Origin of the sequence: Breznakia pachnodae (assembly GCF_030814225.1) — a bacterium.
Classification (GTDB): domain Bacteria; phylum Bacillota_I; class Bacilli_A; order Erysipelotrichales; family Erysipelotrichaceae; genus Breznakia; species Breznakia pachnodae.
The window spans coordinates 57,672-173,014 of record NZ_JAUSUR010000007.1; the positions used below are offsets into that span (position 1 = coordinate 57,672).

The following is a 115,343-nucleotide window of genomic DNA, read 5'->3' on the forward strand; positions in this document are numbered from 1 at the left end:
CATCGCTCGGCAGAGCCGAGCGAAATCCCTTTATTCATCAGTGATATTGAAAACTAATGAATGCGCAGATTTATGCGCAAATTGTTATATAACTGCGCATTTTTTGCGCAGTTTCTACCTATAAGTATAATAATCTCCTTTGTTTATCAGCTTTTCCTATGCGCATTTTCATGCACAAATCCTACATCTAGTCAAATGTCAGTCACTGACATATTGTAATTTTATTTATTACTCCTTCTCTATTTTTTCATTTCTTTTATCTATTAACTCTTCATATTATCAATCAATTGCCAGAGATGTCAGTGACTGACACCTCTTAAACCACACTCTCGAAAGTGTAATACCTATATTTTAAAATCATAAACCATGACACCAATATTAGAATTCAATTCGCATATCAAAATTGTAATATTTCTGTCTGTCTCGCATGAAAATCCATTTACTTTTTTCGTTACACGTATTAAAAAAGTAGATATCAATTTACAATATCTACTTAATTTGAATTACTTATTCAATACTTTTTATTTAAATTCCTTTTGAACTACTCTTGTATTTTAGGATAAGAATTCCACCACTTACTATCAACATAGTTATCAAAAGAGATACGTTCGTTCTATCATCCGTACTGGTTGCTTTGACTACCTTATTATCTTTTTTATTATCGTCTACATCAATACCATCAACAACTATTGTTTTCTTTTTTAGATTGCTTATTGCATTTTCAATTGCTGTTGCATATCCATTAACAACTTCTTGCTCAGTAATATTTTTTCCTTTTTCCACTGCTTCTAATGATTTGTTTAATTCATTTACACTAGTATCTGTATAAATGCTCAAATCTGATGGAACTTTTGAAATTGCTTCATTTACTTTTGTATAATCAGCTGACTTATACTTAAGTTGATTTATCGCGGTCTCTATTGCTTTTGCATACCCATCAACAATACTTTGTTCTGTTATATTTTTTCCTTGAACAACTGCATTTATTGCATTATTCAATTCCTTCACACTTTCATCAGTATATATATTCAAATCTAATGGTACTTTTGCAGTTGCAACATTAACTTTCGTGTAATCTGCTGGTTTATATTCCAATTGCTGAATTGCAGTTTCAATCATTGTTGCATAACTATTAACCAAACTCTGTTCACTAGCATCTTTTCCTCGAATTACTCCAACTATCGCATTATTTAATGCATTTGTTGTTTCTACTGTATAAATACTTAAATCAGCGGGTACCTTTCCAAGTGCTTGATCTACAAGAGCGTAATCAGCAGCAAAAGCTTTTAGTTGCCAAGTTAATAATGGATATGGATATTCTGAGTTATTATTTAGAATTCCCCAAGTTGTTCCTCCATTATTCAATGTTGCTAAAAAATCGCTTGATTTAAATGCTTCTAAACTTTTTTCTTCTGTGCTAGTAGTTTGTCCTGTTCCTTGTATAAAGCCGGCATTTGCTTTGTCCCACGTCATTTGCTGAACACCAACAATTCCCAATGCTGAATTCCAATAACAGTTACTTACTGTTCCATCCACTAATGCTATACCTAGAGCAGAAGTTGTATCACCTGTATTTTCAACTATTCCTGATACATAACAATTTATTATTTTATATTCTCCTGATGGATTATCAGGGAAACCATATCCAATAATTGAAACTGCAATTCCTGCAATTCCATTTGTTGCAGCCCCAGGATCCGAAACAGTTAGTTTTCCAGCATAATAGCAATCCGTAATTTCAAAAAGTGAATTATCATATGTTGATACCCAGCCTATGATACCGCCATATTGACCAGCTTGATCTGACGTTATGGAAACAGATGATCCACTCTCTTTTATTGATGCATAGCTCCCATCACTATCATTATATATTTGTCCTACAACTCCTCCAACTGCATCTGCAATTCCATCTGTAAAAACCACCGTTCCCGAAGTATAACATTGGTAAACATTACTATTACCAATCATATCAGCTACAAGCATTCCAACTTCTCCACCATTAGCTATGATATTCCCATCCTTTACAATTATATTGTTTAATTGTACATTTTGAGTCCATCCAAATAATCCATAGAAAAAATTAGTATCTGCTGTTACAGTTAAATTCATAATAGTATGACCATTACCATTGAAGGTAGCACCTGTAAATCTATTACTTCCTCCAATTGGTGTCCATTCGATATTATTTAAATCAATATCTGTGGTCAGATTCAAGATTACTCCATCAAAATCTTCCCCTGCATTCACCAGTTGAGCCAATCCAGCAAATTGTTTTGCATTAAGAATATCGTATGATGTTTTAATATTCGAAGAGTCATACCAAGAAATATCTACTCCTCCATCCCAAACATCTACATTTTGCTCTGTAGCTTGTACTTTGACTTCGCCGCTAACATTCATAAGCATTACTGTAATCATGATAAAGAAAACCGTCAAAATCTTATATACTTTCTTCATAATCTCCTCACTTTCTTCTAAAATAGATATTTTATATATTAATTATACAACACTATTAATATACAGAAAGTACAGTTCATGCCAAAATATTGCAGTTTATGCCTTTTTCATTTTAATCTCATTAACATGTCAACCACTAATATCTCTTAAATTACACCTTTAAATGTCCCGTACATATACTCTAAAATTGGCAACTCTGACAACTCAATTACTTTTATATCCTTTGCTTTAAACTTTGATATTATTCTACTTACACCCTTTTTTATTCCGCCAGGATGCGTGGTTCCACTCTCTCTTAACTTAATGAAAAAACCATGTAAATCATCATGTGCTTTTCGAATATAAAGTCCATCATCATGAAATACAGTATTACACTCTATTAAGTAATTAGTAAATATTGTAATCTTGTTTTCTTTATGAAACATCTTTGAATGCAGTTGTGATAATTTATTTTTAGCTTTCCCTTGATACATCTTTGAGTACATTAAAAAGTGATTTCTTATTTGGAAAAATTCATTTGACAATTCTAGCAAATAAGAGAAATCAGCAACACAATTTACTTTATCTCCTGTATCATCTATCCCTTCATAATATGTCCATATATTTCCTAACTCCTTAATATATTTTCCAGCAATCTTCTTTGCATCATAGATATCTTTAATCAAATCATTATAGATAATCCAACGCATTTCTAACTGCTTATCTCTCTTATTTAAAAACAATGTTATGATAAGTGTCAGAAGCGCTCCTACACCAGCACTAACTAACGCCGTTATTAATTCACTACTCATTCCATTTCCTCCTTTAATGATTAGAAAAATTACTATCATTATCATAACATATATAGGAAAAACATAATTCTTACTTCTGTTTCTACTACTCATAACTTCTTGTAAAAGATGTCAGTCACTGACATCTTGCTCCACCTTACTCTTCTCTTCTGATGCTTCTTGCATTTTATCATATCTACTTCCCTCACTTGAAAATGCAAGATTCTTTTTTCTAACTGTGATTCTCATTATAGTTTGTATTACTAAACACACCATCCACGGAGTTCCAACTATCATTAATTCATTTAAATACTGATTGCTGATCCTAGGTACACTTAAACCATTGATGATTAAAATAACCATAAAAATGGTGATTGGTGATGATGCAATAATTGATAAATAAAAATTCATAAATATTTGTTTTCTTTCTATGAACTTTACGTATGCCATATGTACAAGTGCCAATAAAAACACAAGTGGTAATAGTGTCTGGAAGACATTCAAAAATGCATTATAGTCTTCTTCTATCATAGGTAAGTAGATAAGACCCTTAATCATAATTTTAGCCATCACAAATCCTAAATACATTTTCAAAATCAGACTTATAATATCTATAATCATGTATACTGTATAATACTTTGATTTCCCATAATACAATACTTCTTTACTATATGCTATTATTTCTTTTATTTTCATTTTAAAACCTCGTTTCATTTTCCTTCTTTTAATTTAATAACTCTAAGATATCAGTGACTGACATTTCTTCTATTCCATTGTAGGTGCCTCTGGTACAACTTGTTCTTCTTCCGCTGGGAACGCAATAATATCTCTTGGATTTACTACATCTGCTGAAGATGCTGTATTAATTCCATCTGTGTGTATCTCAAGATGTAAATGAGATCCATATGAATTGCCTGAGTTTCCTTGAAAACCAATTGTTTGACCAGCAACAACCTTATCTCCAGTTTTCACTAATGTTTTTGCCATGTGATCGTATTGTATATAATATGTTTTACCATCTACCTGAGTTTTAATAACGGCATAATTTCCTCCACCTGCCATTATATTTCCATCTTTTGGCGGACACCAAACAGGCCCACCAAACCCATCGCAACTATTACCTGCATCAACCACTTTTCCATTCCCTATTGACATAATTTTTGCATTTTCTGCTTTACTCATATCCAAACCATAATGTTCTCCATATGGTGGTTCTCGTGGTCCCATCTCACTAGTTATTTCGAATGGCCACTCCATAGGTAATAACGAAGTAGACGATACAATATACATATACTCATTTGGATCTACTACTTTTTTATTTGAATTCCATATCTCAAAATAAATCGTATCTTTATTATTTGTTCCTATAGGTTTCCCTTGTTCTACTTTATCACCCACACTTAATGAGACACCTTTTAAATTTGTGAAATAAGAGTACATAATTTTAGTATCATAATCCCCTTGCTTATTAATTCCTTTTTGTACCTCATGCTTAATCAATACAGTTAGTCCTTCAGTTTTATCAACTGCAGACACACTACATCCTTTTTCTTTTTCGCACTCCTTAGTAGCTGAAGTATAAGTACTATCTTTCGTTTCAATCTCAACGACTTCTCCATCAGCTATTGCAAGAACTTCTGTTCCACTTTTACTATCTAGTACAACTCCCTCTAATCCAGTTACATCACCATAAATTGCAATTACATCTGCATCTGATGCAGGCATTTGAAAGTTTTGTCTTCCATTACGTATTTGCTTAATTGTTTCATAAATCTCTTCTTTCAATTCTTCATCCACATTATATTTTGATACTAAAGTTTCATATATATCATCATCTGTCTTTAGTAAACATATTTTACCTTTATACCAATCTTCTCCAGGAATATCTGACTTAGCACTTTCCTTTACTACAAGATAATCCGTCTTTAGCCGATCAGCTAACTTATCAGTATCATCTGGCTCATCCCCATCTGGTCTAGTATAAGAATCAAAGAAACGAATATCTTCCATTACATAGTAATATTCATTATCACAGCCTACTTTATTAAATGCTGTTTCGTAGATATCTACATCACCTCCATTACCTCCAGTAAAGAGAGCTACAATTACTATCACAGGTAGAGCAATTGCAATCGCTATTATAGCGATTGCAGCAGTACCTCCACCACCATTTTTCTTTTTGCCACCTAACACTTCACTTGCAACTTTAGCAGCTGCCTCTGCAGCATACTTTTGCCAAGCCATAGTTAACTCATTGCCTGCGCTTTCTTTACGTCAGGCTTAACTTCTGCAAACCATTCAGGCATCATAACACTTAAGTCATATACAACACTTCCAATTCTCATCAAACATTTTCCTTCACGGTCTTCTTTCAATTTATCAATTTCTATATTCTTTAAATTCAGAAGACTTTTCGTAATTGAATAATCAATGTCTCCTAAATGAAATAAGAACTTAACAGATGGTTGTGAGAATAAGGTTTTTACCTTTGCTCGTAAATCCTCATCATCTGTATTAAATTCTTCAATTGTCTGGCTGGCCTTTATAAAGCTTGAGCGATACTTTCTGAATCGTCTTTCATAATCATCCATAATCTCCACTAGAGCCATATATTGTTTCTTTAGCCATGTATGAATTTCATCCATACTAACAACAATCTTTTTACTACGATCCATATTTCCATTAACGAATTGAGATATGTAAGTAAATACATTTGCAGCTTGTGCAATTCTTCTATCTAATGCCGAGTTCATCATATCTTTAAAGTCAAAGTTTATGATTTCAACGTTTTGAATATCTTCATCACCTAAATATGTGTATCGATTAAATAGTTTTGCATCCGCACCACTTACCATCGCTTTCATACCAAGCAACATCTTTCTAAGCTGCGCTTCTGTACCTAAGCATATTTTTGGATTATAGTTATCTTTATCATGTTGAATCAGACCATAGACATCACTGAATAATGGATATTCATTTGCTTTCTTATTTCTTAGATCACTGTCATTTGTAATTCCTTTTAACTCGTATGTCTTAAACAAATAGTCTTGAAATAAATCTAACAACTCATCATCCCACTTGGATTTGTAAATACTCATCCATTTTGTAACCTCACTTACGTAATCATCAACAATACCTACCTGTATTTCGTCAGGAATACGGATATGGAGAGGGTTTATAACATATTTATTATTACCTGCCATATTCATATTAATCCCGCCTAGACGCTCTATAAACTTCCCACAGATACCTTCAATATCAATGTTCCTTATGAAACTTCCTTTGATTGCTTCATTCATTAACAGCAACCATAAAAGAATCGTCTTACCTTGCCCTGATCTACCTAGAATAAGAATGTTATTATTGGACCCACGATCTTCAAAAGTATCAAATAATACCTTTAAATTCTTGTCTGTGATATCACCAATTGGTAATCCTTCTTTGTCCATCAATGATGAGTCATTGAATGGATAAAGATTAGCTACTGATTCAGAAGGAATATTTTGCTTAATGAACGGCGCTAGTTTATTATCTCCAATAGGGTTTGTAGACATCCAACCAAATTTTTGTTTTGTAATAAGCGGATCTACTGTAATATCGACATCATTACATTTCTCTAAAAACTTCTCTTCCAGTTCATCCATTTCTTCTTGTGTAGGAGCAGATAGTTTAAACACGATTGATATATAGTACATCCGTTGTTTTGTTTCTTTTATTCTTCGATAATTACTTTTCATACTCGCTGTTTCTACATCTCGATCGATTGCATCAATTTCATCTACAGCTGTAGAATTTTTTGATTTTACACTTAGTTTCAAACTTGCTTTATATTTATTCAATTTTAAGTCGTCTACATAGATAGCAGACGCTACTCCTTTTAATGAACAAACCTCTGATAATATATTTGTATCATCTGTAGCACCAATAAAACTGGATACTCCATATGTCTTTACAACATTACTACCAATTTTTGCGGAAGAAGGTTGAAATACTGTAGTCACTGGACAAATCATATCTTTAAATTCATAGATACCAGGTAACTGTTGTTCTTCAAAAGATTTCTTCTTTTTGGTTAGTAATGACGTTTCATATTCATCCTCATACTCCATTTCACTATCAGGAATATTATTAGAGAAAATTCGATTTCCATAGATGGCCAACAATTGCTTCAGCTCAAGCTGACTAGTATCTAATAAATTAAGAGAATCCTTGAACGTTTTCTTCAAAGAGTTTCGTATATCATCGATACCATTTGTCCTTAACTCTTTTTCAGTAATTTCACATCGCAAATATGGTTCTTTTTTATTCGCATCTTTTCTTTGTCCTTGTAACATCAAGGCGATTTCATTTGCTAGACGTTTTAAGAATAGTACATTTCTTTTCTCTTCTGCTTTTCTAACAACACCTATGTTATGCTTGATATCAAAAACCGAGTCTTCGATAAAAAAACTTATTTTAAATTTTGAACGATCCATCGATTTACTTAATTTCTTAAACAGATTATCAAGTTCTGCAAAATTTAAAAAATCCAAGTTATTCCCTTGGATTCTTAGAAATAGAAAGATTCTTCCATCCTCCATTTTTATATAATTATCATGAATTGATCGAAAAGGAAAATAACCTTGCATATACTTTTCTTTTCGCTTTCTTTGCGATTTGTTAACCTTCTTCTTGGGTTCTTTCTTTTTCGAACTTTTTTTCTTTCTTCTTTTTTTATTTCCTACTTCAGATTGATCTGATTCTTCAATAACTTCAAATTCTTCCAATGCCTCCCTCTCTTTCTTTATTACCATTTTACTTGATAGTGCAAAATTCAAAAATGAAACTAATTGGCCTAACAAGTTTTCTCTTCCATTCTGTCGATGACAGACTGCTAAAACTGCAACAAGAATCATTAATCCAAATACTAGACCAAGAGGTCCCATTGCAAAAAAGGGAATTACTAATCCCAAAATACCAAAGAACCATTCATAAAAGTACAGTCCTTTGATCATCAACATGGAAGAAACAAAATCTGGGTAATAACGTATTGTTTTTTCTTCTTTTTTTATTTCCATTACAAATCCTCCAATTACTTAATGAACATTTGCCTTGCATAAAATGCTGTGGACATTCCATTCCTAGCAAGATTTCCTAATTTCCCGCCAGAAGACATTCCCCACTTATCAAGGACTTGATCAACTTTACTTGCAGCTATAACCGCTCCTATTGCTAGACAGAAGTCTGCAATGCTTCCTGTAGCTAAATATAGCGACATTCCTAATACCAGAATAATTGTCTGCATAATTTGAGTTAGTGCAATTGCGGTACACTGTTTAAACCACATAATGAGACCTTCATCATTTCCAGCAATGTATCCTGGTATGTATAGATACAACAGTGTAAGTGATACTAGAAACATCCAAAACCGTTCCAGTAAACTTAAAATTGATTTCATCATATAGAAAATGGCGATGATAAGTAGAATTACTGTAAATAAACCACCTAGGTCGTTTATCTCAGCAAGTGCATTAAACTCCACATCTCCTGTCATTGTGATTGCTTCAATTACATCTTTTCCTGTATCTAATAGCAAAATATAAAAATACTTCATTGCCGTTACACCATATTGATAGATAATAGCTCCAATCGATATTCGCATGATCGTATCACCAAAGGAGACCTCACCACCATCCATAATGGCGATAATCTTTTTGATCAATAAGACAAGAATAGCAATTCCAACAAGTGGTAATCCTATTGTTTTAAATCCTGATAAAATTCCTTTTACTGCAGCATTGCTAAATGCACTTTTCGACATTTCTATTGCAATTGTAAAACAGTCTTCGAAAAGACCTGTCATTTGCTTTGTTACCCAACGCAGTATAAAATTCATGTGTACCTCCTATCCAAGGAAGAATGCTGCAGTAATTAATCCAGCAACAGTTGCAATACCCATTAGCCAGAAAAATTTAGTAGAGTGATTACCCCAGACATCATTTTGTCCATTGTTCCTGGTTACATCTACAATCATCATGATCAGGATAATGATTACTCCTATTCCTGTAATAATGGTTATTAATCCTGATATTGCACCACCTACTGCTTTCAATACACCAACTAGTGAGGTAATACCACTTACAATTGCATTCTTAATCTTATCTGCAGCTGATTCCTCAGCTCCTATATATTCTGTAGATGCCAGTACAGTTACTGACATAATTCCTGTATAAATAAAAAATCTCGTCATGTTTTGACGAGCCTTTAGTACTATTCCTTTTAGTTTTTTCATAATAAGTCCTTTCTTACAAACCAATAGGTGTAGCAATTGTATCTTGTATTGCTATACCTGTATCTAAACTATCTACAATTGTTTTCTGCAAATTATTCACCAAATTTGAAGTTAGATCATAATTGTCAAGATATGTTTCATTCTGATAAAAGTGAACATGAATTTTTGGGTGCTCACTATCACTATGTAGATATGCTATATAATTCAAATTCGAATGAGGAATATTCATCTCATCTGATATTTGACGTGCTGCAGCACTAACAATATTTTGGGCCTTTGCTGCTGCATTTTTTTCATTTGGCAAAGTTATAGTTGTTTCTAATACTTTACCTTTTTGATATGAGTACTGCATCAGTATATCTTTTCTAGTCAAAACCTTACGATCATTAAATGCCATAACCGATCCATTTACATATTTTTTATCATACATATTCATTACTTCATTACGATAATTCAATTTATCTTTTACTCTGAAGTTAATATATACCTTCTTGTTTTCACTCCACTTTGTAGAGCTATTTCTAACTCTTTTCTGTGCAACTACCTTTTTGGGTCCAGAATGCCCTTTAACAACTGATAACTGCTTTTTGAGTGTTTCTTTTTCAAATCCAGTCTTTTCACCTATTTCACTGATATAGTGATCTTCAGCTAATGGATTATCCATTTTAGCTAGATCATTCAGTACTTCAAGTGTAAAGGCTTGCTTTTCATCAAATGTATGTAATGCATCTGATACTTTCAACCTAAAATCAATGATTGTATCATGCTTCCCCAGTATTTGTTTAAACTGATCAACATCTTTCGATATTACTTCATCAGGGTCCATTCCTGTTGGTAAAGAAGCAAAAGATGCATTGATTCCATTTTCTTTAAGCAAATAGTAATTCCTGATATTTGCATCGATGCCAGCTTTATCGCCATCACAACATAAACTGACAGGGACATTCAGTCTTTTTATTGCCAGTACCTGTTGTTTGGTTAATGCCGTTCCCATACTGCAAACTGCATTTTTTATAGAAACACTTTCTGCTTTTTGAACATCCATGTATCCTTCCATTAGTATCACTCTACCTAATCGTTTGATATCTTGAAAAGCATCTTTGTAGTTGTATAAAATTTCGTTCTTTTTAAATACTGCGCTTTCTGGACTATTAATATACTTTGCTCCTTTACCATCAAGTGACCGTGTTGAGAATCCTACATAATTTCCTGAATTGTCTTTTATGGGAAAGATTAATCTTTTCTCCAAAAAGGAGTAGGAACCTTTTTCATTAAAAATATTTGCTCTTTTAATCTCATCATCAAGAAATCCTTTTTGAAGTAAATAAGTTCTTAAATTATCTACAGATGGAATATATCCAATTTTTGCATTCGTAATTGCTCCATTGTCCAATCTTGGAGTAATGTAAGCATATGAAGGGTTACCATTGTTTAATAAGATTTCATAGTTTGCCAGTTCAACGATTGCTTCATTTAATTCATAGATTCTTTTTATCTCTGCTGGTACTTCTTTTACTGTGTACTTTTGATCTGGAAGATTCAATTCAACACCACCAACTTCTGCTAATTTCTTACACGCTTTAGGAAAGGTTATGTTGTCATAATTCATTACAAAACGAATTGCATTGCCTCCTTCACCACATACAAAGCACTTGTATATTTGTTTATCTTGGTTAACTGTTAAGGATGGTTTTGAATCATCATGCCAGGGACACGTACACAAGTAGTTATTTCCATGCTTTGTTAGTGTTAGCCTTTCGCCAATCACATCTACTATATTGACAGACTTTAATATTTCTTGAATTTTCTCTTCAGGTATAAAAGCCATGTGATAATCCTCCTTTCTTTTATTTATCTACTAATCGATAATCTTCTCCTGTTTTCTCTAATTTATACACGCCTCCTCTTTTTAGTTTTTTGATTTTCTGATCATCCATAACGATAGGAATTTCTTGCTTTTCGCTCCAGGTAAGAAACGTTGCTATATTTCCATTTTTTCTAAATAGAATTGCTACAACGGTCATACAATACTAATACTTTCTTCAACCACAATGACATCATCATTTTCTGCTAACGAATCATCCAAGGTTGATAAATCACTATATTTCTTTATATTTTCATCAAATGACTTCAAGTCTTCTAACGTATCATTTTGTAAAATGTCTCTAACCTTATCTTCGGCAATTTTCACAAATAGATTTTGAGTTCCTTCTTTTATTTGTGAAATATGCTTTTGAATATCATTTTGATTAATCATTTCTCTATTCAATATTTCTCGATCGTCCATTTTCATACTTAACTCAATATCAATTGGATTCTCGTTATTTGCAATCCCTACCATTCTTTTTGTTAGTTCATTAATATCATCTTTTATAGTTTCCTGATTAACAGATGAGTATTCAATGGTAATCATCATCTTCCCTGGTTTTGGATTTTCTTCTTCCTCGATAATTGTTTGCACATTTGCTAATTCAATAATTTCAGTAGCTAATCCATCACTTAAATAATGTAATCTATGTCCATTCCATGACATTGTTTTGTCATTGATATCATTTACTATCTTTACTGCAGTTCCACCAGCATCATCCCATTGTGATAAATTTGGGCCATAATCATCTAACAATATGTCTCCTTGCTTTACTCCTCCAGGAATCACATCGACTTTACTCTGATCAGAACCATATTTAATAAACAGCATTTGCTCTTCTGGGAGTTCTGGTATGTGTTTGTTCAAAGACTCAATCTTTTCTGGAATTGCATAAGGTGAGTCAACCGCAGCCGAACAACTATACACTTGTCCTGGATTCTGACGAATAATCTCTCTTAAAGCTTCAATAACTTTTTCTTGAGGTGTCAAATTCGCAAAATATCCTTTTTGGTACAAAAGGTCTATAGAGGTTATCTGATCATCAAATTTAAAAAGAACACCATCCATATCGGCAATAAGACGTGTTCCTTCAGGTAATTTGTAATTTCCTTCTGACTCATGTATGTGATTATTAACAATCTCAGTTTCTACAATGTCTATCGCCCCACTCGAAACTTCAACTTTTTCTCTCTGTTTCTCTTCTACCTCTCTAGGTGGTCTATCCTCTACAACTTCTATAGGTACTTCAGAAACTGGTTCCATTTTTTCAATGGAGATTGTATCAGGATTTAAAACTACATAGACTTTATCTTTTTCAGCTATTTCTTCAACACTATGGTCATACCCAAGAATCGTATTAACTGACTTCAATATTTCTTCATAATCTCCACTTATATTGCACATATCTCCCACTAGATCAACATCCGAGTTATTCTCCATGAGACTTGCAATTGCTCTTTGCATAACAATGGAGTAACCATCACTATCAACATCTCCGTAGTTTGAAAGAAAATCATCTTTAGCATCAATGTGTTTAATCAGCTTTTCAAGTTCTTCTGATTTCATTGTAACTGACTTTGCGGATAAAGGCTTCTCTACAAGAATTTCACATGTGTATAAATACCCACCTTCTGCACATTGAATTGCAATTCCTTTATTTTCAGTAAAGTAGATTCCTTGGCCAAATGCAGTTGCATTTAGTCCCAAGTATTCTAAACTAAAAGCATCAAATTTTGCCTTAGATCCATGATATACAATCATTTTATTATCTCCCATATTCACTCCTTCCTACCCTTTCACTACTTCTCTTTTTTTCAACAAACAAAAAGGACGAATCTTTACGATCGTCCTATCCAATAGAAATACCTCCTTCAATTGGCAATTCATTTGCTTGAATCATAGATTCAGCTAATTCTTTTTCAACTCCAATTGCTGTTGTATATTGTTGGGTATATTTACTTAAATCCTCGCCTGAAGTAATCTTTTCACGAAGTGTTTCTTTTGCAAAATCGATAATCTTCTCAGCATCTGCAGTACAAATCTTATTCTTAATTTCTTCCAAAGAAACATTTTCTGTATTTAGTATTTCATCACCATCAAAAACAATTGTTAAACAACCTTTAATTTCTGATGGATCATCAATTGTAGATATCATCTCATCAAGTTCTTCTACAAATTTCAAATATCCGACTTCATCTGCTAATGAGTAATTCAAAGCCATCGAAAATGCTTGTCCTTTCGGAATACTCTGTATTGAATGTTGCTTTGTTATATTTGTATTGTTTAACTTCTGTTCCATCACCTTAAATTTTGACAATTCACGATCTACAACCTTTTGCTGTGTAAGAATAAGGTTTTCATCACGAGAATATGAGTCTGTATCCATTAACTGCAATAATCTGTCTTTCGCATCACCAAGTACTGCTCTTTGATAAGCCAACTCTTTATAACTTTCAGCATCAATACCGTAGTTATCTTTTAAATATTCCATTTCATAGTTACTAAGAGCTATCTTCTCAAATACATTATTTAAGTTTTCTCCATTTCTTATTGATTTTAGTTCACTTCCTAATGCTTCTTCATAGGAAGCGAAGTTTTTCCCAATTATAGGATCTTCATCAAAAATGGAAATTATTCCGTATACTTCACCAACTGTTGCTTGATATGGATAAGTATCAACAATTTTATTTAATATTTCTTTGCTTGTTTGCTCATCAATTGCATTCAAAATTTCATCATTCGATAACATTTTGTCTAAACGTAGATAATCCACAGGCTCTTTATCAATCCCTGTTCCTTCGATTGCATCTCGCAGATATTGTATTGCAACTTCTTTATTTTTAAATTCTTCTACAAAATATTCACCTGCAGCATTATCTATTGCAATATAACCATCTGTGTCGAAGATTAAATAGTAATCATTTAATAATAAATTCTTTTTCATCAGATCATCCAATGGAAATTTTTCATATTCTAATATTATTTTTCCAGACTCCAAATACTTTTCATTTGTTACTTCCTGGCTATGAATTTCTTGCATCCAATTTATATAATCTTCCTTTGTGAATTTATCTAGTATACTGTTTGCTTGTTCATAATCATGACCTTTTATATCATTATCCGTTTGTAAATCTTCAGGACTATCAAGTTTAAAATCATATTTATCATAAATTTTATTTTTTATATCTTCAATTTTTTGTTCCTGGGTTTTCATCTTTTCTTCAATCTTTGAAAATTTCCGTCTAGTTTCCAGCACTTCCATTTCTACTGATTCACCATGTTCTTCAGAATCTTCAAGATAATCTAACTCTTGAATTAGCTCAAACTTATCATCATCCATTGTTTTTAAAGCCTCAATTTCCTTAAAGTATTGAGTACCTAAATCTCCATCTACTTCTATAGATGGAGGAATAGATGAAAATATTAAAGACGATTGATCTTCAACATCCTCCAATATCCTTTCAAACTCAACTATTTGTCCTTTTTCGAATGTTCTTTTTTGATCCATCGAGAAGGTTCCCCATTCCGGATATTGGTCATTATTAAGTTGATATAACTTTCCTTCTACTTTGCTGTCTTCTGTTATAAGTAAATACATAAAGTTTCACTCCTTTTTCTAAGATGTCAGCCACTGACATCTACATCTTAATATGATTCCCATACTGCTTCACTACCCGTAGGAACTCCGTTTGCATCTGTAAGAGTTCTACAAACACCTTTCCAGCCAGGTGATACATTTTGCAGTATATAATTTAAACATGCGTCATCAGCCGCATTTGAGCCTCCAGACATCGTATACCCGTCTTCTAACAAGAATTTCTTACCATTTGGTTTTACACCACTCTGATTTTGTGTAGAATTATCACTTGAACCCTGATAAGATGAATTATTCGAACTATTACTTTGTTCTGTACTTGTATCACTTTCCACAGGTTTTTCTTTTTCCTTTTCTTTTACATTGATTGTCATTTTTTTATTGGATGCATTTCCAGATTTATCTTTTGCATGAATAGTAATTTCGTATGTTCCTACTTTCTTTGTATCGTAAGAGCCTTTTAATTCATATTGCAATTTCCCATCCACGTTATCGATTACTTCAATGTAATCATCAAGTACAAAGCTATCTCCTACAGTTAACTCAAATGTATCTTTTTCAGTTGTAATAACTGGACCACTCAAATCTTTTACTGAAACGCTTATTGTATCTTCTTCTTTAGTTTGTGATGTATCACTCTCATCTGAATCAGAACATCCACATACAAGTAAAACAATAAGCATTACTTGTAAATACTTTAGTTTCATATAAAGAAAAAGAAGTAGTTAGACTACTCCTTTACCTTTCTTAATTTTCTACCTGTGATTACAATGAATCCAAGTGATAGTATAAACATTCCAATAAACAAGTTTGTTTGTGTAGTATCACCACTTGCTACTGCAGCAGCAGGTTTCAATACATTTACATATTCAAATGAATACATATGATTCTCATCAAAGTCTTCCATATTAATTGTTTTCACTTCATCAGATAGTAAATACCCCTTTGGCGCTTCTACTTCTCTCACTTCAATATAATCATATGTTCCTGCTCCAGTGAATTCAAATGTTGCAATTCCTGTTTTTGGATCTCCATTTACTTTGAATGATTCAACTTTTTTACCATCCTTGTATCCAGTGAATTCAAATACGAATTCTTTAGACTTAATATTATTCTTTGAAACCGAGTCAACCTTGTTTGCTTCGGCTGTGTATTCTGTAGCTTCGAAACGAATTGTTTGTCCAGGATCAGTTGGATCCTCATGTTCAACAACTGGTATATTTGGCTCTTCTTCAGTTGGTTCAGGATTATATGTTTCTTGATTAAAGAAGTATTCTAAGTAAACTAGACCTTCACCATCTTCTAAAGAATTTGCAGGTATTGTGACTTTAACTTCATGTTCTCCATCTTTAGTTTCAAACTTTACATCCTTTTCAATTTCTCTAGCCTTCACTAATTCAGGATTTTCTTTGATAGCTGCTTTTAAAGCCTCTTTCTTTTCTTCGTCAGATAATGATTTATATTCTTTACCTGTAGATTCTTCAATTAAGGCAACCACCTTATCGCTAATCGCAACCGTTTCAACTACATAAGTCAAGTCAATATCAATGTTCTCATGGGCTATAACATCAATTGTCTCGTTGTCTATTGTTGGATCCAAAGTCTTTTCGCCATTAAGGCCCGTCGCTGTCGTTCCAATCGTAGGTTTTGGTTTATTTGCATAAGTAAATGTGTGAACTTTACCAATTCCTTCTAAATCTATATTTACTTCAACTTTAATAACCTGGTCACTTAAATAGTAATCATCGTGTGTAGCTGTCTCTGCAAAATATAGTGTTGTACCATATAATACATCTTTAAATGTAGCGAGTCCTGTTTCAGGGTCTACTAATTGTGTTTCATATACTTGAGTAAGTTCTTCATCTAAATAGGCTGTGATTTCAATACCTTTAACACCTTTAAGAAGTTCCTCAGTATACTCATTAATTTTAGCTAATTCAATATCTGTACGAATAATTTTGTTTTCTAATTCCTTATTCAATTGAATTACTTTCATTGTTTGATCATCATGTGTGAATTCAACTTCGAATGGATCTGCAGGTACATATCCTTCAGGAGTTTCCACTTCTTCAAATCTCAGTTTTGTCCCATTTAAACCAACAGGAATATTATCTACAGTGAATGGTTGTCCTTCTACAGCAGTAAATAGTCCATCTTCACTATCCGGATTCAGATATACATCTCCAGCTTTCAGTTCAATTGTTTTTCCATCATAAGGAACAATTGTATCTTCTACAACTGTAGCTTGGAATCTTGCAACTAGTAATTCTTTTGTTTCTTTTCTTTCATCACTGCGTTCAAACAGTTTATCAACCGTTAATAATCCAGTTGGACGTGTGTTTTCCATTACGGTAACAGTAACTGCTTTACCATCGATATTCGTTTCTTGAACATTGCTTGCAGTGATTTCAAATGGGAATCTTGATTCTTCATCAACATATCCTTCAGGAGTTGAAACTTCAACCCATTCATAGTTACCAGCAGGCATTACTTTATTAGTGATTACTTCACCATTTTCTGCAGTCCATGTATCTACTAATTTAGACCCTACGACTTCACTGTACCATTCTTGTTTGTCAACATTCCAAATCTTAAATTCAGCATTACTATGTGTAATATTAATTTGTGTTCCTTCATCAACTTTTACACCTTTTCCATAAGCTGTGTGTTCTTTGTTTGTAACAACATAACTAATTGTTACTCCATTTTCACTAATATCAACAATCCAATATGGTGCTAGCTCTAAATTTTCATTCATTGCAGCATATTGAGTTACTCGATATTTACCATATGGAAGATCAATTGATTTGGCATATCCTACTAGGTTTGTCGTTAAATCATCACGTACTGTAGCCGCTGATCCAACCTTTTGAACATCTTGTTCAAGTTGTACTCTGAATTTTGCATTAGGTTCTCCAATTTGAATACCTGAGTTTCCTGAGTCGATAACTTTACGAATATCAAAGTTCCCTTTAATTACTTGCTGTTTTGATGTAACTTCTTTTTTAATTATAGCAGTTACATCATTAACATAAGTTAAATCAACTTCATATTTGTTTGGATCAAGTAAATGTCCAGTTGATTTTGTTGTCTCTTGGAAATAATATTTACCAGGAGCCAATCCTGAAACTTCCATTTTTAAATCTGTTCCAATAACTTCAGATCTGATTTCTTGATCTTTAGTATAGATTAACTTGCCAGTAATACCATCATAAATATTAGTTGATGCATATAGAGCATAAACTGCATTATCCAATCGAGCATCACCTTGTGGCACTGTTAATCCTGTTTCTTTATCTACCTTATAAAGAATTGCAGTTCCTGAAGCGCGTTGGTTAGTTTGTGTATAGGTAACAGTTTGATTAGGTAAGATTGTAACTTTATGAATTGTATTATCAATTAATAAAGGAGCAACAACTGTTTTTTCTCTAATATACACATCTCCGAGATCGATATCTTCTTCTTTGATTGATCCATCTGCTCCAGTTGTAATTGTTGCAAATGGATTGCTCATATCTGAATTATAACTTACATCAAATGTTACTCCAGAAACTTTATTACCTAAGTTATCAACTTTTGTAATCTCTAAATCACCTTTTCTGAGGTTTGTTAAATTATTAGTAAAGTAATCAGGGTCTGGAACACCCCATTTTACAAGTTCTTGTGAACCCGCTTTTGTATACACCATTGATAATTGCTTGTAAGCACCAACTGACTTACTTAAATCAATTGAAATTGTATCATCAGTTGTATTATTATTTACTACTGTTAATATTCCATTTGAAAAAGTTGCAGATACTCCTTGTGAAGTATAGTAAATCTCCCAACCACTTGTAATTCCGTTGGTAACATTATAAGTTTTAGTTTCACCAGATTTGATCGTGCCATCACCAAAATTAAATGTTGGTTTTGTCCAGTAGCTTGTTGTTTTTGCTTCAAACTGTGTAAAATACGTTGATAAATTTGGTACATTTGAAGAATCAACCGTAAAGCCTTCTGCTGCATACATAATAGAGTGTTGATATAATTGCCATGCTGCATATGCTTCATCATTCATTGCATATACATTATTAGCCACTGCAGCACGTGCAAGTTTTTTTCTAGTAGCATTAGATACTAATTCAGAAGAATTATATCCACCTCCTGAGATTACGGGTGTCGGTGGTTCTGAACATGTAACTAATTCATTATCTGCATAAATACGATCAATTGCAGCATATCCACTATTCGCTCCACTGATGGTACTAGAACTGCTCCATGAAAATGTGTATCCAGTAGTAACTGTACGAACATTTGTTACAGGGCCTGCGCGCGCTTGTATTTCATTTAAAAGTAATTGAGTCAATGGTGAAATTTCTGTTTCATTCACCTCACTCTTTATCTCATCATGAGCCAATACTGAATGAATAGGTTCTTCTACAGTTATTTTGGTTTGCTTTGTTTCTTTTAAATCATTATGATTTCTAACAAGTTCACTCTTATTAGATCCTTTGAACTCATTTAAAAGAACAGGATTGACATAACTCTCCTTTGCATTTAATTCATTTGCATTAACACTAATATTACCAGTAAGAAAAGTACTTACTAATACTAATAGTGCTAATGATAATTTTGATATCTTTTTAAAATTCATTTCGTTTCCTCCTATTTATATTGAATTATATTCGGTTCTTTGTTTACCAGTCTCATCGCATAAAAAAAGCAGGGAAACCCTGCTATAAATAAAATACCCAATACAAAATATACATCACTTTTTCCTCCTTCCATAAAAAAAACCGATAATTTTCATTATCGGTTAATCTTCTATTTACATTTATTGAAACGTGAATATAATTACATATTTAATATAGACCACTTGGCCAGTACTTGCATATCCATACTGAATGGTTCCTGGATACCAATTAGTAATCATGGTATATCCTAATTTTAAGGATGCAGTATAATTACGATTCGATTCCCCTGTAGCACAAATTGATTCTACCCAACTAACCGCTTCTTCCTGAGTTTCAAATATAGGACTTCCTGTAGGAGTAGGAGTTAATTGAACAACCGCTTCTGTAGGTGTTGGGGTTGGGTTACTGGATGTTGTAGATCCGTCTCCGTTTCCTGATGTCGTTCCTCCTGAAGTATTTGATGCTGATCCGCCACTACTTCCTTGTGTACCACCATTTGATGTATCAGCGGACCCATTTTGAGATTCTTGACTTGATTGTTGATCGTTCTCTTGAGTTGCAGTGGCTTTATCTTTTATAATAACTGTGATTTTCCTCTCAGTTTTATTACCATAAGCATCTTCAGCTATAACTGTTGCAGTATCTTCGCCAACCATATCCCAATCTACATATTCATGATCTACAGTGATTGTTACTTCGCTTAAATCTGTAGCTTTGTAAAATTCAGTGAAGTCATCTAAGTATCCAACTTCAACTTCGATTGTGTCTTTGAAATTGACAAACTCAGGAGCAGTTGTATCTTTTACAACTATTTTGAAATCTAATGTTTCATCCTTATATACTGCAGTTGCTTTATAAGTACCTACTTCTAAGTACTTGATGTCTTTTCCATCAACTTTTCTGTTCTCATATTTAACATCTTTAAAAGAAACTACTGTTTCCTTTAAAACATCTTTGTCAGCTTTTACATAGTCCTTAGCATCTTCTGAAACTGTATCACCATACTCAATTACAAATTCTTTTTTCTTTAATTCAATAGAAGGCTTATTAGAACTTCCACAAGCGACAACCGTCATGGCTAATAGCCCAATAATCAATAATTTTACTTTTCTCATAATTCTTCCCTTCCTTCCCCCTAATCAGGAGTATTGCTTTTTTCAAACTCTACTACATTCAATATCAATTGTTTCGATAACGTTTTACCATTACTCAGTTTTAACTCATATTCTATCTTATATTTCCCTGGCATTTCTGTTGATATCTCTTCAGATGTCACAACTTTATCTTTCAAATTGTAACCTTCCTCATCCTCGGCAATTTTTATAAAATCCTCATATGTGAATTCAGCTCCAACTTCAATGTTCACTTCATCTTGCGTTAATTCTAATACTGCTTTTTGTTTTTTACTTTTCTTCACTTCTGTAGTTTCTACTGCCTGTTCTTCTGATTCTTTTGCATTGTTTTGAAATTCATTTATCAAAACAAATATACCACATACCAGAAGTACTGTTGCGACAGCTCCTAGTATGATTACTTTCGTTTTTGTTTGCATTACATTAACCTTTCTTTCTGGTCCTTATAAGACCTAATCTTCCACACTACCATTTTAGCACACCTCAATATGCACTGTAAATGCACTGATTATGCACTAGATTTGCTACTAAATATGCACTAAATATGCACTGGATTTGCTACTAAATATGCACTAAATATGCACTGGATTTGCTACTAAATATGCACTCAGAATGCACTGATTATGCATCATACCTCTAAAACCCTTTATTTATGGGCTTTTTTGAACTCGGTACATCCAATAATATAAGCTAAAGAAATTTCAGATTCGTTAATAAGATGCTTTGTCCAACGTATTGCAAAGCCAATTTCTTCTGCTATCTCTTCGTCATCCATCTCGTAAAAATACTTCAACAGAATAATTCTCTGATCCGCAGGGGATAGTTTCGCAATTGATTCAAGTATAAAATCTAAATACTCTTCTATGCGCTCATTCTCTTTCTTTGCCGTTTCCATTTTCTTCAATACAAGATTTCCATTTGATGAAGATCCTGTAGATCCTCCTGGTACCTTAATTATGCTACCTTCACTTTTAGATACATCTTCTACTGTAATTCTAAACTTAATTCGCTGAAAGGACTTTAGATACTCATCAAGATTTTCTTTTGTTCTTTTTATATCTAAATCCTTTTCTAATGGTTGCATACTAACCCCTCCATTCTTCTAGTCCTTTAGTTCTTTACGCAATCTTTTATAGCCAGTTAATTGCATCCATCTTAGAGAATCACGCACTTCTTTATAAGTTGGATTTTTTCTTTTCTCAATTAAGTGTGTACTTTGTATTTCAAGTAACATATCTAATATATCCTGAAGACTTTTTACTGAAATATTCCCAGCTGCACAATTTATTAAATTCATCTTCAACAAATTAAACTGGCCTAGGTCAAATTCATCATTACTTGTTTTCTTCAAACTTTTCTTCATGACTCCAGTCAATTGTAAGCCATAATGCACCTTTTGATTATGGTTCATTTACAACGTCCTCTTGGCCCATAATTTCTAGTATTCTATTCAAATCATCATTACTTGTATATTTTATAGTTAATGATTTTTCACTGACTGTCACTTTTGTCGCAAAAGCTGATTGAAGTGCATGCTCAAGTGTTTTTAAATGTATATCTTTTTCTGCTCTATTCTTTTTCTTTGGTCCTGGGTTAAGTATTTTAGTTAATTCATCATCCTGTTTATCACCTAATTTTGCTAACTTACCAGCTTGTGCCAGAGTTATTAAATTGTATTTTAATGCTTCCTTTACATTGTTAGAACCCTTCTTATAAACTCTTAAATAAGTTCCCACTTGTGTATCCTCTATTGGTGAATCATCAGCTATTATCTTCCTAAGGGTACCAGTGATAGGTTTTCCTTGTACTAAATCTCCACGCTCTCGTTTTTTTATAAGAATTTCCTCTTTTTTACCAATTGCGATCATCGTATCATATGGTGACAATTCTTCTCTCTCCAGATTTGAATCAATCATAAGTAAATCATTATCTAGTTCATCCTCATCCTGAATCACACATCGTATATACTCATATTGTTTCAACCCCTCAACTTCAACTACATAAGTTACTGCCTGGTGGCGATGATGCCCTGCTAAAATTGTATAGGTACCATCACCATTGTCTACTACATGCACACTATCAAATAACTGTCCATTTACCTTAATTGAGTTCACAATCCTCATCACTGCATCCTGATTGATCACTCGATTCTCTTTATGTGGTACTAGTTCATTATAATGTATCAACTTAGTTCTTGCTTTTACTTTTAAGTGTTTAGATCCAATACTAACAGTAGCTGCGTCAGTTTGTTGATTAAAGATTTCATCAACTCTGTTTCTTTCATTCATCTCCTGTTCCTCCTTTTAATTTTTCTTTTAATTTATGCAAAGAATTTCTTTAGTGACACTTGTGGCACCAACTAGTTCTTGATGCAATTCTGGAATTTTACTTATCATTTCAATCAGATATATTAATAAAACAATCAATATAATAACAATTGCAATCAAACATAAAATGCAAATAACTGCTAAAACTATGATACCTGCCGAGAACAGTCTTAATATCCAAATCTTATGTTTTATACATCTGTCCTTGCAATCAATTAATAGTATTTTCCATTGCAAATGCTCTAAGATGTTACTTGTTAAAATAATGATACCGATTAATAAGAAAACTATAGTTCCTAGTAACATCAACTTACAACTCATCTCAAATATATATATTCTCATACTCATATATATAGTCGATCTTTTATTTCATTGATTAATTGTTCATATGCAATAGTGACTTTTGCTTTTGGTCGGAAAATCGCTAATGGTTTCCTTGCTTTTTGTGCATCATTTACGCATGTTGAATGATAGATGATTGTATCAAACCGTTTTGACTCAAGATGCTCTTCACAATATGCAGCGTCGTTTATTAAATCTTTTTCTGCATTGGTATTCTTATCAACATTTGTTAAGAAGAACCCTAATATATCTAAATCAGGATTATACATTTTTCTAATTCTTACTAATTCTTCCTTCAGTTGGGCCAATCCTTCAATTGAGAAAGTACCAGGATAAATTGGGATTAGGAGATGATCGGCTGCAGTATAACAATTATGTGTTAACTGCGTAATGAGCGGAGGACAATCAATCAATATCACATCATATTCATGCTCTATATTCATCAGTGCTTCTCTTAGCATCTCTGGAGAACTCAAATCATTCATTGATGTTATATTCTGTAATGTGTTTGCTGATGGAATAAAATCTAAATATTCGCTAATTTTAACTCTCGCTTCCGCATGTTGAGTTACAAACTCATAAGCTGTTGTTGTATCTCTCTGTAACCTGACTTGCAGTGCATTCGTTGATGAATGCTGTGGATCAAAATCGATTAATAATGTCTTTATCTTATTTACTGCTAAATTGTTACTCAATTCTATACTTGTTGTAGTTTTCCCACAACCTCCCTTTTGATTAGATATTGCTACTGTTATGGCCATTGATTTGGTCCTTCCTTTCTTTTAATAGTTTATAGATCTGATCTTCTGCATACTGCATAATCTGATCTGTTAATTCATCATTCTCTTCATCAAGTTCATATGCAGAAGCACGACATCTTTTAAAGACGATGTCCGTTATTTCATCTACTTCTTCATCTGTAAGTTCAATTGATATTGGTTGCAGATACGCTCCTTTTATGAACTGTGTTTTAATTGTATGTTTCAATGTTGTAACCGAATGTTTCTCTTCAGCTATTCTACTCATAAAGAAGATACTTAATATTAGTAAGATAACTCCCAGCAATAGAACACCAAATGAAATTGATGAAACCAAATAACTGGACCAACGATAATATGCTATGCATATTAAACTTCCTGCTAATAGATATCCTGCTTTTCTTTCACTCTCATAAATACTTCGTTTTGATCTAATCATTAGAGCATTTGCTCCTATAACCGCAAACAAGGGTATAAGTGCAATCGCACCATCTAATAATATATTTATCATTCTCTTATCCTCTACCTCCCTATGATGTCAGTCACTGACATTTTTCCTATAATCGATTAAATTATTTAATTTAAGAATTGCTTTCAGTTTGTCTTCTACTTCATTGTTTCCTAGTGAAATTCTAAAAAATATCGTTAGAATTTTTGGATACTTTGTAGAAAGATAATGATTGTAAAAATCGCTTTTGAATTTTTTTGATAGTTGTTTATAGTCGCAAATATAAACATCTTCATTGAATAGTTGAACTGCACCTTGAATGTTAATAATTGAGTATCTTTGTCTTTCCACTTTTATAATTATGTTTTTATATCTGTAGCGATAACTTTTGTAAAATCTGTCCTTCTTAGATTCCAATAACACTAATCCTAATTTTTCTAGTTTGTACTGTTTTAATCGATGTGACTTATATAGCAATTTATCATACATGCTAAGATATTCGCTCAGAAATACAAGTTTTATTACTGCTATCACCAGCAAAGCCAATAGTATGTTATTCACTTTTTTTAATCTCCTGAATCTTGACGTATGTAAACTTTGATGTATTCAGCTTGGTTGTTTCGTTATAGAAGTCTGTCATAAGTTGTCCTGTAATCAAAACTTCATCACTTTTCTCATACTTCTCGCAAATCTCTTCAGCTAATTTTCCAAATGCTTTACAGTTAATATAATTTTTCCAATTACCAAGTGTATTCTTTAATACAAAATGCACTGATAATCGATTGCTTTTATCATTTCGTTTTAGTGATACATCTGTACAGATGGTTCCTTCAACTTGAATTTTATTTTTCATATTATCACCTAGATTGAATCTCCTCTCTCACTTTCATATGCTCATACGATAAGTAGATTACTTGTTTATTAAAATCCCTATAGATTAATTTATTCATATTTGTCTTGCGTTTTATATGCAGATGACTCATAAGAAATTTCTTTTTTGATACTTCATTATTCATAGGATCTACAGTTTCGATAACAATAGAATCGTGTGACTTTATTGTTGTTGGTTTAAAGTTATTTCTTCTGATACTAATCTTTCTCTCGATCCATACATTTAAAATTTGTTCATTATCGATCGTATTGCAAATTCTGTTGTACGTTCTTTTATATGCTTTCTTCTGTAGCTGAGAATAGATTATTGAAATTACAACTACAAAACTAATAATTATTACAAAGAAGATTGTCATTCTTGTTGTCATATTTTCCTCCTATCCAAACATACTTAATTGTTCTGGCTTACGTTCTTTTGCATATGATTCACAGTTTACATATTCTAAATCATCTACTGTTTCTATCCATGCTGGTGTTCTGTTTTTACACAAACAACCACATTTCAATTTCCCACTTGGATCTCCATCTTTATAGAAAATTTTATCTTTCATGAGATAGATGCAATTCTTACACGACTCTCTCATCCTTTTTTCCTCTAGTTCTTTCTTTATAGTAATCATTGAAGAATTTAGCTACCTCATTTTGATTAACTTCTTTCTTCTCAATTAATAAATCTACTAATGCTACTACTAATTCTATGTTTTCTTCTACTATTTGTTTTGCCTGTTCAAAACATACCTTTGAATCTTGTTTCACCTTTTCATCTATTTCTTGAATAAGCAGCTTCTGATGTTCCGTATCAAACACTTCTAGCTTTACTGGTGTAAATGAATGATTCATCAAATATTCATTTCTCCAATAGGTTTTTAAATTCTGTGTAGCGTTTTCGATATCAAAATCAGCCCCAAATTTTATGTTAGTAATCTTCTTAAACACTTGATCAGCTGCTGGACCTCCATAACTCATCATTGCTCGCTTTCTTATATAATCATTAGAGAGAAATAATAAACTAGTGAAATGTTGTGAATCGATGGTAACATAACCACCTAAATCATTCTCTAGATTCTTTATAATTGAAATGTAGTTGACTTTAAACCCACACATTCTTGCAACAATTGCATGTCCTGCTTCATGAAATGCTACTTCTTCAGCAATTAAATCATCCATTGCAGCTATATAATGATCATCTGCATGTTCGTTATCATACTTCTTTCTTAATTTTCCTACTCCTGTTAATTCAGTCGTTTTCTGTTGTTTATAATCTCTACCAGAGGAAAGTGTAACCCCTAGCAGTTTTTCACCTACTTTTGATGCATATACAACCATATATACCATTATCAATAACCCTGTAGACTGCAGAAAACAATTGATAATGCAATTTGTAATATAATCAACCATACCAATATCAAGATCAGATGAAGAATAAGTCATTATAAATATCGTTGTATAGAGAAATTTCTCCATCATATTTTCTTCATTATCCAATAATGAATATCTAAACATTCGTACAACATTCTCCATAACACCAATAAATACGAGAAGTATTTGAACTGTTTGTCGATCTAATTTGAAACCAGCTTGAATTGCAACAAGCAAAATCCCAGATATGATTACAATCCTCTTTACCAAATAATTCCATACTAGTAACATCTTTTCTTTCATGTAACCTCTAAAAGATAAGTTTCCACTCATTAGAATTTACCTTCTACAAAGTTAGCTATGGCGTGATAATTCTTTTCAATTTTTATTAAAATCTTTTTATCATATTCTTCTCGCCTCTCTACTTCACGAAATAATCGTTTGTCTGTAAGTTTCCCTACTTCTTTTCGAATCAGTTCTTCAATAACAGAAGGTTCCAGAGCATCTAACTCCCAACTCTCTGGACCATACTTTTTGATATATCCATCAGCACGAGCATCTGTTGTTTTTGCTGGGTTCGGTGGTGGCCCATATAGTTCAATCTGTTTCATTGTAAGTGCAACACGTTTTACTCTTACATCTGCACCAAACAGATTTAGTCTTTCCTGAATATCTCTGGTCATATCAATTCCTGAAGGGTCATGATCTCCTAAATGAATAATCGTCCTAGACTGCTTTTCAAATTGTCTTATAAATCGTTGTGCTGCATTCCACATTTCACTTTGTGATGTATATCCTCTACAGGAGAAGTATGGAACATCTAATTTAGTTGCTGCTTGGCCAACAATTCCAATTAAAGCATCTTTTTCAACCCAGACTTCAACATAGTTCGGTTGATCACGCCAACGATCTAACATATAACTGTATCTAGCTGATGATATTACATCAGCTGGTGTACTCCAGTGTGCATTACCTCTGAGTGACCTCGTTCTATCAGTAATCGCATCCCAATCTATTAATCCAGCTAATCTTGCATCATTGATTAGTGACCCAATATTCTTGTAGCTGCGCTCAGAGTTCTCAATATACCCTCTTGCGACTAATTGATAGTAAACTTGACGTAAGGTCAAATCATATCCTTGACTCCCATAATCAGCTAATACTTCGTTAATTAAAGCAATTTTCTCCATTGACTTCCTATTAAACTTCTTTTCTACATAGCATTTTTTTGGCATACTATTTATCCCCCTTTTCTTTCTTTTGCTTAACTTCTTTATGATCGCTTAATAATGCTGGTACATCATTAAATAAAAATATGATTTGCATATTTGTGTATTCTTTTATAGTTTGCTCAATTGTTTTTAGTAAGAAAATACTTATGCTTTTCCACCTGCAGTCAATGATCACTGTGTGTGCATTATCCAAGCTCTGTCGATATCGCTGCGGATCATAAAGTAAATCTAATAACATAAATAATGCATCCTCTTCTACATCTGCATATGGAACTTCGCTTGATAAATCATAAATCCTAAAGAACTGCACTCCTTTAATACCTGGAAACTCTTTATAGGTATTCCAATCACTACCAATAATCAATGTTGTTCCTTCAGATTGTTTCGCATATAAGTATTTTCTTAAAACTGAAAACCGACAATGCCCTGGCTCTCCAGATAAGAAACTTATTTGGTCACTATGAATAATATGTGTGCAACAATACTCTTCAAATTCATCAATGTAATAGTAATACTTACTACTTATATCTAATTTCTTTACTATGAAGTTATATCCTCCTACATAGTATTTACCTAAAACGTAATCCATATAAGCTTCAAATTCTTGATCTACTTTTGGATTCCTCTGCATAAGAAACTTATCTAATGAATTACTAGGTGGTTTATCATATGTATATGGATATCCATATACTCTTTTATATCTCCAAATATCTCTCATGATACAAAGCAACCGTTTATGATTAGATGCATATAGCAACTTTGAAGTGTATTTTTTACAATCATCAATTAGTAAATAGTTTTTCTTTGTTTTCCAATACAATTTTGGACTATACTTTTTTTCCTCCACAGTATAACGATACAATTCTCTTGATCGTCTAATTAAAACATATTCTATTAATCCCACTAAACATCACTTCCTTTATCATTTTCAATCTTCATTTTGTCGTAACTAGGCCATTCTTCTTCTGAAATATCATCAAATTTCCTTCCCAATAAAGGTCTATATAAAACTCTTAGTCTGTCTGTACCAGCACCCACATTGATTCCAAGTACATAAGCTAACAAGACTATATTTTTTATGTGTTCTTCAATTAACTCTTCAGTGACAATAGGTTCTTCACCTATTTGTAGACATATAGGATTTATTCTCACATCTGACTCCTCACTTCCTGATTTATTAAATAATATCTTCTTAATCAGATAATACGACTTGATTTACCTCAGTAAAAAACTGTTTTATCAATACACGTATATTCTCTTCCAACTCATCAACCTTTTGATAACAATATCTAATTAATCTCAAATTTCCTTCTGCATCATGAAATTCCTGCTTTTTGAACCTAGACCGATATTTCTCAAATATACCCACTAACTTATGGTAAGCTTCACTATGAATCACCGTTGGATCCTTACCAGGGTTAAAGTGATCAATCGAACGATCATAACTCATTTCATGTTGCAGCAAGAAGTTGATTGTGTACTGAATCGTTTCTTTAGCATAATTAATCATTCCAATTCGTCTTCGAATCACATTTGCATATGTTGGCTTATTCTGTCGTTTATATAATATCTTTCCTGCCTGAACACCTTTTGTATGTACTCTCTTCAATGCATTTAATACTTTGATTTTTAACTTCTCCATGAATTCAGGAAATAAATCTCTGCCAGTACTGGTCTTTCCATAACTGAAGGTTCTCATATTTTTAGAAAACATTGAGTCATTAGGCACTTTCTTTCCTTCCTTATCAAGATAGCAGTCACCTTTCTTCTGTTTTATAAGCATATGTTCTTCAGGACAACCTCTTTTAGGAAATTTTCCTGTTCGTTTGTCGAGAATCACATCTTTTCGATACAACTTATATTTCATATGGCCCAAATAGTATCGCTCGACAATAGTAACTAGTGCATATGTGGCTCTACCATCATGTACTTCTTCAACTGTATATGGCAGCAATATTTTCTTATGCTTTTTGATATATGGATCATTTGAATAATCAGATTCCTTTAATCCTAGTTCATTCACTTCTTTCACAAACTCTTTTATAAAATGCCGTTTTAACTTACTTGTATTTACACTTTTGGGATACAGTACCTTTAATTGGACTGCATATCTGCTCTTTTTATCCTTCTGTTCATAGTTTTGTAGAAACTCATCATACTTTGATACAAATTCATCAATTTCTAATGGTAAATTATCAACTATAAAATCTGACCTAGACCTATTTTTGTAATACCCTATAAACTCATTTTTATGCATTACCTTTTTCCTAATGTAAACATTGGATGCTGATCCATCATACAAAACATCAATTTTCTTAAAGATATCTTGTTGGTGGTATTTCTTTCCATTCAAATACATATTCAAGAACAATTCATAATTCAACCGATACTGCATTGGTAATTAACCCTCCGTATATATACGCACCTTCGTATCCGAGATGCTTCCTTTTTTTGTTTTTTGTCAAAAAAATAATAAATATTCAATTTTTTATCTTTACACTCTGTAGATTACTTCTCTCCTGCAGGAGCCTTTCTACATCGGTTTATCATTGGCTCCAAAGCTTGTGAGCGCTTCATAGTGCCTATTCTGGGGATGAAGAAGTAGATTTGCTGATTCTCTTTCAAATCTGAGTATTTACGTCTATATGCGACGTTTAGCAAGAAATCCTCATACTCCTCTAATAACTTCAGTTTTTCCTCCCGATTCATTCCAATCAGACAACACTCATCCATAAGTACAATTGCTGTCTTCTTCAGCATTTTCTTTTTCTTTCGCTTATTCATGGCATATCCCTCCCTGAACTTCCCTCTTTAATTATCGACCTTGGTCGCTTTTCATTAATCATCTGGATCATGATTCTTCCTTCTTCTTTTCAGTTCCTTCACATCCACTTTCACAACTTTGGTAATATACACGAATGCTTCTATATAATGAAACCCGAATAACAGTTTCTTTAGTACTTTCTTTTGTTTTCTAGGTAATCTCTTCTGTAATCTATATATTTCTTTAGTTAAGCTGTAACAAAGTAAATAAATGTCACCTCTTGATTTTCCATATCCTGAACATCCCAGTATTAGTGACGCCCTTTGTTTTCGATAACTCTCCTCTGTGACTGGAGTAAATAGTTCTGGTTTAACATAAGAAGCTGTCCTTCCTCTTGATGTGGTACCAAATCTAAACCCTATTTCGTTTGAAAACTCTTCATCTTTGATTAGTCCATCTTTACTCATAGTTAGTCTCCATCTCCCTTTGACTCTTTATCTTTGATTTCTATTACTTCATCATAGATTTCAAGAATAAATGATGCGTATGTTAGAATCATTAGCGCCCCAACCAACAATGTTAAAAAGCCATATAATAATGATTTTATATTTAATACTTTCCCTTCTAATCGATTCAAATAAGTGTTATATGCTGAATCAATCCGCTCATTCTTCCACTCCGCATATTCAATATAGTCATTTTCACTTTGCTTATCTAAAATTGGTATTTCATAATATAACCAACTATCTGTTAACTTTCCATCATCGTTGTAAATTCGGCCTACATCATAGGATATTGAATACTTGACTACATTTGCCTCAACTCTTATTGAGTTTCCTTTTACCCATTCAAGTTTTTCGGATTTTCGAATGTTCTTGTACACGTTCAGTTCTTCATTCCAGACTTTGTACTCATATTGAGTTTCACTTTCACTATAAATTTCACCTGCCTCATCAATAAAGAAGTCATAAACTAACTCTTCCTGTGTAACATCCACTTTTTCTTCTATATATTGCTCTTTATTTATAGGCTGTTCTTTAATATTTTCTTTATAGAAGTCAATTGCAAATGGAATATAGAAGTATAAAGATGCCGAAGCAACTATTGTTGCCACCAATATCATAATGACAACTGACCATCTTACCTTATATTTCTTTTTCATTTTATGTATTACCTTTCCTCAATGCTTACATAGCCTTCACAGACGTTTCCGTAGCGTCTACTGAGTGTTTCAACTTCACTTAATGGATAAGTTACATTGAGATTTATTTCCCCACCCTCGTACTCACATGCAACATAACCTTGACTAGAAGTATATCGCTGATCCCCTGGACAAAATATTCCTTCATATTTTCCGTATACAATCACATAGGCACATCCAGTTTCATAAATCAGGATATCTCCCTCATATAGTTCTTGCTCGTAATTATCTTTTCTATCTATTGCGAATTGAATAATGTATCTTTGCTTTTCATTTGGCATAAATTTCACAGTTTGTAATGTTACCTGGTGCATCTGTGTTAATGTGTCATAGGATTTCACCTTCGCAACAAATAAACCACCTTTTTTATTAGTTGTTATTACTTTGCATAGCGATCCATCACTAGCTAATACAAAACCGCTGTAATACATTTTCTTTTTTACTGTGTCATAGACTCTGAATTTACGCATGTATTAATCCTCCTATTGCTTCTTGACCCTGATCAGGAATTCTATTCATCAGGTTTTATTATCATCAGTTCACAAGTTGTTACATGATTTATTGATGAATTAAATAAAAATGTAGTTGTTACTTCTCTTTTATATTGATATTCTTCTCCATATATGACATTGCAGTTCGCTATAGATTGTTTATATAGAGTTTCATTTTCATTGTAATAAATATCTGATTTGTCCAGCTCTGAATAATTCTTTCTTTCAACTAGTTCTTTGATTTCATCTATATTTTCAATTTCATACTCGTATATATCGGTTGCTGTTGAGGTTTGGAAGAAGAAAACATAAACTATTAGTACAACAAGACCTATGCCAACAAACCTTTGAATTGCATCCTCTGCAGTTGCAATAAGTAGTAGGGCAAACAGAAATAAACTGAATATAAGTATTACAAGATATACTATATTCACTCTGAAACTTCTTTCTGTATCATTTCAAAGAATTCCTCAATAAATAAGTATGATCGGATTCTCATTCGATTTCCCTCTCCATTCTCAAATACACTGTATAATTCTGCAAACGAACCTTCTAATCCAACATATTTGAGCAAATCACCCTTTTTAACGTAAACATCAGATCCATCTTCTATTGATTTGAATGTCTGAAACGATACCCATACTTTCAATTTATATAATTTTCCTCTTACTTTCATGAATGGCTCCTGGGTGTAATCACAGGACCATTTTTCTTTCTCTAGTTTTACTTTCACTTGGTGAAATAATTGAACAATACTACTATTTTCATAACTGTCCCAACAAGTATCAGCGACTCCTGCTTCTTCGAGTAAATTTTCATGCTCCAATATTGCGTCTTCTAATAGTTTTTTCATCAGTTTCTCCTTGAGTGTTTATCAATAATCGTTTTTTTAAATTCTTTTATTGTATTCACATTTTCATATATGATTATCAGCTTACTGCAATTCAATTTTGTGTATCTATTTTTTGTGTGTTTAATGATCACGACACTCGCAATACCATCATTCTTTCGTTTTGTATCTGCAGCATGTTCTGCTGTTGATAAATCCTTGTACTCATTAATCTCAATTTCATTCTCAGCTACATCGTAATAACCTACAGTATAAGTATTAGTATTCTTAAATCGTTGCAGATATACTTTTGTAGCTATGCAAAGCATTAAAGAAAATAGAACAAGGAAAGGACATACTACAATCCAGTGAAATACCTCGATGTGATATAACTGTTCAATTACCATCCCCAGAGTACTAAGGGCAAGCATTGTTGATGCGGTAATAATCATCAATATGATAAGACCAAGTAGATGTATAATAAAATTCATGATAACGTACAATAATCGCCTTTTATTTATCTTCATCTCTTCCTCCCCTATTTGTGCGTTGGTAAATATATTTCATACTCATATGTATATCCATCCAGGTTATTAGATATTTCCTCTTCAAATTGAAGTAACCCAAACAGATAATTTGTAGTTTCCATTACCTTATATTTTTTCGTTGTATATGGTAACTCGATTGTATTTTTATCTAATGTTAAACCAATACATTTAATTTTTTTAGATTCCTTTTCATCAAACGCTACCTCAACCTTTCCATACTCATAATTCGTTTTTTCGCTACTCATATAACATAACTGATCATAATTAATTTCATCACTTTGGATTACTTTAAATTTTTGATTTTCATCTAAGTAAACACTCTTATCATCTAAACTGAATCCATTATTCATCGATGAATAGCTGTTGTATATAATAGTTGATTCAAGTGAACCTACTGATGAATCTGGATAATACTGCTTGTAAGCGATAAAGTAATATTTTCCATCATCTCGTTTCTTAAATACCATAACTTCTGAACCTGACTCAATTCCAGACTCTAAAATCTTTGAAGTTGTTGTATAGTAACCAAATACAGCTACAAATAGCATGCAAGAGAATGCAATACTTGCTTTCAGCCTTCGATTTGTTCGCCATATAACTTTCAATGATTCCCTTAATCGATATCTCATACTTCTTTCATCTTCATATTTAAATGCTATTGAGTGATTAATTATTCTCTTTATTAAAACGATTAATAATATCGCAAGTGTGGCCAGAACGATTACCTTTGCAATTAAATGAATGTACTCTTCAAAAAATGCCTGTATATCCTCTATAGGTATTCCTACTATTTTCATAATTGTCTACTCCTTATTTTATTGGTATAATTGCCTTGTATCTGTGTATATCCCTTTCCTGCAGATGCATTGGATGCTCATCCTATTCTGTTTTACACCCGAGCATCCTTTTATTTACCACGAAAGTGGTGCCTGGAATAAAGAAAGGATCAAATTGAATGAGGTCGCATGTGGTAACTTAGTAACTCCAGGCTTGATTACACATTACATATACAAATCCTGATCAGCAAAATCAGATTTATATATCCTGATAATTTAACGGCTATCAGGCATCCATATCTACTTACTACATCTTTCATCATTTGATAAAGATGTTTTTATTTTCTCTTGATTTATCTATTAGCAATCAAAATTTTTATACCATTCTTCTGCATAATCTTGCATAACAAGTATTCCTTCTGCTCGATAACGACTCGTTATGATTGTAGCCAGAAACCTTGCTTCTACTTCACTCAGGTGTTGATCTTCAACAACTACAAAATCAAACCTTGAAAAGTCAATCATCCTTAACACTTCAAAAATACTCATGCTGCCACCACAAACGTAATGTATAATGTCTTTTGTAGCTTCCCTTGTAGCAATCTGTTGATATTCTTGATAGTGATCATTCCCAGTAATAACAATACATTTCATTAGTTTACTGTTTGCTTGTAGTTGTTCACTTGTATAATATGTCTTGCCGCTCCCTGAAGACCCAAGTACAACACTTAATTTTTCTAGTTCTCTTACAATCATTTGGCTATCTCCTTTTTCTTTGATACAATTATTCATATATATCTGATTAGGATTTTCCTCCAATCCAGATGTATATCAGGGTGTCCATTCTACCCAATTCAATCATAGACACTCTTTTTTTAGTAGATGCCTAAGGTAAAGCAACGGGATATGTTGTTGCTTTTAATCAGATAGAAGGGCTTTCTATTTACCTGATTTGTCTTAGGCCAACTCTGATCAGTACTAAACGGGCAGTTTTACATTCCTAATCAGATATATATAAATAATCTTTTATAGTTTGTAGGAAGAGGAAAGTCATCAGAAATTTGGAGGGCTACTGATTACTTTCATCTCCTCGTACAATCACATCTCAGATACCAGTTGTTTTGATATCTTTCTATCTTAATTAATCTGTAGTTATATTGTTACTATCAGAACAATTAATCCGTTCATTTAGTGACCTGCAGTTAGTTATCCCTACTGCAGATACTGTTCCCATAAATACTATAAATACAATTGCATAAATCATATTTTTAAGTCCTTTCCTTTCATACTTGTTACATAAAACTCATGAGCTAAATTTCTTATCTTGTAAGTTATCAATACCGTAACTACTTATCTTTTTAGTTCTTCTATAAACACTTAGCATTGATTCAAGCACTGCACCTTCTCCACCTTCATAGGTGTCTAGCTCTAAATCGATTCTTTCAAAGTTCTCATCAATAATGTTTATAATCATTTCAATCCATTTACCTAATTCTTCAATTGTTTCAACAACATATTCTTGGGACAAATTTCCTTCGATTACTTCATCAATATCTGCATGAAGGTCAATACCTAACGATTCAAATAACTGTTCTAAAGCTTCTCTTCTTTGTTCTTCCGTGACTCCAAAGAATATTCCATCAAAGCTCATAATTCACCTTCACTTTCCGATTTATTCTCAATCTCTATATCTGGACCAGTTATTGTAATGATCCTTGTTACTTTTCCTTTGTTAATAACATAAATCTTTACTGATTCTTTATTTACACATGTTTCCATGCGAAATCTACTTCCTGGTTCTGATCGCTTCAATCCTAAAATCGCTCTATTTGCATTTTCAAGTGAAGTCTTAAATAATTCATAATTAAATTCTTTCATTTTTTTCTCCTTTAATTTCTCTTTTCGTAATTCTCCAAACAAACGTAATGCAGTAATATAATCTGCTGGTGATCCATCTTCTTTGTATATGTAATCACCATTGTTCATAAAATCATTACCTTCATTCACCCATTCATAAACATCTAATCTTTCCTCATCTGTAGCATTCATTCTTTTTAAGTACACTTCCACCTCATCAAGGTAACTGGACCATAATGCAGCATAGCTAAACTCTGTCACATCTTGTAATTTCATAGTTCTTTACTCTAACTCTTTTCTATTATCACGATTCAATTTCCTATTGATATCATTCAATTCCACAAAGATTTGCCACAGGATTATCATTAACGACAATATTCCTGTAGGTTCAAGGTCTTCATTAAAATATAGTTTGTATCCAATCAATACTACATAGACTAATGTTGTAAACGCTGCTACTGCAAATCTAAAGTTTTCTGCTTTCATTATTCATACACCACCTTAGTTATATTCTCCTAGATGAAAATCTGTAAGCAGAATCCTTGCCTTTAGAATTGATATTTCTTTTAGCAATAAACTGATTCCTTCATCTCTTTTCTTAAGTTCTAGATATCCTTCTGCTTCTTCTATTGTGAAAAACATAGCTACTAATCTACCCATGTCTTCCACTGCATTTTCTTCAAATATTCCAAATATAATATCGTTTATCATTTCTAACTCCTTCTATATTCGTTCAATAATATAATTGGTAACTGCAGCGCTTTTCTTCTTGCGACCAGCGTTACTTCGTTTCTTATTATCAATTGGAATTGCATTCACATCTTCTCCTGCATGGTTTTCTTTAACAATCTTGACACTTACACCTTGTCTTTTCAGGTCATTAATAATTCTACGTTCACTATACTGATCAACAATTCGTTTAGGTAATAAACATGTTCTTTCTCTTCTGTGGATTAAAATATTATAGATCCACGGTTCTAGTAATTGTTTTTGTTTCATCATTCATTCACCTCTTCTTTGTAGTATATTGTCTTCGCACATTTCAATAAATTATCATAATCTCCATTATGAGATGCTATTAATAAAATTGTTGATACAATTTGACTATCATCAAGTGATTTATAGTCTTCATTTTCTCTATCATCTCCTGCAAAAATACAAGTTCCTGCAATGACGTCGTTATAAAGATAAATACTTGGTGGAAGATTTTTAATTTTACCTTCCTCATTGCATATCAAATTTACATTACAATCTAATCTCACATTCTCTATATGACCACCTACAAGTTCTTGTAAAACTTCAAGTGTATTTTCAATTTCTCTTGCTTCAGGCATTTTACTTGGTTCGTATACTAGTACCTTAATCTTTCCCATTAAATTTCTCCTTTAAATCCTTAATTGCTGTTACCATTGCATTCACTGAGTGATTAATGAACTTAAATACACCACTTTCTTCTCTCATGTAAACTCCAATGCTTACTCAATGTGTATCAGGATCGCTATCTTTCAATTTGTAGAAAGTGGAAACTTTTATTTCAAACTTGTAAAATATAAGACTACCTATTTCTAAAACTCTTACTCTGAATCCATCAGGATGCTCTGATAATAACTTCCAATTATCTTCATTTCTTATATATTCTTCACGTAGTTTATTATTCTTCAACATTATGCTTTCTCCTTCGTTATTAATCTTTTGATCGTGTATAAGGTTCTTCATCAAGATGAAGTTCCTCATCGTATATGAATTGTGAGCCAATCACGATTTCATTAAATTGAGTTTCATTAACATAATACGTGTCATATATCCATTCATTATCCTCCTCAGAAAATGCTTTTATGTGAATTGCATACCTTTCTGGATAGTAGTATACGTACTGTTGCAGATAAGTTGTACAACTATCACCATTACAAATCGACATTGGAATTAATTGTGTTGTGTATGATTCTGGTTTATATTCTTTTTCATATACTTCACCTTCCGTCAATTTATGATTACTACATGCCACTGCTAGTAATACTAGTATGATCATCATTAGAATTCTTTTAATAACTTTTATCATTTCCTATAACTCCTTTATTCTTCATATGTAAGTCTTCATTTACTGAAGAAGTTGTGGTCGGGCCAAGTGGACTTGAACCCTTTTCCATGCTTTACTTATTCCTTGTTGGATATTGCTTTTTATGAATCCTATTTAATTGATCATAAAGTTGATCTATTTGACTGCTGATTCTTAGAAATTCCTGGGTACCAAAAGCTGCTTCTAATTCGACTGTTTTATCATCTAATTTCTTCATTACTCTTTCATATTGAACTTCCAAAATATAATCATTTATCTGTTTATCTATATCTTTTCTGAAATATCCAAATCCATTACTTAGAAAGAAATCAATGATTTCTTCTTTCGTACAATTCTTCATCAACTTCAGATAACGTTTATCTTCCATAAATAAACCTCCATTTTTATCAAATACTATTGAAATATCTTTTAAATTTGCTATAATATGAGTGTAGACATGACGAAAAGTTCAGTAAACTATTACTTAAATTTTGGATCATGTTCGATTAGTAATCTAATTCATGGTTTGGTCGCCGGGAGAATTAGATTTTTTTTTCGATTTCATGATTACTTCTAGCCGTTAATAACTCTGCTGGTGTACAACCTACATACTCTGCCATCTGAACAATCAGCTGTAATTGGATTGTTGGGTGTCGCTCTCTCACAACCCTAGTAAACCAACTTGAGTTCTTATCATATGTTTCTGCAAATCCCAATCTTGTCTTATTGCATTCATCTAGCTTATTAATAAAGTTTGTATATAACACATCTGTTACTTGCATAATATCATTTGATTTCTGTTTCATATTGCACCTCCTTCCTTGAGCCTATATAAACAAAAAAGAGACTCTCCAAAGATCAAAAAGTGATCTTTGAAGAGCCTCTATTCTTCTTCAAATGGTGGTCCCGGTCGGAATCGAACCAACGACACAAGGATTTTCAGTCCTTTGCTCTACCGACTGAGCTACGGGACCATTTGGTTGCGGGGACAGGATTTGAACCTGCGACCTCCGGGTTATGAGCCCGACGAGCTACCGAACTGCTCTACCCCGCGATAAATGGTTTTTCGGTTATTCAATTTTAAATTTAATGGCGGAGGAACTGGGATTCGAACCCAGGCGCCAGTTTCCCGACCTACCGGTTTTCAAGACCGGACCCTTCAGCCACTTGGGTATTCCTCCGAATATAAATTTGAATATGGTGGACCCTACAGGACTCGAACCTGTGACCCACCGGTTATGAGCCGGATGCTCTGACCAACTGAGCTAAGGGTCCAGCTACAAAAAAGTTAAAATAAATGGTGGCTGAAGTGAGACTCGAACTCACGACCTTCCGGGTATGAACCGGATGCTCTAGCCAACTAAGCTACCCAGCCAAATATTTTTTACTGGTCGGGAAGACAGGATTCGAACCTGCGACCCCCTGGTCCCAAACCAGGTGCACTACCAAGCTGTGCTACTTCCCGTTGTAGTTAAAAGAATGGCGCGCCCAGCAGAAATCGAATCCACAACCTTCTGATCCGTAGTCAGACGCTCTATCCAGTTGAGCTATGGGCGCATTAATAATAATTTTTGCATCTTTACAGCGCTTTATCATAATACCAAACTTCTATTCGCTTTGCAACCCTTTTTTACTAAAATTCTAAGAAAAATTCATTCCATTATTGATTATTTTTGCTGTATCAATTACACTTGAAAGCAGAGGGACTCAATTCATGAAACATGTTTTTATTATAAACCCAACGGCTGGGAAGTCAAATCAGTCGAAAGAACTATCTGAACAGATTAAAATAGCCTTTGATGGGTATGACTATATAATCGAATTAACCAAGGAAGAATATCATGCAACAGAGCTTGTGAAGCAATATGCAAACACTGGAGAGGATATTTGTTTTTATGCATGTGGAGGAGATGGAACATTAAATGAAGTTGTTAATGGTGTCTATGGCTATCCTAATGCGAAATTAGCAATTGTTCCAATTGGAACAGGAAATGATTTTATTAAATATTTCTCTGATTATACAATTGATGATTTTTTAAAGCTTAAGAATTATCACGAAACAATTGATGTACCAAGCGACTTACTTACATGTAATGGAAGAATCTGTTTAAATATTGCATCGGTTGGATTTGATGCGAATGTGGTGCAAAAGGTGGAACGATTTAAACGACTTCCATTTGTTAATGGAAAAGTCGCTTACTTACTATCTGTATTTAATTGTTTCTTATCATCAATGAAGTTTCATCACAGTTTAGTTATTGATGGAGAAACCATACCAGCAAAAGATTATATCTTTATTGTAGCAGCCAATGCAACGTATTATGGTGGTGGTTTCAATCCTACCCCTTCAGCTACTATCGATGATGGGTTAATTGATGTGCTAACAATCAATGCTTTATCTCGTTTAAGAGTTGTTAGTTTAATCAGCAAGTATAAAGCTGGTAAGCATTTAGATTATGATTTTGTTACTCATAAGCAGTGTAAGAAAATACAAATACTAGGTGATAAAGAAATTATTCTAAATATGGATGGAGAAGTAACTCCAGAAATGAATCCGGAAATAACATTATTAAGTAAAGCAATTACATTAGTATTACCAAAAAAGTAGTATCCTTATATATAAGGATACTACTTTCTTATTGTGCCATCGCCAACAACTATATATTTATAAGAAGTCAGTGCACTTAATCCCATTGGACCACGTGCATGGATTTTTTGTGTGGAAATCCCAATTTCCGCTCCGAACCCAAATTCTTCACCATCCGAGAATCGACTAGATGCATTTGCATATACTACTGCACTATCGATTTGGTTTAAGAACTGAGTAACAACATCTTGGTTTTCACTAATAACTACATCTGAATGATGGGTTCCATATTTGTTAATATGCTGAATTGCTTCTGTTACATCATTTACAGTTTTTATTGAAATCTCATAATCTAAATATTCTTTAGCATAATCTTCCTCGTTTGCAGGTATCATATCTGCATCATACTTACAAACAACTTCATCACCATGCATAATTACATTTTGCTCTTTTAATGCTTTTACTAATAACGGTGTAAACTCATCAACTATATCTTTATGAATCAATACACTTTCACATGCATTACAAACACTTACACGCTGACATTTTGCATTCACAATAATATCAATCGCCTTTTGAAAATCAGCATCTTTATCCACAAATACATGACAATTTCCAGTACCAGTTTCGATAATAGGAACACTGGCATTTTCAACCGTTGATTTAATTAGGTTTGCCCCTCCACGAGGAATCAGCAAATCCAAATAGTCAGTCAGTTTCATAAAGGCAGTTGCGCTTTCTCTTGAAGTATCTGTAAGCAACTCCACAAAATGCTCACTATATCCAGCATTTGTAATTCCTTGTTTCATTGCAGATACCAAAGCAATGTTGGAATAGATTGTATCTTTACTTCCACGTAAGAAACATACATTCCCTGATTTCAGGCACAGAGAAGCAGCATCTACACTTACATTTGGTCTTGCTTCATAAATCATCCCAATGACACCAATTGGTACACTTCGCTTTGTGAAATGTAGTCCACTACGATCCCATTCATCCAATACAATATTACATGGATCAGGAAGTGATACTACCTGAAGTACTCCACCAATAATTTGATCTAATCGTTTTTCATCCAAAGCCAAACGATCCACAAACGATTCAGGACGTTCATTCTTTCTCGCCTGTTCAATGTCTTTCTGATTTGCTTCCAAAATACTGTCTTGTGCTTGCTTTAAACTTTCAGCAATCGACTTTAAAATCTTATTCTTCGCATCTGTATCCAAATTCATTAACTCATAAGATGCGTCTTTACATGCTTTTCCTTTTAGAATTAATTCACTCATACCTTATCTCCTTTTGAATAACGTACCTACATGCTTGTTATCTACAACATCATAAATCACATTCAAATCTTTTCCATTACAGATGACCATATCACAACCTGCTTCTGTTGCAATCTTAGCCGCTGCAAGTTTCGTAATCATTCCTCCAGTTCCAACTTTTGTGGAAGTATCTTCTGCCATTGCTTCAATTTCTGAAGTCACTTCTTCTACAATTGGAATCAATTTTGCATCTTCATGTTTACTAGGATTCCTATCATACAATCCATCGATATCACTCAATACAATCAACATCTCTGCTTTAATTAATTGAGCAGTAATAGCACCAAGCGTATCATTATCACCATATACCAACTCTTCTGTCGCTACACTATCATTTTCATTAATAATAGGAATCGTACGGTATGACAGCAATGTCTCTACTGTTCGTGTCGCATTCTCACGTAATGTATCATCTAAAATTACCCGTTTTGTCATTAGCATCTGTGCAACTACTTTTCCAAACTGTGAAAAGAACTTATCATAAATATACATCAGTTCACATTGTCCAATCGAAGCCACTGCCTGTTTATCGCATAAAGTTGAGGGGGTAGATTGTAACTGCATTCTTCCCATACCAGCTGCCACAGCACCACTACTAACAAGAACAATTTCCATTCCCTTGTTACTTAGATCACTGATAATCTTTGCAAGTTCTTCAATTTTTCTCAAATTCAATAACCCACTTTCATGAGTTACTGTACTAGAGCCAACCTTAATTACAATCCTTTTCATTTTATTTACCTCAACTTTTAATTTTTATAATTATACCCCATTCATATTACAATCTCAATGAAAAAGGAGTATAATTACATTATCCTGCAGGGGTGGTGGAATGGCAGACACGCTATCTTCAGGCGGTAGTGAGCATACGCTCGTGAGGGTTCAAATCCCTTTCCCTGCACCATTATTAAATACAGTTACACTCAAAGAGTGTAATTTTTATTTTATTACAACCTTACTAGATTGTGATTTCTACAAACATGATATAATATTTTTGTAAGTAAACACTTTAGGAGAAACAATATGGGACTATTTAATAAAGCTAAGAAAAAGAATGAAGAAATAGAAGAGGAAATCACAGCACCTGGATGGGATGCAATTACCACACGTTTTGAGCAATTGTACCCTGGACAAAGTGATCCAAAGCATTATGCCACACTTATTAAATATCGACTTGGTGGTAATGACCCTCTCGATGGTGTAAGTATCTATGATGCAGGAGACTTCTGGCATTTTGTTACCTATGGGTTTTCTGATTTGTATGAGAAACATCAGGAAGATGATCCAGAGTGGAGTGGTGCTGGTTTTGAACTTACGGTAAAGCTTAAGAAATTACCATGGATTGATGAAGATGAAATCAAAAATGTTGTAGGTATTTTACAGTCACTGGCTCGCTATGCATTTTCTTCACAAAGAGGATTCCAACCTTATGAATACATTTGGACAAAACAGACTGATGGGTTTGATGCAAAGGCAAAAAGTAAACTTACTGGATTTGCAACCGCACCTGATGAAGCAGGTCTGATTGAAACTCCACATGGTAAAGTTGAATTTATATGTGTTGTAGGTTTAAGTGATAAGGAATTACGAAGTATCGTGGATAAAGAATCAACAACAAAAGAGATATTAGAAAAAATCGGAAATTCATTAACCGATTATGAAAGAGATGAAGTAGTATAAAATGATAAAGTGGAGAAACTTAGCAAGTTTCTCCTACTTTAGATGTTAATAATAATTTATATCTGCAACTATATTTCTAAGTGAAAATACGTTATAATAAAAAAGCACGCAGGGATGGTGGAATGGCAGACACGCTACCTTGAGGGGGGAGTGAGCGCATGCTCGTGAGGGTTCAAATCCCTTTCCCTGCACCAATAGAAAAGACAAACGCTCAACATATAGAATTGAGCGTTTTTATATACTTAAATAAATATGCTATAATCCATTTGAATAATGATAGAACATAAAAATTATATTGTGTTCAGATGGGAGAGAAGAATGTTAGAAAATAAAAGACTTAGAATATTGTCAGTAATAATGGTAGTGGTATTCTCAATCACCTTTACCTTTGGAGTATTTGGTAACCCCAACTTCAATATCTATGATTTCTGTATGAACCTTGCTTCAGAAATTATTGGAATGGTAATTGCATTAATTTTAGTAGATGCCTATGTAAAAGAGAAACAAAAGAAAAGTTAAAACTGCGAATGCAGTTTTTTTCATATAAAAACACTAATGATAATATTAGTGTCGAATTACATTTTTAAACTTTTCTCTGGCAAATGCTTTCTGTTCATCATCTCTGGCTATGAATACTGCTTGCATACCTGAAACATCATCATGATTTACTTTTAACTCTTTGAATAAATTCTGTGCTTTTCTAGTCAAAATCATATCTGCAGTTGTATCTGGTTCCTCAATCATAAACACTACATTTTCTTCCGATTCTTTCTTTCCGCAAATTATATATAACTCAACCATTTTCTTTTCCTCCTAAGAAACGCTAATTCGTTTTAACTTTTTATAGTTCACAATACCTAACCATATAAAATAAATACTGGCAATAATGCCAATAAATATTGCTATAATATATTCTTCAAATATAAGTGCCATCAACACTGCAAGTGCTGCAATCCCAATTCCTTTTGACATTGTATCCAAATAAGACAAGAGGTACCAAAGAAACGGGTTCTTTAAGTTTGTATTCAAAACCATCCGATCAATAAATGAAAGATTCATGGAAGTATTCCAGTTACCATGAGCAACTGCATAAGCAAACTTAATATCTGGCATAATATTATCTAAGACAATATCATGCATTACTTTCTTTTTCATCCTTACTCTCGAAGATAAAAGAGTAAGTATCCATACAATCATACACCCAATTATGATAAATAAATACCATTCATTAAAAATGATATCAAAGTTTTCAGGATAATACACACTTACAAGCATAAATATACTTCCTAATGCTTTTCCTGAATTGATAATATAATTATTTAAATATCCATCTGGAATAAGAAAATTATACACCAGAAAGATTGTTGCACAAACCATACTGAATGATGCAATATAAACATAATGATACATTGTGTTATGAAAACTAAACAATACAAAAGCGAGAGTTCCATAAAAACAAGTGATAATTATTTTATCCAATACAATAAAAATGATATTTTTTGGATAAATAAAGAAGTTCAGCCAGCCACTTCGATCATTTTCTAAGAAATGATATATCCCAAACATTATAATGCAATAACCAAGCAAACTATATTTTGCATCAATATTTATAAACCTTAAAATTAATATAACACCTAATAAACCCCATACCCGATAATTTAATATATCTGCTTTAAGTAATTCTTTCATCATGCTTCCTGTAGTTTTGAATTTCTTTTGCATCACTACTATCTAAAGTGACTGTACCATTTTCTAAAATCAAAAGACGGTCTACCACCTTTTCCATAATGGAGAAAGAGTGGGTTGTAATCAAGAAAACTTGATGTTGTTTATAGGTATTAATTAACTGAATAATCGTATCAAGGCTCTGATAATCAACAGCAACAAATGGTTCATCCAAGATAACCAAATCTGCTTCCATAAATAATACACAAGCGAGTGCTATTTTCTTTTGTTCTCCACTGGAACAATTTGCAACTTTACGATCAAAAAAATCAATTTCCAGAAGTGATAACAGATTGCTTACTTTTGGGTCATCTAAAGAAAAATTCTGATTACAGAAATTACGATAATAGTATTTTAAATTATCTAGTACATCTAAATTTTTAAATAAGATTGATTCATAAGGCAAAAATGCAATACTCATATCCTGACGTTTCACTTTCCCTTCAATTGGTTTTAGTAATCCACACAATATATTAAGAAGGGTTGATTTCCCACTTCCATTTCTTCCATGTAGAAAGATACACTTATCTTCTTCTGTGATCTCTAGTTGAATGTTTTTCAAAAATGGTTCATCTGTATAAGAAAAACTCATGTTCTCCAGTTTAATTGATTTCATTTGTCCTCCCCTATAATTCTATTCTATAAATATCTGCTAACTCACCATCGTATTCAAAACTGCGATGATAAACTCCTCCATTTTTTATAATTGTTTTAATTGATGCTTCATTTGATTTGGCTACTGATAATAATAATTCTGGCATATTTGCAGCCCTCGCTACATCCAGTAACTGTCTTAACATTTCACTGGCGTATCCTTTATTTCTTTCACTTGGTCGTACACTATATCCACTGTGACCAAAGTTCTTTAAGAAATCATTTAAGGTATGACGCAAGTCAATCATTCCTACAATACAATCATGTTCTCTATCTACTGCAAAAAAGGTATCTGTAACCACCCAATTAGGATCAACAGTTTCAGCATTACTATTTTTATTTACTTTATCTAGCCACTCATCATAGGAATCAATCTGATCAAACAATTCACTGCCATTAATTACTCGCTCATCATAATCAAAATGTTCCTGACGATAAGCCAATGCTTTCTTTTTTAATTCTAGTGTTGGTCGAACAAGTTCAAGTTTCATAAAACCACCTCATTTATACTATATTTTAGCATCACTTTTTCAAGTTTTCTATAAATTATAAGTAATTAATTTATAATTATAAAAATTTTATGCATTTTTACGTGTATTAGAGATGACATTCTACCTATTTGTGATATTATATAATTACCACTTGATATAATAGGAAAGTGGACAACTTCTATAGTAATGAATATTAATTTGTTCCCTTAATTTTTCTCACAAATAGATTTTATATTAAATATTAATATTCAAGTATTCCCTCAATATAGAAGTTAAAAAAGTCGTTGGTCCCCCTAAGCCAACGGCTTTTTATTTTTCTCGTTTGTCTTAGTAAACATTCTTCTCAACTAGTGCTAAGATAGACTCAAGGAGAAAGGATGGATGGGATATGTTACAGCGCTTTTATACATATGAAGGTGATAATCTTCATGATAAAGTAAAGATTCTTCTAAATAATTTACCAAACGCAGAACGCAAAATGAACTCTCATTTCGCTTCTGATAACATTTTGATTCATGTTGTTGGAGAACACTTTAACCAAAAACTTATGGAAACCTTGATGTACACGATCTCCTTTACGATATCCGACAACTTGATCGATATTAACTTAGCAGTCGGTGGAGCAACCAAGAAGGCTTCATCACCTGTCCATCCATGTGAACATCAATTACTTACAGAGATGGAATCAATATTTATGCAAGAAGGATTTACTTATTTATAATAACTCTTAGGAAACTATTTTGTTTCCTTTTTGTTTGTGATAAAATGACCTCATTGTTAATGGGGGAACTATGTTAAAATCAAAATATTTCGCACACGTATCAGCTGTGTTTACTGTTATTATATGGGGAACTACTTTTGTATCTACAAAAGTACTATTAAATTCATTTACACCAATCGAAATTCTATTCATTCGTTTCTGTATAGGTTTCCTTGCTTTGTTCTTGTTTTATCCAAAACGACTACAACCAAAGAATCGCACAGAGAGATTATACTTTATGGGAGCAGGATTAACTGGTGTTACTTTATATTTTCTATTTGAGAATATTGCATTAAACTATTCACTGGCATCAAACATTGGTGTTATTGTATCAACAGCACCATTCTTTACTGCAATTCTATCTCACTTTCTAATTAAGGACATAAAAATTCATCGCAACTTTATGATTGGGTTTGTATTTGCAATTATCGGTATTGCCTTAATTAGTTTTCAGGGAAGTGATAGTATTGAAGTGAATCCAATTGGAGATTTCTTAGCTGTTCTTTCTGCCATGGTCTGGGCTTGTTACTCCATCCTGATGCGAAAGATATCAACCTTTCACTACCCAACTGTTCAATCAACAAGAATCATTTTCTTCTATGGATTATTATTTATGATTCCTTGTTTATTCTTTATGGATTTCAGTCCAACTCTGGAACAATTTAAGGACCCAGTAAATCTGTTTAATCTTATTTATTTGGGACTAGGTGCTTCTGCCATCTGCTTTGTATCATGGAATTATACAATTAAAGTATTAGGTGCTATCCGCTCCAGTGCTTATATTTATTTAGTTCCAGTTGTAACTGTTTTATTCTCATGGATCATCTTGGATGAGCCAATCAGTTCCAGTATTCTAATCGGTAGTGCCCTTACCTTATTTGGATTATTTATATCAGAAAGAAGAAAAACAAATTAAAAAAAGGCAAACGCCTTTTTTTTAAAATATAACAAGTTTTATTCTGGTTGTCAGACATGTATCTACATTTTTCATGCAATACACCAGATAGGGATATTTTATAGTCTTCCCAACTGACCACAACTTTTATTCTAGTTGCCAGACATGCATTTACATTTTTTATGTAACGCACTGGATAGGGATGTTTTATCGTCTTCCCAATTGACCACAACTTATGATGCCTGTTTTCATACATCTTGATATTGCTATCAATAATAACGAAGAATTATTGTATTATTTCACAACACATAATCTTCATCGTTATATTATCATTTATAAACATGATTTTCAACTGTGATTCATGCCTAAATAATTCTTTATAATATTAAAAATCCAACGACTTTTGTAAGTATTGTTTTCTTAATACCTCGTTGTTCCCATATAGAATAGTGCAACGGTTCCTGGACCAGAGTGTGCTCCAACAACAGGACCAATTTCTGAGATGATGACTTCTTTCACAACTCCCATCTCCATAATCTTATCTCTTAAGAATTCCGCATCACTTAAGCAGTCACCATGAGCAATCATAATCGTTTGATCATTTGATGATATTGTTTCTTTTAACTTGTTAGCAATTGTAGTAAGTGATTTCTTTCTACCATGTGCTTTTCCCACATTAATCAGTTTTCCTTCTTCATTTACATGAATAATTGGTTTAATACTTAGCGCAGAACCAACAAATGCTGTAGCTGCCGAAATTCTTCCACCTCTTTTTAAATGATGCAAGTCATCCACAACAACCCAGTGTGCAAAGTTTTGAATATGTTCTTCAATCCATGATTTGTTTTCTTCAATGCTCATACCATTTTCACGGTTTAAGCATGCATAATAAACCATTAATCCTTCTCCAGCAGATGCTGCTAATGAATCAATAGTAATAATCTTTCTATCCGGAAACTTCTCTTGCAGCGTTTCAAATGCAATCACTGATGAAGAATATGTACTACTTAATCCTGAAGAAAAAGCAACGTACAGGATATCATTTCCTGCTTCTAATAATGGTGTAAGAAATGATTCATATGTATATGGTGTAATCTGAGAAGTAGAAGCCTCTACACCTTCTCTTAACTGATTGTAAAATCCAACTTCATTAAATACTTTGAAATCTGCACTATGAAGGTAATCTTGTTCACCCAAACGAAATTCCATCGGAATTACCTTGATGTCATATTTGTTAATTACATCAATCGATAAATCACAGGTACAATCTGTAACAATAATATAGTTATTCATAAGTTCTCTCCCTCGTTCCATACCTATTATATAGGTTTAGGATAAAACTATCAAGATGTCGATGTTTCATCTCACATACTTTCACAAAAATAGACGATAATTAAAAGACTTGATTTTTATATTATATAGGTGCAAGGAAGAAACCTTGCATGTATGTTATCCCTATTACATACATTTCTATCCCCTTATAAACACACACAAAATGGAAAAGAAGTGTCATAATATACACTTCTTTTCTTTTACTTTATATAATGTTTTAACATATCTTTATAGGCTTTAAATGCTGTTGGTATTGCATAACGTTCATCGACATCAGTGATACTTGCAAGTAGTTCATCATTCACATTTTCTACTTCTATAAGATATCCGTGCATATGCCATTCCACATGAGAGAATATGTGTTTTGATGTTGGCAGTTTCTCTATTGATTTAATAGTATAAGAATCATTAAATAATTCCTTTAATTGTTTCTTTGTATGATAACCTTCCAAATTAATAAATTCATATAAATCTGCAAGAAGACCAGTTTGGGGCCGCTTTCTTAAAACTACCTTACCATCATGAACCATTACCACAATGGTTCTTTTTTCTATTCTTCGTTTTAGTTTCTTTTCTTTGATTGGTAATACATGTTCTTTTCCTGTTTCATACGCCTGGCAATAGGATACAATTGGACAGATATTACAACGTGGTGCAGAATTAGGAACACAGACCATCGCACCAATCTCCATCACTGCCTGATTAAATGCATCTGGTCGATCTTTACTTACATACTCTTGAATAATTGTATGAAATTTCTTCTTAGTAGATTCTTTTCCTATATCATCATAACTGGCCAGTAGTCTTGAAAACACGCGCAGTACATTTCCATCTACAGCAGGAACAACTTCTTTATAAGCAATTGAAGCAATTGCACCAGCAGTATAACTGCCAATACCTGGAAGTTCAATTAGTTCCTCATAGGCTGAAGGTAAGAAACCATTATATTTATCCATACATTCAATGGCACACTTCTTCATATTTCTTACTCGATTATAATAACCAAGACCTTCCCATAGCTTTCTTAACTCATCATCATCAACTTCTGCCAAATCTTTCAGTGTTGGAAGTCGCTTAATAAACCTTGCAAAGTATGGCTTTACTGCTTCCACTCGTGTCTGCTGCAGCATAATCTCACTCACCCATACATAATATGGAAGTGGTTCACTACGCCATGGTAGTACTCGTGCATATTCATCATACCAATTTAGTAAATCGTTTCTAAAGTTTTCTATATTTATTCGCATAGAGAGATTATAACACAGAATTTCACTCCACTAAATTAAGATACCTCTTTTCACGTACACATGATATGATATTTACAGGTGATATTATGAAACTAACAAGAGATATAATTATAAAAGCAAGACTTACAAATAATGGTTTACTAAAACCTTTTTCAAGCATTCATGAATGTGTGGATGAATTGTGCGGTGTCCAGGGACAACTGCATATAGCAACTGAGATTGCTGTGTTTAACCGTGTACATCCATCGATTAGTTTTCATGACTTAGACAAGTTATACAAAGAGCATAAGTTAGTAAAAGGATGGGGACAGCGAGGTACCATTCATATGTATACAATCAATGACTGGATTCATGTGTCTCAGGTTTATTTTTATAAAAATAGATGGATTCCTAAAATGCGTGATAAAAACAGTGAGCAGTTTGATCAAATCGTATCTAATATGCGTAAATTGGGAGAAGAAAAGAAAGTCATATCCAAACGCGAAATTGAAAATGTTGTAACTCAGTACAATGGCGATTATTCAATTGAGGAACCACACTTTCAATACTTTTTATTTCCATTTCATACAATGAGTGGTCATTTCGCAGGAATCCCTGAAAAACCACATACCAAACATTATATTCATCATAGTCAAATAACAGATACAACTTTAAAACATACAAAAGAAAATCGAAATGTTTCTATTCAGTATTTTATGAAAGATTACTTTCGTGGATATGGTCCTGCAACATTAGCTGACTTCTGTCACTGGAGTGGAGTAAAAAAAGGATTAGCAACCACCTTATTTGATGAAATAAAAGATGAGTTTACTGCTTATGAATATATGAATCGTACATACTATAGTGATCCATCATTCGATATAGAAACACTTTCTGATAAGAAGAACCAAGTATTCCTTTTAGGTAAGTTCGATCCTCTATTTGTCTGCTACAGTCACAAGGACTGGATTGTGAATCGTGAAGAAGAATTACAGATTTGGCAATCCTCTGCCAGAGTAGAAGCGATATTGCTTATTGATAATAAAGTATATGGAACCTGGCGATATGCAATGAAGGGAAAAACAATGAACTTTACCTTCTTCCTATTCCACAAATTAAGTGATACAAAGAAAAAGAAGATTGAAGTAAAAGCTAAAAAAATGATGAAGTTTTTTGAAAAAGAAAACTATACAATTGAATATCAATAGAACGGAGGTCTTATGAAATACTTTGAAACTGACAGATTAAGAGTACAGGAATTATCAATGCAGGAACTAGATGGGTTTTATGCAATGCGTTCTGATCCAAATGTAACTAAACATTACTTTGCCTCGCCAATGACACTGGAGCAAAGTAAAGCAAAACTTCAAAGTTTAGTTGATGACATATCTGCAAATCAATCTTATAGCTATGTTTTACTAAGAAAAGAAGATAATCAGTTTATTGGTACAATTTGCTTATGGAATTTACAACCAGATATAAAAACTGGTGAACTGGGATATGAATCACTTCCAGAGTTTTGGCGAAATGGATATATGAAAGAAGTATTACCTGCTTTTATGACTCATATGTATACAGTATATGGATATGAAATTTTCACTGCATGTCCATCAAGCGATAATCAGGCATCCAATCGTTTACTTCTATCTAGCGGGTTTGAATTTAAAAACCAGTTTGATGAAGATAATCACACATTAAATTTTTATATCTATAAGATAAAGTAAATCCCTATTTTAAAAATAGGGATCTTTTTTTATTTGTGAGTAAACACTGTTTCCATACAACTGATTTCAAAGCCAACATCTAATAATGCGTTTAGCATTGGTGTATTTTCTACATCCGTATCAGCAACCAATTCTTTTACATCTTTTTGATAACTTACATCAATTGCCATCTTTAGCAACTCTTTAGCGTAACCATTACCACGATATTGGGGTAATACACCAATGTATCCGATACCAGCAGTATCTACGTCATTTCGAGTTATAATCACAAAACCGACAACCTGCTGCTTCACTATACCATAGAGCCACAAATCGGCTTCAAAGTTTGTTTCTTTTAGACTGTCATACATTTTCTTCGAAGCTTCCTGCACACCAAACATTTCAACATCATACAAAACATCTTTATCTAAATTATCTTTTGTTACCTGCTCAAATAATGAAATAAAATCATTTTTCTTATTTTGCAGCGATGCATACTCAATTTTTATATCTTGTTTTGTTGGTTTAATGATGTGACTCTTTTTGGTTTGAATTACTTTAAAACCATTGTGCTCTAAACTTTTATAAGTTACTTCATAGTTTATCTTATCAGAATATAAATGTACTCTGATATTTTCCATAGTTTTGCTATCTAGTAGATAGTGAATAAAGTTATCAGCGTCTTTTTGTTTTACTTCATCTTCAAATGTCAAAAATGCCAGATGTGAATGTGCCAGAACACCTCTGGCAATAACTCGTTCTTTTTCTTTCATTATAAAACAGTCACTGTTTTGAACAACCTTCTCATTTAAAAAGATTTCCAGTTGTTGATTTTGCGCATCACTGCTTGCACTCATTGAAGTCATTGAAATTTGTTCTTCTTTTGTTTCTAATTGTTTAATTATCATTTACGTTCTTTCCACCCACTCGAAATAAAAAAGCATTCCTGAATAAAATCAGAAATGCCATGTCGTTTGTCTTTTTTGGAAAGTGGGTAACATGTTTTCTAATTTTATCCATTGATAAGTTAGTTTCATAGTAACCACCTCCTTGTTTCTTATATTATTTATATCATATTCACTAAAGGATTACAAATCATCTTCCAGTGCTCCTGATTTCGCATAAGCACTCGATTTTGCTTCAAAGAAATCAGTTTTAATTAGATTCGCATTTGCATACATACTAACCCATTCCATTGAAGCTGGTTCTTCATCGTAACCTTCAAACAGTGAACCTAATCCCAATCCATTACTACGTAAGTTACCTAAGTAACGAATATAGTCTTCTACCATATTCATAGTAAGACCTTCTATATTTTCACCAATTACATATCTTCCCCATTTAATTTCCTGCTCTACACCTTCACGAATCATATCACGATAAATATCTAGATATTCTTCTGTAAATAAATCGGGTTCTTCTTTTTGCAGTTCTAAAATCATTGAACGAAATAACCATAAGTGAGTATTTTCATCACGATTGATGTAACGGATTTCTTGAACAGATCCTGGCATTTTTCCCATTCTTCCAAGATTATAGAAAAACATAAATCCTGAATAAAAGTAAATACCTTCTAAGATATAGTTCGCAACCATTGTCTTCGCTAAATGAAAACGATCTTTATGTTCTTGGAAGTCATTGTATAAGTCTCCAATAAACTTGTTACGAGCTAATAAGTGTTCATCATCCTGCCACTGATACAAGATATCTGTACGCTCTTCTGGCGAACAAATGGTATCCAGCATATAACTGTAGCTCTGAGAGTGAATTGCTTCCTGATACGCCTGTATTGTAAGGCACAGGTTAATTTCATTAGCAGTAATGTATTCACCAACATTTGGTAGGTTGGCAGTTTGAATACTATCTAAGAAAATTAAGAATGATAATGTTTTATCATACGCTGTTCTTTCTGCTTCACTCAAATTACGATAGTCTTTAATGTCCTGGTTCATATTAATTTCTTCTGGTATCCAGAAGTTGTTCATTGCTTGACGATACCAATCCGATACCCAACCATATTTCATATTATTGAAATCATTCAGGTTAGTAGTATTTCCATTGATCATTTTACGATTAATAACATCACGATCCCCATTCTCATTAAATAGTGGTTTCTTCTTTAAATCACTCATGTATTGTTTCCTCCTATGATGCACATGATTCACATTCTTCTACTTCCAAGGCTTTTCCTCGAACATAGTAAAGTGTTTTCACTCCTACTTCCCACGCACGAATATACAGCTTCAACAACTCTGACATCTTAATGTCATTGGTAATGTATAAGTTTACAGACTGTGCCTGGTCAATATGACGCTGACGCACTCCTGCCGACTCAACAACCCAGTTTTGGTCAATCTGGTGAGCATTCTTATACAACCAATAAGTTTTACCATCCAAGTCAGGTGCAACTCTTGCAATCATACTTCCCTTCTTTTCTTCCAAGAAGTACTTGTTCATAATTGGGTCAACTGCTGCTGTTGTTCCTGCGATAATAGAAGTTGAACTAGTTGGTGCAATTGCCATCAGATACGCATTACGCATACCTTTGGTTTTGATTTCTTCATGCAATTTTTGCCAGCGATCACTTTTGTAGTCACGTTTTGTGAAGTAATCTCCATTTTGCCAGTCACTACCTTCAAAGAATGTGTAACTTCCTTTTTCTTTTGCAAGATTCATACTTGCCTGTATTGTGTAGTAATTTATATTTTCATATACTTCATCTACAAACTTCAGATGTTCCTGCGACTCAAACTGAATACCATGTTTCGCTAACATATGATGATAGCCACTGGTACCAAGTCCAATCGAACGATATTTCTGGTTTGTTACTTCTGCATATGGTACAGGATAGTAATTTAAATCAATTACATTATCAAGAGCTCTTACAACAACATCAATTGTATGTTGAAGTTCCTCTTGGTTTTGTACATCCATATTACCTAAAATTAGTGATGCAAGATTACATACAACGAAGTCTCCAGGTTTGGTTCTTTCCACAACCACTTCTTCGCCATCAATCTTAACAATCTCTTTTGGTAACATTTCAATCTGACTCATATTTTGTGCAATCTCTGTGCATAAGTTACTACAATATATAATACCATTATGTTGGTTAGGATTCATGCGATTTACATGATCTCTGTTAAAGGTAAATGGTGTACCTGTTTCAACTGCTGATTTTAAGATTAAACGTACAATATCTTTGATCTTCATTTCACGTTTCGAAATACGTGGATCTTGTACACAATCCCAATATTTTTCTTCCCATTCTTTACCAAAAGAATCTTCTAATGAATATCCTTTTACTTTCAGAACTTCATGAGGATCCATTAGTGACCATGTTGCTTCACGATCTTCCTTCGCCATCTTCCAGAACAAATCAGGATAACATACAGCTGGGAACACATCATGTGCTTTCATACGGTCATCTCCGTTGTTTGTACGCAACGATAGAAACTCAGGTAAATCTTTATGCCATACATCTAAATACACGGCTACAGCCCCCTGACGCATTCCTAACTGGTCAACCGCTGTTGCTGTATCATTTACTAATTTAATCCAGCGTATAACTCCACCTGCTGCACCTTTGAATCCTCGAATATCTGAACCAATGGCACGAACCTTACCAAAGTAAAGTCCCATACCACCACCAAACTTCGATACTTGCGCGAAATTATCTACACTCTTATAAATATTACTTAATGAATCACCTACAGTATCAATGAAACAAGAAGATAGTTGATGATATGGTTTTCTGGCATTTGACATTGTTGGTGTTGCCATCGTTACCTTAAGCGTACTTAAAATATCATAAATCTCTTTTGCCCAGTGAACCTTATTTTCTTTTTCTGGAATCGCAAGATGCATAGCTATTCCCATAAACATCTCTTGAACTTTTTCTAACACAACATGATCATTATCATGAATCACATATCGTTTTACTACTAGTTCTAATCCACTATAGGTAAATAAGTGATTACGCTCCTCATTCAGATACGCTTCCAGTTCATCAATTTCTGCATCTGTATATGCTTCACGAATATACTCACCATAATATCCTTCTTCTTCCAGATATTTAATCTTCTTCGCAAATGAAGTAATATTTAATTTCTTCATAATAGCATCTACCTGGATTGTCTGCTGGTAACTTAAAAATCTAGCCGCAATAAACTCCCACTTTGGAGCTTGCTTACTGATTAATTCAGCACTCGCTTTCATTAGCATCTCAAGATACTCATCACCACTCATATCATCTTTGATAAACGATGAGAACTTCTGATACAATAATTCTAATGAATAAACTTCATCACGAAACTCTTTCTGAATTTCCTTCATAACTGTTATTAACTCTTTATCATGAATAATCTCATAAAAATTATCAAGAACTTTACGTTCTTGCGCATGTTTTTCACGATATAAAATATAAGCTTTTGCTTCTTTGAAGAACTGATGTTCCATCAACTTTTCTTCCACTATATCCTGTATTTCTTCAACACTAATTTCACCGTCACGATTCATTATAATCGTTTCGATTTTTTCCATTATCACAGCCAATTCATCTTCTTTAATTTGTGAATCCTGTGATACAAATGCAGCCTGTATCGCTTTACGTATTTTATCTGCATTATACTCTTGTAATGTTTTATCTCTTTTTAATATTTTCATACTCCTATACTCCAATCTTATATCAGTATACTAAAGTATAAAAGTCTCAGCCACTCACTTGCTTTGCAAACTTCTCTATAATTTACATTTTATTTCATACTTTTTTCATAAACCTAATAGAGCAATTTATTTCACTTCCCATACTTTCACAAAAATCGTCCATAATTAATAGACTTGATTTTTATATTATATAGGTGCAAGGAAGAAACCTTGCATGTATGTTATCCCTATTACATACATTTCTATCCCCTTATAAACACACACAAAGGAAAAGAAGCACTCATAATATTGTGCTTCTTTTTCTTTTTATAATTTATTCATTTACAACTGGATCACATTTAAAATCATGTGTATCTAATTTATCACGTAATGTTTTTGGTGTCTTAAAGTCATCTTCATTAAAATCTACTGCAAATATATTATGTGCATCTTCATCAACATCATATACTTTTGTATCTACATCAATGATAACCATTACTAGATCTTTATCTACAATTAGTTCTGCATCCAACCCATCTACTTTATTGTGTTCATCCACTTCTTTTTCATAATCATCAAGTTTTTGATCTTTAACACTTTGATCAAACATTGAAATATCACTTTCATGAACAATTTTAATCTCATGAATATCATCACCTAGATATGATACTTCATAACTCAATGATCCATTCAGTGGTGTATACTCACACACCATTAATTCATCTTGTTCCAGAAGGAAACAACCACTACTTAAACATACCACTATAAGGGCAATTAACGCTCTTGTTATTCTCATTCTATTCACCACCCATAATATCATCAATTAAATGAATAACTCTACCAAGGGATTTACCATCCTGATATTTAAAGAATTTATTTTTAAATGCTTCTATTTTCTTATAATCAAAACGATTATCTTCTATTATCTTTATAACCTCATCTTCACTCTTACAGATTGGACCAGGCATTTCTTTTTCATAATCCACAAACAATCCAACATCCTTGCGATATTCTTCCAGATCCGGAACATAGAATATCATTGGTTTCATAAAGATTGAAAAATCAAGAATGATTGCTGAGTAATCTGAAATCAGAATATCCGTAACTGAGAACAGTCGTTTGATACTCATTCCATTACAACAGATGACATCTTTATGGTTGGAAATAATCTTATCTTCCAACAATGGATGCATCTTGTACAGTAAGATGTATTCATCACCCAGAGATTGTTGAATCTTATCAAGATTAATATATCCATCATGTAATCCATCCATTAATCGACCTCTGAAGGTTGGTGCATACAACACTACCTTACGTCCTTTAATTTGTGGATACTGCTTATACATTGTTTTCTTATCCTGTTGAATCTTACGTTTCTTAAACAATCGATCCGTTTTAGGAATACCTGTTACCTTTACCTGCTCAGGTCTTACATTGAATGCCTGTGTAAATGGCTCTACGAAGTAATCACAGTTACTGATAACATAATCATAGTTTTCAATTGTATAATCACGATTCACTACATTACCAAACTTTTTAATTGCACCAGTTGCATGCCACAACTGTAGTACTTTCACATTCTTACGTTTAAACTTTGATACAACATAATTATTATAATCCAACAGTACTAACTTAGAAGTATTAATTGCAAAGAATTGTTTGATACAAACAAACAAGTATTTAATATTTCCTAGTAAAGTTTTTTCAAACTTTACCAATACATATTGAAGTTCATACTTCCCATCCTGTTTCAGTTTATTTGAAATTAGGGAAAAGTCTCCACTTAAGGTATCATTTTCCAGCGATATGAACGTAATCTTGTTTGGATTCTGTTTCATAAAGACTAAAAAAAGGCGACAAAAACTTAAAATGAGATAGATTATCATTTTCTTAAGTTTCATTTTGCCACCTTCTTTCTATTTTGGAAATACAATATTCACTACTTTTTCAGTAGAATGACCATCCTGTAAAGAATTAAATTTTTCATTAAACTCCTTCAGACGATCATAATCATATGTATCTTCTTTTATTGTTTTTAATAATTCATTTTCATCTGTAATAATTGGTCCTGGAAGGGTTTCATAAATATCAAAGTAGAACCCTCTCAACTCTTCTGCATACTCATCTAAATCAAACATATAGAAATACATTGGACGATTCAGATTTGCATAATCGAAGAATACACTTGAATAATCGGTTACCAATACATCCGCAATTGCATACAGTTCATTAATATCAGCACTCGCACCAATGTTGTACACAAAGTCTTTCAAGTATGCTGCACGCTTGAATCGATTGATGATCAGATAGTGAGGTTTAAATACCAGCACATACTCATCACCAAGCAACACTTTCCAGCGATAGAAATCTGCCTGTAACTCAAATGTATATCCTTTTGCATTATATGCATTATCTCTCCATGTAGGAGCATATAAGATTACTTTCTTATCTTCAGGTATTTCATACTTTTCACGAAGTTCAGCTATTTCCTGATCCGTAATGTTTGTCAGATAGTCATTTCTGGGATATCCGGTTTCAATCAGTTTCTTACGACTTATACGAAATGCACTTTGAAATACTTCAGTACTAAAATGATTTGGTGAAATCATATAGTTATACTTCTTCACATCATTATCATAAGTATTTGCCATTTGATCAAATGTCATTTCACTACGATAGAATGTTGTTTCTTCTTTTGCCTGAATATCATGTGCTAACCTTTTTAAAGGTGTTCCATGCCATGTCTGCAGATATACCTGATCATCTTTTTTTATAATATGCTTTGGCATCTTACAGTTAATTACCCAGTATTTTGCTTTAGACATATAATAGAAATATTTCAATCCATTATAACGTACAACTTTAGCCCCAGGAATTTCCGTTACTTTAAACTTTTTAACTGCCCAAACCATTTTATAATCTTTAAATCGTTCCTGTGTTAATAAATATTTATGAATGTATTTAGGATTACAGGAATACCCTCTCCCATGATAAGCTACAAAGATAATAGTCTTATCATCTACTTTCACTCGAGGATTAATAAATTTGTATATAATCTTAGAAACAAATGTGACACATCGCCTTATAAATCGCATAATTTTACGTAACATTCTGCGAATTCTCCTCTTTAACTTTCTCAAACTTCTCAACGTATTACTCTCCTTGCTTTTTTAGTTCTTCTTTAATCTGTGTCGTTGAGATCCCCTCAGTACGAGACAAATATACGACTTCACAAAATTCTTTTAAGAAGTCAAATTCACCTTCCCAATCATCACCTATGACAAACACATCTACATCATATTTGACAACGTCTTCTTTTTTCTGCTCCCATGAATCTTCAAAAATAACTTCATCTACATATTTAATCGCTTCAACGATTGCAGCACGATCAACATCTTTCACAAAACATTTCTTGCCTTTTTCTTCCCAGTTAAAACGATCACTTGAAACAGCAACAATCAGATAGTCCCCTAATTCTTTTGCCCGTTTCAACATATTCAGATGACCTACATGAAATAAATCATAAGTTCCATAAGTAATTACTTTTTTCATTTTATAATCCTTTCATCCATATTTTTCTGTTTCACTTGTTTTTTCTCTTCTTTACTAAGAGCTTTAAACTCATCTACATATACTTCATATGCATCAGCTACTTCATTAATTTCACCTTGCATTTGTAGTACTCCGTTTTCAATCCAGATTCCTTCTTCACAAAAATCTCTTACCTGTCCAATGGAATGGGAGATAAAGATAATGGTTTTACCAGAGTCTCTTAACTCTTCCATCTTTTCCATACATTTTGCAGCAAATGCCTTATCACCTACCGATAAAGCTTCATCCACAATAATAATATCCGGGTCAAGCGCGATTGATATCGAGAAACCTAGTCTTGATTTCATTCCACTTGAATACTTTTTAACTGGTTGATACAGAAAGTCTCCCAACTCAGCAAAGCCTACTACATCTTCAATAATTGTATTGATTGTTTTTTTACTTAATCCTAACAGTGCACCCTTCATCTTAATATTTTCAATTCCAGTTAACTGTTCATTTAATCCGGCTTTGATTGCAATTAATGCCTGCTCACCAACAATTGTAACCTCACCACTGGTCTGCATTGATATACCCGCTAGGATATTGGACATGGTACTTTTACCACTACCATTACTTCCTAAAATCCCTACAATGCTACCTTTCGCGATTTCAAAACTTACGTCTTTCAATCCATAAAATCTTCTTTTCTTCGCAAATAACTTCTTCTCTTTATTTTCTAAAGTGAACACCTTGTCAACATGTTCAAACTTTATTACACTTTGATTTCCCATAACTATCTCCTACAGCATGTCAATGAATTTATGTTTAAAGCGGTACATCAGAATACTACCAACAGTAAACAAGAAAATCACGACTCCCCAGAAAAATGCAGTTTGTGCAGGGTGGTTTAAGAAACTGTCATGGAAGAAAATACTACCTCTATATCCCTCAACTATATAGTAAAGAGGGTTTAATTTCATTAATGTTTTATATGGTGCAAAGTCTGCGCCTAAGTTCTTAAACTCCCATAAGATTGGAGTTAAATACATCAACATACGCATACATGCACTAATCAGTTTTTTTACATCACGTGAAAACATATTTAATACACTTGTAATCATTCCCAGTGAAATCGTAAAACAGACTGCACAGAACATGTAGTAGATAATCTGAAACCACATAAGATCTGGTTTGTGTCCACGTAACACCAAAATAACAAGAACTAATGCAACCATAAAGATATGACTGAACAGTTCTTTCATTACAACTGTTGCAGGCAAAATACTTACTGGAAATTTCATCTTTGAAATAATCTTACGTTTTGAAAAGATACTGTTACATCCTTTTACAATACAAGGATTAATGAAAAACCAAACACTGATTCCTACTACCATCCATGGTAAGTAAGAAATCCCATAGCCATTCGGTGACATTCCTACAGCACGGTTTCTATTCAATATAATTCCAAAAACAAACCAATAGGTTGTAATCTGAATAAGTGGATTTAACACATTCCAGACGATTCCCAACTTTGAATCACGCATATCTGCGATTAATTCATATTTCGCTATTGATAATGTTCGATGGAAATTTACGATATTTTCTTTTAAAACAAAAAAAACACTTTTCATATGTTCACCATCCCAATGCCTTATCTAACATATTCTATAACATTTATGCTATATTTACAATCTTTATCACAATATAATCCCCCTTTTATAAAGGAGTTTATATTGCAAATATAATACATCTTTATTGCCCTTTTATCAAGAAAAAGTGAAAGCGTTTATGTCGCCTTCACCTTTATCCATAATTCTGCCAATATTTTCTTTATTTCTTCGTTATATCGGAACACTTCATCTAATGGGTAATCACTTCTTGGAATATAAGCATTGTTGCCTTTGAACTCATTTTCCTTTAGTCGTTCAATTACTGATTCAACACTTGAAGTATACCCTACATAAAGTGAATTATTGTAAGCTACTTCTTCTTCCAGATTGTAATTAATGAATTCCTCTGCAAGCAGTGGACATGCACTGTTCTTTGGAATTACCATCGCATCTGACCAGATGTTTGTACCTGACTCTGGTTCATAGTATACCATTGATGGATTTTCATCATGGATATACGTTGCATCACCACTGTACACAACTGCAATATCTTTTTCACCATTGATCATTCCATCAATAACTTCATCAGTTACAAACACTGGAGCATTTTCACTCTTCAGTTCACGTAGCCACTGATATGCTTCATCAATCTCATTTTGATCAGTTGTATTCATTGAATATCCAAGCGCTTTTAAAGCCATCATAAACGAATCACGTTCACTGTCATATACATAGATTCGACCTTTGTATTTTGGATTCTTCAATACATTGAAGCCTTCATTTTCGACATCTTCTTTACTCACTGTTTCACTGTTATATACGATTCCTACACTTCCCCAGAAGTATGGAATACTATACGTATTCTCTGGATCATATGGAAGTTCAAGTACACTAGCAGATAATTTATCATAATTGGTAATCTTATCTAAATCAATTTCACGAAGTAAATCTTCCTGAATCAGACGTTCAATCATATAATCAGAAGGAACTAACACATCATAGCTTTCTCCTCCCAATAGTTTAGTGTACATTTCTTCATTGGATGCAAATACCGAATAGTTTACACTTACATTGTATTTCTCTTCAAAATCAGAAATCGTATCTTCTCCTACATATTCACCCCAGTTAAATACATTTAATGTATTACAGCCATATTCTGCCATTGGGTCAATATCACTTGAACTCTTCGAACGTAAAGAACTCAAACCAAACAATCCAATTGCCAATACAAGTCCACCTACAATAAACACTTTGCGATAGGAAGTATGTGGGTGTTTTTTCTTACGCATTGAAATAATATTCATTACAATTAATGCAACTGTGATTGTTGCAATGATAATTGTTGATAGCGCATTGATGGTAGGGTTTACCCGCTTTGACATCGTATACACCATAATTGAGATATTATTGACTCCATTCCCAGTTACAAAGTACGAAATTACAAAGTCATCAAATGACATCGTAAAGGCAATTAACGCACCAGCCACAATTCCTGGCATTAATTGAGGAATAATAACTTTACGTAACGCATAGAACGGACTTGCACCTAGGTCTAATGCAGCATCTGCCAAGTTTGGATCCAATCTTCGAATCCTTGGCATTACACTCAGCATGACGTAAGGTATACAGAAGGCAATATGTGCCAACAGCAATGTCATAAATCCTTTTTCAATATGTAATGATGTATAAAATAACATCAGTCCAATTGCAGTTACAATATCCGGATTCATAATTGGCAGGTTATTTACCTGCAATACAAATTCTTTTAATAGTTTACGTGACTTGGATAAACCAATACTCGCTAAAGTACCAACGATTGTTGATACTACAGTCGCAATGATGGCAATTACTAAAGTATAGTAAATTGCTTCAATCATTGTTTTATTCGCAAACATCTGCTCATACCATTTTAATGAGAACCCACCAAACTTCGAAAGTGATTTCGAACTATTGAATGAGAATACAATCATATAAATGATTGGCAGATAGAAGAACAGCATTAGTAATCCTAAGAATACTTTTGATCCTAACTTCTTTCTCATAGCGAATCACCGCCATCCTTGTCGAGTCTATTTGTCAGGAACATTGAAATCATAATGATAATTGCCATAATCAAACTGATGGCACTACCAAAGTTCCAATCTCCTGTCGTAATAAAGTAGTTTTCAATTAAGTTACCAATTAACAGCGTTCCTCCACCCAATAACTTCTGAATAAAGAAACTACTAACTGCTGGTAAAAATACAAGAGTAATACCTGAAATAACACCAGGTAATGATAATGGTAAGGTAATACGTCTGAATGTTTCAAAGCGATTTGCTCCTAAGTCATTACTCGCTTCAATCAGACTCTTATCCATTTTCGCTAACGATGCATGAATCTGCAAAATCATAAATGGGACAAAGTTATATACCATCCCCAAAATTACTGCAAACTCCGTATGAATCATATGCACTTTTCCTAATCCAAAGAATCCAAGTAAATGATTAATCACTCCATTGTCACTTAAGATACCAACCCATGCATAGGTGCGCACCAACATGTTGATCCACATTGGTAATGTAATTAATAATATAAAGAATGCATTATGTTTCACATTCATTTTACTAATTAGATATGCTGCTGGATATCCAATCAAAATACAGATAATCGTTGTTACTAATGCAATTCGAAATGAATCAAATAGAACTCCTAAAAATACTGTATCCTGAAAGAAACGAATAAAGTTATCAAATGTGAAGTGAAAAGTAAGTACATCATTTCCCTGTTCACTGATTGCATATAATACAATCAACACCATAGGTATAATCAGAAAGATACTGATCCATACCACATATGGTTGAACTAACCTCTTATAACTCTTCATCCTAGAACCCCATTTTTTCCATTACATGGATGTCTTCTGGAGCAAAATCAAGACCTACATTTGTATCTACCTCTGCACTTCTTGTTGTATGAATTTTAAACTCTCTACCAATTGTAGAGAACGATACTTTATATTTACCTGGTACTAAGTCTTCAATTTCAAAATCGTAATCAATATTAGGAATTTCTACACTTTCATCTGTATCTAAATCCCAACTTACTGCATCTGCCCAAGTTTTTAAATCGGTTTCAAGTGCCTGACTCTCTTCAATTTCATCCATTGTCTTAAAGAAATCAAAAGCAGCAATCCCAATTCGTTTCTTTTCATCCATAACATATTTTTGTTTAACCACAAATATTTCTACGGTTATACTTGTACCTTTACTTGTAGAGAAAGTCACTGGATATGTACCAGCTTCTTTTTGAATATCATATTCAATCTTTGATAGTGACAAGTAATCTTCATCCGCTTCATCCCATGCCTGTGCATCCGCACGTGCAATGATATCATCATCTGTTAATTCATCAATATCCTGAATATCTACATAGAAACTGTTTGCTGAAATATATTCTCCAGCATCTGCATTAAACACTGGTTTCTTGTCATACACCGTCATTGTAACTTCTACATGATTCCCTCTTGCAGTCTCAACAATAATCTCATTGTGCACACCTTTGAACAGCATTGATTTTACTTTACCATTCACTTTTCCTTGTCCGCGTTTCACAATATTAATATCTTCTGGACGAATTACTATATCAACTTCCTGGTTACGTTTAAACCCAAAATCAATACATTCATAGTCATCATCATCAAATGATACCAAGTAATCATCTTTCATAATTCCATCAATGATATTACTTTCACCAATAAAGTTAGCAACATACTCATTCTCTGGTTCATTATAAATATCAGTAGGACTTCCCACTTGCTGAATCTCCCCATCACGCATAACCACAATCTTATCTGACATTGTCAGTGCTTCTTCCTGATCATGTGTAACATAAATAAAGGTAATTCCAACTTCCTGCTGGATTTTCTTTAACTCTAACTGCATCTCTTTACGAAGCTTTAAATCAAGTGCTCCCAAAGGCTCATCCAAAAGCAACACTTTTGGTTCATTTACAAGCGCTCTGGCAATCGCAATCCGTTGTTGTTGACCACCAGACAACTGATCCACTTTACGGTCCTCATAACCTTCTAAATTAACCAGCTTCAACATTCTGGTAACTTTCTGACGAATAACATCATCACTCATCTTCTTAATTTTCAGACCAAAAGCTACATTGTCATATATGTTCATATGTGGAAACAATGCATACTTTTGAAATACTGTATTTAACTCTCTTTTATATGGAGGTAAGTTTGAAATCTCTTCATTATCAAAAATCACATTACCTTCATCCGGGTCAAGAAACCCTCCTAAGATACGTAACAATGTTGTTTTCCCACATCCACTAGGACCCAACAATGTCACAAACTCATTTTCATATATATCTAAATTGATTCCCTTTAATACTAATGTATCATCAAAACTTTTTACTATATTCTTAAATTGAATTAACTTTTTCATTTCCAAATTCCTTTCTTAAAAATTTGGTGGTGAAATAATCCATAAAATTTCTGCTTTATGATCCCCTGTATTTTTCAAGTAATGGGTATGTCTCCCATTTAAATAAAACGTCTCTCCCTTATGCATAATATCTTTTCGACCACCGTTTGTAAGTTCCACTACACCTTCTAAAACATAACCAAACTCCTCACCATCATGGGGCTCAACAACTTGAGACTCGCTATTGGGGGCTAAGGTTAATAAAATTGGTTCCATATCATTCTTTTGTGCATTCGGCACAATGAACTTCGTGGTGGCTCCATCTTTTTCATTAATATAATAATCTTCCTCTCGAAAGATAAATTTATTATTCTTGTCTTCTTTAAAGAAATCACTCAGATTCGTTCCAAGCACTTCTAATATATCGTCTAACGTTGCAATCGATGGAGAGGTAAGATTACGTTCGAGCTGACTTAAAAAACCCTTTGTAAGCTCACTGCGAATCGCCAGTTCTTCAAGAGTTAAATTATTCTTCATTCGTAATTCCTTTATTTTAAGTCCAATATTCATTTGCTCTCCCCCTGTTTAGTAATACTAAACTTTCTTTGATTGTTTATTAAACCATACATAATTATATATTTTTTATCTGAAAATGCAATAGGTTAGAATGGATTTTTTTCACTAATTCATTTTACTAATGTAAAGGTATTAGAAAACAATACTTCAAAGTATAAAAAATACAGTTATTATCAATATAATCTCAAAGTATCGTTTGGTATAAAAATTTGCTATACTTAGATTAGTCCCAATACAAAATATGGAGGATATCGTATGATTCAATTAAAAGAAATAAACAAAGATAATGTAGTAAAGGCATGCTTCTTAACTACAAACAAAGATGGCAAAGCAACTGCTAACGAAGAGTTTGTAGCTGGTAACGCTTTATCGATTGCTCAATCAAAATATGAACCTAACACATTAGTAAAAGCAATTTATGATGATGAAACAATGGTTGGATTTGCAATGTATGGAATTGACGAACACGATGAGTGTTGGATTATCAGATTTATGATTGATCATAAATTTCAAGGCAAAGGTTATGGAAAGAATGCATTTCAACTAATTGTTGACGACATGATTAATCTTTATCACCCTAAAGAAATCAAAATCAGTATTGAACCAGAAAACGCACTTGCGAAGAAATTATATGAGAAGGCAGGATTTGTAGATACCAAAATTATCGAAGATGATGAATTAGTATTACTTTACACATTATAAGAAAAACAACAGTACTCAGAGTTAGTCTGAATACTGTTGTTTTTTTATGTTAAGCTTCGGCTTCAATCGCCTCTGCTTCTGACTCAGTTTCTAGTTTTACCAAGTTCTTCTCATATGTCTTGAAGAATGGATAGTAGATTACCATGTCAATTATAATTAATGCGATAACCAAGAACAATGCTTTGATATCCATTGTTGATAGGAAAGCTCCAAATACAGAAGGCATATTCCAAGATAACATCGCAAATGTTTTTTCTATTACTCCAGTATCTAACAGTATAAATGATATAATCGCATTTACTGTAGATGTTAATAGGAATGGTATAAAGAATAATGGGTTAAGCATTAGTGGAACTCCAAAGATAATTGGTTCAGAGATTCCAAAGAAACTTGGGATAAGTCCAACACCACCAACTGTTTTCAGTTGTTTTGATTTTGAACGAATCAATAATAATGCTAGTGCTAATACTGATCCACATCCACCAATAATTACAAAGTATACCCAGAATGGTGTTGTGAATACTGCTGGTAATGATTCTCCAGCCATATGTGCTGCTGCATTGATTGATAGGTTTCCATCACGAATTGGCCCAAGAATTCCCGCAAGTGCTGCATCATGAATTCCAAAGAACCAGAATAAGTGTACTGCTAAAGTAATTAGAATTGTGAATGGTAAACTATCGGCTGCACTTAATGTTGGCGCAAGATATGTATAAATAAATTGTGGTAATGTCGTTCCTTGTGAATTGAAGATTGCACATACAATAACCATAACAAACATAATTACTACACTAGGTACAAGTGAAGCAAATGTCTCTGAAAGTGATGCTGGAACACTGTCAGGCAATTTGATTCTTCCCCAGTTACGCTGACGCATAAAGTGATAAGCTTCTACTACAAATACTCCAACCATAATTGCTGGCAGTAATCCTTTTCCATCTAAATAACTAATTTCTACTTGTTTTCCAGCCCATCCTAATTCTAAAGGTGTTACCATTAGTAACATAAACCCAAATACAGCTAATAGAATTGGTTGAAATGGTACGATTTTATAATGTTTACATAAGAAGTAAACAATACCAATACAGATATATAATGACATTGCTCCTAATGTAAGAGCATTGATCCATCCAAATAACATTGAGTTGTTATCGGCAAATGCACGCCATGCTAATAAAAATCCGTTGGTTGTATCTTCTGTCACAGGAGCTGCAGTTAACACAGCTACAATCCCTCCTGCTAAAGTAATTGGTAATATTGATATAAAAGCATCACGAATTGCTTTTAAATGTCTTTGTGTACTTAAACGATTTGCGATTGGTAAAATACTTTTCTCAATCATTGCATTTAACTTGTTAAACATTTTTATCCTCCTAAGACTTTCTTAACATCTTCTAACACACCTTTTCCATCCAGTATTCCATATTTCATTGGATTGATTCCTTCTACTGGAATAGAAACTTCTTTTTGAATATTTGGAATCAGATAACGTATTTGTGGTCCAACCAAAATAAGATCCACACCTTCCAAATTATCAAGATATTCTGCTTCTCCGAATGCTACTACATCATATTCCCCATTGCTTGCATCTCTCATTTTCTTCGCAAGCATATTTGTCGACATACCAGCATTACACACTAACATAATCTTTTTCATAGCTCTCTCCTCTTGATGATTTCTCCTTTGCTTGTAATTACATCTTTAAACCAATAATAAGATGCTTTTGGTTTCCTTACTAATCCATTCTTAAAATCTACTGCTACTAATCCATATCTTTTTTCATGTCCATTTTTCCATGAATATAAATCAAATGATGACCATGCATAATAACCTCTGATATCTGCTCCCATATCTCTTGCATTCATAAGTGCATTGATATGGTCATTCATAAATGAAATTCGATAATCGTCATTCACTTGATCTACACTGACATCCTCACGAACTCCAACTCCATTTTCTGTTACATAGATTGGAACATTATATTTTTTATATGCTTTTAATAAACCATCCTGTAATCCTTTTGGATAAATTTCGGTATCCCACTGTGTAAATTCACTGTTAGGATCTTTGACTTGTTCAAACCAGTTTTTGATTAAGATTTTACTTTCGCCTTTTTTACCAGTATGGTTGAATATCAACTGTGTTTCACCAGTTGTATATGGTTTTACTAGCGCTCTTGCATAGTAGTTTAATCCAATATAATCAACTGTAAACTTTTTAATAATTCTTAATTCTTCTGCTTTTATAAAACTAATATCATAATCTTTTGATAAGCGAGTAATTAAATCAATTGGAAACTCTCCTAATACTGCTGTATCCAACACCCAGTTATTACTGTAGTTATCTGCATTACGCATTGCAATTTGCGTTTCAATTGTATCATCTACTCCATCAATTGGTGTATAACTGTGAACAACTCCAATTTCACCTTTGTATCCACCCTCTCTAAATACTTTTACTCCCAAAGCTGATGCATACATTACATTGTAAGCTGCAATCATTGTCTTCTGTACATCATGAAGACATGGAGGATAGTTACCAATAAAGTAACCATTTACAACAAACCATTTTGGTTCATTGAATGTTGTCCAATACGTTACTTGATCACCAAAGTTATCAAAACAGACTTTAGCGAAATGAGCAAATGCATCACATACACCATGGTCTAACCAACCACCTGTGTCTTCCCAGTATTGAGGTAAGTCCCAGTGGTATAGTGTTACAAATGGTTCAATTCCATATTCATGACAAGTAGCCAATAACTTCTTGTAGAATGCGATTCCTTTTTCGTTTACATCACCTTCACGGTTTCTAATGATACGTGGCCATGACAGAGAGAAACGGTAAGAATTTTGTCCCCCTTCTTTCATCATTCTGATATCTTCTTCAAAACGATGATAATGATCACTTGCTACATCACCATTTTCTAAGTTTTCATCATGTAGATATCGATCCCACATTGATTCTACTTTTCCATCTTCATCCCATGCACCTTCACATTGGTAAGACGCTGTAGCTCCTCCCCATAAGAATTTATCCATTGTTATCACCAAACCTTTCATACATTTCTATCATTTCACCAATCAGGTCTACTGCTATCTGTGAACTAGATACATGATCTTCAGCATGCATCAGTAATAAATCTACAATTACTTCTTCTTCTGTAAACTTCTGCAGCAGTTTCGCATGTTCCTTCTGTGCAATCACAATCTCTGTTCTTGCTTCTTTAATTCCTGCTTTTCCTTTTTCAATATCTCCACCTTTTACATCACGCAAAGCTTCATATGCTGATGACCTTGCATTGCCACTGTGTAAGATAATTTGGAAAGACTCTAACTCAAACTTCGACATTTACATCCTCCTTGCTAATTTCATTATATAAATCAACCTAATAAAAGAAAAATATCTTTTTGCCGTTACTCTAAGGTAAAAAGATATTTACTATTGAAAACTTAAGAATAGCTTTAGGAAATCATCATAAGATTTCGTATGTAACAGCACTCTTACCTTTCCTACATCCTCCAACAAAGATACCAGCACTTCATATAGTTTTGATAGATTTTTCTGGTCATTTGATAATGAGAACATAAAAATCATTTGTACACTTTGTTCTCCCCACGTAACAGGTTCCTTCAAGGTTGCAACTGCAATCCCACTTTTCAGAGCAATCTTTTCAACAGGATGGGGTATTGCAAAATCACCACCAAATGCAGTTGGTGCAATTGACTCGCGTTTCATTACCGAAGCAATATAACGCTCATCCGTATACCCTTCCTTTTGTAATGCAGAACATAAAAACTTAATAATCTCATCTTTATTTTTCATATCTAATTGTGAAAAGAAAAGATTTGGGTTGAACATCTGCTCCAACTCTTTCAGTCCTTCCATCTCACGACGATTTTCTTTATGTAGTATCTGATTAATTTCATCAATCTCACTCTCAGTTATAAAATTAGAACACTGATAAATTGGTATTTTTGCCTCTGCATGCAGTGGAAATGTTGTAAGAATTAAATCCGCTTCTCCATCTTTAATTTCTTCCACACGTAAATAAGAGTGGGTTTCAACTTTAATATTAGGTGAAATTCGATTATGAATTTTCTGCGTAATATAACGCGAAGATGATAATCCATTTGGATTAATTAAAATAATCTTCTCACTCGTTAAACTCATTTTCTCTACTACACACATTAAGTGTAAACTAATATATCCAATCTCATCTTCTGATAAACGAATATTCAAACGTTCCTGAATCTTTAATGACATATAAACACTCATATCATAAATCAGAGGAAAGTGAGCACGAATCTCATCAATTAATGGATTCTTTAGATATTTATTTTGCTCTGCACGATGTGTAAGTGAGATTAAATGAATCAATAGATTTTGTTTAAAGTCATTATCTTCTCTTAGATCAACCTGATAAAACTCCAATATTTCTTCTAGTATTGTATCAATAAAACTACGGAACTTTTGTTGCTCATCATAGTTTTCATCCTGCACTGTGATCTTACTAAAAAAGATAGACTGTAAATAATTGCGTTCACTTTCTGGTAATTCAATATGAATATAATCTTCAATTACATCACAAAACCGTTCGCACTGACTTTGGTCAACTGCCTCCACCTTCGTCTTTACAAACTTATTCAAGAAGTTTCCACTATGAACACGATCAATCATAATTCCCAGATGCAGAATTAGTGATACCATTGCAATATCACTCACCTGAATCTTTTCACTGCGTAAAAACTGTAATACTCTTTGTTTCAAATCAACAATATTACAGTATTTAAAATAAGATACATAATTATTAAAGTTAAAATCATACTCTTCTATTTCATTGATTAAAAAATAGGTAGTGATTTCACGTTTCTTTTTCTCATCACCTTCCAGTGATAATTTATTACTGCGACGTTGAATCTTCAATCCTTCATAACGTTGCATAATTGTTTTGTTTAATTCCTTAATATCTTTTTCCAGAGTAGATTCGCTAATATAGTATTGATCAGCAAGTGCATAAAAATCTGCCATCTTATGTGACAGTATATGCTTCAGTATTAAAATCTGACGTTTTGCTGGTACGCTTTCACTAAACTGTAGTAATTCACTTCCCTTTATACGATCAACGATCTTATACCCTTTTCCTTTATATGACTCAATTAGTGGATATTGCACACTACTTTTAATACTGGCTATTTCATTACGGACTGTTTTCTCGCTCGCTGAGAGTTGTTGTGCAAGATCACTTGCACTCATATAGTCTTTGGCATTCATTAGAATGCGTAAAAGTTTCTCTTGTCGTCTTGTAATTGTGGCCATGAAATCCCTCTTTCAAAATATTATTTATCTATTATTCTTCAAATAATAACTTCACCTGATTCATACTTGTAATCTTTTGAAATGTCATTTGCATTACTGGACCAATTGTAAAGATTGCAACAATCGGACCTAATGATATAGTTCCTCCCATAAGAACACCAAATATAAGCAATAAAAAATCTCCTGCACTTCTAAGTTTCCCAATCGCAATATTCGCTTTCTTGTGTATCAGAAAAATACAGGCGTCATAGGTTGATCTACCCAAATCAGCACTTGCATAAATAGCAACACCAACTGCCAGACCTAATAACCCTACTAACATTAGAATTATTTCTGCTGCAAATGGAAGATCAGCAATAGTGACACTTAACACCAAATCGGTAAAATATCCAACCAACAATGGTGACAGAATCGTTCCTATACCAATCTGTGAACGATCAAAAAACAAAGGAGGTATTAACATCAATAATGCAATTACCATATTTGCTGTTCCTAGAGTAATTGAGAATGTATCTGAAAAACCTTCCCATAAAACCGCCAATGGATCAGCCCCCAGTGTTGATTGAACTGCTACTCCAACTCCTATTCCCATTAATGATGATCCTACTACGACCATCATTAATCGTATAAACATCTTCTTTGAACATATACTTTTTGTATTTAACATTTATTCCATAACTTCTAGCTATAACTAGCTAATTTCCTTTCTGCTTTCCTACTTCTATATTTTATCATGAAAAGTTTCTATTCTCCGTAATCTTTTGCCACTTCTCTAAGGTAATCTATAATAAAAGAAGAATCCAATATCAATCAGATTCTCCTTATTATTGTTATTCAGGTTTTTTCTTACCGCATTCGCCGCAGAACTTTCCTTTATTTTCGTGTCCACATTCACATGTCCACTTGTCATCTCTTGCTTCTCCACACTCACTACAGAATTTCCCTGTATTCATGTGTCCACATTTTTTACATTTCCATTCTTCATTAGGAGCTTGCGCTTTTTCAATAAATGGCTCTGCATCAGATGCAGTCTGTTGTGCATTATTTTCAAAGAATGGGCTGTTTTCTTGAGGATTGGTACCTTCAAACATATTACCAGTATTCATTCCACCAGCTTGTTGTGCAAATCCCATTCCTAGGAATCCTTGCATTGCTCCACCTTCGTTGTCAGCTGCTTTCTCCATTGCACTTGCTTGTGCTTCTGCTAAACGACCCGCTGCTACACGTTGATCTGACATCATGATAGCATCATCGATTTTTTCCATTCTTGCACGTGATTCATCATCTGGTGTTACCTTTTCAATTGCAACAGACGAAACTACGATACCTCTGTTTTCACGCCACTCATCATCCAATGAGTCATTCATGAATTTTGCGATTTCCATTTGTTTCTTTGGTAAATCATTGTATTGGTAATTTTGATCACTACATTTTGCAATTGCTGTATCTAATGCATTCACAAACTCTGCTTGTGATTGTTGCATCAATTCTGCTTTTGTATATGTATTTGTTACATTACCAGCTACATTTGTATAGAAACGAATTGGATCCTCAATCTTAATTGTATATTGTCCAAAATAACGGATATAAATTCCACGGTATGTTGGATCTTTATATGGCATTGGTGTCGCTGTACCAAACTTGTTATCAAAGATTTCCTTTAAGTTAATAAAGTATACTCTTTGGTCTTTTGCAGGTGTACCACCAGCAACAAAACGTTTTCCAAAGATACCAAATGATTCTTTTAATCCTTTAAATCCACCAGTTAATAAACTTGGTTCTGTTGATTCATCCCAAGTAAAACGTCCTGGTTCCATTGTAAATTCTACTACTTTTCCATCTTCAACGATCAACATTCCTTGACCTTCGTTTACGGCAATACCTGATCCATTTGTAATAATGTTTGGACTTCCTTTAGTATTGCTTCCACTTGTTACTACTTTTTGACCCTTTTGCATTAACACATCATTTGATAATGCCTCACAGTAGAAATACTCTGCCCATTGATCTGCTAATGTCGTTCTTGCTGAATCAACAGCTGCTCTAATTAATCCCATGCTTAATTCCTCCTTAACGCTTTGTAAGCACCATATTTATTTAATACCCATCCATATTCACCGCTTGTGATTACGGACTTACAATATTCACATTCCCCGCTTTCACTCACTTCTATTTCAGCACCACAATTTGGACATACTTTTAAATTCAACTCGTGGTCTGTTTTCGTTTTTATACCAGCTTTTCTAATAAACTGCAAATAATAAGAACGCTTATACACTGTTGTCTTATCACCTTGAATAACAGCACCTGTCTGATCATCAATTGTATAATCGATACAAGTGGCATTCAGTCTAATAATCAATACTTCCTGATCTCCATCTACATAGAAATCGGCAAGTTCTACTGAACGTACATCTTGGTCATCCAGTATGTTTGTTTTTCCTTGATCAATATACTCCTGTAATTGTTTACGGTGTGTATTAAACAAACTGTTACTTTCAAATGTACGAATCGATTTCCAGTCCTTTGCTTCCCATGCTTCCTGTAAATTAATATATAATTCAGTAGCATTCTGTTTAAAACTCATCACTGAGAAATCTGGATCCACTGCAATAATCTTATTGATTGTTCCTTGTTCATCAATTGCATTTGTATTGAAGCGCGAACCTGAACCAGAAGTATTTACATTTCTTGTAGTTCTTCTTGTTTTATTTCCTTTTGCATAAATGACCAGTATTATTCCAGGTACATATATACATAACATCAGTATTGCAGTTGATGTTGAGAATGAGCCTCCTCCGCCACTGCTACTGGAATAATCATTGTCATCATAATCCCAACTGGAACCACTATCCCAATCGGAACCACCCCAGTCAGAACCTCCATCATCAAATCCTCCAGAGTTTCCTACTTCGGCACTAATTGGCGCACTAAACCAGAATCCCAGCAATAATAGAATCGCACCAATCTTTAATTTCTTACCACGCACCATACTTATTCAATACCCATCCATATTTACCATTCGTAATAACGGAATGACAGTATTCACACTCTCCACTAGAAGTGACCTGAGTAGGTGCACCACAGTTAGGACAGTTGGTTGGGTTTAATCCTGTATCACTATCTGTCTTTACGCCCACACTACGAATAAATTCAAATCGATAATAACGTTCCTGCAAACGATTTTGATCTCCATCAATTACCTTTCCAGTATTATCATCAGTTGTATAATCAACACAGAAAGCATGTAAACGAACAGTTAATACTTCCTGGTCTCCATCAATATGATAATTTGTTAATTCTACTTTTCTTACATCCTGACGATCCAGATGGTTTGTCCATCCTTTGTCTATATGTTCCTGTAACTGACGATTATGCATATTAAACAATGCATTACTTTCAAATGGTCGTACAGCTTTCCAATCTCTTGCTTCCCAAGCTTCTTGGAGTGTTATATAAAGTTCACCAACGAATCCACGGAATTTTTCCGCTGAAAAGTTTGGGTCTTGTTCTTTTATCTTTTCTATTGTGCTTGTTTCATTAACCGGCGATGATGACTGATATGGGGTACCATTTCCTTGATATCCACGATTATTGTTTCTACCTTTATTCTGTGAATAAAGTTTCACTACAATAATAATGATAATAAAGATAATTAGTCCTGGAGTACCACCTAGGTAAATGAAACTACCAAGGCCACCAAATCCTCCACCACTACTACTTCCTCCGCCGCTGCTTCCACCAAAACCACCAGAGTTCCCTACCTCTGCTGCAATTGGCGAGTTTATAAGCATGAGTGTTACAATAAACACCATACAAAACAATGCCAGCTTTTTATATTTTCTCATAAAACCTCCTGTATTTATTCTACCACATTCCACTATACTTTTTATATTAGTTTTCAGCATAATAAGCAAAAAGAAAAGGTAAGCATTTGCCTACCTCTGTATTTCTTGTATTGCCGTATTGAGCCAAGTCTCATCCATTAGGAAGTAATATAGTTCCTGACCATAATAATCATCATATAAGTATGCATCCTGACCTTCTGCTACTTCCTGTGTAAATTCAAAATCATGAAATGCCATATCACTATAGCCAAAAATTTTCCATAAATCAACATTGGTATCACTAATTGATTCTACATCCTGATAGAAACTATACATTCCCATCACTCCAGAACCTTTCACCTTGGAAATCATCGCTTTGATGACTTCCTGTTGACGTGCTGCACGAAATAAATCGCTGTCACTTTTACGATGACGAGAATAAGCCAAAGCCATTCCACCATCCATCTGAACCGTTACTCCCTCTTCGAAGCAGTAACTACCATCTTCATCACTTTCATTCATTTCACAGAATGTTGCTGTTGGAGTCAGTTCAATACCACCTATTGAATCTACTAACTCAATCATCTTTCCAAAATCCACTTCTATATAATATTCGAAATCTGTTTCAAACAGAAATTCCATTGTTTCTATCGTACCCTCTATACCACCATATGCATATGCATGAGTGATTTTATCTTGTCTTCCCTCACTTGGAATATACACATAAGAATCTCTGGGAACCGAAATAAGATTAACCGTTTTATGATTTTCATCAACATGAGCAACCATCAGTGAATCACTGCGAGATACCTCATCGCCTTCTCTTGCATCGATCCCAATGATAACTACGTTTAGATTACCTGTTTGGGAAACTTTAAATTTATATAGACCATAACCACAAAGGGCTAATACTATTAGAACAATTATAATATTTCTAGTGACTTTAAAAAGGCGCTTCATTCTATAAGCCTTGTTTTATAAAGTCAATTAATTGTGGTTTTGCTTGGAATCCCACTGTTGTTGCAATTGCATCACCATTTTTAAACAACATTAATGTTGGAATTGACATTACATTGAACTTTTGTGCGATTGCTGGATCATTATCCACGTTCAATTTCACAATTGTTACATTGTCCATTTCATTTGAAACTTCTTCTAAAATTGGACTTTGCATCTTACAAGGACCACACCAATCAGCATAGAAATCCACTAATACTAATTCACCTTTTAGTGTTTCTTCAAATTCACTTCCACTTACTATTTTCATAATATTTCCTCCTTCTCTATCAGAAAATTAATTATACCATCTTCATCGCATGTGCCACATTCATATGCACACGCATCTTTTACATTTTGCATTGCATTACCCATCGCTACACTGTTTTTCACAACACCCAGCATCGATAAATCATTTTCTCCATCACCGAAGACAACTACTTCATCTTCATTAAATTCTTCTTGTTCCATGACTTTCTTTAATGCATTACCTTTACTGACACTGGCAGGACCAATTTCTAACCAAGAGGTTAAAGGTCGTCCAAACCATAAATCTTCTTTAAAGGAATGCCTGCTCATATCCTCATATATATCTGAGATAATATCAACATCATCAAACACGCAGATTTTATTAATGGGCTCACTCACTTCATCAATACTTTCTACTTCAAAGAACTGTCGATTTCTTAGTCCTTCCATATTACTGTTCCTAACAACATAACGACTCGTAGTTTCATTTGGAGCCAATATGACAAATACATTTTCTTCTGCCATAACTAGTATTTCTACTTGTTTATCACGAAGATATTCAACGGCTTCTTTCGCCTCAGCTATGTTCATGCGTCGAATGAGCTCATAAGTATTTTTTTCATAATCATAAATCCCAACCCCATTGGCTTCAATTATCTTTCCACCACTCTTGTCAGCATTTATCATCTGCGCATACTCAGCCATTCGTTTATACGTTCGACCACTCGCTAAAATCAATTTCACACCCTTATCTGCAAAAGAGCGTAAACCAGTAACTGTTTTCTCACTGATTGTCTTTTCACTGTTCAGTAGTGTTCCATCTAAATCCATACATATTGCTTTTATCATGTTACCTCCATTACTAACGATTATATCACTTACACATCAATAGTTCTACAAATTTGCCATAAGGCAAGAAAAGCCATTCACATAAATGAATGGCTTATTTCTATTTTAAATTAGCTGCTGCAGCTTCATCTACAAACACTGTAACATCAGCGTGTTTTTGTAGGATTGATGCTGGCATTGATTCAGTAACTGGTCCATTAACCATTGCTGCTACTGCTTCTGCTTTATTTTCTCCAGTTGCAATCAATAAAATTCTTTTTGATTTCATGATTGTTGCAATTCCCATTGAAATTGCTTTCTTAGGAACTAAGTTAGCATCATTGTCAAAGAATCTTGCATTGTCTTCAATTGTCTTTTCATCTAAATCCACAATGTGAGTAAGTGAGTCAAAAGAAGTTCCTGGTTCATTGAAACCAATGTGTCCATTTCTTCCTATACCCAATACTTGTAAGTCAATACTTACATCGCTCATTGCTGCTTCATAAGCATCACAATCTGCTTGTGTATCACCAAATGGAAGATGTGTGTTATCTTCTTGAATATCAATGTGATCAAATAATTCTTTGTGCATAAAACTTGAATAACTTTCAGGGTGATTTTTATCAATCCCTACATATTCATCTAAGTTAAATGAAATTACATTCTTGTAACTTAAGTTTCCTGCTTTATAGTCAGCAATCATTTCACCATATAATCCAATTGGACTAGATCCTGTTGCCAACCCTAATACTGCATTAGGCTTATTTGCTACCACATCTTTTAATAGCTCATATGCTTTTTTTGCAACTTCTTGTTTGTCTTTACATACAATTACGTTCATGTCTAAACTCCTTTTCCTTAATTAATGTATTATTTCTTATCATACAAATCCAAGAAACTAACTTCTTTCTCGTCATCGTAATAAGCGATAACCTTATCTAAATTTACATTACTGACACTATGGAAGATATTGCTATCGATAAAAGGATTAATCTTCTTATAATGAGCGATCAATTCTTTTATTTCCTTACGCTTACTTGTGCTTTCTTTGGCATTGTCATCATTGTCTGCCGTAAAGCGACAAGCGCATTGTAGGAACTCAAGTTCATTATACACTTTCCAGTGCAAAATGTCCTCTTCTTTCATCAAATATAATGGGCGAATTAACTCCATTCCTTCAAAATTCTGAGAATGTAGTTTTGGCATCATTGTACGAATCTCTCCTGCATAGAACATATTCATCACAATGGTCTCAATCACATCATCATAATGATGTCCAAGTGCTATTTTATTACAACCTAATTCTTGGGCAAAACGATACAGATAACCACGTCTCATTCTTGCACACAAGTAACAAGGATTCTTATCAATATTTTCTACTGTTTCAAAAATCTGACTACTGAAGATCTGAATTGGTAGATTTAATTTCTTCGCATTTTCCTGAATCATCTCTAAGTTACTTTCATGATACCCTGGATCCATCACCAGATACTTCACTTCAAAAGGTGTTGTCGTAAATCGTGAAAGGATATCAAAACATTTTGCCATCAGCATACTATCTTTTCCACCAGATATACAAACTGCAATTACATCATTTTCCTGTATCAAATCATAATCACGAATTGCTTTCATAAACTTTGAGAAGATTTGTTTTCGATAGGTTTTTAAAATACTATTTTCTATTGTTTGTTTCATAAATCACCTTTTTGCTATGCCATTATATCATACTTGATATATTAGTGAAACCAAGAGAAAGGATGGAAGTTTCTTCCATCCTCTATCTGATAGTTTGAAACAATGAACTTATCTACTCTAGTACTTGTTTCTCATTACGTCATATCAATCGCTTATATCCATTTGCCAGATATAAGTGGTGAACACAAACTTGGAATTTTGGGTGTTCATCCTGATTTCTAATTGAATGATTTTTGGTATCCTCACCTATTGCTGCCTGTCATTTTCAAACAATAAATGTAGAATGTTCTGTGTAGTTATTGTTGCGGCAATCCCTACAGCTACTTCGTTTTCTTACTGACTAAATAAATAAGAGAAACAAGTACTACAGTAGACAAGTAAAATATAAAAAAGGCAAGATAACAAAAAACACATCTTCGTGTGATTTCGCTAGTCTTGCCTGCATTATCAGTTACAATCCAACCTTATCTATTTACTTGTACTTACATTTTACCACTTATTTCACTTATGTCAATACTAATTCACACAATTTAAACACATTTCATTTCTTACAATACTTCAAATAAAACGGTTTTTTTGGAATCACTTAATGCATCGATTTTAAAGTTCGAAAACGAGTGAAATTGACTGTTTAATACAACTACAGGAACTACGACTGTTTCATCTGAAGCCGCAAGTTTATCAAAGTCAAAACTGATTACCAAATCACCTTTTTTAACTCTTTCTCCTACTTTAATGTGGCTTTCAAATACATCTTCGCTCCCGTTGGTGTTTAAACCGACATGAACTAACAATTCTACATTAGCATCTAACTTCATCCCAATTGCATGTCTTGCTCTTGAAATTGTTGTCACAATTCCATCGGCTGGGGCATAAACCATATTGTCTGTAGTTTCAATTGCTACACCTTCGCCTACCATGCGTCCTGAGAATACTGGATCATTTACCTGATCCAAGCTAATAACCTTTCCATCCATTGGTGAGTATACCTTTGTTTTTCTGTTACGATTAAAAATTGAACCAAACATAGAATACCTCTTCCTCCTAATTTTTATGCTATAGGAATTCTATATGTTTGTCAACTCAATCTATCAAACTACTTTCTTGTAGATGCAATTGACATCCATTTTCATCCTACCTTATAATAAAGGAAATGGCTTATCAATAAGGGGGAGTAGCTATGAAGACATATCAACGGTATGCGCAGAGCTTATTACTGCCTCTGCTATTAATACCTATTATTTTTATGCTTGCAGAGTTTGCAACTTTTCTTGATCAGAACTTTAATAATTCTATTGCCTATTTCCTTATTCAATTAAAGGATTTTTATTTATCATATTTACCACTGTTGTTTGCTGCCAGTGTTTCTTTTTTCTTTTCCAGAAGAATGGATGGAACTAACATTTTAAGTGGTATATTAGCCTATATTATTATTACAAACATTCTATCTGAAAAGACATTAACTTTAGCATTTGAACCAGCTGCCTTCACATTGGATTCATCATTCTTATTAATCCATAATTCTTTTATTGGAATTATGTGTGGGGTTATCTCAGCGATTCTTTATAATCGATTCTCAACGGTTCAGTTACCTCAAGGTCTGGCTTTCTTTAGTGGAAAACGTCTTGTACCAATTGTCACTGGATTTGTAATGATTGGTACAGGAATGCTATTTTATCTGATATGGCCTCCATTTGTACGAATGGTACATTCTTTTGTGAATGCATTACTATCCTTATCAATCATAGGTGATGGGTTGTTTACCGCGTTCTATACTCTGGTTACACCAATTGGTTTATCATCAATTATGGAGATGCCAGATAATCTAAATTCTTTTATTCAATCGATATCAATGTTTATTGTACCAACCACACTAGCTGTCGTTTACTTTCATATCAATGATAAATATCGTAAAGAATATACAATTATTATTTTATTCACATTACTTAGTGCATTAGTCAAAGGACCAACGATTTTATTTGAAGTCGTATTACTTCTAATTCATCCACTTTTTTTATTGATTCATATACTATTACTGAGCTTACTTGTGGTAATATGTAATGGAGCGAATTTCAGTATCTGGATGAGTGGTGGAATCGCTGCACTTTTATATCTTAGTTGTATGATGTTGCTGATTACTAAAAAACCACAATACTTTAGTTTCAATATGAATCGAAGTAACAGCTTAAGCCTTGAAGAAACCAAACAAATATTTGAAGCATTTGGTGGAATTGAGAATATTATTACAATAAAAGATAATGGAAAGAAAGTAGAAATTTATGTTGTCGACAAACTATATGTCGACACATCATTAATTACAACATTGGGATATCAGACACCGAAGATAAAAGAAGCTAATGAGTATGTCTGGGAAGTGATCAATTCAAAAGTAATTGCAGATTCATTAAGGGAATTACATCAAAAAGAACTGCAAGCATTAATTTTGTAGGGGGCACTATGAAAATTATACGAATTTACAATAACAATATTATCGCTGCTCTAGATGGAGATAAGGAAGTAATTTTAACTGGAAATGGAATTGGTTTTAAAAAGAAAGCAAATGATGAAGTTGATCCACAAAAGATTGATAAGACATATACATTTGAAGACCAACAGAAAACCCAGTTTCAACAACTTCTGAATCGTACGCCAATCTTGTATTTTCAGATTGCCGAGTCGATTGCCAGTAGAGCAGTGAAACAATTAAACATTGAACTAAGTAATCAGATTCTTATTTCCCTTACTGATCACCTTTGGTATGCAGTAGAAAGAAAAAAGAAGAATCTTCAGATGCCAAATCTGATGCTGAATGAAATCAAAGTATTATATAAAAATGAATATAAAGTTGGATTATGGGCAATTAAACTGATTCAGGCAAACACCCAAATTGAACTTGGAGAGAATGAAGCAAGTTATATTGCAATGCATATTGTGAATGCAACCTTAGGTTCTGGTAAAGAAACGGCTACTAAAATTTTAAGGTTTGTAAAAGATGTACAAACGGTAATTGAAAATACATTTGATATCTCTTTTGATGAAGATGTCCTTGATTTTTCAAGACTGTTAACTCATCTTAAGTTCCTTGCTCAACATATTTTCTCAAACGAAGAAAAAGAACCAATGAATATGGATCAGATGTATTCCTTGTTAATTAGTAATCACGAGCGAATGGAGCGTTGTATTGATAACATCACGGAAATCGTAAATATGAATTATCGTTACCAACTGACCCAGGATGAAAAGGTATATCTGTTGATTCACATCAATAAGATCATGAATAAAAATGAAACTCCAGAAAATAGGTAGATCACTTTTATTACCAATTGCAATCTTTCCAATTGCAGCAATCCTAACTGGGATTGGTACTTCGCTTGAACAAATTGATATTTCTGCCGTTCATTTTTTAGCTATTATTTTAAAAACAACTGGTAAAGTTGTATTAACCTATATGCCAATGACATTTGCTGTTGGGGTTGCTTATGGATTAAGTAAAGACCAAAGTGGATTCAGTGGTTTATGTGGTTTAGTTACTTTTTTAATTATTACAAATCTACTTTCAGTAGAAACAATTCAATCGTATGGTGTTGGTGAAAGTTTTCCAATTGCATCCTTTGAAGAAATCGATAATCAGTTTATTGGAATATTATCTGGAGTATTATCATCCAGTTTATACAATTATTTCCAGTCGAAGAAATTCACTGTATTCAATCGTTATATAACCGTACTTGGTGGAATATTATTAGTTGCTTGTATCACTTCAGCTGTTTTATTCTTTATCTGGCCATGGATTTATGAACTATTAATTTCCTTTGGTAGTTTCATTAGTGGTCTTGGGCCAATCGGTGCTGGAATCTATGCATTCTTCAATCGGCTTTTAATTCCCATTGGAATGCACCATCCACTAAACTCAGTATTCTGGTTTGATGTTATTGGAATCAATGATATCGGTAACTTCTGGGATAGCCAAGGGATTTATGGAGTAACTGGAATGTATCAGGCTGGATTCTTTCCAATTATGATGTTTGGATTACCTGCAGTTGCTATAGCGATGCTGAAAACAGCATATCCGCAAAATAAAGAGAAAGTAAAATCATTCTTATTATCAGCTGCTTTTGCTTCTTTCTTTACTGGTGTGACGGAACCATTGGAGTTTGCTTTTATGTTTATCGCACCTCCACTCTATGCACTCCATGCGCTACTAACTGGAATCTGTGTATTCTTAGCAGCTCAATTCCAATGGATTGCTGGATTTAGTTTTAGTGCAGGATTTGTTGATTATGTATTAAGTTTTAATATGCCATATTCAAAAACACCAATTATGTTGTTTGTCCTTGGTATCATTGTCTTCTTTGTTTATTATTTTACATTCACCTATGTAATTAAGAAATACAATATGCATACACTGGGACGTGAGTTATCAGAAGATACACAAACCTTATCTTCCTCACTAAGTGAAGAAGAAGCAAGGAATATTGCGGAGGTATTGATTGAAGGGTGTGGTGGTATAGAGAATATAAACTATACTGATTGTTGTATTACTCGACTTCGTTTCCGTTTACACAACACTGATTTATTCACTTTCGATAACATCAAAAAAACTGGTGCAATGGAGTACTTACGACTTGGTGATGAAATTCAAATTGTATATGGTCCACAAGCAAGTTACATTATGGAAATGATCGAACGTATTAAGGAAGAATAATTATGAAAATATATGAAATACAAAATAGAACCGATGTTCTTATAGATCAGCTTTATTGGGTATGGAAACATTCAGTAAAAGCAACACATTTATTTCTGTCTGATCAGGAAATAGAAAACATTGCGGAACTAATCCCAACTTACCTAAATAAAACTACGCATTTAATTGTTGCTGAAAACGAACTAAATGAACCGGTTGCCTTTATGGGAATTGATGATAAGAAATTAGAAATGCTTTTTATTGATCCTAATGAAAGAGGCAAAGGTTTAGGAAAAGAATTAATCAATTATGGAATTGCTCATTACGACATTAACGAGTTAGGTGTCAATGAACAAAATGAACAAGCAACTGCTTTTTATAAACATATGGGATTTCAAACCTATAACCGTAGCGAAACTGATGAACAGGGAAATCCTTATCCAATTCTATATATGAAAAAATCAAAATAAAAATGTCGATATTACGCAAATTGTAATATCGACATTTTCTTAATTATGTATTAACTGTTATTTCATTATTACGATAAACATCCATGTCGATTGTGCCTAATGATCGATCAACAGCAATTGCATTCGCCATAGATCCAGAAACATTTAGTAAAGTTCTACCCATATCAATTAGTGGATCGATCGCAAGAATTGGAGATATTGTTGGGAATAAACTTTCCATTCCCATACCTGATAATGCAACAGACGCCGCCATAGTAGCAGTACCTGGAATACCAGCAATTCCTAAAGAACCTAATGTTACTACAATCACTGCCATTATAATAAAGGTAATATCAATTGTAACTCCTGACATATTCGCAACATACACTAGTAGTAATGCTGGAAATACTCCTGCACATCCTTGCATACCTGCAGTCGTACCAAAACTAGCTACAAAACTTGCAGTACTTTGATTAACTCCCATATCTTTTGTGAGCGAATCAATAGTTACTGGCAATACTCCTACACTTGAGCGAGAAGTAAATGCTAATATAAATACACGAAGACCTTTCTTCAGATAATTAATTGGATTAACCCCAAAGACTGTTAATTGTACTAATTGCAATACAAACATAATAACGATTGCAAGATACAATACTAAAATAAACTTACCTACTTCCACAATACTTGATAATCCTCGTAAGGCAATTGTATTTGCAAGTAATGGAACTACTGCATAAGGCATTAGTTTAATAATAGTCATGGTGATACTAATAATAATTTGATGTAAAGCATTGATACCAGCATAGAATGGTTCTATTACTGCTTTGTATTTTTCTCTACCATGCATTCTTCTTGCACCTACACCTAAGAATGCTGCAAAAATAACAATACCAATTACATTCATATTCACCATTGCTTCTACTGGGTTTGATGGAATTAAGTTTGTCAGTGTTGTTACTACTGATGATACTTCTTTTATCTCAGCAGTTCCTTCAACTACACTTACTCCTTCTCCAACTCCAAATAGAATACCTAACGTCAAACCTACTAATGAAGCTATAGCTACCATTGTCATAGTAATAATCAAAGAATTACGCACCAATTTTCCAATCTTGGCACCTTCCTCCATATTAATAATTACATGGATAATCGAAACTAATACAAGAGGTATTACAAGCATCTTAATAAGACTCATAAAACCATTTCCAAATAAACCATACCAAGTAGTTGCTTCATTAACATATGTTACTTGTGATGGATCATCTGGGAATCCAGATAACATCTGAATAAATAGACCTAACGCTAAACCTAATACCATTGCAACCATAACTCTGGCTGAGAATGATATCTTCTTTTTTGTCATATAGAAAACAACACCAAATGTAACTGCTAATATCGCAATTAACAAGACTGTCTGCCATTGACTGATCATTAAAAACTTTTCAAAAAATGATTGATTCATAATATATTTCCCTTTCCTTTTATTAACACAAATATAGCATACTTCATTTTTATTGACCATGAATATGCAATTAGGGAAATTAATTATTTACTAATTTTATTTGATTATTAATATTCTCAATTCTTTTCTATATCCTTACCAAATATATGCTGGCTCCACATTGTCTGTAAATGCTTGATAAATTATATTTTTATCAAATATTTTTAATCCTTTATAAGTTTCATCTTGAACTTCATAATATGGATCAACTATATAATATGACATTATATTTCCATTTTCATCAAGGGTATATCCTGTCAATAAAACCTGGTGATTTGCATTAGGTAATTCAGGATATAGTGTTTGCAAATTTATTGCAATTAGTACAGGATCATTGGAAGCAATATTTGCTTTAATTCTTTCCTCTAACAAACGAAATGCCTCATCGTTCCAGACTCCTACATCTAACGTACATACTCGATACCCCGCTTCTCCATCGCTTGGATGTTCATTATTAAAACGATATTTATTAAGAACTCTTGCTAAATCTACATATTCTGTTCCCGTTATAGATGAAGTATTCATTTCTTGAGCTAACTGAGTTTGACTCATTTCAATTCCATGTAATTTTAAAATCATCTGAACACATGCTGGTACACAGTAATAACCATTTTCCTGAACACTTTGCTCTAAATTGATGATATATTTATTTTCTTTTTCTGCATCTATTGTTACTTCATTTTCTTTATCATTGTTCAAATCTTTAGTATCTTTGCTATCATTTTCAGAATCTTTTTTCACTTCTTCATTCTTATCATTCTTTATATCACTATTCTCATTAGGCTTATCAAAAATACATCCACTAACTAATACTATCAAAAATAGAAAATATACCTTTCGTTTCATAGCAATTACCTCTTCTTTTTTACATACAAATAATCTATTCTATTATGAATTCCCCCTGAAAGATTTCTGAGCTTAATTATATTTATATAATATAATTAAAAACCCAATAAATCAAACTGCTGAAAATATTTACTCTATATTTTTTGTCTAGAATCATCAAAAATATAAATTCATTTTGAAAATAAGTTATAAAAAGATCTCACAACTATTTGTTATGAGAATCTTTTACTTCACCAATAATCCGAACTTCACACTCTAATTCATATCCGGTTTTCGTTTTAACAACTTCTTTTACAATTTCAATTAATTCAATAAATTCACCAAACGATGCCTGATTATGATTAATCACAAATCCTGCATGCTTATCACTCACCATAGCATTCTTGTGTTGAAATCCTTTCAATCCAGATTGTTCAATTAATGCAGATGCATAATTTCCCTCTGGACGTTTAAAGGTACTTCCTGCACTTGGATATTCAAGTGGCTGTTTGGTTTTCCTTCGATTCAACAAATCATCCATGATTTCTTTGATACTTTCTGGTTTACCAATATCTAAAGCAAACTCAGCTTCTAAAACAATATCTTTATTATCGCTAAAGTAACTGTGACGATATGAAAAATTCAACTCATCCTTATACATTGTATGAATTTCTCCATCTTCACTTAAGTAAGTACACTTTAATAATACATCTTTAATTTCTCCACCATAGGCTCCTGCATTCATATATACTGCACCACCAACGGTAGCTGGTATACCATAAGCAAATTCCAAACCAGTTAAACTCTCCTCATAAGCACGAACACATACATCCTTCAACATAGCACCTGCGCTAGCCTTGATATGAGTACCACTTACTTCTATAGTATTCATATTTGTTTTGGTTACAATAATTAATCCATCAAATCCATGATCTGACACTAAAACATTCGATCCATTACCCAACACAAAAAAAGGAATCTGTAACTCCTTTGCAGTCGTTATTAGTTCTTTTATTTCTTCAATATGATAAGGTTCGCTAAAGAATCGTGCTGGTCCACCAATCTGCAAACTGGTATAATCCTTTAAATCCACATATTCTCTTACGTTATATCCTTTGTCTTTCATTACATCTAAAAACGTTTTTCCCATTTCTTCTTTTACCATAATATACACCTCAATTAAAGTATACTTTGAAACAACAAATTCTTCCATAGAAATGCAAGAATTATTTATTATTTTTTCATATCAAAAGGATCATTGAATTACTTCAATAACCCCTTTAGTTTTAAATTAATTCAATTATTTTATTCCTTCTTTTCTTCTCCTTAACAATACAACAAGTCCACTCATCATTAACATAACAATAAATACATTTGTATTTGTAGTATCACCTACTGATACTGAACTATTCGATTGTTTTGGGTTCGCTTTGCTAGGATTAATAATTGTTACATCCTTGCCATCTTTCGTATAGTAAAGTTTCAGCACTAGAGAACCATCTTCCAAAACTACACCATTTAGTAAAGTCCCGTCAACTTCCTTATTAAAAGTATACCCTGAATAATCTTTTGCAGTTGCTGATACATTTACTCCAATTTTTTCTGGTAGCAATTCCGTATCTTGTAATATATATGTTCCATCTGATTGTTCCAAGTAATGCTCCACTTTATAAGTTGTTTCTGTTGGCATTACACTAGGATTTTCTTCCAAAACATAGTATAGACGAAGTACTAAACTTCCATCATGAGCCACAACACCAGTGCTTACAGTTGATGTATGTGCTGCATCATGTTTATGAGTTGTATATGTTTTCGCACTTGCACTTACACTGCTTCCTGCTCTTGCCACATATGCATCACTTGATTCCAGTTGGAATGAACCATCCGTTTGTTCATGATAATGCTCTACGGTATATCCCACATCATCTAATTTATAGTATAGTTTTAATACTAAGGTTCCATCTCCTGCAACCACACCTGATTTAATTGCATCAACATGTGAACTATCTAATCTATAACCTGTATACGTCTTAGCTGTTGCAGTAACTGTTGTTCCTATTAACTCACTAAGATTTTCTGTATCTTGTATTACATACGTTCCATCTGTTTGCTCTACATAATGCTCTACAGTATACGCTGCTTCATCTATCGTATAATACAACTTCAATACTAACGATTCATCTCCTGCGACAACTCCACTTTCCACTGTTCCTTTCACTGTATTATCAAATGTATAGTTTGTATAGACCTTAGCTTTCGCTGTTACTGTATGACCAGTTGTACCTTTTAAACTGTCTGTCTCCTTTAATACATAACTTCCATCCAACTGTTCCAAGTAATGGTCTACCTTATATCCTGTAGTTGTATTTGCTTGATAATATAATTTTAAAGTTAAACTTCCATCTCCTAATACAGTTCCACTTAATTTAGCATCTGCATGTAGTGGGAAAGGAATATATCCTGGATATGATTTTGCAACTGCGATAACAGATTCTCCTGTTGTTCCTGTCAACTCATCAGTTTCTTTTAATTTATATGTTCCATCTGTTTGTTCTAAATAATGCTCCACTTTATAAGCAGTATCTACATTTGCAGACCACTGTGCTACATAAGTAACATCTTCGGTTACTGTAGCGCTTACTGTTGGCAACCATCCTGTAAAGGTATATCCAGCATTGCCTGCGGGTTTTCCATCACTTCCTAAAGCTCCATTATACGCTGGAGTAGCAGTATTGATTACAACATCATTGTGAGTAATAGTAGTAAATGTACCTTGAGTACCTGGATCATATACCACATCATATTTATATTTCACATTGGTCATATAGACTGTCTTACCTTCAGGATCAGTCGAACTAATAGTAAATGCTTCTGATACTACTTTCCCTAACCCTGTATCATAACCATCTGAATTTTGTAAATCATACTCATTACTATAAGCACCCTGTTGCACAAACCGATAAGTCCCATCTCCAATTGCTGTAGTATCTACATATCCGTCAGTATTAGTTGTACTTCCTGACCATACACTGTATTCTTCCCATGTCGTTCCATCGTATCTTTGAAGTTCCATGAAGACACCATTTAACGCCACATTAGTATTATAGTCAGAAAGGTACACTCTTGCTTTACTCGAATCTACTGTGCTCGCAGATCCACTTACTCCTTCTAATGTTCCTTTTCCAGTTAAATTTGTTAGCACATTACCTTTTGTAACGGTTGCTACATTTGTTTGTTGTGAATCAATAACAACTTTATCGTAGCTTTCTTGAAAAGAAACTCTGTATTTAACTATCTTTCCTTCTATTGCATTACCATCACCATATACTTCTGTATAATACTGTTCCAGCAAGGCACGGTCACTTTCACTATAATATCCATTTTTTATTGCAGAATTAGCACTATTTTTAGCAAAATCCGGATCAATATCTGAATATTTAACACCATCTTTTCCTATACTACCAAAATAAATTACTAGTGTTTGAACATCATTTTCACCTTCATAAATCCCCCACTCTAACGGTTCTAAGCTATTCTTAAAATCTTCATAACTTTGTTTTGACTCAGGATATATCTGATTAAATGTAATACCATAAACCCTTACAGCATCACCTGAAGGAAGTCCATCTATTAAGTCAACAGGAACTTGTAAAGTTGCTGAAACAGTAAAACCACCTGCAAATCGACCATTTAATGTGTCTTCGATATACATATCACCTACATCTGTAAATGTTCTTCCATAAGGTTTTTGTATCAATTCATTCAAACTGCTTCCATTTAAATTAAACACCCAACTTATAACAGAATTAGATGTTGTTCCTGCCTGCTTTACATCTTTTCCACTTATCGGAGATAGTGAACTTTGCTTAAACTTGATTTGTTTAATAATATCCCCAAGTTTTACATCCTGTATCCCCCCCAAAACAGTTCCATTATACAGTGCATTATTCCCTGTTATAAAGTTACCTTTGATACTTTGCTTACCTTCTACATTTTCATTTAATTTAACTTCTATTTTATTACCATGAATACGCCATTGACCTAATACAGTGATATCATCATTATCAGTAAAATTTTCCCATTCGGTATTAACTACTGCCCATTCTCCACTTGTCTGATTTTTTGGCATATTTATACTAAAAGTATCACCTTCAAATAATAATCCACCATTTTTAACATTTAAAATCCAATCTATTCTTAATTGATATCTACTATTGGGTATTGCTTCATTTATGTTATTTAATGGATTTTTGTCATCATCTAGTATGTCCCAATCAATTACTTCCACTTGATTAGTATAATCCGTAGTAGATCTAGTAAGTCCGCTACGATCAACTGTTTTAATATTCTCTACAGTTACCATTTTTGTATATTCATGCTTTGTATTAGAACCATCAAAATATGAAACATAAAAGTTATATGTCCCATTCTCCATTACATTGTATTTAAAATCTGTAAGGTCCATAGTGTTACCATCTGGATCCTTAATTGTCTCTACTGTATATTCTTTATGAATACTTGATAAATCTAATGAGATTACTGCATTTGCATTATTTTCACCATAAGTTACTTTTGATTGAATATCAAATTCTTCTGCTGCTGATATTTCTCCATCAAAAAGTGTGACTGCAGTAAATGCAATCAAGACTGCTAACATCCCTTTTATAATCTTTGTGAGTTTTTTTACCTTCATTTTTTACTCTCCTTTTTCCTAACTATTATTTTTGATGCTGAATGATAATTTCTAATTCATTGCCTGCGTAATCACAAATTAGAAATTGATCCATTGTTTTGTTTTCTCTTTTTATAATTAAAATGTGTTCCTGTGAATTATATTCATAATCATTACTTAAGACTCCATCTCGATAAAATAGAATACTATCTATATTTATGTTGGAAGCATCATCAGAAAGATAATAAGTAAATACTCCATCTGCTTGTGTGTAGGTTGCATTAGGGCTGTATATATCAATATTTGATATATATAATATTTTAGTATCCAACTCTTCATTACCTTTTAAGAGTTTTATAAGATATTCTCCATTTTCACTAATTATTGTTGTATCCACACCATTAACAAGAATTTGGTCATAATTATCATTGGTTGTTGTAATGGATAGTTCGATTGCTTCATTGGTCCAATTTGCATTATAATTTATGTCTAGAAATTTGGCTGTTTCTTCTACTGCCACACTTTCTTTTGGTGCTTGTGGAGTTTGGATATCCTCAGTTACAACAGTTTCTGGTTGTTGATTGAAAACAACCACACCTGTAACAACAGAAGCAATAAGCACTCCACCAATTACTAGTTTTTTCAATAATGCCGTCCCTACAAAAGCACCACTCTTTATTACTGCATTATAAATCCTTACACTGTCTTCTGTATTTAAAGTATATTGTTTACTTAATAACTGATATGCATAAGCGATTACTGTTGGTGAAATAATAACTCCAAAATTCTTTGGTGAAATTCCATTACGCTCTAAATCAACACGAAGTTGCTTTCGAATGCTATCCATTCTTGAATTTACTGTTCCTTTTGGAACCTGTAAGACTTCAGCAATCTCTTTTATTTGAAGTCCTTCATAATAACGAAGAAGTCCAACACTTTTCATTGGTTCTCCCATCATTTCTAACGATTCAAATATAATTTCTCTTATTCGTTCATTCTCTAACACTTCCATTGCAGAAACTTGCTTATTATCTTTGAAATCATCTATATCCATTGATTCTCCCAAATCAACAATTCGTTGTTTCTTTCTGCTCTGATTAACACATAACGAGTAGGTTACTCTTTTTATCCATAATGGAAATGTTTTTGGTTCATTTAATTGTTTTAGTTTTCTATATACTAAGATAAAAGTTTCTTGCACAATATCTTTTGCTACTTCTTCATTTCTAAAATACTGATAAGCCACAAAATACACTCTACTATAATAAGCTTTATATATTTGTGAAAATGCCTCCGTATCACCACCTTGTGCCTTTAGAATAATCTCTTCATCAAGTATATTTATTTTTTTCACTCATCACGCCCCGCCTTTCTACTTTCCTTATCCTTTCCATTTCTTGAAACAGTAATTGCAATAAATCATTTCAAGATGCCCAGTTAGTTTTCTTCCTTTAAAAGTATGACGTATCTCAAAAAAAGAAACTTCGAAAGTTTTTTCAGATATTCATATTTTAAGTAATACTCTACTTCATCGTAGTAACATATGTATATTGGTGGTATATAAAACATAATAAAAATTAAATTTCTATGTTATCTGTGATTCATATAGTATTTTAATTTTGAATTCCCTTTACTCTTATTAGTCGTCAATATATTTCATATCGTTCACTTTTTCTAAAGTATTTAATTTCGAAGGGAATTTAGTTCCTATCTAATATAATTCATTGCATTTGTGCATATTATTCTTATCATATAGAATAGATTTATATAAAGGCAAAAGAGCATTGTATAAGAAGCAAACAAACTTAGATAATGATATTCTTTGAATATAAAGGAGGCAGTTATATGCACGCATGGGAAGCAATACAACAGGCAGTAGATTATATTGAAACACATACCTCAGAAGATATTAGCATTGAACAGTTAGCCGATACAGCAGGCTTATCACCTTATTATTTTCAAAGATTATTTAGGAGACTTATTAAAAGAACAGTATTTGAATATATTAAATTAAGAAGATTGGCTCAGGCTACAGAAGCATTAAAAGATAACAGACGTATTTTAGATGTTGCTATAGAATATGGATTTTCAAGTCATGCCAATTTCACTAGAATGTTCAAAGAAACATATGGCATTACACCTGAAGAGTATCGATCAAATATGATACCACTTAATCAAATGAATAAACCTGATTTGCAATTAACATATACTTTAATTGATGAAAATGTACCTTTAATTACAGATGGAATCGTTATTGAAATTACTAGGAAGAAGTTAGATAAAGTAGAAGTCTATCATGGGTTAACAGCACAAATACCAATATCTGAGCAATTACCTGTTGGTGAAGCAACAGGTGTTGATAATCCTTATTTATTATGGGAGCAATTTCATAAAATAAAAACAAAGATAAATGGATATTCGAGTGATGGAATCGAATTAGGTTCATCTACTTTTGGAAATAGCGATAATGGAACTTTCACCTATTTTGTAGGTATAGCTGTTGATGATACTACTCCTCTATCAGATGGATTAACATCTTGGGAATTACCTGCAAGTGAATATATTGTTTGTTCTATTGAAGCAGAAAATAAAATTGAATTAGTAACTTTCGCTCTTGATAAAGCAATGAATTACCTTTTCAGTACATGGTTACCCAAGCATAATCTAGCAACACAACCATTTTCTGCAGAGAAATATTATAAGGTTACTGAGGAGGGAGCATCTATGGAAATATGGGTGATACCTACAACCATAAAGAACAGTCATTAACATATTTAGTTAGAGTATATAGAACTACTGAAAGCACGCGAATGTCGTTTTGACACTCCCTTTCGATATCAAAAAAAGCTGACATTAATTGTGTCAACTTTCATACAATTTATTCATTTTGTTAATTCTTTTTCTTACCTTTTCCTGTAATGATAAGGGTGATATTACTTTTGCTTTATCTTCTAATCCCATAAGAAAATTAACAACCCATGGCATATCACCAGTAATAAATGAAATTGTTTGGTTTTCTAAATCAAAAACAAATTTTTGCGTTCCCATACGATCAACCAGATAAGCTTCATCTACTTTATTATATTTCAAAATTACTTTCATTACATTTTCTTGCTGATCAAGATTAAAATATTGCTTATCAAATAGCAGACGAATATCTTCTATTTGATAATCTTTCACAATAAACTTATCATTTAAGATTTTATACTTTATAATTCGATTTAACTTAAATAAGCGAAATTCATTTACCTCCTCACAATATGCATACATATACCATGCTGAATATTTAAATAGTAATCGGTAAGGTTCAATCTCTCTTTTACTATATCCATCTTTCACCTGATACGTTACTATTATGATATTATGATTCCGTATTGCAGTGCGTAAATTGGAAATATAATCTCGCAGTGGATGATCATCAAACCAAGAAGATAAATCAATTATTGTATCTCCATTATCTATAACTTCTTCTCTGCTTTTCACCGGTAATTTTGCAATCATAGTATTGAGTTCATTAGTTTTATCTACTTCTCTCAAAGCATTTAATCCAACAAGTATGGATTTTAATTCATCTGTAGATAAAAAACTCTTATCTATTTTGTAATCTTCAGAAATTCCTAATCCCCCATCTTTTCCAGAAAAGTGAACAACTGGAACTCCTGCTTCATTCAGTGCTTCAATATCTCGATAAACGGTGCGCTTAGACACTTTGAGTTTTTCAGCCAATTGAACCGCTGTCATTCGTTCATTATGTATTAGCAAATTCATAATCTCAAACATTCTGCTAGACCTCATATTTCCACCTCCTATTTTTTAGTGGATCTACTTATCCCAACTTTCTAACTCTATTTTCATATATACAGGAATATAACCTATTTCATCACATAGTATAGCACGTCCAATTATTTTGTTATTAAAAGTGTAATCAAAAAGAGTTGATTTTTCACTAAAAACCAATTCCATTTATCATTTAGTTATAACTGTACATTCAATTCCCAAATCATTCCGTATTTGTCTTGAACTTTTGTATATTGTGAATTCCAGAATGTTTCATGCGTTCTTATAATGCTCTTTCCTCCAGTATCTAATAGTTGACGTTCAATTTGCATCAATTCATCTACATCTGAAAGTTCCAACCATATAGAAACCTGATTTCCTTTTTGCCATTGTTCCCTTCCATCATCAACTATATCCCCTGCATAAAATATACTTTCACCTAATTTAAAGGTTGAATTAGCAATGTAATTTAAAGAATCTTTATTATTCGTATAGCCAACTTCTTCAAATGTCATTTTTTCTACTATAGTTGCATGAAATACAGATACATATAAATCTAATGCATTTTGACAATTTCCATCAAACAAAAGAAATGGAGTACTACTCTTAATCATATCATTACCTCCTCTATACTTTTATCTTAGCACAAGAAGACAAATATCATTTATTCTACATTGTGGTTTTTTCGAAGTGATGATACTAAAAGTTTTGCCAAGTTAATTAAGATTGGAGGATCTTCTGGTATTGGTGGACGTAGTCTCACTGTATATTCATTTTTAGTGTCATCAGGAAACGATAATTTTTCTTCTACTCTTCCTCTTAAACAATTCTTAAGATTAAAATAGGACAATAATCCATCTGTAGAATTGATTGCACAAACAAGCAAATAATAATCTCCCTTAGGAATATTCTTAAGTTTATTATTTTTATTCCTTTTGGTAACCAAACCAGATATAGGTTTATGATTAGGAATAGGTGTATGAAATAGACCAATAAAGATAATTCCATTCTTTAGATTATCTGGAACTTCTACATCCACATTGCAATAGGATTCACTAATATCTTGAAAATACTCTACCTTATTGTTCTCACTCTCTTCAAATGTTTTAACTGCATTGTATATATAATCCATTTCGTTTTTATATTGTTGAGGGGAACTTCCAGTATACTTTTTAAATACATTAGAAAACGTTCCTGAACTAGAATATCCTACGCTTGTTTGAATATCAATAACACTACCTTTCTCATTAATTAAATCTATTGCTTTGGCAGAACGTAAACTTGATATATACTCATTCAAAGAGAAACCAGTTATCTTTTTAAACTCACTACTAAAATAGTATTTATCATATCTAAAATGTTCTGCTATATCTTCAACTTTCAAATCTAAAAGAAATATATTTTCTTGAATATATTCTAGAATCTGATTAATAATCAATTTCATATAGATAATTCCTTTCATTATTACTATACGTTAAATGTAGAAATCACGCAAAAAAAGAGTCAACCACTATACAGTTAACTCTAATTGAAACTAATTAATTCTTAGGTGTTTCACCTTTTTCTAATAACTCAATTGCTTCTTTGAATTGCGGCAACCATTCTTTCTCTGCTACTAACAATTCGTCTAATGCTTCTTTTGCGCTGTAATATGAATTCACTAATGGATTTGCCACGAGTGCTTCTAGTGCAGCATGATAACTACCAGTAACTGCAGCTTCAACAGCAAGCTTTTCGTATTCTTTAGCAGCATAGATTTTACTCATCATATGTCCTGGAAGTTTAGGGAAACAGATTGGATGAATACCCGATCCATTTACAATCGATGTAGTTGTACAAACACTGTTTGGATCGAAACCTTGGATACATCCCATGCTTGCAACATCCGGACTGAAGATTTCATTTGTGTTATTCCATAAAGCATTGATTAATGTAATCCCTGCTTTTCCATATCCATGTCCTCCTCGAGTATTAGATGCTAATTGGAAACCACGAGGATCTAACTTTTCATATAATTCAAATGTTCTTTCTTCTATTACTTTTACACATTCTGCACGTGTTGCTTCTGCAGGCATTGTTAAATCATCAAGAACATCTCCAACTCGTTCTTGTACTCTTTTAATCATTGCATCCCAGTGATTACCAGAATATGACTGCAAGTCATTGAATGAATTAGGGAAATCATAATAGAACTCTAAATAAGGTCCCATAGGAATATATCCGATAAACTTCTGAAGTTCTGGTGCTACAAACTCTTTTCTTAAAGCTGGTAAATTAACTGCAGCCCAATCAAGTAATTTCTCAAACGCTTCATCAGTAACATCTTCACCTTTATAGAATACTTTACACCAGATAAGGTGATTCAACCCAATTACTTCAACAAATACATCATCTGGATTTTCTGGATTGTATACATCGTTCATTGCATCACGAATAACTGTTGGCCCATTACATAATCCTGCATATTTAACATTTGAATGAAGATTCAAAGCCTCTGCAAGCATTCCTGATGGATTTGCTAGATTCACTAAGTAACAACCTTTTTTTGCATATTTTTCAATTGCATCTGCAATTTCCAACATTGCTGGAATAGTCTTTAATCCCATTACCATACCACCAGGAGCTGTTGTTTCCTGTCCAATCAACCCATGCTTAAATGGTAATGTTTCATCTAGTGTTCTACCTTCCGACATTCCTGGACGAATGGTAGTAATAACATAATCACAGTTTTTTACTGCTTCCCCTAAGTCTTTTGTTAATGTTACTACTGTATCCATACCAGCATCTTTAAACATTTTTTGAACATACTTTCCAGTGCAGTTCAAACGATATTCATCAATATCCATTAGTCGCCATTCAGCCACTTTCATTGTCTCTCTTCTTTCAATTAACATATTTGCGATATCAGGCAGATAAGACGAACCCGATCCAATGTTAGCTAAAATCATTTTTCTTTCACTCATATAATTACCTCCTTGTTTTTAGCTGATAGTGATAAACCTTTTACTTCATCCAACCCACTATCCAAAGTTGTTATATCTTACAGCACATAACTGTTGATATTGTTCTATGCTTCTTCTTTTCCTTTGTACATGAACATAATAAGTCCAAATGTAACTAAGAATGCGATTGCCGATGCAATACATCCATGTATAAAGTTTGATGAAGAACCTCCAACAAATCCCATAACATTCAAGAAATTTGTTGCACCAAATTGATATAGTCCTACATTCATAATTCCTAAATACAATCCTGATAATGCTCCACCAATCATAACTGGTAGGTATAATTTTTTGTTTGGTAAGAAGATTCCAAATAGTGTAGGTTCTGATACCCCACCTAGGAAACTTGCTGCTAAACAAGTCAATCCAAGCTGTTTGTCTTCTGCGGCTTTTGATTTCAATGTAAACCCTGCTGCTACCCCCATAATTAGCCAGTTATTAATAACCATAGCAATTGGCATATAAGCAAATTCCGAACCAGTTGTTAATAGTGTTGTTAAACTGATAAAGAATACTGGTCTTCCTATACCAAATGCTGACATAAACGGAATGAATGCTGCTACTAACATTGTTTCTAGTGGCCCCGCTACATCTCTTAACCATATAATTCCATCTGCAATTATGTTTCCAACATAAGTTCCCAATGGCCCTAATGCACATAAAGCAATTGGTAACATAACAAGAACTGTTAATAATGGTACTAAAATCACTTTCAATGCATTTGGAATAAACTTATTAATAATTTTCTCTACATATGACTGACAAACAACAATCATCATAATCGGAATTACACTTGCGCTATAAGTGACTGCAGCTGCTGGAATTCCATATACTGTATATTCAATTCCTTCTCCCATCAAAGCAACTAAATTCGGATATAGCAAAATAAATGACAACACAAGTGATATATACATATTTGCTTTGAAATGCTTCGATGCAGTCACTGCTATTAATACAGGTAAGAAATATATAATCGCCTGTCCTGCCCAATAAAAGTTTGTATATAAATTCGATTCCTCTGATACAAGATTCAAGAAGTTAGGTCCGATAATCGCCGCGATTACATTTAGCATTCCTAATAATACAAACACAGGTACTAAAGGATTCATACATGCCGAGAATGCATTGATTACTGAATTAAAGATTCCTTTTGGTGATAAATCTCGTTCTTTATCAGAACCATCCAGATCTTCATCAATTCTATTTGTTCTCTCAAGTCCAGCTACTTTAATAATCTCGTTATAAACATCATCAACTGCTGGACCGATAATTACTTGAATTTCTCCAGAAGCTACATGTGTCCCCATAACTCCTTTGACTTTTCCAATTTCTTCTAAATTAGCAAGTCCGTTATCTTTTAAGTTAAATCTAAGTCTTGTTGCACAATGAAAAATGTTAGTAACATTCTCCTTCCCTCCCACTAATTCAAGAACTTGTACTGCAGTTTCTTGATTCTTACTCATTTTCTGTTCCTCCTCTTTTCTCTTAGAAAAATATGATCAATTATATGAGCTCAATATAATTTAAATCCAAAATAAAAACCCCACAGAAAAATAGTAATTTTTCTATGAGGTCATGCCCTATTGGTAACAGTCCTCTTTTGAACATATTCGATTGATATGAATAATCAGATACATCTTTTCTTCATCACTAATCGTCCAATTCTGGTTTTCTTTAAAATACGCTTCAATTTGTAATACACATTCATATACATCAGGATAAGAAGATTTCATTGACTCAAACAATGCTTTATTATCACTTGAGATTTCCATCTTTTCATGCTGACGACTAATCAGATACTGCACATGTGTCGCAAATCTGAAATAATTAAAATCATCTTCATCTATTACTACATTCATCTTCTTACGTATGATATCTGCTAAATCATCAATAATCTGTGATATTCTTACGCTTTTCTGTTCTTGTTCTTTAAAGTGTTCTGCTTCTAGAATATGCATTGCGATGATTGCTGTTTCCTCTTTAGGAAACGTAACTCCTGTCATTTTCTTTATGAGTTTCACTGCTTCCTTACTAATATGAAATTCCTCAGGATGCAAATAATTCATCTCATATGTAATTCCATAATCAATGCTTAATCCTTCTTTTATTCTTTTGGTCGCAAAGTTAATATGGTCTGCCAATGTAAATACCAAATTAGGATTTAATTTAATACTTAAATTTGCCTGAGCATAATCAACTATTTTTGTTGAGCATTTAATAATTACATCTGGTATTTCACTAATTAAATTTATGAACTTATTATCAATATTGTAATAAGTTCTTTCAATCTTTGTAAGATCTGTAAGCTCATAAGGGAACTTTCCAAACCCCAGTCCAGAACCAGCTACAATTACAATCTGTCCAGAACTATCTCTTGCTACTGCATAGTTGTTGTTAATTTTTTTAATGAGTTCCATAAATTTCACTCTCGCTTTATAATTCTCATTCCTGCTTCCACTTTTTTATTTAAATTTTCGATTTGATAAGAACCATTTACCTCATTACTCATAACTACAATTACTGATAAATCAATATCTTGTGATTGCAAGTAATCCATATCAAGTTCAATCAATGGTGTACCAATTTGTACTTTTGTGTTTGGTTTTATTAACTGCTTAAATCCCTGTCCATTTAGTTTAACAGTATCAATTCCAATATGAATCATCACTTCTAATCCATCTTTCATTTTAATACCAACTGCATGTTTACTAGGAAAGATCATTTGAATTTCACCATCACATGTTGATTTGATAATATTTTCGGTTGGTTGAATTAGGAAACCATCTCCCATCATCTTACTTGAGAATACTCCATCACTGCATTTAGTGATAGCTTCACAGTACCCATCAACAGGCGAATAAATATTCATATCAACTTTTTTTGATTTCTTAAACAATTCAAACATACTAGGACCTCCAAATAAAAACTCTCCCGATATATAACACAATAAAACAACTTTATTGGTCATGCCTCGAAAGAGTAACAGTCCATTAACTACACTCATACATTATCATCATCTGAAAGCGCTGTCAACACTTTCATAAAAAAATATTTATAAAATATTCTAACTCAAATTTTATTCTTGTATCTGAATTATAACTCCATCAGGATCTTCCACATGAATAAATTGAGTGTTAGGATTTGGCGAAATTATTTCACCTGGATCAATGTTTTTATCTTTTAAATCCTGAATTGTATTATCAAGATTATCAGTAGTAAACGCTAGAATTACACTTTCTTTACCTACTTCTTTTTTACCCGAATATATTAATTCTATACATATTTCATTATCCAATTCCATAAACGCTATTTGCATTTCACTTCCCATATTTAATCTATCTTTTACTTTTAATCCTAGAACCTTTTCATAAAATTCTACTGACTTTTCAATATCATTTACATAAATAATATCCCATGCTTTTTTCATACATACCTCCATAATATTTATTATTCATCTATGACTACTATACCCACAATACAAGATTTCGTCAATCAAGATTCTCAATAAAAGTTAAAAGTGATATACCCTTTGATTAGGTATATCACTTAGAATTATTTACTTAATTTACTTGCAGCTTCTTTATCTAAAACAACTACTAAATTAGGATGTAATTTTAATACTGAAGAAGGAACATCCGTTGTTACTGGGCCTTCTAATGCTTTTTGAATTATATCTGCCTTATGTTCACCGTTGGCAAATAATACAACTTGTTTTGCACTAAGAACCGTTCTTGGACCAAAGGTAACAGTTGCACCTTCTGGTTTCTTTCCAATCAATTCATGTAATAACTTGAAATTTTTATCTCCTTCTTCCATCATTACCGTATACGTTTCATTTTCAAACTTTGTATACTCAGGAAGATTTCCACAAAAATGTCCATCTGCACCAATTCCTACAAGAATTAAATCAAGACCACCATCATCAGTAATCTTTTGATCATAGTTTTCATAATTTGTTGGATTTAGTTCATGAATGTTTTCTTTTTTAATTGTACAGGGGTGATAGAATTGCTCATTTAGTGAACGCATAGTTAATCCATATTGTTCACCTTCAATACTGATTTCATCAAAGTTATAGAAGTGTACATTATCAAAGTAAGGACGATCTGCCATAAAGTCTTTCAATATCTCATACATTCTGGCAGGTGTACTTCCTGCAGTTAAAGATAAGTTTACTCGCTTATCACTGTACATTTTTGATAATACTAGTTGTGCACTAATTTGACTCATTTCTTCATAGTCACTTGTAATTATTAATTTCATCTTTTATACCTCCACTGTAAACATTTCATTATTTTTATATAACTGTTTCGCACTGCTAATATTCACTTTTTTATAATCATTTGTGTTGGAGACAACTACAATTGTTTTTGGATAATATCCTGCTTTTTCAATTGCATTATAATCATATTCCAAAAGTAAATCTCCTGCATTTACTTTATCTCCATTCTTTACAAGTGATGAGAAATGTTCTCCATCTAATCTCACTGTATCAATTCCAACATGTACCAGTACTTCTACTCCATCTTCGGATTGCAAACCTATTGCATGTTTTGTTGGGAAGATAGCTGATACTACACCATTAAATGGTGCATAAATCTTTCCATTCTTATCGTCGATCACAATACCTTTTCCTAACTTTTCTTCTGCAAAAGAACTGTCAGGAACACTTTTAATATCCTCAACTTCACCTTCAGCAACACTTGCTACTGAAATTGTACTACCAGTTTTTTTACTTACTACTTTTTTTGTAGTAGCTCCATCACTTACATCTGATTCATTCATCCAGAAGAATGTGATTAAGAATGTAACTACCATACCTGCTGCCAGACATAGAATTCCCATTATAAAGTTGTTTGCATATTCACTACTTACAAATGCGGGTAGTGCTGTTGCACCTCCACCTGCCATTGTAAATACTTTTACCATAAATAATACTGATAAGAAACCTGCTACACCTGATCCGATCATTGCTGCATAGAATGGTTTTTTAAGTGGAAGGTTTACTGTATACATCGATGGCTCTGTAATTCCAAGAATTGCTGTAATCCCTACACCAAATGCATTTGATTTCATCTTACCATCTCTTAGTTTTATTCCTGCTGCAATTGATGCAACCCCTTGATTAAGGTTAGAGTACACCATGATTGGCAGAATCATATAGTCATATCCTAATACTGCTAGGTTTTGGAATACTAATGGGAAGGTTCCATAAGCCATACCTGTCATTACTAGTGGAGCAAAGAATGCACATATTAACAGCCCTGCAAGTGGTCCTGCCACTCCAAATAGCCAAGCAAATGCATCTGCGATATAGATTCCAATATAACTTCCTAAAGGTGCTAGGAATGCTAGTGTGATAACACATGTAATTGCAAATGCAAGTGGTCCTGTAATTACCAGCTCAATTGTTACTGGTAAGATTTTCTTTAAAAATCCATATACATATTTCAATACAATAACACCTAATATTGTTGGAATAATTGTATTTGCATAAGAAGCAAAGGGAATCGAAATTCCAAAGAAACTTAAATCTTCAAGTCCTGCGGCTGCCCCAGTTGCAAGAGTAGGGTACATCAGTACAAGCCCAATTGATGCACCTAAATATTCATTTGTTTTTAGTTTTTTAGCTGCTGAGAATCCAACTAATACTGCTAAGAAGTATAATGGAGCATCTCCAATAATATTCAGAATTGTATATACATCACTTGCTGGATCCAACCACTTAGCTGCTTCAAAGATTGCCAGCATCCCTTTGATAAGCCCTGCTGCGGATACTGCAGCAATTGCAGGAATAATTGTAGCTGCTAGAAAGCCTGTAATCTTATCAATAATATTACCACTTTCTTCTTTCTCTTCTTCTTTATCCGCAAAACTATTTCCTGTAATATCAATTAATGCATTGTAGTATTTTTGAACTTCTGGTCCAAAGATGATTTGTAGTTGTCCACCTTTAAATTGAACTTTAATTACATCATCTTCTGCACTTATCTTTTCTTCATCTATAATATCTGTATTCTTTACTGTAATACGTAATCTAGTCATACAATACCCAATAGAAGTAATATTCTCTATACCTCCAACGTATTGTAGAATCCTTGTCATTAATTCTTTCAATTGTTTATCCTTCTTTCTTTTGTAGTAGTCGATTGATATGCAACATCAGATAAATCATGTCATTTTCAGTTACACTCCAACCGTATTTTTCATTTAACGTTTTTACTATTACTTTTACACATTGTGCAGATTCAGGATTTTTAGTAATTAAGAAATTATACAAACCATCAAATTCACCATCATTTGCTAATTCATTTTTGGAATATTTCAAAATAAAGAAACGAAGATGAATTAGAAGTCGACTCATATCATTTGATTTCATATCAAGTGTTCTTCCTGTTTGTTGGGTTATTACATCAATAATCGTGTTTGATATTTCAGTCACCATCATTGCATCATCTAACATCTCACCACCAACATGGCTATTTACGATATGCATGGCAATCATTGCTTCTTCTTCAACTGGCAAGCGAACACCTAATTCTTGTTCAACAATATCCAGTGCTTTTTTAGCTACCTCAACTTCTTTATCATATAGTCGACGAATTTCATTTTCCAATGGACTCTTCATTGCAATACCTTCATTTAATCGTTCGATTGCAAAATTAATGTGATCAGCAATCATAAGCAGTAAGTTTGCACTGAAAGTTCCTCCAATTGTATCTTTAATTTCCTTAATTATTAAATCAGTAACATATACGATCATTGGGTCCATTGTCTTCATAATTTCAGAAAAGTATGAGAAGTCTTTACGACTTAAAAAGTAACATTCTACAACATCTTCTTCATTTACTTTCTCTCCAGATTTCTTTCCATAAACAATACCCTTACCAAAAATGATGAAATCCTTTTGGTTGTCATCAGTAGCTAGTGCTACATTATTATTTAAATTCCTTACGATTGTATATGCCATTTTAGTTCCTCCTAACACGTTACACACCTATGTATATTATGTTTATAATTTTTCTCCATTTGTCTCGATTACCTGTTTATACCAATCAAAACTTTTCTTTTTTATTCTATTTAATGTTCCTTTCCCCTCGTCATCTTTATCTACATAGATAAATCCATAACGTTTTGCCATTTCACCTGTAGATGCACTTACTAAATCAATACATCCCCAAGTCGTATAACCAATCAAATCTACACCATCTTCAGTAGCATCTTTCATTGCTTGAATATGCTCTCTTAAATAATCAATTCGATAATCATCTTGAATACTTCCATCTTCTTCCATTATATCATTTGCACCAAGACCATTTTCAACTAGCATAATTGGTAACTGATAACGATCATAGATTTCATTTAATGAATAACGTAAACCCTTAGGATCAATCTGCCATCCCCACTCACTTGTTTCTAAGTTAGGGTTCTTTACATTTGTCAGAATATTTCCTTCTACTCTCTCCACATTTGGATCAGCAGTAGCACAACTACTCATATAATATGAGAAGGCAAAGAAATCAACGGTTCCTTCTTTTAGTAGTTCCTTATCATTATCTTCAAATTTAATCTCTACCCCTAAATCTTTGTAAAGACTTTCTGCATATGTTGGATATTCACCACGAATCATTACATCCGGACATAAGTAGTTCATTAAACGATTCATGTGTTGTGTTGCTAACATATCTTCTGGTTTACATGTCATTGGATATGTTGTCGCATAAATTGTCATACTTCCTATTTTATTATTCTCATCAATTTCATGTGCTAATTTAGTAGCTTTTGCCTGAGCAACAAACTGATGATGAAGTGCCTGGAAACGAAGTTGAGGAATGTCTACCTGATTCATAAAATCTTTACTTCCCCCATTTAGAATTCCTTGTGAAAGAAATGCCCCAAACTTAGCAACTGCTGAATTCACTTCATTGAATGGTAACCAATACTTTACTTTTCCTTTGTATCTTCTCACGATTGTCTCAAAGTATTTCAAGTAAAGATCAATCATCTTGCGTGATGCCCAACCATTGTATTTCTCAGTTAAAATATATGGCATTTCATAATGAGAAACAGTTACTAATGGTTCAATATTATATTTTAGACATTCATCAATTAAATTATCATAAAACTGTAATCCAGCTTCATTTGGTTTATCTTCTTCGCCAGTTGGATAAATTCTTGTCCAAGCAATTGAAAAACGGTATACCTTAAACCCCATCTGCGCAAATAATGCAATATCTTCTTTATAACGATGATAATGATCAATCGCCTCATGTGATGGGTACTCATATGCAGGATTTAAATCAGGAATAATCTGTTTGCTTTTGTATCTTGTTCCTGAAGTACATACATCTGATATTGAAATCCCCTTACCATCAACATTCCATGCACCTTCTAGTTGGTTCGCAGCAGTAGCTCCTCCCCATAAAAAATCTTCTTTAAATGTCATATTAACTCCTTTCGTTCACTTTAGTATGTGTGCTTTCGTTAACTGACATTTCCCCCTCTCTACAAAATAAAAACGTGGCACACTAACCTAAAAAAGATTAATATGGCCACGCCTATTACTTATAGTAACGTACCTAAATATTTTATATCATACATAGAAATCAAATGCAAGCGCTTTCTAGGAATATTGTTGCTTATACCTCATTATCAGGCAAGCAAGCCATAATAATTCCACCATCATTTGCATACATTGATGATAACGCTCCCGTTGGGATTACAATAACTTCTTTTAATGTATTACAACACTCCAGAAGTTTTTCTTTAATCTGCATTGCCTGACTTTCACAGTTACAATGTGTCATAATCAAACGCAATGAATCCATCTTTGCATTCTTCGTAAAATCATTCATCATTTCAACCATTTTTGTGAATGCCTTTTTAGTACCTCTTGCAATTTTTAATAATTCTATTTCTCCATCATTTGCTTTCATGATTGGACGAAGATTAAATGTAGAACTAGTAATTTTAGAGAACTTACTGATTCTTCCATTCTTAAATAAATTATCCAAATCAATCAGCGTAAATAAAGTTAATTGTTTTTCCACAAATTCTTCTGCTCGTTTAAATATCTCATCTGGATCTACTCCTTGATGAATTAAATCATTAATAAACAAAGCGATTGCTGTTTCACCACATGACGCACTTTTTGAATCAACTACAAATATTTTATGATTAGAAGCATCTTCACTTATCATTTGAGCTGCTGCACAAGCAGAATTATAAGAGCCACTTAACCTTGATGAAATGGTAATCACAAAACACACATCAAACTGACGCATTGCTTCTTCATATTCGCCAATTGATGGACAAGCTGATTTTGGTGTTTCCTTTGAAATCTTCATTTCATTTATAAATTCTTGAATATTTACTGTACCATCATCAACATAATTATGATTATTTATATCCATCTGAAATGGAATTAATGTAACATGAAGTTTACTTTGTAATTCCTCTGTTACATCACAACTACTGTCTGCAATAATACCTATCTTCATCTCATGATAATTTGTCATTTTGTATCCTTTCTTTAGTTATTGACACTTGTTCATAACTAAACATGTGTTATAATTCTTGTAAGTAAATTATAATATTGGAAGGAAACCTTAACAATATTCAAAGTAGTTACAAGTGTCAACTATTGAACAAATTGATACTAAGTGTCAAAGAAATGAGGTAATTATGGCTGATCGAAGAAATCGAAAAACGAAGAATGCTATTATTGAAGCATTTCTTAATATAGTAGAGAAAAAAGACATATCTAAAATTACAATTCTTGAGTTATGTGATAAAGCAGATATTAGTAGAGGAACTTTCTACTTACATTACCAAGATATTTATGAACTTTATTCTGAAATAGAAAGTGATACTTTAGTAGAAATTGGTGAGTTATTTGATAAATCACTGATGAATCGCAAACCTATATACTACGCTGACTTTTTAGAAAAGACTGCAGAATATTTATTGGATCATAAAAGAATAGCTAAACTTTTCTTAAATGAAAAAACCAGTTTTACATTTTTAAAAAGAGTAAAGTTTTACTTTGTAGATAAAGAAATCAAAGGTAAAGATGATAAAGAAGATACTTATGAAAACACATCTTATCAGGTTGCATACAAAGCAGCTGGTATCGTTGGTGTTCTTCAACAATGGGTAGAAACAGGGATGCAGTTATCACCTAAAGATTTATCAAAACTTATTAGAATATAAAAGGCGGACATATTGTCCACCTTTTTAGTCTAAGTCTTCACCATTACTGGCAATTACTTTTTTATACCAATAGAAAGAATCTTTTTTATAGCGATCAAATGTTCCATTTCCATAGTCATCTGCATCTACATAGATATATCCATAACGTTTACTTCTTTCTGTTGTACCTGCACTGACAATGTCTATTGGTCCCCAAGAAGTATAACCAATAATATCCACACCTTCTTCTATACAAACTCTCATTTCTCTGATATGTTCACGTAAATAGTCAATACGATAATCATCATGAATCGTTTTATCTTCTTCTAAAATATCTGTAGTTCCTAATCCATTTTCAGAAATGATGATTGGTTTCTTATAACGGTCCCAAACTTCATTAATTGCGATTCTAAATCCTATAGGGTCAATCTGAAATCCCCAGTCTGTAACCTTAAGATTTTCATTTTTAGCTTTTTTTGGATGGAATTCATCAAAATCATGTTCTGGTATAAATGATACCAATGATTGCTCATCGTGAATAGAACCTGCACATAATGAATAATAATAACTAAAAGAATTATAGTCTACTGTATTTTCTTTTAATAATTTTAAATCATCTTTTTCAATAACTAATTCTATTCCTTTTTTCTTAAAGTATGCCCATGCATAATTTGGATACTCACCTTTAGATAATATATCTAGGAAATAGTAATTTACACGATTTGCATATTGTGCAGCAAGAACATCATCTGGATGATTCGTTTTAGGATAATAAAGTGACATTCCTAACATCGATCCAATTTGAAAATCAGGATTTATAGATCTTGCAATTTTTGTTACTGATGCACTTGCTACTAATTGATGATGCAATGCCTGAAAAGTTGTTTGTAATTCATTTTCAGATTTTTCAATGAAAATTCCACCACCTGTATAAGCAAGATGCAAAATCATATTAATTTCATTAAATGGCATCCAGTACTTCACTTTATCTTTATATCGCTTAAATACTGTGGTTGCGTAGTTTTCAAAGAACTTTATTAATTTTCTATTTTCCCACCCATTATATTTGATAGATAGGTTTAGTGGTGTTTCATAATGAGATAATGTTACTAATGGTTCTATATTATATTTAGCTAGTTCATCAAATACATCATCATAGAATTTCAGTCCCTCTTCATTTGGTTCCTCGTCATCTCCATTAGGATAAATCCTTCCCCAATTTAGTGACATTCGAAAGACATTAAATCCCATCTCCGCAAATAGCTTAATATCTTCTTTATATCGATGATAAAAATCAACTCCCCAACGTTTTGGATAATATTCATCATCTCTTTTTCCATCTAAAATATTCTGTACTTCTTCCAATGACACAGTTTCCGTATTTGCACCTTTACTTACTGAGCGAGGTACAAATTTTACCATATCTGCTGTTGACAGACCTTTTCCGCCTTCATTATATGCTCCTTCTAATTGGTTGGCAGCAGTTGCACCTCCCCATAAGAAATCTTTTGGAAATTTACTCATTCTCAATTCCTCCTACTACATTCTTTTCTTTGTTTGCCATCTTCACAAATGGTAGATAAATTAATACACATATTACAAATATCACACATACTGATAATGCAGTTTCCCAAGATCCTGATGCTGACAGAAAGGCTTTAAATGGTTGTGGTGTTGTCCAACCAACATCAAGTGTTCCTGGTAATACTAAACCAGTAGATATCATAAGTGCTCCAAGTCCCATCGAAATAATTGGTGCTAAGATAAATGGAACAATCAGAAGTGGATTCAACACGATTGGTAGTCCAAAAATGATTGGTTCATTGATACAGAATAAACCAGGTATCAATGCTAGTTTTGCAATTTTTGTATAATCGTTTCGTTTCCAACTTTTGCTTCTAGATAGAATCAGAATCGCCACAATCAACGCAAGCGTATTTCCAGTTCCACCAATACATCCATAATTCTCAAATAAAACAAACCAGGTATATGGATGAGGAGAACCTGCTGTTGTAGCAGCTTCTGCCGCATATGCAATATTTGCGATATTCATTGATGCATAAATTGACAAGTAGATTGGTGATACTGTTGATGTTCCATGAATCCCAAATGACCATAATACCATTGCAATAAAAATCAGTAATAATGGTGTTAATGGACTTGTTCCAAGTGATTGAATCGGTGCCTGAAGCGCTCCATATACAAGTGCATTGATTCCTTCTGGCTCAATTTGCATAATAATAAAGGAAATAATTGAAGTAACTACTAATATAATTGCAGTTGGTATTGCCACCATAAATGATTTAATTACTTCAGGTGGAACTGTATCTGGCATTTTAATTTTCAGTTTATCAATTGTTGTTAATTTACTAAAGAAGAATCCTACCAGAAGACCCGTAATAATAGCTACAAATATTCCATTTGCACCTAGATATGCATCACTCATCATTCCATCTATTTTTGGCGTATATAATACAAAGAATGCTGCAATTGCTGTAATTCCTGCTTTGGTACCATCAGCATTATATTGTCTTGCCATATTACGAGCAATCAGCAATACAACAAATACTGCCATCATTGAAATCGTTCCATTTAGAACAGGGCTTAAAATAGCCTGATAATCATCTAATGATGGAATGATATTCACTAAATATTGACCAATAAATCCATTTGAACTTAAGAATACTACATTCACCATTACAACTAATGATCCAATTAATGTAAGTGGGAAAATCTGTAAGAACGCATCTCTTACTGCTACTAACCCTTTTACTGTATTTAATTTAGCTGCAACAGGCATAAAATATTTTTCCATTATATCGTTAAATTTATTCATATTTACCCCCTAGGTTTTATTTTCTATCATGTTAATTATTTGATTTATAACTTTTTCCCCATCTAACGTCCCATATGCTTGCATATCTACACACTCTACAGGCTTATCAGGAAACTTTTTCTTTATATCTTCAAGAAAGTATCTTACCTGTGGCCCTAATAAGATAATGTCAGCTTCCGGTCCCTTTTTATCAGCTTCCGATATTGCATAAGAATCTACATCATAATCCAATCCTTTCTCATGTGCTGCTTCCTTCATTCTACTAACTAAGATACTAGTAGACATCCCTGCTGCACAAAATAAAATAATATTCCGCTTCATTACTTTCTCCTTTCATTTTTATTTTGATTGATACAAATCACATATCTCTCTACATAAATCCAGACACACGGTTGCCATGGTTATATGGTCTTGCGCATGTACCATCAACAAGTCAATCGGATATTTATTGTTATCTCCATTTTTTTGGTCACTGAATAATATATCTGTTTGCACTTTATGAGCATTATTAAGCTCTTCTTGTGCTTCATCGAACTTTGCTGATGCTTGTTCAAATTCCTTTTGCTTAGCTAATCTCACTGCTTCCATTGATAACGAGTGTGAATTACCTGCATGTAAGATTAAAGTAAACGGTATTGTAGCTTCATCATTCATAATCGTTCCTCCTTAATTTCATTATAGATAGAATCTAAAGAAGTAACTCATTTGCTTTTTCCTTATCGATAAGGAAATAATGAACGATAAAAGAAAAGTATATGATTATCGTAAACATATACTCTCTCACTATTAATATTTTTCTAGCAGTTTTGAAAATGTATCAAATATTGGTTGCTTTAATAATTGTTGTACTGCATCTTTATCTTTAATCAGATTTGAAATTTTATCAAATAAAATCGAAAGATGGTTTTCTTTATTTTTAGCTCCACATAATAATAAAACGATTCTTACATTTCTTCCCTTCATCCAAGTTACTGGATAATCTAGGATACCAACCGATATACTTGTTTTTTCTGATATCAGATGATCCGGATGCGGAAGTGCTACATAATTTCCAAATGCAGTAAATCCAAACTCTTCTCTGCGAAGTACAGATTCATAAAGGTTATCATCGCAAGGATTGTAATTTTCAGTTTGTTTACACAACTGTTTTAATATTTCTTCTTTTGTTAGTTTCTCCTCAAAATGAATAAATAAATTCTCATTATAAAATTGCTCTACCTTAACTTCATGATCCAATAAAGCATACTTAATTGTGTTGATATCTTTTGTATCCATAAAATAATTTATTTTTATTGTTTTTTCTGGCATTCCATCAACTTTATCATAGGTAGTAAAAATTAAATCATATAAATCTACATCAATTGTGTTTAACTCAATAAAACTAACTATATTAAGTTGGTCAACATAATCACTAAAAATCTTTAAAAAATTATGGCGAATCAATAAAGTTTCTCCTTTTCTTGTTGAAGAAATAATTAAAACATTTTTACTTTGCTTGGATGCATTAATGTCTTCTAAAGCTTTAGAGAAGTGTACAGCTAGAAATCCTAATTCTCCTTCTACAACTTCAACGTTATATTTTTCTGATATTTTCTTTGCAGATATAACAGCTAAATCAAACGCCAGTGGACAGTTTAGTTTGATTTCATCGTTTAGATCATTTTTTATACTATAATGATATTTTGCACGATTAATTAAAGCAATGACATGTAAAGATAATGCTATTCTATTTTCAACTTGATTCATAAAGTTGATATGAACCATTTCATTAATTTCTTTAAATATTTCAGTTGTAACTTCATCAATATCTTCATCAATCGTATCTTCATCATAACTTCGTTTTCCCTTTAGATGAATTGCAAGATTTGTAATTTCATTTTCAGTTGAATGAATATCAAAAGTTATTTCTAATTGTTCCATGATTTTTTGCGCTAATTCATACTCATGTGCATAGTAAAGTTCATTATCTACATCACCTATAGTGT

General features: G+C 32.9%; 122 protein-coding genes and 9 tRNA genes (1 of these 131 only partly in view). 16 read left to right on the forward strand and 115 right to left on the reverse strand.

The genetic code is table 11. From position 1 onward, the window contains the following. Positions 1-525: 525 nt before the first annotated feature. The 56 genes from J2S15_RS16245 to J2S15_RS16520 all read right to left on the reverse strand — a co-directional run bounded on the left by J2S15_RS16245 (position 526) and on the right by J2S15_RS16520 (position 40,202). Positions 526-2,457 (reverse strand): hypothetical protein, encoded by a 1,932-nt coding sequence (locus J2S15_RS16245; RefSeq protein WP_307410236.1) that lies wholly within the window; start codon positions 2,455-2,457, stop codon positions 526-528. Between the two features lie 146 nt (positions 2,458-2,603). After that, positions 2,604-3,248: a hypothetical protein gene (locus J2S15_RS16250; protein ID WP_307410237.1), complete on the reverse strand. Its 645-nt coding sequence runs from the start codon at positions 3,246-3,248 to the stop codon at positions 2,604-2,606. A gap of 111 nt (positions 3,249-3,359) precedes the next feature. Then, positions 3,360-3,923, reverse strand: a complete 564-nt coding sequence (locus tag J2S15_RS16255) for a hypothetical protein (RefSeq protein ID WP_307410239.1) — start codon at positions 3,921-3,923, stop codon at positions 3,360-3,362. Positions 3,924-3,992: 69 nt separating this feature from the next. Next, positions 3,993-5,471, reverse strand: coding sequence for a M23 family metallopeptidase (locus tag J2S15_RS16260; protein ID WP_307410241.1), 1,479 nt, complete (start codon positions 5,469-5,471; stop codon positions 3,993-3,995). A gap of 2 nt (positions 5,472-5,473) precedes the next feature. Next, entirely contained in the window at positions 5,474-8,284 is a 2,811-nt protein-coding gene (locus tag J2S15_RS16265) for a VirB4 family type IV secretion system protein (protein WP_307410244.1), read from the reverse strand. 14 nt (positions 8,285-8,298) lie between these two features. Further along, positions 8,299-9,102: a conjugal transfer protein TrbL family protein gene (locus J2S15_RS16270; RefSeq protein WP_307410246.1), complete on the reverse strand. Its 804-nt coding sequence runs from the start codon at positions 9,100-9,102 to the stop codon at positions 8,299-8,301. Between the two features lie 9 nt (positions 9,103-9,111). Then, complete coding sequence (locus tag J2S15_RS16275; RefSeq protein ID WP_307410248.1) at positions 9,112-9,498, reverse strand: hypothetical protein; 387 nt, start codon at positions 9,496-9,498, stop codon at positions 9,112-9,114. 13 nt (positions 9,499-9,511) lie between these two features. Further along, the gene (gene dnaG / locus J2S15_RS16280; RefSeq protein ID WP_307410249.1) at positions 9,512-11,326 is read right to left on the reverse strand and encodes a DNA primase; all 1,815 of its coding nucleotides are present in this window, start codon (positions 11,324-11,326) and stop codon (positions 9,512-9,514) included. 19 nt (positions 11,327-11,345) lie between these two features. Beyond that, a complete protein-coding gene (locus tag J2S15_RS16285; protein WP_307410252.1) occupies positions 11,346-11,522 on the reverse strand; it encodes a hypothetical protein in 177 nt (58 codons plus the stop codon). Further along, entirely contained in the window at positions 11,519-13,141 is a 1,623-nt protein-coding gene (locus J2S15_RS16290; RefSeq protein WP_307410253.1) for a 5' nucleotidase, NT5C type, read from the reverse strand. The genes J2S15_RS16285 and J2S15_RS16290 overlap by 4 nt, the downstream gene beginning before the upstream one ends. A 73-nt stretch (positions 13,142-13,214) precedes the next feature. Next, positions 13,215-14,963 (reverse strand): hypothetical protein, encoded by a 1,749-nt coding sequence (locus J2S15_RS16295; protein ID WP_307410255.1) that lies wholly within the window; start codon positions 14,961-14,963, stop codon positions 13,215-13,217. Between the two features lie 47 nt (positions 14,964-15,010). Continuing rightward, positions 15,011-15,643 carry an immunoglobulin-like domain-containing protein gene (locus J2S15_RS16300; RefSeq protein WP_307410257.1) on the reverse strand — a complete coding sequence of 211 codons (633 nt, stop codon included), beginning with the start codon at positions 15,641-15,643 and terminating at the stop codon, positions 15,011-15,013. Between the two features lie 47 nt (positions 15,644-15,690). Next, on the reverse strand, positions 15,691-19,593 hold the full coding sequence (locus J2S15_RS16305) for a SpaA isopeptide-forming pilin-related protein (protein ID WP_307410259.1): 3,903 nt from the start codon (positions 19,591-19,593) through the stop codon (positions 15,691-15,693). 180 nt (positions 19,594-19,773) lie between these two features. After that, entirely contained in the window at positions 19,774-20,748 is a 975-nt protein-coding gene (locus J2S15_RS16310; RefSeq protein ID WP_307410260.1) for a hypothetical protein, read from the reverse strand. Positions 20,749-20,768: 20 nt separating this feature from the next. Then, positions 20,769-21,185 (reverse strand): immunoglobulin-like domain-containing protein, encoded by a 417-nt coding sequence (locus tag J2S15_RS16315; RefSeq protein WP_307410262.1) that lies wholly within the window; start codon positions 21,183-21,185, stop codon positions 20,769-20,771. A gap of 227 nt (positions 21,186-21,412) precedes the next feature. Then, a complete protein-coding gene (locus J2S15_RS16320; protein WP_307410264.1) occupies positions 21,413-21,850 on the reverse strand; it encodes a sigma factor-like helix-turn-helix DNA-binding protein in 438 nt (145 codons plus the stop codon). A gap of 18 nt (positions 21,851-21,868) precedes the next feature. Further along, on the reverse strand, positions 21,869-22,177 hold the full coding sequence (locus J2S15_RS16325; protein WP_307410266.1) for a hypothetical protein: 309 nt from the start codon (positions 22,175-22,177) through the stop codon (positions 21,869-21,871). Beyond that, a complete protein-coding gene (locus tag J2S15_RS16330) occupies positions 22,167-23,054 on the reverse strand; it encodes a ParB/RepB/Spo0J family partition protein (protein WP_307410268.1) in 888 nt (295 codons plus the stop codon). The genes J2S15_RS16325 and J2S15_RS16330 overlap by 11 nt, the downstream gene beginning before the upstream one ends. Before the next feature lie 383 nt (positions 23,055-23,437). Further along, positions 23,438-24,196, reverse strand: a complete 759-nt coding sequence (locus tag J2S15_RS16335; RefSeq protein ID WP_307410270.1) for a ParA family protein — start codon at positions 24,194-24,196, stop codon at positions 23,438-23,440. Further along, the gene (locus tag J2S15_RS16340) at positions 24,171-24,704 is read right to left on the reverse strand and encodes a hypothetical protein (RefSeq protein WP_307410271.1); all 534 of its coding nucleotides are present in this window, start codon (positions 24,702-24,704) and stop codon (positions 24,171-24,173) included. The genes J2S15_RS16335 and J2S15_RS16340 overlap by 26 nt, the downstream gene beginning before the upstream one ends. Positions 24,705-24,731: 27 nt before the next feature. Then, a complete protein-coding gene (locus tag J2S15_RS16345) occupies positions 24,732-25,202 on the reverse strand; it encodes a hypothetical protein (RefSeq protein WP_307410273.1) in 471 nt (156 codons plus the stop codon). Next, on the reverse strand, positions 25,195-25,494 hold the full coding sequence (locus tag J2S15_RS16350) for a single-stranded DNA-binding protein (RefSeq protein WP_307410275.1): 300 nt from the start codon (positions 25,492-25,494) through the stop codon (positions 25,195-25,197). Before J2S15_RS16350 ends, J2S15_RS16345 begins: the two co-directional genes overlap by 8 nt. 4 nt (positions 25,495-25,498) lie before the next feature. After that, a complete protein-coding gene (locus tag J2S15_RS16355) occupies positions 25,499-25,900 on the reverse strand; it encodes a hypothetical protein (protein WP_307410277.1) in 402 nt (133 codons plus the stop codon). 9 nt (positions 25,901-25,909) lie between these two features. After that, entirely contained in the window at positions 25,910-26,083 is a 174-nt protein-coding gene (locus J2S15_RS16360; RefSeq protein ID WP_307410280.1) for a hypothetical protein, read from the reverse strand. A 16-nt stretch (positions 26,084-26,099) separates the two neighbouring features. Next, the gene (locus J2S15_RS16365; RefSeq protein ID WP_307410281.1) at positions 26,100-27,194 is read right to left on the reverse strand and encodes a site-2 protease family protein; all 1,095 of its coding nucleotides are present in this window, start codon (positions 27,192-27,194) and stop codon (positions 26,100-26,102) included. A gap of 29 nt (positions 27,195-27,223) precedes the next feature. Further along, positions 27,224-28,126, reverse strand: a complete 903-nt coding sequence (locus tag J2S15_RS16370) for a hypothetical protein (RefSeq protein WP_307410282.1) — start codon at positions 28,124-28,126, stop codon at positions 27,224-27,226. A 1-nt stretch (position 28,127) separates the two neighbouring features. After that, positions 28,128-29,027 (reverse strand): hypothetical protein, encoded by a 900-nt coding sequence (locus J2S15_RS16375; protein WP_307410283.1) that lies wholly within the window; start codon positions 29,025-29,027, stop codon positions 28,128-28,130. Next, positions 29,027-29,275, reverse strand: coding sequence for a hypothetical protein (locus J2S15_RS16380; protein WP_307410285.1), 249 nt, complete (start codon positions 29,273-29,275; stop codon positions 29,027-29,029). The genes J2S15_RS16375 and J2S15_RS16380 overlap by 1 nt, the downstream gene beginning before the upstream one ends. Before the next feature lie 40 nt (positions 29,276-29,315). Continuing rightward, positions 29,316-30,518 carry a hypothetical protein gene (locus J2S15_RS16385; protein WP_307410286.1) on the reverse strand — a complete coding sequence of 401 codons (1,203 nt, stop codon included), beginning with the start codon at positions 30,516-30,518 and terminating at the stop codon, positions 29,316-29,318. Between the two features lie 113 nt (positions 30,519-30,631). Then, entirely contained in the window at positions 30,632-30,907 is a 276-nt protein-coding gene (locus J2S15_RS16390; RefSeq protein WP_307410288.1) for a hypothetical protein, read from the reverse strand. A 54-nt stretch (positions 30,908-30,961) separates the two neighbouring features. Then, on the reverse strand, positions 30,962-31,354 hold the full coding sequence (locus tag J2S15_RS16395) for a hypothetical protein (protein ID WP_307410289.1): 393 nt from the start codon (positions 31,352-31,354) through the stop codon (positions 30,962-30,964). Positions 31,355-31,356: 2 nt separating this feature from the next. Next, complete coding sequence (locus J2S15_RS16400) at positions 31,357-32,049, reverse strand: hypothetical protein (RefSeq protein ID WP_307410291.1); 693 nt, start codon at positions 32,047-32,049, stop codon at positions 31,357-31,359. Between the two features lie 8 nt (positions 32,050-32,057). Then, positions 32,058-32,558, reverse strand: a complete 501-nt coding sequence (locus tag J2S15_RS16405) for a YopX family protein (RefSeq protein ID WP_307410292.1) — start codon at positions 32,556-32,558, stop codon at positions 32,058-32,060. A 41-nt stretch (positions 32,559-32,599) separates the two neighbouring features. After that, positions 32,600-33,013, reverse strand: a complete 414-nt coding sequence (locus J2S15_RS16410) for a hypothetical protein (protein WP_307410294.1) — start codon at positions 33,011-33,013, stop codon at positions 32,600-32,602. After that, positions 33,010-33,432 (reverse strand): hypothetical protein, encoded by a 423-nt coding sequence (locus tag J2S15_RS16415; protein ID WP_307410295.1) that lies wholly within the window; start codon positions 33,430-33,432, stop codon positions 33,010-33,012. Before J2S15_RS16415 ends, J2S15_RS16410 begins: the two co-directional genes overlap by 4 nt. After that, entirely contained in the window at positions 33,432-33,899 is a 468-nt protein-coding gene (locus J2S15_RS16420) for a hypothetical protein (RefSeq protein WP_307410297.1), read from the reverse strand. Before J2S15_RS16420 ends, J2S15_RS16415 begins: the two co-directional genes overlap by 1 nt. A 47-nt stretch (positions 33,900-33,946) precedes the next feature. Then, on the reverse strand, positions 33,947-34,753 hold the full coding sequence (locus J2S15_RS16425) for a hypothetical protein (RefSeq protein ID WP_307410299.1): 807 nt from the start codon (positions 34,751-34,753) through the stop codon (positions 33,947-33,949). A gap of 339 nt (positions 34,754-35,092) precedes the next feature. Further along, entirely contained in the window at positions 35,093-35,488 is a 396-nt protein-coding gene (locus J2S15_RS16430; RefSeq protein ID WP_307410301.1) for a glycosyltransferase family protein, read from the reverse strand. A gap of 385 nt (positions 35,489-35,873) precedes the next feature. Beyond that, positions 35,874-35,996, reverse strand: a complete 123-nt coding sequence (locus tag J2S15_RS16435; RefSeq protein WP_307410303.1) for a hypothetical protein — start codon at positions 35,994-35,996, stop codon at positions 35,874-35,876. Positions 35,997-36,035: 39 nt separating this feature from the next. Next, entirely contained in the window at positions 36,036-36,383 is a 348-nt protein-coding gene (locus J2S15_RS16440; protein ID WP_307410305.1) for a hypothetical protein, read from the reverse strand. Further along, positions 36,380-36,865, reverse strand: a complete 486-nt coding sequence (locus J2S15_RS16445) for a hypothetical protein (RefSeq protein WP_307410307.1) — start codon at positions 36,863-36,865, stop codon at positions 36,380-36,382. The genes J2S15_RS16440 and J2S15_RS16445 overlap by 4 nt, the downstream gene beginning before the upstream one ends. A gap of 6 nt (positions 36,866-36,871) precedes the next feature. Continuing rightward, positions 36,872-37,075, reverse strand: a complete 204-nt coding sequence (locus J2S15_RS16450; protein WP_307410309.1) for a hypothetical protein — start codon at positions 37,073-37,075, stop codon at positions 36,872-36,874. Positions 37,076-37,090: 15 nt separating this feature from the next. Then, positions 37,091-37,300: a hypothetical protein gene (locus tag J2S15_RS16455; RefSeq protein ID WP_307410311.1), complete on the reverse strand. Its 210-nt coding sequence runs from the start codon at positions 37,298-37,300 to the stop codon at positions 37,091-37,093. 12 nt (positions 37,301-37,312) lie between these two features. After that, entirely contained in the window at positions 37,313-37,591 is a 279-nt protein-coding gene (locus J2S15_RS16460; protein WP_307410313.1) for a hypothetical protein, read from the reverse strand. Further along, positions 37,588-37,962, reverse strand: a complete 375-nt coding sequence (locus tag J2S15_RS16465; protein ID WP_307410315.1) for a DUF3846 domain-containing protein — start codon at positions 37,960-37,962, stop codon at positions 37,588-37,590. The genes J2S15_RS16460 and J2S15_RS16465 overlap by 4 nt, the downstream gene beginning before the upstream one ends. A gap of 106 nt (positions 37,963-38,068) precedes the next feature. Continuing rightward, a complete protein-coding gene (locus J2S15_RS16470) occupies positions 38,069-38,254 on the reverse strand; it encodes a hypothetical protein (protein WP_307410317.1) in 186 nt (61 codons plus the stop codon). A 19-nt stretch (positions 38,255-38,273) separates the two neighbouring features. Further along, positions 38,274-38,648, reverse strand: coding sequence for a hypothetical protein (locus J2S15_RS16475; RefSeq protein ID WP_307410318.1), 375 nt, complete (start codon positions 38,646-38,648; stop codon positions 38,274-38,276). Positions 38,649-38,739: 91 nt separating this feature from the next. After that, positions 38,740-39,033: a type 2 periplasmic-binding domain-containing protein gene (locus tag J2S15_RS16480; protein WP_307410320.1), complete on the reverse strand. Its 294-nt coding sequence runs from the start codon at positions 39,031-39,033 to the stop codon at positions 38,740-38,742. Positions 39,034-39,187: 154 nt separating this feature from the next. Continuing rightward, positions 39,188-39,451: a hypothetical protein gene (locus J2S15_RS16485; protein WP_307410322.1), complete on the reverse strand. Its 264-nt coding sequence runs from the start codon at positions 39,449-39,451 to the stop codon at positions 39,188-39,190. Between the two features lie 92 nt (positions 39,452-39,543). After that, positions 39,544-39,619 (reverse strand) — tRNA-Phe (locus tag J2S15_RS16490). Positions 39,620-39,622: 3 nt separating this feature from the next. Continuing rightward, positions 39,623-39,699: transfer RNA gene (locus tag J2S15_RS16495), tRNA-Met, on the reverse strand. Positions 39,700-39,735: 36 nt separating this feature from the next. Then, positions 39,736-39,826, reverse strand: a tRNA-Ser gene (locus J2S15_RS16500). 17 nt (positions 39,827-39,843) lie between these two features. After that, a tRNA-Ile gene (locus J2S15_RS16505) sits at positions 39,844-39,920 on the reverse strand. Between the two features lie 23 nt (positions 39,921-39,943). After that, positions 39,944-40,020, reverse strand: a tRNA-Met gene (locus J2S15_RS16510). 13 nt (positions 40,021-40,033) lie between these two features. Continuing rightward, a tRNA-Pro gene (locus J2S15_RS16515) sits at positions 40,034-40,110 on the reverse strand. 15 nt (positions 40,111-40,125) lie between these two features. Next, positions 40,126-40,202: transfer RNA gene (locus tag J2S15_RS16520), tRNA-Arg, on the reverse strand. A 157-nt stretch (positions 40,203-40,359) separates the two neighbouring features. On the opposite strand from J2S15_RS16520, the gene J2S15_RS16525 reads away from it, so the two are divergent. Then, positions 40,360-41,253 (forward strand): diacylglycerol/lipid kinase family protein, encoded by an 894-nt coding sequence (locus J2S15_RS16525; RefSeq protein ID WP_307410324.1) that lies wholly within the window; start codon positions 40,360-40,362, stop codon positions 41,251-41,253. A gap of 20 nt (positions 41,254-41,273) precedes the next feature. Here J2S15_RS16525 and J2S15_RS16530 read toward each other — a convergent pair whose 3' ends face one another. Together J2S15_RS16530 and proB are read right to left on the reverse strand one after the other, a co-directional pair. Further along, complete coding sequence (locus J2S15_RS16530) at positions 41,274-42,518, reverse strand: glutamate-5-semialdehyde dehydrogenase (RefSeq protein ID WP_307410325.1); 1,245 nt, start codon at positions 42,516-42,518, stop codon at positions 41,274-41,276. Positions 42,519-42,521: 3 nt separating this feature from the next. Beyond that, positions 42,522-43,289, reverse strand: coding sequence for a glutamate 5-kinase (proB, locus tag J2S15_RS16535; protein WP_307410327.1), 768 nt, complete (start codon positions 43,287-43,289; stop codon positions 42,522-42,524). An 86-nt stretch (positions 43,290-43,375) separates the two neighbouring features. On the opposite strand from proB, the gene J2S15_RS16540 reads away from it, so the two are divergent. The 4 genes from J2S15_RS16540 to J2S15_RS16555 all read left to right on the forward strand — a co-directional run bounded on the left by J2S15_RS16540 (position 43,376) and on the right by J2S15_RS16555 (position 44,756). Then, a tRNA-Leu gene (locus J2S15_RS16540) sits at positions 43,376-43,461 on the forward strand. A 119-nt stretch (positions 43,462-43,580) separates the two neighbouring features. Next, positions 43,581-44,237, forward strand: coding sequence for a suppressor of fused domain protein (locus J2S15_RS16545; RefSeq protein ID WP_307410329.1), 657 nt, complete (start codon positions 43,581-43,583; stop codon positions 44,235-44,237). 108 nt (positions 44,238-44,345) lie between these two features. Then, positions 44,346-44,431, forward strand: a tRNA-Leu gene (locus tag J2S15_RS16550). A 124-nt stretch (positions 44,432-44,555) separates the two neighbouring features. Beyond that, on the forward strand, positions 44,556-44,756 hold the full coding sequence (locus J2S15_RS16555; RefSeq protein ID WP_307410331.1) for a hypothetical protein: 201 nt from the start codon (positions 44,556-44,558) through the stop codon (positions 44,754-44,756). 45 nt (positions 44,757-44,801) lie between these two features. On the opposite strand, the gene J2S15_RS16560 is transcribed toward J2S15_RS16555, so the two are convergent. From J2S15_RS16560 to J2S15_RS16575, 4 genes are read right to left on the reverse strand one after another with little or no spacing between them, the layout of a single operon-like run. Further along, positions 44,802-45,038 (reverse strand): hypothetical protein, encoded by a 237-nt coding sequence (locus tag J2S15_RS16560; protein ID WP_307410333.1) that lies wholly within the window; start codon positions 45,036-45,038, stop codon positions 44,802-44,804. A gap of 12 nt (positions 45,039-45,050) precedes the next feature. After that, a complete protein-coding gene (locus J2S15_RS16565) occupies positions 45,051-45,926 on the reverse strand; it encodes a hypothetical protein (RefSeq protein WP_307410335.1) in 876 nt (291 codons plus the stop codon). Continuing rightward, positions 45,910-46,578 (reverse strand): ABC transporter ATP-binding protein, encoded by a 669-nt coding sequence (locus J2S15_RS16570; RefSeq protein WP_307410337.1) that lies wholly within the window; start codon positions 46,576-46,578, stop codon positions 45,910-45,912. Before J2S15_RS16570 ends, J2S15_RS16565 begins: the two co-directional genes overlap by 17 nt. 10 nt (positions 46,579-46,588) lie before the next feature. Then, positions 46,589-47,107, reverse strand: a complete 519-nt coding sequence (locus J2S15_RS16575) for a GNAT family N-acetyltransferase (protein WP_307410339.1) — start codon at positions 47,105-47,107, stop codon at positions 46,589-46,591. A gap of 388 nt (positions 47,108-47,495) precedes the next feature. Here J2S15_RS16575 and J2S15_RS16580 point away from each other — a divergent pair, with 388 nt between their 5' ends. Next, the gene (locus J2S15_RS16580; protein WP_307410341.1) at positions 47,496-47,828 is read left to right on the forward strand and encodes a hypothetical protein; all 333 of its coding nucleotides are present in this window, start codon (positions 47,496-47,498) and stop codon (positions 47,826-47,828) included. 70 nt (positions 47,829-47,898) lie between these two features. After that, the gene (locus tag J2S15_RS16585) at positions 47,899-48,783 is read left to right on the forward strand and encodes a DMT family transporter (protein ID WP_307410342.1); all 885 of its coding nucleotides are present in this window, start codon (positions 47,899-47,901) and stop codon (positions 48,781-48,783) included. 399 nt (positions 48,784-49,182) lie between these two features. Here J2S15_RS16585 and J2S15_RS16590 read toward each other — a convergent pair whose 3' ends face one another. Beyond that, positions 49,183-50,055 carry a DegV family protein gene (locus J2S15_RS16590; protein ID WP_307410343.1) on the reverse strand — a complete coding sequence of 291 codons (873 nt, stop codon included), beginning with the start codon at positions 50,053-50,055 and terminating at the stop codon, positions 49,183-49,185. Positions 50,056-50,294: 239 nt separating this feature from the next. Next, the gene (gene mutY, locus J2S15_RS16595) at positions 50,295-51,341 is read right to left on the reverse strand and encodes an A/G-specific adenine glycosylase (protein WP_307410345.1); all 1,047 of its coding nucleotides are present in this window, start codon (positions 51,339-51,341) and stop codon (positions 50,295-50,297) included. Positions 51,342-51,427: 86 nt separating this feature from the next. Here mutY and J2S15_RS16600 point away from each other — a divergent pair, with 86 nt between their 5' ends. Continuing rightward, entirely contained in the window at positions 51,428-52,528 is a 1,101-nt protein-coding gene (locus J2S15_RS16600) for a DNA glycosylase AlkZ-like family protein (RefSeq protein ID WP_307410347.1), read from the forward strand. 12 nt (positions 52,529-52,540) lie between these two features. Next, entirely contained in the window at positions 52,541-53,044 is a 504-nt protein-coding gene (locus tag J2S15_RS16605; RefSeq protein ID WP_307410348.1) for a GNAT family N-acetyltransferase, read from the forward strand. 29 nt (positions 53,045-53,073) lie between these two features. Here the strand turns inward: J2S15_RS16605 and J2S15_RS16610 are convergent, their stop codons facing one another. The 13 genes from J2S15_RS16610 to J2S15_RS16670 all read right to left on the reverse strand — a co-directional run bounded on the left by J2S15_RS16610 (position 53,074) and on the right by J2S15_RS16670 (position 67,799). Continuing rightward, positions 53,074-53,931, reverse strand: a complete 858-nt coding sequence (locus J2S15_RS16610; protein ID WP_307410350.1) for a GNAT family N-acetyltransferase — start codon at positions 53,929-53,931, stop codon at positions 53,074-53,076. Positions 53,932-54,111: 180 nt separating this feature from the next. Next, the gene (locus J2S15_RS16615; protein ID WP_307410352.1) at positions 54,112-55,155 is read right to left on the reverse strand and encodes a ribonucleotide-diphosphate reductase subunit beta; all 1,044 of its coding nucleotides are present in this window, start codon (positions 55,153-55,155) and stop codon (positions 54,112-54,114) included. A gap of 13 nt (positions 55,156-55,168) precedes the next feature. After that, positions 55,169-57,688 (reverse strand): ribonucleoside-diphosphate reductase subunit alpha, encoded by a 2,520-nt coding sequence (locus J2S15_RS16620; RefSeq protein ID WP_307410354.1) that lies wholly within the window; start codon positions 57,686-57,688, stop codon positions 55,169-55,171. Positions 57,689-58,001: 313 nt separating this feature from the next. After that, positions 58,002-58,463 (reverse strand): hypothetical protein, encoded by a 462-nt coding sequence (locus tag J2S15_RS16625; RefSeq protein WP_307410356.1) that lies wholly within the window; start codon positions 58,461-58,463, stop codon positions 58,002-58,004. A gap of 1 nt (position 58,464) precedes the next feature. Beyond that, positions 58,465-59,568 carry a CDP-glycerol glycerophosphotransferase family protein gene (locus tag J2S15_RS16630; protein WP_307410358.1) on the reverse strand — a complete coding sequence of 368 codons (1,104 nt, stop codon included), beginning with the start codon at positions 59,566-59,568 and terminating at the stop codon, positions 58,465-58,467. A gap of 15 nt (positions 59,569-59,583) precedes the next feature. Continuing rightward, positions 59,584-60,777 carry a CDP-glycerol glycerophosphotransferase family protein gene (locus tag J2S15_RS16635; RefSeq protein WP_307410360.1) on the reverse strand — a complete coding sequence of 398 codons (1,194 nt, stop codon included), beginning with the start codon at positions 60,775-60,777 and terminating at the stop codon, positions 59,584-59,586. Between the two features lie 43 nt (positions 60,778-60,820). Further along, the gene (gene tagD / locus J2S15_RS16640; protein ID WP_307410362.1) at positions 60,821-61,219 is read right to left on the reverse strand and encodes a glycerol-3-phosphate cytidylyltransferase; all 399 of its coding nucleotides are present in this window, start codon (positions 61,217-61,219) and stop codon (positions 60,821-60,823) included. Next, complete coding sequence (locus J2S15_RS16645; RefSeq protein ID WP_307410364.1) at positions 61,216-61,992, reverse strand: ABC transporter ATP-binding protein; 777 nt, start codon at positions 61,990-61,992, stop codon at positions 61,216-61,218. The genes tagD and J2S15_RS16645 overlap by 4 nt, the downstream gene beginning before the upstream one ends. 9 nt (positions 61,993-62,001) lie before the next feature. Next, complete coding sequence (locus J2S15_RS16650) at positions 62,002-62,832, reverse strand: ABC transporter permease (RefSeq protein ID WP_307410366.1); 831 nt, start codon at positions 62,830-62,832, stop codon at positions 62,002-62,004. Between the two features lie 155 nt (positions 62,833-62,987). Beyond that, positions 62,988-64,853: an extracellular solute-binding protein gene (locus J2S15_RS16655; RefSeq protein ID WP_307410368.1), complete on the reverse strand. Its 1,866-nt coding sequence runs from the start codon at positions 64,851-64,853 to the stop codon at positions 62,988-62,990. Next, positions 64,850-65,677, reverse strand: coding sequence for an ABC transporter permease (locus tag J2S15_RS16660; protein ID WP_307410370.1), 828 nt, complete (start codon positions 65,675-65,677; stop codon positions 64,850-64,852). The genes J2S15_RS16655 and J2S15_RS16660 overlap by 4 nt, the downstream gene beginning before the upstream one ends. A gap of 1 nt (position 65,678) precedes the next feature. Beyond that, entirely contained in the window at positions 65,679-67,250 is a 1,572-nt protein-coding gene (locus J2S15_RS16665) for an ABC transporter ATP-binding protein (protein ID WP_307410372.1), read from the reverse strand. Positions 67,251-67,265: 15 nt separating this feature from the next. After that, positions 67,266-67,799: a helix-turn-helix domain-containing protein gene (locus J2S15_RS16670; protein WP_307410374.1), complete on the reverse strand. Its 534-nt coding sequence runs from the start codon at positions 67,797-67,799 to the stop codon at positions 67,266-67,268. 261 nt (positions 67,800-68,060) lie between these two features. Here J2S15_RS16670 and J2S15_RS16675 point away from each other — a divergent pair, with 261 nt between their 5' ends. Continuing rightward, the gene (locus tag J2S15_RS16675; protein WP_307410376.1) at positions 68,061-68,507 is read left to right on the forward strand and encodes a GNAT family N-acetyltransferase; all 447 of its coding nucleotides are present in this window, start codon (positions 68,061-68,063) and stop codon (positions 68,505-68,507) included. Positions 68,508-68,556: 49 nt separating this feature from the next. Here the strand turns inward: J2S15_RS16675 and J2S15_RS16680 are convergent, their stop codons facing one another. The 15 genes from J2S15_RS16680 to J2S15_RS16750 all read right to left on the reverse strand — a co-directional run bounded on the left by J2S15_RS16680 (position 68,557) and on the right by J2S15_RS16750 (position 82,449). Then, a complete protein-coding gene (locus J2S15_RS16680) occupies positions 68,557-69,870 on the reverse strand; it encodes a PTS sugar transporter subunit IIC (protein ID WP_307410378.1) in 1,314 nt (437 codons plus the stop codon). A 2-nt stretch (positions 69,871-69,872) separates the two neighbouring features. Then, positions 69,873-70,163 (reverse strand): PTS sugar transporter subunit IIB, encoded by a 291-nt coding sequence (locus J2S15_RS16685; RefSeq protein WP_307410380.1) that lies wholly within the window; start codon positions 70,161-70,163, stop codon positions 69,873-69,875. Continuing rightward, positions 70,160-71,548 carry a glycoside hydrolase family 1 protein gene (locus J2S15_RS16690; RefSeq protein ID WP_307410382.1) on the reverse strand — a complete coding sequence of 463 codons (1,389 nt, stop codon included), beginning with the start codon at positions 71,546-71,548 and terminating at the stop codon, positions 70,160-70,162. The genes J2S15_RS16685 and J2S15_RS16690 overlap by 4 nt, the downstream gene beginning before the upstream one ends. After that, entirely contained in the window at positions 71,541-71,858 is a 318-nt protein-coding gene (locus J2S15_RS16695) for a PTS sugar transporter subunit IIA (protein ID WP_307410384.1), read from the reverse strand. Before J2S15_RS16695 ends, J2S15_RS16690 begins: the two co-directional genes overlap by 8 nt. 90 nt (positions 71,859-71,948) lie before the next feature. Continuing rightward, on the reverse strand, positions 71,949-73,826 hold the full coding sequence (locus J2S15_RS16700; RefSeq protein WP_307410385.1) for a BglG family transcription antiterminator: 1,878 nt from the start codon (positions 73,824-73,826) through the stop codon (positions 71,949-71,951). A 31-nt stretch (positions 73,827-73,857) separates the two neighbouring features. Continuing rightward, a complete protein-coding gene (locus J2S15_RS16705; protein WP_307410387.1) occupies positions 73,858-74,493 on the reverse strand; it encodes a YczE/YyaS/YitT family protein in 636 nt (211 codons plus the stop codon). 163 nt (positions 74,494-74,656) lie between these two features. Continuing rightward, entirely contained in the window at positions 74,657-75,883 is a 1,227-nt protein-coding gene (locus J2S15_RS16710) for an SPFH domain-containing protein (protein WP_307410389.1), read from the reverse strand. A gap of 2 nt (positions 75,884-75,885) precedes the next feature. Then, entirely contained in the window at positions 75,886-76,818 is a 933-nt protein-coding gene (locus J2S15_RS16715; RefSeq protein ID WP_307410392.1) for a Tim44 domain-containing protein, read from the reverse strand. After that, positions 76,805-77,674 carry a TIM44-like domain-containing protein gene (locus J2S15_RS16720; protein ID WP_307410394.1) on the reverse strand — a complete coding sequence of 290 codons (870 nt, stop codon included), beginning with the start codon at positions 77,672-77,674 and terminating at the stop codon, positions 76,805-76,807. Before J2S15_RS16720 ends, J2S15_RS16715 begins: the two co-directional genes overlap by 14 nt. A 90-nt stretch (positions 77,675-77,764) precedes the next feature. After that, positions 77,765-78,613: an LCP family protein gene (locus J2S15_RS16725; protein ID WP_307410396.1), complete on the reverse strand. Its 849-nt coding sequence runs from the start codon at positions 78,611-78,613 to the stop codon at positions 77,765-77,767. A 1-nt stretch (position 78,614) separates the two neighbouring features. Continuing rightward, entirely contained in the window at positions 78,615-78,920 is a 306-nt protein-coding gene (trxA, locus tag J2S15_RS16730; RefSeq protein ID WP_307410397.1) for a thioredoxin, read from the reverse strand. Further along, a complete protein-coding gene (locus J2S15_RS16735) occupies positions 78,917-79,747 on the reverse strand; it encodes an HAD family hydrolase (RefSeq protein WP_307410399.1) in 831 nt (276 codons plus the stop codon). Before J2S15_RS16735 ends, trxA begins: the two co-directional genes overlap by 4 nt. Positions 79,748-79,847: 100 nt before the next feature. Further along, a complete protein-coding gene (gene nagB, locus J2S15_RS16740; protein WP_307410400.1) occupies positions 79,848-80,567 on the reverse strand; it encodes a glucosamine-6-phosphate deaminase in 720 nt (239 codons plus the stop codon). A 29-nt stretch (positions 80,568-80,596) separates the two neighbouring features. After that, a complete protein-coding gene (locus tag J2S15_RS16745) occupies positions 80,597-81,421 on the reverse strand; it encodes a tRNA 2-thiocytidine biosynthesis TtcA family protein (protein WP_307410402.1) in 825 nt (274 codons plus the stop codon). A gap of 548 nt (positions 81,422-81,969) precedes the next feature. Beyond that, on the reverse strand, positions 81,970-82,449 hold the full coding sequence (locus J2S15_RS16750) for a PTS sugar transporter subunit IIA (RefSeq protein ID WP_307410404.1): 480 nt from the start codon (positions 82,447-82,449) through the stop codon (positions 81,970-81,972). A 152-nt stretch (positions 82,450-82,601) separates the two neighbouring features. Between J2S15_RS16750 and J2S15_RS16755 the strand changes: the two genes are divergently transcribed. From J2S15_RS16755 to J2S15_RS16770, 4 genes are read left to right on the forward strand one after another with little or no spacing between them, the layout of a single operon-like run. Next, complete coding sequence (locus J2S15_RS16755; protein ID WP_307410406.1) at positions 82,602-83,870, forward strand: PTS transporter subunit EIIC; 1,269 nt, start codon at positions 82,602-82,604, stop codon at positions 83,868-83,870. 8 nt (positions 83,871-83,878) lie between these two features. Beyond that, positions 83,879-84,727 (forward strand): PRD domain-containing protein, encoded by an 849-nt coding sequence (locus tag J2S15_RS16760; protein WP_307410408.1) that lies wholly within the window; start codon positions 83,879-83,881, stop codon positions 84,725-84,727. Continuing rightward, positions 84,705-86,123 carry a PTS transporter subunit EIIC gene (locus J2S15_RS16765; RefSeq protein ID WP_307410410.1) on the forward strand — a complete coding sequence of 473 codons (1,419 nt, stop codon included), beginning with the start codon at positions 84,705-84,707 and terminating at the stop codon, positions 86,121-86,123. The genes J2S15_RS16760 and J2S15_RS16765 overlap by 23 nt, the downstream gene beginning before the upstream one ends. 2 nt (positions 86,124-86,125) lie before the next feature. Further along, positions 86,126-86,572 carry an acetyltransferase gene (locus J2S15_RS16770; RefSeq protein ID WP_307410412.1) on the forward strand — a complete coding sequence of 149 codons (447 nt, stop codon included), beginning with the start codon at positions 86,126-86,128 and terminating at the stop codon, positions 86,570-86,572. A gap of 43 nt (positions 86,573-86,615) precedes the next feature. Here J2S15_RS16770 and J2S15_RS16775 read toward each other — a convergent pair whose 3' ends face one another. From J2S15_RS16775 to J2S15_RS16795, 5 genes are all read right to left on the reverse strand, one after another. Continuing rightward, positions 86,616-88,016 (reverse strand): cation:dicarboxylate symporter family transporter, encoded by a 1,401-nt coding sequence (locus J2S15_RS16775; RefSeq protein ID WP_307410414.1) that lies wholly within the window; start codon positions 88,014-88,016, stop codon positions 86,616-86,618. 135 nt (positions 88,017-88,151) lie between these two features. Beyond that, the gene (locus J2S15_RS16780) at positions 88,152-88,901 is read right to left on the reverse strand and encodes a C39 family peptidase (protein ID WP_307410416.1); all 750 of its coding nucleotides are present in this window, start codon (positions 88,899-88,901) and stop codon (positions 88,152-88,154) included. A 205-nt stretch (positions 88,902-89,106) separates the two neighbouring features. Then, the gene (gene murB / locus J2S15_RS16785; RefSeq protein ID WP_307410418.1) at positions 89,107-90,045 is read right to left on the reverse strand and encodes a UDP-N-acetylmuramate dehydrogenase; all 939 of its coding nucleotides are present in this window, start codon (positions 90,043-90,045) and stop codon (positions 89,107-89,109) included. Between the two features lie 135 nt (positions 90,046-90,180). Then, positions 90,181-93,573 carry an Ig-like domain-containing protein gene (locus J2S15_RS16790; protein ID WP_307410420.1) on the reverse strand — a complete coding sequence of 1,131 codons (3,393 nt, stop codon included), beginning with the start codon at positions 93,571-93,573 and terminating at the stop codon, positions 90,181-90,183. A 25-nt stretch (positions 93,574-93,598) separates the two neighbouring features. Then, positions 93,599-94,906 carry an RNA polymerase sigma factor gene (locus tag J2S15_RS16795; RefSeq protein WP_307410422.1) on the reverse strand — a complete coding sequence of 436 codons (1,308 nt, stop codon included), beginning with the start codon at positions 94,904-94,906 and terminating at the stop codon, positions 93,599-93,601. A 491-nt stretch (positions 94,907-95,397) separates the two neighbouring features. Here J2S15_RS16795 and J2S15_RS16800 point away from each other — a divergent pair, with 491 nt between their 5' ends. Continuing rightward, positions 95,398-96,321 (forward strand): AraC family transcriptional regulator, encoded by a 924-nt coding sequence (locus J2S15_RS16800; RefSeq protein ID WP_307410424.1) that lies wholly within the window; start codon positions 95,398-95,400, stop codon positions 96,319-96,321. Between the two features lie 93 nt (positions 96,322-96,414). Here J2S15_RS16800 and J2S15_RS16805 read toward each other — a convergent pair whose 3' ends face one another. From J2S15_RS16805 to J2S15_RS16865, 13 genes are all read right to left on the reverse strand, one after another. Further along, entirely contained in the window at positions 96,415-97,347 is a 933-nt protein-coding gene (locus J2S15_RS16805; RefSeq protein ID WP_307410426.1) for a helix-turn-helix transcriptional regulator, read from the reverse strand. A 179-nt stretch (positions 97,348-97,526) separates the two neighbouring features. After that, on the reverse strand, positions 97,527-97,943 hold the full coding sequence (locus tag J2S15_RS16810) for a VOC family protein (RefSeq protein ID WP_307410428.1): 417 nt from the start codon (positions 97,941-97,943) through the stop codon (positions 97,527-97,529). A 50-nt stretch (positions 97,944-97,993) separates the two neighbouring features. Continuing rightward, positions 97,994-98,773, reverse strand: coding sequence for a helix-turn-helix transcriptional regulator (locus J2S15_RS16815; protein WP_307410430.1), 780 nt, complete (start codon positions 98,771-98,773; stop codon positions 97,994-97,996). A gap of 94 nt (positions 98,774-98,867) precedes the next feature. Continuing rightward, positions 98,868-100,292 (reverse strand): family 4 glycosyl hydrolase, encoded by a 1,425-nt coding sequence (locus J2S15_RS16820; protein ID WP_307410432.1) that lies wholly within the window; start codon positions 100,290-100,292, stop codon positions 98,868-98,870. A 104-nt stretch (positions 100,293-100,396) separates the two neighbouring features. Beyond that, positions 100,397-101,794, reverse strand: coding sequence for a PTS transporter subunit EIIC (locus J2S15_RS16825; RefSeq protein WP_307410434.1), 1,398 nt, complete (start codon positions 101,792-101,794; stop codon positions 100,397-100,399). 117 nt (positions 101,795-101,911) lie between these two features. Further along, positions 101,912-102,748, reverse strand: coding sequence for a PRD domain-containing protein (locus J2S15_RS16830; RefSeq protein ID WP_307410436.1), 837 nt, complete (start codon positions 102,746-102,748; stop codon positions 101,912-101,914). A 5-nt stretch (positions 102,749-102,753) separates the two neighbouring features. Beyond that, the gene (locus J2S15_RS16835) at positions 102,754-103,236 is read right to left on the reverse strand and encodes a PTS sugar transporter subunit IIA (protein WP_307410438.1); all 483 of its coding nucleotides are present in this window, start codon (positions 103,234-103,236) and stop codon (positions 102,754-102,756) included. Positions 103,237-103,407: 171 nt separating this feature from the next. Beyond that, positions 103,408-103,758: a VOC family protein gene (locus J2S15_RS16840; RefSeq protein ID WP_307410440.1), complete on the reverse strand. Its 351-nt coding sequence runs from the start codon at positions 103,756-103,758 to the stop codon at positions 103,408-103,410. Between the two features lie 125 nt (positions 103,759-103,883). Next, positions 103,884-104,594 carry a glucosamine-6-phosphate deaminase gene (locus J2S15_RS16845; protein ID WP_307410442.1) on the reverse strand — a complete coding sequence of 237 codons (711 nt, stop codon included), beginning with the start codon at positions 104,592-104,594 and terminating at the stop codon, positions 103,884-103,886. Positions 104,595-104,597: 3 nt separating this feature from the next. Continuing rightward, the gene (locus J2S15_RS16850) at positions 104,598-106,448 is read right to left on the reverse strand and encodes a glucose PTS transporter subunit IIA (protein ID WP_307410444.1); all 1,851 of its coding nucleotides are present in this window, start codon (positions 106,446-106,448) and stop codon (positions 104,598-104,600) included. Positions 106,449-106,452: 4 nt separating this feature from the next. Next, entirely contained in the window at positions 106,453-107,301 is an 849-nt protein-coding gene (locus J2S15_RS16855) for a PRD domain-containing protein (RefSeq protein WP_307410446.1), read from the reverse strand. 42 nt (positions 107,302-107,343) lie between these two features. Continuing rightward, positions 107,344-108,777: a glycoside hydrolase family 1 protein gene (locus tag J2S15_RS16860; protein ID WP_307410449.1), complete on the reverse strand. Its 1,434-nt coding sequence runs from the start codon at positions 108,775-108,777 to the stop codon at positions 107,344-107,346. Between the two features lie 193 nt (positions 108,778-108,970). Then, positions 108,971-109,849 (reverse strand): DegV family protein, encoded by an 879-nt coding sequence (locus J2S15_RS16865; protein WP_307410451.1) that lies wholly within the window; start codon positions 109,847-109,849, stop codon positions 108,971-108,973. Positions 109,850-110,015: 166 nt separating this feature from the next. Here J2S15_RS16865 and J2S15_RS16870 point away from each other — a divergent pair, with 166 nt between their 5' ends. Then, positions 110,016-110,543 (forward strand): TetR/AcrR family transcriptional regulator, encoded by a 528-nt coding sequence (locus J2S15_RS16870; RefSeq protein WP_307410452.1) that lies wholly within the window; start codon positions 110,016-110,018, stop codon positions 110,541-110,543. A gap of 24 nt (positions 110,544-110,567) precedes the next feature. Here J2S15_RS16870 and J2S15_RS16875 read toward each other — a convergent pair whose 3' ends face one another. The 5 genes from J2S15_RS16875 to J2S15_RS16895 all read right to left on the reverse strand — a co-directional run. Then, positions 110,568-112,046 carry a glycoside hydrolase family 1 protein gene (locus J2S15_RS16875; protein ID WP_307410454.1) on the reverse strand — a complete coding sequence of 493 codons (1,479 nt, stop codon included), beginning with the start codon at positions 112,044-112,046 and terminating at the stop codon, positions 110,568-110,570. Beyond that, the gene (locus tag J2S15_RS16880) at positions 112,039-113,358 is read right to left on the reverse strand and encodes a PTS sugar transporter subunit IIC (protein WP_307410456.1); all 1,320 of its coding nucleotides are present in this window, start codon (positions 113,356-113,358) and stop codon (positions 112,039-112,041) included. The genes J2S15_RS16875 and J2S15_RS16880 overlap by 8 nt, the downstream gene beginning before the upstream one ends. Positions 113,359-113,367: 9 nt before the next feature. After that, positions 113,368-113,679 carry a PTS sugar transporter subunit IIB gene (locus J2S15_RS16885; protein WP_307410459.1) on the reverse strand — a complete coding sequence of 104 codons (312 nt, stop codon included), beginning with the start codon at positions 113,677-113,679 and terminating at the stop codon, positions 113,368-113,370. 18 nt (positions 113,680-113,697) lie between these two features. After that, on the reverse strand, positions 113,698-114,012 hold the full coding sequence (locus tag J2S15_RS16890) for a PTS sugar transporter subunit IIA (RefSeq protein ID WP_307410461.1): 315 nt from the start codon (positions 114,010-114,012) through the stop codon (positions 113,698-113,700). Positions 114,013-114,144: 132 nt separating this feature from the next. Continuing rightward, positions 114,145-115,343, reverse strand: partial view of a BglG family transcription antiterminator gene (locus J2S15_RS16895; RefSeq protein WP_307410463.1) — the 3' portion only. Its footprint extends 679 nt past the window's final position; only the last 1,199 of its 1,878 coding nucleotides appear in the window; its start codon lies off the right edge, out of view; it ends in the stop codon at positions 114,145-114,147.

Coding starts and splice junctions, on each gene's coding strand:
- J2S15_RS16245 (WP_307410236.1), bottom strand. CDS start 2,457: ATGAAGAAAGTATATAAGATTTTGACGGTTTTCTTTATCATGATTACA.
- J2S15_RS16250 (WP_307410237.1), bottom strand. CDS start 3,248: ATGAGTAGTGAATTAATAACGGCGTTAGTTAGTGCTGGTGTAGGAGCG.
- J2S15_RS16255 (WP_307410239.1), bottom strand. CDS start 3,923: ATGAAAATAAAAGAAATAATAGCATATAGTAAAGAAGTATTGTATTAT.
- J2S15_RS16260 (WP_307410241.1), bottom strand. CDS start 5,471: ATGGCTTGGCAAAAGTATGCTGCAGAGGCAGCTGCTAAAGTTGCAAGT.
- J2S15_RS16265 (WP_307410244.1), bottom strand. CDS start 8,284: ATGGAAATAAAAAAAGAAGAAAAAACAATACGTTATTACCCAGATTTT.
- J2S15_RS16270 (WP_307410246.1), bottom strand. CDS start 9,102: ATGAATTTTATACTGCGTTGGGTAACAAAGCAAATGACAGGTCTTTTC.
- J2S15_RS16275 (WP_307410248.1), bottom strand. CDS start 9,498: ATGAAAAAACTAAAAGGAATAGTACTAAAGGCTCGTCAAAACATGACG.
- dnaG (WP_307410249.1), bottom strand. CDS start 11,326: ATGGCTTTTATACCTGAAGAGAAAATTCAAGAAATATTAAAGTCTGTC.
- J2S15_RS16285 (WP_307410252.1), bottom strand. CDS start 11,522: ATGACCGTTGTAGCAATTCTATTTAGAAAAAATGGAAATATAGCAACG.
- J2S15_RS16290 (WP_307410253.1), bottom strand. CDS start 13,141: ATGGGAGATAATAAAATGATTGTATATCATGGATCTAAGGCAAAATTT.
- J2S15_RS16295 (WP_307410255.1), bottom strand. CDS start 14,963: ATGTATTTACTTATAACAGAAGACAGCAAAGTAGAAGGAAAGTTATAT.
- J2S15_RS16300 (WP_307410257.1), bottom strand. CDS start 15,643: ATGCTTATTGTTTTACTTGTATGTGGATGTTCTGATTCAGATGAGAGT.
- J2S15_RS16305 (WP_307410259.1), bottom strand. CDS start 19,593: ATGAATTTTAAAAAGATATCAAAATTATCATTAGCACTATTAGTATTA.
- J2S15_RS16310 (WP_307410260.1), bottom strand. CDS start 20,748: ATGAGAAAAGTAAAATTATTGATTATTGGGCTATTAGCCATGACGGTT.
- J2S15_RS16315 (WP_307410262.1), bottom strand. CDS start 21,185: ATGCAAACAAAAACGAAAGTAATCATACTAGGAGCTGTCGCAACAGTA.
- J2S15_RS16320 (WP_307410264.1), bottom strand. CDS start 21,850: ATGCAACCATTAGAAAAGGATTTAGATATAAAAAGAACAAAAGAAAAT.
- J2S15_RS16325 (WP_307410266.1), bottom strand. CDS start 22,177: ATGAACCATAATCAAAAGGTGCATTATGGCTTACAATTGACTGGAGTC.
- J2S15_RS16330 (WP_307410268.1), bottom strand. CDS start 23,054: ATGAATGAAAGAAACAGAGTTGATGAAATCTTTAATCAACAAACTGAC.
- J2S15_RS16335 (WP_307410270.1), bottom strand. CDS start 24,196: ATGGCCATAACAGTAGCAATATCTAATCAAAAGGGAGGTTGTGGGAAA.
- J2S15_RS16340 (WP_307410271.1), bottom strand. CDS start 24,704: ATGATAAATATATTATTAGATGGTGCGATTGCACTTATACCCTTGTTT.
- J2S15_RS16350 (WP_307410275.1), bottom strand. CDS start 25,494: ATGAAAAATAAAATTCAAGTTGAAGGAACCATCTGTACAGATGTATCA.
- J2S15_RS16355 (WP_307410277.1), bottom strand. CDS start 25,900: ATGACAACAAGAATGACAATCTTCTTTGTAATAATTATTAGTTTTGTA.
- J2S15_RS16360 (WP_307410280.1), bottom strand. CDS start 26,083: ATGAAAGATAAAATTTTCTATAAAGATGGAGATCCAAGTGGGAAATTG.
- J2S15_RS16365 (WP_307410281.1), bottom strand. CDS start 27,194: ATGAAAGAAAAGATGTTACTAGTATGGAATTATTTGGTAAAGAGGATT.
- J2S15_RS16370 (WP_307410282.1), bottom strand. CDS start 28,126: ATGCCAAAAAAATGCTATGTAGAAAAGAAGTTTAATAGGAAGTCAATG.
- J2S15_RS16385 (WP_307410286.1), bottom strand. CDS start 30,518: ATGCAGTATCGGTTGAATTATGAATTGTTCTTGAATATGTATTTGAAT.
- J2S15_RS16390 (WP_307410288.1), bottom strand. CDS start 30,907: ATGAATAAGCGAAAGAAAAAGAAAATGCTGAAGAAGACAGCAATTGTA.
- J2S15_RS16395 (WP_307410289.1), bottom strand. CDS start 31,354: ATGAGTAAAGATGGACTAATCAAAGATGAAGAGTTTTCAAACGAAATA.
- J2S15_RS16400 (WP_307410291.1), bottom strand. CDS start 32,049: ATGAAAAAGAAATATAAGGTAAGATGGTCAGTTGTCATTATGATATTG.
- J2S15_RS16405 (WP_307410292.1), bottom strand. CDS start 32,558: ATGCGTAAATTCAGAGTCTATGACACAGTAAAAAAGAAAATGTATTAC.
- J2S15_RS16415 (WP_307410295.1), bottom strand. CDS start 33,432: ATGAAAAAACTATTAGAAGACGCAATATTGGAGCATGAAAATTTACTC.
- J2S15_RS16420 (WP_307410297.1), bottom strand. CDS start 33,899: ATGAATTTTATTATACATCTACTTGGTCTTATCATATTGATGATTATT.
- J2S15_RS16425 (WP_307410299.1), bottom strand. CDS start 34,753: ATGAAAATAGTAGGAATACCTATAGAGGATATACAGGCATTTTTTGAA.
- J2S15_RS16430 (WP_307410301.1), bottom strand. CDS start 35,488: ATGATTGTAAGAGAACTAGAAAAATTAAGTGTTGTACTTGGGTCTTCA.
- J2S15_RS16435 (WP_307410303.1), bottom strand. CDS start 35,996: ATGATTTATGCAATTGTATTTATAGTATTTATGGGAACAGTATCTGCA.
- J2S15_RS16440 (WP_307410305.1), bottom strand. CDS start 36,383: ATGAGCTTTGATGGAATATTCTTTGGAGTCACGGAAGAACAAAGAAGA.
- J2S15_RS16445 (WP_307410307.1), bottom strand. CDS start 36,865: ATGAAATTACAAGATGTGACAGAGTTTAGCTATGCTGCATTATGGTCC.
- J2S15_RS16450 (WP_307410309.1), bottom strand. CDS start 37,075: ATGAAAGCAGAAAACTTTAGATTTGCAGTAGCAGCGTTTACAACATTA.
- J2S15_RS16455 (WP_307410311.1), bottom strand. CDS start 37,300: ATGATAAACGATATTATATTTGGAATATTTGAAGAAAATGCAGTGGAA.
- J2S15_RS16460 (WP_307410313.1), bottom strand. CDS start 37,591: ATGATGAAACAAAAACAATTACTAGAACCGTGGATCTATAATATTTTA.
- J2S15_RS16465 (WP_307410315.1), bottom strand. CDS start 37,962: ATGGGAAAGATTAAGGTACTAGTATACGAACCAAGTAAAATGCCTGAA.
- J2S15_RS16470 (WP_307410317.1), bottom strand. CDS start 38,254: ATGTTGAAGAATAATAAACTACGTGAAGAATATATAAGAAATGAAGAT.
- J2S15_RS16475 (WP_307410318.1), bottom strand. CDS start 38,648: ATGATAAAAGTTATTAAAAGAATTCTAATGATGATCATACTAGTATTA.
- J2S15_RS16480 (WP_307410320.1), bottom strand. CDS start 39,033: ATGGAAGATAAACGTTATCTGAAGTTGATGAAGAATTGTACGAAAGAA.
- J2S15_RS16485 (WP_307410322.1), bottom strand. CDS start 39,451: ATGAAACAGAAATCAAATGATATTATGCAAGTAACAGATGTGTTATAT.
- J2S15_RS16525 (WP_307410324.1), top strand. CDS start 40,360: ATGAAACATGTTTTTATTATAAACCCAACGGCTGGGAAGTCAAATCAG.
- J2S15_RS16530 (WP_307410325.1), bottom strand. CDS start 42,518: ATGAGTGAATTAATTCTAAAAGGAAAAGCATGTAAAGACGCATCTTAT.
- proB (WP_307410327.1), bottom strand. CDS start 43,289: ATGAAAAGGATTGTAATTAAGGTTGGCTCTAGTACAGTAACTCATGAA.
- J2S15_RS16545 (WP_307410329.1), top strand. CDS start 43,581: ATGGGACTATTTAATAAAGCTAAGAAAAAGAATGAAGAAATAGAAGAG.
- J2S15_RS16555 (WP_307410331.1), top strand. CDS start 44,556: ATGTTAGAAAATAAAAGACTTAGAATATTGTCAGTAATAATGGTAGTG.
- J2S15_RS16560 (WP_307410333.1), bottom strand. CDS start 45,038: ATGGTTGAGTTATATATAATTTGCGGAAAGAAAGAATCGGAAGAAAAT.
- J2S15_RS16565 (WP_307410335.1), bottom strand. CDS start 45,926: ATGAAAGAATTACTTAAAGCAGATATATTAAATTATCGGGTATGGGGT.
- J2S15_RS16570 (WP_307410337.1), bottom strand. CDS start 46,578: ATGAAATCAATTAAACTGGAGAACATGAGTTTTTCTTATACAGATGAA.
- J2S15_RS16575 (WP_307410339.1), bottom strand. CDS start 47,107: ATGAAACTTGAACTTGTTCGACCAACACTAGAATTAAAAAAGAAAGCA.
- J2S15_RS16580 (WP_307410341.1), top strand. CDS start 47,496: ATGTTACAGCGCTTTTATACATATGAAGGTGATAATCTTCATGATAAA.
- J2S15_RS16585 (WP_307410342.1), top strand. CDS start 47,899: ATGTTAAAATCAAAATATTTCGCACACGTATCAGCTGTGTTTACTGTT.
- J2S15_RS16590 (WP_307410343.1), bottom strand. CDS start 50,055: ATGAATAACTATATTATTGTTACAGATTGTACCTGTGATTTATCGATT.
- mutY (WP_307410345.1), bottom strand. CDS start 51,341: ATGCGAATAAATATAGAAAACTTTAGAAACGATTTACTAAATTGGTAT.
- J2S15_RS16600 (WP_307410347.1), top strand. CDS start 51,428: ATGAAACTAACAAGAGATATAATTATAAAAGCAAGACTTACAAATAAT.
- J2S15_RS16605 (WP_307410348.1), top strand. CDS start 52,541: ATGAAATACTTTGAAACTGACAGATTAAGAGTACAGGAATTATCAATG.
- J2S15_RS16610 (WP_307410350.1), bottom strand. CDS start 53,931: ATGATAATTAAACAATTAGAAACAAAAGAAGAACAAATTTCAATGACT.
- J2S15_RS16615 (WP_307410352.1), bottom strand. CDS start 55,155: ATGAGTGATTTAAAGAAGAAACCACTATTTAATGAGAATGGGGATCGT.
- J2S15_RS16620 (WP_307410354.1), bottom strand. CDS start 57,688: ATGAAAATATTAAAAAGAGATAAAACATTACAAGAGTATAATGCAGAT.
- J2S15_RS16625 (WP_307410356.1), bottom strand. CDS start 58,463: ATGAGAATAACAAGAGCGTTAATTGCCCTTATAGTGGTATGTTTAAGT.
- J2S15_RS16630 (WP_307410358.1), bottom strand. CDS start 59,568: ATGAAACTTAAGAAAATGATAATCTATCTCATTTTAAGTTTTTGTCGC.
- J2S15_RS16635 (WP_307410360.1), bottom strand. CDS start 60,777: ATGTTACGTAAAATTATGCGATTTATAAGGCGATGTGTCACATTTGTT.
- tagD (WP_307410362.1), bottom strand. CDS start 61,219: ATGAAAAAAGTAATTACTTATGGAACTTATGATTTATTTCATGTAGGT.
- J2S15_RS16645 (WP_307410364.1), bottom strand. CDS start 61,992: ATGGGAAATCAAAGTGTAATAAAGTTTGAACATGTTGACAAGGTGTTC.
- J2S15_RS16650 (WP_307410366.1), bottom strand. CDS start 62,832: ATGAAAAGTGTTTTTTTTGTTTTAAAAGAAAATATCGTAAATTTCCAT.
- J2S15_RS16655 (WP_307410368.1), bottom strand. CDS start 64,853: ATGAGAAAGAAGTTAGGATCAAAAGTATTCTTAGGATTACTAATGCTG.
- J2S15_RS16660 (WP_307410370.1), bottom strand. CDS start 65,677: ATGAAGAGTTATAAGAGGTTAGTTCAACCATATGTGGTATGGATCAGT.
- J2S15_RS16665 (WP_307410372.1), bottom strand. CDS start 67,250: ATGAAAAAGTTAATTCAATTTAAGAATATAGTAAAAAGTTTTGATGAT.
- J2S15_RS16670 (WP_307410374.1), bottom strand. CDS start 67,799: ATGAATATTGGACTTAAAATAAAGGAATTACGAATGAAGAATAATTTA.
- J2S15_RS16675 (WP_307410376.1), top strand. CDS start 68,061: ATGATTCAATTAAAAGAAATAAACAAAGATAATGTAGTAAAGGCATGC.
- J2S15_RS16680 (WP_307410378.1), bottom strand. CDS start 69,870: ATGTTTAACAAGTTAAATGCAATGATTGAGAAAAGTATTTTACCAATC.
- J2S15_RS16685 (WP_307410380.1), bottom strand. CDS start 70,163: ATGAAAAAGATTATGTTAGTGTGTAATGCTGGTATGTCGACAAATATG.
- J2S15_RS16690 (WP_307410382.1), bottom strand. CDS start 71,548: ATGGATAAATTCTTATGGGGAGGAGCTACAGCGTCTTACCAATGTGAA.
- J2S15_RS16695 (WP_307410384.1), bottom strand. CDS start 71,858: ATGTCGAAGTTTGAGTTAGAGTCTTTCCAAATTATCTTACACAGTGGC.
- J2S15_RS16700 (WP_307410385.1), bottom strand. CDS start 73,826: ATGGCCACAATTACAAGACGACAAGAGAAACTTTTACGCATTCTAATG.
- J2S15_RS16705 (WP_307410387.1), bottom strand. CDS start 74,493: ATGTTAAATACAAAAAGTATATGTTCAAAGAAGATGTTTATACGATTA.
- J2S15_RS16710 (WP_307410389.1), bottom strand. CDS start 75,883: ATGGGATTAATTAGAGCAGCTGTTGATTCAGCAAGAACGACATTAGCA.
- J2S15_RS16715 (WP_307410392.1), bottom strand. CDS start 76,818: ATGGTGCGTGGTAAGAAATTAAAGATTGGTGCGATTCTATTATTGCTG.
- J2S15_RS16720 (WP_307410394.1), bottom strand. CDS start 77,674: ATGAGAAAATATAAAAAGCTGGCATTGTTTTGTATGGTGTTTATTGTA.
- J2S15_RS16725 (WP_307410396.1), bottom strand. CDS start 78,613: ATGAAGCGCCTTTTTAAAGTCACTAGAAATATTATAATTGTTCTAATA.
- trxA (WP_307410397.1), bottom strand. CDS start 78,920: ATGAAAATAGTAAGTGGAAGTGAATTTGAAGAAACACTAAAAGGTGAA.
- J2S15_RS16735 (WP_307410399.1), bottom strand. CDS start 79,747: ATGATAAAAGCAATATGTATGGATTTAGATGGAACACTACTGAACAGT.
- nagB (WP_307410400.1), bottom strand. CDS start 80,567: ATGAACGTAATTGTATGTAAAGACAAACAAGAAGTTGCAAAAAAAGCA.
- J2S15_RS16745 (WP_307410402.1), bottom strand. CDS start 81,421: ATGAAACAAACAATAGAAAATAGTATTTTAAAAACCTATCGAAAACAA.
- J2S15_RS16750 (WP_307410404.1), bottom strand. CDS start 82,449: ATGTTTGGTTCAATTTTTAATCGTAACAGAAAAACAAAGGTATACTCA.
- J2S15_RS16755 (WP_307410406.1), top strand. CDS start 82,602: ATGAAGACATATCAACGGTATGCGCAGAGCTTATTACTGCCTCTGCTA.
- J2S15_RS16760 (WP_307410408.1), top strand. CDS start 83,879: ATGAAAATTATACGAATTTACAATAACAATATTATCGCTGCTCTAGAT.
- J2S15_RS16765 (WP_307410410.1), top strand. CDS start 84,705: ATGAAACTCCAGAAAATAGGTAGATCACTTTTATTACCAATTGCAATC.
- J2S15_RS16770 (WP_307410412.1), top strand. CDS start 86,126: ATGAAAATATATGAAATACAAAATAGAACCGATGTTCTTATAGATCAG.
- J2S15_RS16775 (WP_307410414.1), bottom strand. CDS start 88,016: ATGAATCAATCATTTTTTGAAAAGTTTTTAATGATCAGTCAATGGCAG.
- J2S15_RS16780 (WP_307410416.1), bottom strand. CDS start 88,901: ATGAAACGAAAGGTATATTTTCTATTTTTGATAGTATTAGTTAGTGGA.
- murB (WP_307410418.1), bottom strand. CDS start 90,045: ATGGTAAAAGAAGAAATGGGAAAAACGTTTTTAGATGTAATGAAAGAC.
- J2S15_RS16790 (WP_307410420.1), bottom strand. CDS start 93,573: ATGAAGGTAAAAAAACTCACAAAGATTATAAAAGGGATGTTAGCAGTC.
- J2S15_RS16800 (WP_307410424.1), top strand. CDS start 95,398: ATGCACGCATGGGAAGCAATACAACAGGCAGTAGATTATATTGAAACA.
- J2S15_RS16805 (WP_307410426.1), bottom strand. CDS start 97,347: ATGAGGTCTAGCAGAATGTTTGAGATTATGAATTTGCTAATACATAAT.
- J2S15_RS16810 (WP_307410428.1), bottom strand. CDS start 97,943: ATGATTAAGAGTAGTACTCCATTTCTTTTGTTTGATGGAAATTGTCAA.
- J2S15_RS16815 (WP_307410430.1), bottom strand. CDS start 98,773: ATGAAATTGATTATTAATCAGATTCTAGAATATATTCAAGAAAATATA.
- J2S15_RS16820 (WP_307410432.1), bottom strand. CDS start 100,292: ATGAGTGAAAGAAAAATGATTTTAGCTAACATTGGATCGGGTTCGTCT.
- J2S15_RS16825 (WP_307410434.1), bottom strand. CDS start 101,794: ATGAGTAAGAATCAAGAAACTGCAGTACAAGTTCTTGAATTAGTGGGA.
- J2S15_RS16830 (WP_307410436.1), bottom strand. CDS start 102,748: ATGGAACTCATTAAAAAAATTAACAACAACTATGCAGTAGCAAGAGAT.
- J2S15_RS16835 (WP_307410438.1), bottom strand. CDS start 103,236: ATGTTTGAATTGTTTAAGAAATCAAAAAAAGTTGATATGAATATTTAT.
- J2S15_RS16840 (WP_307410440.1), bottom strand. CDS start 103,758: ATGAAAAAAGCATGGGATATTATTTATGTAAATGATATTGAAAAGTCA.
- J2S15_RS16845 (WP_307410442.1), bottom strand. CDS start 104,594: ATGAAATTAATAATTACAAGTGACTATGAAGAAATGAGTCAAATTAGT.
- J2S15_RS16855 (WP_307410446.1), bottom strand. CDS start 107,301: ATGGCATATACAATCGTAAGGAATTTAAATAATAATGTAGCACTAGCT.
- J2S15_RS16860 (WP_307410449.1), bottom strand. CDS start 108,777: ATGACATTTAAAGAAGATTTTTTATGGGGAGGAGCTACTGCTGCGAAC.
- J2S15_RS16865 (WP_307410451.1), bottom strand. CDS start 109,849: ATGACAAATTATCATGAGATGAAGATAGGTATTATTGCAGACAGTAGT.
- J2S15_RS16870 (WP_307410452.1), top strand. CDS start 110,016: ATGGCTGATCGAAGAAATCGAAAAACGAAGAATGCTATTATTGAAGCA.
- J2S15_RS16875 (WP_307410454.1), bottom strand. CDS start 112,046: ATGAGTAAATTTCCAAAAGATTTCTTATGGGGAGGTGCAACTGCTGCC.
- J2S15_RS16880 (WP_307410456.1), bottom strand. CDS start 113,358: ATGAATAAATTTAACGATATAATGGAAAAATATTTTATGCCTGTTGCA.
- J2S15_RS16885 (WP_307410459.1), bottom strand. CDS start 113,679: ATGAAGCGGAATATTATTTTATTTTGTGCAGCAGGGATGTCTACTAGT.
- J2S15_RS16890 (WP_307410461.1), bottom strand. CDS start 114,012: ATGAATGATGAAGCTACAATACCGTTTACTTTAATCTTACATGCAGGT.